Source organism: Pseudomonas sp. MWU13-2517 (assembly GCF_023242545.1).
GTDB lineage: Bacteria > Pseudomonadota > Gammaproteobacteria > Pseudomonadales > Pseudomonadaceae > Aquipseudomonas.
This window is the reverse complement of record NZ_JALMFA010000015.1, coordinates 1-112,932: the sequence shown is the minus strand read 5'-3', so window position 1 is coordinate 112,932 and position 112,932 is coordinate 1. Positions and strand designations below refer to the sequence as shown.

Annotated in this window: 104 protein-coding genes (1 of these 104 only partly in view); 57 read left to right on the top strand and 47 right to left on the bottom strand. The window is 60.9% G+C overall.

The genetic code is table 11. The features are described 5' to 3' along the window. The 4 genes from eutC to M5B97_RS21460 all read right to left on the bottom strand — a co-directional run. Positions 1-597 carry the 5' portion of an ethanolamine ammonia-lyase subunit EutC gene (gene eutC / locus M5B97_RS21475; protein WP_248732607.1) on the bottom strand. The gene continues 243 nt to the left of window position 1, outside the view, so 597 of the gene's 840 nt are visible here — the first part of the coding sequence; its start codon is at positions 595-597; the stop codon falls past the left edge of the window. Continuing rightward, complete coding sequence (locus M5B97_RS21470) at positions 594-1,988, bottom strand: ethanolamine ammonia-lyase subunit EutB (RefSeq protein ID WP_123717398.1); 1,395 nt, start codon at positions 1,986-1,988, stop codon at positions 594-596. The genes eutC and M5B97_RS21470 overlap by 4 nt, the downstream gene beginning before the upstream one ends. A 53-nt stretch (positions 1,989-2,041) precedes the next feature. Continuing rightward, positions 2,042-3,475 carry an ethanolamine permease gene (eat, locus tag M5B97_RS21465; protein WP_248732606.1) on the bottom strand — a complete coding sequence of 478 codons (1,434 nt, stop codon included), beginning with the start codon at positions 3,473-3,475 and terminating at the stop codon, positions 2,042-2,044. 208 nt (positions 3,476-3,683) lie between these two features. After that, positions 3,684-5,204 carry an aldehyde dehydrogenase family protein gene (locus M5B97_RS21460; protein ID WP_123717400.1) on the bottom strand — a complete coding sequence of 507 codons (1,521 nt, stop codon included), beginning with the start codon at positions 5,202-5,204 and terminating at the stop codon, positions 3,684-3,686. Positions 5,205-5,475: 271 nt separating this feature from the next. Here M5B97_RS21460 and M5B97_RS21455 point away from each other — a divergent pair, with 271 nt between their 5' ends. The 5 genes from M5B97_RS21455 (at position 5,476) to M5B97_RS21435 (ending at position 11,075) form a co-directional block, all read left to right on the top strand. Then, a complete protein-coding gene (locus M5B97_RS21455; protein WP_248732605.1) occupies positions 5,476-7,407 on the top strand; it encodes a sigma-54-dependent Fis family transcriptional regulator in 1,932 nt (643 codons plus the stop codon). Between the two features lie 98 nt (positions 7,408-7,505). Next, a complete protein-coding gene (locus M5B97_RS21450; RefSeq protein ID WP_248732604.1) occupies positions 7,506-8,429 on the top strand; it encodes a hypothetical protein in 924 nt (307 codons plus the stop codon). 393 nt (positions 8,430-8,822) lie between these two features. After that, positions 8,823-10,172, top strand: coding sequence for a UDP-N-acetylmuramate:L-alanyl-gamma-D-glutamyl-meso-diaminopimelate ligase (gene mpl, locus M5B97_RS21445; protein ID WP_248732603.1), 1,350 nt, complete (start codon positions 8,823-8,825; stop codon positions 10,170-10,172). Next, a complete protein-coding gene (gene ubiX / locus M5B97_RS21440; RefSeq protein WP_060754740.1) occupies positions 10,169-10,798 on the top strand; it encodes a flavin prenyltransferase UbiX in 630 nt (209 codons plus the stop codon). Before mpl ends, ubiX begins: the two co-directional genes overlap by 4 nt. Next, a complete protein-coding gene (locus tag M5B97_RS21435) occupies positions 10,791-11,075 on the top strand; it encodes a YceK/YidQ family lipoprotein (protein ID WP_123717403.1) in 285 nt (94 codons plus the stop codon). Before ubiX ends, M5B97_RS21435 begins: the two co-directional genes overlap by 8 nt. A gap of 85 nt (positions 11,076-11,160) precedes the next feature. On the opposite strand, the gene M5B97_RS21430 is transcribed toward M5B97_RS21435, so the two are convergent. From M5B97_RS21430 to M5B97_RS21420, 3 genes are all read right to left on the bottom strand, one after another. After that, on the bottom strand, positions 11,161-11,802 hold the full coding sequence (locus M5B97_RS21430; RefSeq protein ID WP_123717404.1) for an oxidoreductase: 642 nt from the start codon (positions 11,800-11,802) through the stop codon (positions 11,161-11,163). A 29-nt stretch (positions 11,803-11,831) separates the two neighbouring features. Next, on the bottom strand, positions 11,832-13,550 hold the full coding sequence (locus M5B97_RS21425) for a C13 family peptidase (RefSeq protein WP_248732602.1): 1,719 nt from the start codon (positions 13,548-13,550) through the stop codon (positions 11,832-11,834). Positions 13,551-13,655: 105 nt separating this feature from the next. Next, positions 13,656-14,111 carry a MaoC family dehydratase gene (locus M5B97_RS21420; RefSeq protein WP_123717406.1) on the bottom strand — a complete coding sequence of 152 codons (456 nt, stop codon included), beginning with the start codon at positions 14,109-14,111 and terminating at the stop codon, positions 13,656-13,658. Between the two features lie 159 nt (positions 14,112-14,270). Here M5B97_RS21420 and M5B97_RS21415 point away from each other — a divergent pair, with 159 nt between their 5' ends. From M5B97_RS21415 to M5B97_RS21405, 3 genes are read left to right on the top strand one after another with little or no spacing between them, the layout of a single operon-like run. Continuing rightward, the gene (locus tag M5B97_RS21415; protein ID WP_090365632.1) at positions 14,271-14,624 is read left to right on the top strand and encodes a CidA/LrgA family protein; all 354 of its coding nucleotides are present in this window, start codon (positions 14,271-14,273) and stop codon (positions 14,622-14,624) included. Then, positions 14,621-15,337, top strand: coding sequence for an LrgB family protein (locus tag M5B97_RS21410; protein ID WP_248732601.1), 717 nt, complete (start codon positions 14,621-14,623; stop codon positions 15,335-15,337). Before M5B97_RS21415 ends, M5B97_RS21410 begins: the two co-directional genes overlap by 4 nt. A 21-nt stretch (positions 15,338-15,358) precedes the next feature. Continuing rightward, positions 15,359-15,952 carry an LON peptidase substrate-binding domain-containing protein gene (locus M5B97_RS21405; RefSeq protein ID WP_123717408.1) on the top strand — a complete coding sequence of 198 codons (594 nt, stop codon included), beginning with the start codon at positions 15,359-15,361 and terminating at the stop codon, positions 15,950-15,952. On the opposite strand, the gene M5B97_RS21400 is transcribed toward M5B97_RS21405, so the two are convergent. Both M5B97_RS21400 and M5B97_RS21395 read right to left on the bottom strand, forming a co-directional pair. Beyond that, positions 15,946-17,262 (bottom strand): bifunctional DedA family/phosphatase PAP2 family protein, encoded by a 1,317-nt coding sequence (locus M5B97_RS21400; protein ID WP_248732600.1) that lies wholly within the window; start codon positions 17,260-17,262, stop codon positions 15,946-15,948. The two genes, M5B97_RS21405 and M5B97_RS21400, sit on opposite strands and share 7 nt — an antisense overlap. Positions 17,263-17,347: 85 nt before the next feature. Then, a complete protein-coding gene (locus M5B97_RS21395) occupies positions 17,348-18,031 on the bottom strand; it encodes a DNA-3-methyladenine glycosylase (protein WP_134660534.1) in 684 nt (227 codons plus the stop codon). A 175-nt stretch (positions 18,032-18,206) separates the two neighbouring features. On the opposite strand from M5B97_RS21395, the gene M5B97_RS21390 reads away from it, so the two are divergent. The 13 genes from M5B97_RS21390 (at position 18,207) to M5B97_RS21330 (ending at position 30,693) form a co-directional block, all read left to right on the top strand. Next, on the top strand, positions 18,207-19,472 hold the full coding sequence (locus M5B97_RS21390; protein ID WP_248732599.1) for a glutamate-5-semialdehyde dehydrogenase: 1,266 nt from the start codon (positions 18,207-18,209) through the stop codon (positions 19,470-19,472). Continuing rightward, positions 19,472-20,116, top strand: a complete 645-nt coding sequence (gene nadD, locus M5B97_RS21385; protein WP_123717412.1) for a nicotinate-nucleotide adenylyltransferase — start codon at positions 19,472-19,474, stop codon at positions 20,114-20,116. The genes M5B97_RS21390 and nadD overlap by 1 nt, the downstream gene beginning before the upstream one ends. Positions 20,117-20,185: 69 nt before the next feature. Continuing rightward, positions 20,186-20,680 (top strand): ribosome silencing factor, encoded by a 495-nt coding sequence (gene rsfS / locus M5B97_RS21380; RefSeq protein ID WP_248732598.1) that lies wholly within the window; start codon positions 20,186-20,188, stop codon positions 20,678-20,680. Between the two features lie 9 nt (positions 20,681-20,689). Next, the gene (gene rlmH, locus M5B97_RS21375; protein WP_003176297.1) at positions 20,690-21,157 is read left to right on the top strand and encodes a 23S rRNA (pseudouridine(1915)-N(3))-methyltransferase RlmH; all 468 of its coding nucleotides are present in this window, start codon (positions 20,690-20,692) and stop codon (positions 21,155-21,157) included. A gap of 15 nt (positions 21,158-21,172) precedes the next feature. After that, a complete protein-coding gene (mrdA, locus tag M5B97_RS21370) occupies positions 21,173-23,071 on the top strand; it encodes a penicillin-binding protein 2 (RefSeq protein ID WP_134660535.1) in 1,899 nt (632 codons plus the stop codon). A gap of 31 nt (positions 23,072-23,102) precedes the next feature. Next, complete coding sequence (gene rodA, locus M5B97_RS21365; RefSeq protein WP_167659698.1) at positions 23,103-24,206, top strand: rod shape-determining protein RodA; 1,104 nt, start codon at positions 23,103-23,105, stop codon at positions 24,204-24,206. Positions 24,207-24,223: 17 nt separating this feature from the next. Then, complete coding sequence (gene mltB / locus M5B97_RS21360; protein WP_123717416.1) at positions 24,224-25,234, top strand: lytic murein transglycosylase B; 1,011 nt, start codon at positions 24,224-24,226, stop codon at positions 25,232-25,234. Next, positions 25,234-26,235 carry a septal ring lytic transglycosylase RlpA family protein gene (locus M5B97_RS21355; protein ID WP_123717417.1) on the top strand — a complete coding sequence of 334 codons (1,002 nt, stop codon included), beginning with the start codon at positions 25,234-25,236 and terminating at the stop codon, positions 26,233-26,235. Before mltB ends, M5B97_RS21355 begins: the two co-directional genes overlap by 1 nt. A gap of 183 nt (positions 26,236-26,418) precedes the next feature. Beyond that, positions 26,419-27,576, top strand: coding sequence for a D-alanyl-D-alanine carboxypeptidase family protein (locus tag M5B97_RS21350; protein ID WP_134660537.1), 1,158 nt, complete (start codon positions 26,419-26,421; stop codon positions 27,574-27,576). An 84-nt stretch (positions 27,577-27,660) separates the two neighbouring features. Then, positions 27,661-27,936 carry a DUF493 domain-containing protein gene (locus tag M5B97_RS21345; RefSeq protein WP_090365645.1) on the top strand — a complete coding sequence of 92 codons (276 nt, stop codon included), beginning with the start codon at positions 27,661-27,663 and terminating at the stop codon, positions 27,934-27,936. Next, on the top strand, positions 27,936-28,583 hold the full coding sequence (gene lipB / locus M5B97_RS21340) for a lipoyl(octanoyl) transferase LipB (protein ID WP_248732597.1): 648 nt from the start codon (positions 27,936-27,938) through the stop codon (positions 28,581-28,583). Before M5B97_RS21345 ends, lipB begins: the two co-directional genes overlap by 1 nt. A 26-nt stretch (positions 28,584-28,609) precedes the next feature. Continuing rightward, the gene (gene lipA, locus M5B97_RS21335) at positions 28,610-29,611 is read left to right on the top strand and encodes a lipoyl synthase (RefSeq protein ID WP_161548486.1); all 1,002 of its coding nucleotides are present in this window, start codon (positions 28,610-28,612) and stop codon (positions 29,609-29,611) included. Between the two features lie 149 nt (positions 29,612-29,760). Beyond that, positions 29,761-30,693, top strand: a complete 933-nt coding sequence (locus M5B97_RS21330; RefSeq protein ID WP_248732596.1) for an LD-carboxypeptidase — start codon at positions 29,761-29,763, stop codon at positions 30,691-30,693. 93 nt (positions 30,694-30,786) lie between these two features. On the opposite strand, the gene M5B97_RS21325 is transcribed toward M5B97_RS21330, so the two are convergent. The 5 genes from M5B97_RS21325 to leuS all read right to left on the bottom strand — a co-directional run bounded on the left by M5B97_RS21325 (position 30,787) and on the right by leuS (position 37,041). Further along, on the bottom strand, positions 30,787-32,112 hold the full coding sequence (locus M5B97_RS21325) for a lytic murein transglycosylase (RefSeq protein ID WP_248732595.1): 1,326 nt from the start codon (positions 32,110-32,112) through the stop codon (positions 30,787-30,789). A gap of 61 nt (positions 32,113-32,173) precedes the next feature. After that, positions 32,174-32,338, bottom strand: a complete 165-nt coding sequence (gene arfA / locus M5B97_RS21320; protein WP_003176285.1) for an alternative ribosome rescue factor ArfA — start codon at positions 32,336-32,338, stop codon at positions 32,174-32,176. A 325-nt stretch (positions 32,339-32,663) separates the two neighbouring features. Continuing rightward, positions 32,664-33,701, bottom strand: coding sequence for a DNA polymerase III subunit delta (holA, locus tag M5B97_RS21315; RefSeq protein ID WP_248732594.1), 1,038 nt, complete (start codon positions 33,699-33,701; stop codon positions 32,664-32,666). 39 nt (positions 33,702-33,740) lie between these two features. Beyond that, positions 33,741-34,346, bottom strand: coding sequence for an LPS assembly lipoprotein LptE (gene lptE, locus M5B97_RS21310; RefSeq protein ID WP_123717423.1), 606 nt, complete (start codon positions 34,344-34,346; stop codon positions 33,741-33,743). Positions 34,347-34,434: 88 nt separating this feature from the next. Continuing rightward, positions 34,435-37,041 carry a leucine--tRNA ligase gene (leuS, locus tag M5B97_RS21305; RefSeq protein ID WP_123717424.1) on the bottom strand — a complete coding sequence of 869 codons (2,607 nt, stop codon included), beginning with the start codon at positions 37,039-37,041 and terminating at the stop codon, positions 34,435-34,437. Between the two features lie 261 nt (positions 37,042-37,302). On the opposite strand from leuS, the gene M5B97_RS21300 reads away from it, so the two are divergent. After that, positions 37,303-37,620, top strand: a complete 318-nt coding sequence (locus tag M5B97_RS21300; RefSeq protein WP_123717425.1) for a hypothetical protein — start codon at positions 37,303-37,305, stop codon at positions 37,618-37,620. A gap of 101 nt (positions 37,621-37,721) precedes the next feature. Next, a complete protein-coding gene (locus M5B97_RS21295; RefSeq protein WP_248732593.1) occupies positions 37,722-38,483 on the top strand; it encodes a YdcF family protein in 762 nt (253 codons plus the stop codon). Between the two features lie 71 nt (positions 38,484-38,554). Here the strand turns inward: M5B97_RS21295 and lnt are convergent, their stop codons facing one another. The 5 genes from lnt to miaB form a co-directional block, all read right to left on the bottom strand. Next, positions 38,555-40,078, bottom strand: coding sequence for an apolipoprotein N-acyltransferase (lnt, locus tag M5B97_RS21290; RefSeq protein ID WP_248732592.1), 1,524 nt, complete (start codon positions 40,076-40,078; stop codon positions 38,555-38,557). Positions 40,079-40,086: 8 nt separating this feature from the next. Continuing rightward, positions 40,087-40,926, bottom strand: a complete 840-nt coding sequence (locus M5B97_RS21285) for an HlyC/CorC family transporter (RefSeq protein WP_017735641.1) — start codon at positions 40,924-40,926, stop codon at positions 40,087-40,089. A gap of 42 nt (positions 40,927-40,968) precedes the next feature. After that, complete coding sequence (ybeY, locus tag M5B97_RS21280) at positions 40,969-41,427, bottom strand: rRNA maturation RNase YbeY (protein ID WP_248732591.1); 459 nt, start codon at positions 41,425-41,427, stop codon at positions 40,969-40,971. Further along, positions 41,420-42,424: a PhoH family protein gene (locus M5B97_RS21275; RefSeq protein ID WP_123717429.1), complete on the bottom strand. Its 1,005-nt coding sequence runs from the start codon at positions 42,422-42,424 to the stop codon at positions 41,420-41,422. Before M5B97_RS21275 ends, ybeY begins: the two co-directional genes overlap by 8 nt. Before the next feature lie 226 nt (positions 42,425-42,650). After that, positions 42,651-43,979 carry a tRNA (N6-isopentenyl adenosine(37)-C2)-methylthiotransferase MiaB gene (gene miaB / locus M5B97_RS21270; RefSeq protein WP_123717430.1) on the bottom strand — a complete coding sequence of 443 codons (1,329 nt, stop codon included), beginning with the start codon at positions 43,977-43,979 and terminating at the stop codon, positions 42,651-42,653. A 131-nt stretch (positions 43,980-44,110) separates the two neighbouring features. On the opposite strand from miaB, the gene M5B97_RS21265 reads away from it, so the two are divergent. Continuing rightward, positions 44,111-44,437 carry a DUF1820 family protein gene (locus M5B97_RS21265; protein WP_003236992.1) on the top strand — a complete coding sequence of 109 codons (327 nt, stop codon included), beginning with the start codon at positions 44,111-44,113 and terminating at the stop codon, positions 44,435-44,437. Between the two features lie 59 nt (positions 44,438-44,496). Here the strand turns inward: M5B97_RS21265 and M5B97_RS21260 are convergent, their stop codons facing one another. The 4 genes from M5B97_RS21260 to M5B97_RS21245 form a co-directional block, all read right to left on the bottom strand. Beyond that, positions 44,497-45,051: a tetratricopeptide repeat protein gene (locus tag M5B97_RS21260; RefSeq protein ID WP_123717431.1), complete on the bottom strand. Its 555-nt coding sequence runs from the start codon at positions 45,049-45,051 to the stop codon at positions 44,497-44,499. Positions 45,052-45,277: 226 nt separating this feature from the next. After that, entirely contained in the window at positions 45,278-46,561 is a 1,284-nt protein-coding gene (gene hemL, locus M5B97_RS21255) for a glutamate-1-semialdehyde 2,1-aminomutase (RefSeq protein WP_123717432.1), read from the bottom strand. Between the two features lie 17 nt (positions 46,562-46,578). After that, complete coding sequence (thiE, locus tag M5B97_RS21250) at positions 46,579-47,211, bottom strand: thiamine phosphate synthase (RefSeq protein ID WP_134660545.1); 633 nt, start codon at positions 47,209-47,211, stop codon at positions 46,579-46,581. 32 nt (positions 47,212-47,243) lie between these two features. Next, positions 47,244-48,041, bottom strand: a complete 798-nt coding sequence (locus M5B97_RS21245; RefSeq protein WP_134660546.1) for a hydroxymethylpyrimidine/phosphomethylpyrimidine kinase — start codon at positions 48,039-48,041, stop codon at positions 47,244-47,246. Between the two features lie 288 nt (positions 48,042-48,329). On the opposite strand from M5B97_RS21245, the gene M5B97_RS21240 reads away from it, so the two are divergent. The 4 genes from M5B97_RS21240 (at position 48,330) to M5B97_RS21225 (ending at position 54,857) form a co-directional block, all read left to right on the top strand. After that, positions 48,330-50,699 (top strand): hybrid sensor histidine kinase/response regulator, encoded by a 2,370-nt coding sequence (locus M5B97_RS21240; RefSeq protein WP_248732590.1) that lies wholly within the window; start codon positions 48,330-48,332, stop codon positions 50,697-50,699. 210 nt (positions 50,700-50,909) lie between these two features. Beyond that, positions 50,910-52,565 (top strand): acyl-CoA dehydrogenase family protein, encoded by a 1,656-nt coding sequence (locus tag M5B97_RS21235; RefSeq protein WP_248732589.1) that lies wholly within the window; start codon positions 50,910-50,912, stop codon positions 52,563-52,565. A gap of 112 nt (positions 52,566-52,677) precedes the next feature. After that, a complete protein-coding gene (amn, locus tag M5B97_RS21230) occupies positions 52,678-54,150 on the top strand; it encodes an AMP nucleosidase (protein WP_167659697.1) in 1,473 nt (490 codons plus the stop codon). A 71-nt stretch (positions 54,151-54,221) separates the two neighbouring features. Beyond that, positions 54,222-54,857, top strand: coding sequence for a pseudouridine synthase (locus tag M5B97_RS21225; protein WP_134660550.1), 636 nt, complete (start codon positions 54,222-54,224; stop codon positions 54,855-54,857). On the opposite strand, the gene M5B97_RS21220 is transcribed toward M5B97_RS21225, so the two are convergent. Together M5B97_RS21220 and M5B97_RS21215 are read right to left on the bottom strand one after the other, a co-directional pair. Then, complete coding sequence (locus M5B97_RS21220; RefSeq protein ID WP_025999909.1) at positions 54,852-55,061, bottom strand: DUF2788 domain-containing protein; 210 nt, start codon at positions 55,059-55,061, stop codon at positions 54,852-54,854. The genes M5B97_RS21225 and M5B97_RS21220 overlap by 6 nt on opposite strands. A gap of 145 nt (positions 55,062-55,206) precedes the next feature. Then, the gene (locus M5B97_RS21215) at positions 55,207-55,686 is read right to left on the bottom strand and encodes an Lrp/AsnC family transcriptional regulator (protein ID WP_003194418.1); all 480 of its coding nucleotides are present in this window, start codon (positions 55,684-55,686) and stop codon (positions 55,207-55,209) included. Positions 55,687-56,118: 432 nt separating this feature from the next. Between M5B97_RS21215 and M5B97_RS21210 the strand changes: the two genes are divergently transcribed. Beyond that, on the top strand, positions 56,119-57,204 hold the full coding sequence (locus tag M5B97_RS21210) for a DUF6515 family protein (protein ID WP_123717438.1): 1,086 nt from the start codon (positions 56,119-56,121) through the stop codon (positions 57,202-57,204). Here M5B97_RS21210 and M5B97_RS21205 read toward each other — a convergent pair. Both M5B97_RS21205 and M5B97_RS21200 read right to left on the bottom strand, forming a co-directional pair. Continuing rightward, positions 57,201-58,094, bottom strand: a complete 894-nt coding sequence (locus tag M5B97_RS21205; RefSeq protein ID WP_248732588.1) for a cation diffusion facilitator family transporter — start codon at positions 58,092-58,094, stop codon at positions 57,201-57,203. The genes M5B97_RS21210 and M5B97_RS21205 overlap by 4 nt on opposite strands. 9 nt (positions 58,095-58,103) lie before the next feature. Continuing rightward, on the bottom strand, positions 58,104-58,523 hold the full coding sequence (locus M5B97_RS21200) for a polyribonucleotide nucleotidyltransferase (RefSeq protein WP_123717440.1): 420 nt from the start codon (positions 58,521-58,523) through the stop codon (positions 58,104-58,106). 114 nt (positions 58,524-58,637) lie between these two features. Here M5B97_RS21200 and hrpB point away from each other — a divergent pair, with 114 nt between their 5' ends. After that, positions 58,638-61,145, top strand: coding sequence for an ATP-dependent helicase HrpB (gene hrpB, locus M5B97_RS21195; RefSeq protein ID WP_248732587.1), 2,508 nt, complete (start codon positions 58,638-58,640; stop codon positions 61,143-61,145). A 30-nt stretch (positions 61,146-61,175) separates the two neighbouring features. Here the strand turns inward: hrpB and M5B97_RS21190 are convergent, their stop codons facing one another. Together M5B97_RS21190 and M5B97_RS21185 are read right to left on the bottom strand one after the other, a co-directional pair. After that, positions 61,176-62,264 carry an endonuclease/exonuclease/phosphatase family protein gene (locus tag M5B97_RS21190; RefSeq protein WP_248732586.1) on the bottom strand — a complete coding sequence of 363 codons (1,089 nt, stop codon included), beginning with the start codon at positions 62,262-62,264 and terminating at the stop codon, positions 61,176-61,178. A 40-nt stretch (positions 62,265-62,304) separates the two neighbouring features. Beyond that, positions 62,305-62,964: a YciC family protein gene (locus M5B97_RS21185; protein WP_248732585.1), complete on the bottom strand. Its 660-nt coding sequence runs from the start codon at positions 62,962-62,964 to the stop codon at positions 62,305-62,307. Positions 62,965-63,145: 181 nt separating this feature from the next. On the opposite strand from M5B97_RS21185, the gene M5B97_RS21180 reads away from it, so the two are divergent. The 3 genes from M5B97_RS21180 to M5B97_RS21170 all read left to right on the top strand — a co-directional run bounded on the left by M5B97_RS21180 (position 63,146) and on the right by M5B97_RS21170 (position 65,169). Further along, positions 63,146-63,910 (top strand): DUF2076 domain-containing protein, encoded by a 765-nt coding sequence (locus M5B97_RS21180; RefSeq protein ID WP_123717443.1) that lies wholly within the window; start codon positions 63,146-63,148, stop codon positions 63,908-63,910. Positions 63,911-64,038: 128 nt separating this feature from the next. Beyond that, positions 64,039-64,515 (top strand): NYN domain-containing protein, encoded by a 477-nt coding sequence (locus M5B97_RS21175; protein ID WP_123717444.1) that lies wholly within the window; start codon positions 64,039-64,041, stop codon positions 64,513-64,515. 42 nt (positions 64,516-64,557) lie between these two features. Then, positions 64,558-65,169 carry a 3'-5' exonuclease gene (locus tag M5B97_RS21170; RefSeq protein WP_248732584.1) on the top strand — a complete coding sequence of 204 codons (612 nt, stop codon included), beginning with the start codon at positions 64,558-64,560 and terminating at the stop codon, positions 65,167-65,169. Positions 65,170-65,533: 364 nt separating this feature from the next. Here the strand turns inward: M5B97_RS21170 and M5B97_RS21165 are convergent, their stop codons facing one another. Next, complete coding sequence (locus tag M5B97_RS21165; protein ID WP_248732583.1) at positions 65,534-65,989, bottom strand: Lrp/AsnC family transcriptional regulator; 456 nt, start codon at positions 65,987-65,989, stop codon at positions 65,534-65,536. A gap of 161 nt (positions 65,990-66,150) precedes the next feature. Here M5B97_RS21165 and yedA point away from each other — a divergent pair, with 161 nt between their 5' ends. Both yedA and M5B97_RS21155 read left to right on the top strand, forming a co-directional pair. After that, a complete protein-coding gene (gene yedA, locus M5B97_RS21160) occupies positions 66,151-67,047 on the top strand; it encodes a drug/metabolite exporter YedA (RefSeq protein WP_248732582.1) in 897 nt (298 codons plus the stop codon). 48 nt (positions 67,048-67,095) lie between these two features. After that, positions 67,096-68,433, top strand: coding sequence for a DEAD/DEAH box helicase (locus M5B97_RS21155; protein WP_248732581.1), 1,338 nt, complete (start codon positions 67,096-67,098; stop codon positions 68,431-68,433). A 110-nt stretch (positions 68,434-68,543) separates the two neighbouring features. Here M5B97_RS21155 and M5B97_RS21150 read toward each other — a convergent pair whose 3' ends face one another. Further along, positions 68,544-69,770: a TIGR03862 family flavoprotein gene (locus M5B97_RS21150; protein ID WP_248732580.1), complete on the bottom strand. Its 1,227-nt coding sequence runs from the start codon at positions 69,768-69,770 to the stop codon at positions 68,544-68,546. A 171-nt stretch (positions 69,771-69,941) separates the two neighbouring features. Beyond that, positions 69,942-70,862 (bottom strand): histone deacetylase, encoded by a 921-nt coding sequence (locus tag M5B97_RS21145; protein WP_123717450.1) that lies wholly within the window; start codon positions 70,860-70,862, stop codon positions 69,942-69,944. Between the two features lie 75 nt (positions 70,863-70,937). Between M5B97_RS21145 and M5B97_RS21140 the strand changes: the two genes are divergently transcribed. Genes M5B97_RS21140 through M5B97_RS21130 form a run of 3 tightly spaced genes read left to right on the top strand, consistent with a single transcriptional unit; the run spans position 70,938 to position 73,013 of the window. Continuing rightward, positions 70,938-71,507 carry a GNAT family N-acetyltransferase gene (locus M5B97_RS21140; protein ID WP_123717451.1) on the top strand — a complete coding sequence of 190 codons (570 nt, stop codon included), beginning with the start codon at positions 70,938-70,940 and terminating at the stop codon, positions 71,505-71,507. Positions 71,508-71,547: 40 nt separating this feature from the next. Beyond that, complete coding sequence (gene tesB, locus M5B97_RS21135) at positions 71,548-72,417, top strand: acyl-CoA thioesterase II (RefSeq protein WP_123717452.1); 870 nt, start codon at positions 71,548-71,550, stop codon at positions 72,415-72,417. Further along, positions 72,414-73,013 (top strand): HAD family hydrolase, encoded by a 600-nt coding sequence (locus M5B97_RS21130; RefSeq protein ID WP_248732579.1) that lies wholly within the window; start codon positions 72,414-72,416, stop codon positions 73,011-73,013. Before tesB ends, M5B97_RS21130 begins: the two co-directional genes overlap by 4 nt. Before the next feature lie 52 nt (positions 73,014-73,065). On the opposite strand, the gene M5B97_RS21125 is transcribed toward M5B97_RS21130, so the two are convergent. Genes M5B97_RS21125 through M5B97_RS21115 form a run of 3 tightly spaced genes read right to left on the bottom strand, consistent with a single transcriptional unit; the run spans position 73,066 to position 75,410 of the window. After that, positions 73,066-74,052, bottom strand: coding sequence for an alpha/beta hydrolase (locus M5B97_RS21125; RefSeq protein WP_248732578.1), 987 nt, complete (start codon positions 74,050-74,052; stop codon positions 73,066-73,068). Next, complete coding sequence (locus M5B97_RS21120; protein ID WP_060752333.1) at positions 74,052-74,939, bottom strand: neutral zinc metallopeptidase; 888 nt, start codon at positions 74,937-74,939, stop codon at positions 74,052-74,054. The genes M5B97_RS21125 and M5B97_RS21120 overlap by 1 nt, the downstream gene beginning before the upstream one ends. Positions 74,940-74,993: 54 nt before the next feature. Continuing rightward, complete coding sequence (locus M5B97_RS21115) at positions 74,994-75,410, bottom strand: lipoprotein (protein ID WP_248732577.1); 417 nt, start codon at positions 75,408-75,410, stop codon at positions 74,994-74,996. A gap of 199 nt (positions 75,411-75,609) precedes the next feature. On the opposite strand from M5B97_RS21115, the gene M5B97_RS21110 reads away from it, so the two are divergent. Then, positions 75,610-76,488 (top strand): DMT family transporter, encoded by an 879-nt coding sequence (locus tag M5B97_RS21110; protein ID WP_123717456.1) that lies wholly within the window; start codon positions 75,610-75,612, stop codon positions 76,486-76,488. 1 nt (position 76,489) lies between these two features. Here the strand turns inward: M5B97_RS21110 and M5B97_RS21105 are convergent, their stop codons facing one another. After that, complete coding sequence (locus tag M5B97_RS21105; RefSeq protein ID WP_248732576.1) at positions 76,490-77,824, bottom strand: MFS transporter; 1,335 nt, start codon at positions 77,822-77,824, stop codon at positions 76,490-76,492. A gap of 209 nt (positions 77,825-78,033) precedes the next feature. Here M5B97_RS21105 and quiC point away from each other — a divergent pair, with 209 nt between their 5' ends. Both quiC and M5B97_RS21095 read left to right on the top strand, forming a co-directional pair. After that, positions 78,034-79,935: a 3-dehydroshikimate dehydratase QuiC gene (gene quiC / locus M5B97_RS21100; RefSeq protein WP_248732575.1), complete on the top strand. Its 1,902-nt coding sequence runs from the start codon at positions 78,034-78,036 to the stop codon at positions 79,933-79,935. Between the two features lie 77 nt (positions 79,936-80,012). After that, complete coding sequence (locus M5B97_RS21095; RefSeq protein WP_123717482.1) at positions 80,013-80,654, top strand: TetR/AcrR family transcriptional regulator; 642 nt, start codon at positions 80,013-80,015, stop codon at positions 80,652-80,654. 43 nt (positions 80,655-80,697) lie between these two features. Here M5B97_RS21095 and M5B97_RS21090 read toward each other — a convergent pair whose 3' ends face one another. The 4 genes from M5B97_RS21090 to M5B97_RS21075 all read right to left on the bottom strand — a co-directional run bounded on the left by M5B97_RS21090 (position 80,698) and on the right by M5B97_RS21075 (position 84,532). Beyond that, entirely contained in the window at positions 80,698-81,546 is an 849-nt protein-coding gene (locus M5B97_RS21090) for a shikimate dehydrogenase (protein ID WP_248732574.1), read from the bottom strand. Then, the gene (gene aroQ, locus M5B97_RS21085) at positions 81,543-81,992 is read right to left on the bottom strand and encodes a type II 3-dehydroquinate dehydratase (RefSeq protein ID WP_123717459.1); all 450 of its coding nucleotides are present in this window, start codon (positions 81,990-81,992) and stop codon (positions 81,543-81,545) included. Before aroQ ends, M5B97_RS21090 begins: the two co-directional genes overlap by 4 nt. 168 nt (positions 81,993-82,160) lie before the next feature. Beyond that, on the bottom strand, positions 82,161-83,240 hold the full coding sequence (trmA, locus tag M5B97_RS21080; protein ID WP_248732573.1) for a tRNA (uridine(54)-C5)-methyltransferase TrmA: 1,080 nt from the start codon (positions 83,238-83,240) through the stop codon (positions 82,161-82,163). Beyond that, on the bottom strand, positions 83,237-84,532 hold the full coding sequence (locus M5B97_RS21075; protein WP_248732572.1) for an NCS2 family permease: 1,296 nt from the start codon (positions 84,530-84,532) through the stop codon (positions 83,237-83,239). The genes trmA and M5B97_RS21075 overlap by 4 nt, the downstream gene beginning before the upstream one ends. 222 nt (positions 84,533-84,754) lie before the next feature. On the opposite strand from M5B97_RS21075, the gene M5B97_RS21070 reads away from it, so the two are divergent. The 4 genes from M5B97_RS21070 (at position 84,755) to M5B97_RS21055 (ending at position 88,973) form a co-directional block, all read left to right on the top strand. Next, positions 84,755-85,201 (top strand): DUF4879 domain-containing protein, encoded by a 447-nt coding sequence (locus tag M5B97_RS21070; protein ID WP_123717461.1) that lies wholly within the window; start codon positions 84,755-84,757, stop codon positions 85,199-85,201. A gap of 96 nt (positions 85,202-85,297) precedes the next feature. Next, the gene (locus tag M5B97_RS21065; RefSeq protein ID WP_123717462.1) at positions 85,298-85,807 is read left to right on the top strand and encodes a (2Fe-2S)-binding protein; all 510 of its coding nucleotides are present in this window, start codon (positions 85,298-85,300) and stop codon (positions 85,805-85,807) included. After that, entirely contained in the window at positions 85,804-86,793 is a 990-nt protein-coding gene (locus M5B97_RS21060; RefSeq protein ID WP_123717463.1) for a xanthine dehydrogenase family protein subunit M, read from the top strand. The genes M5B97_RS21065 and M5B97_RS21060 overlap by 4 nt, the downstream gene beginning before the upstream one ends. Further along, complete coding sequence (locus M5B97_RS21055; RefSeq protein WP_248732571.1) at positions 86,790-88,973, top strand: xanthine dehydrogenase family protein molybdopterin-binding subunit; 2,184 nt, start codon at positions 86,790-86,792, stop codon at positions 88,971-88,973. The genes M5B97_RS21060 and M5B97_RS21055 overlap by 4 nt, the downstream gene beginning before the upstream one ends. Here M5B97_RS21055 and M5B97_RS21050 read toward each other — a convergent pair. Beyond that, positions 88,970-90,208 carry an MFS transporter gene (locus M5B97_RS21050; protein ID WP_123717465.1) on the bottom strand — a complete coding sequence of 413 codons (1,239 nt, stop codon included), beginning with the start codon at positions 90,206-90,208 and terminating at the stop codon, positions 88,970-88,972. The genes M5B97_RS21055 and M5B97_RS21050 overlap by 4 nt on opposite strands. A gap of 316 nt (positions 90,209-90,524) precedes the next feature. Here M5B97_RS21050 and M5B97_RS21045 point away from each other — a divergent pair, with 316 nt between their 5' ends. From M5B97_RS21045 to M5B97_RS21035, 3 genes are read left to right on the top strand one after another with little or no spacing between them, the layout of a single operon-like run. Then, entirely contained in the window at positions 90,525-91,964 is a 1,440-nt protein-coding gene (locus tag M5B97_RS21045; protein WP_123717466.1) for a cytochrome ubiquinol oxidase subunit I, read from the top strand. Position 91,965: 1 nt separating this feature from the next. Next, a complete protein-coding gene (cydB, locus tag M5B97_RS21040) occupies positions 91,966-92,973 on the top strand; it encodes a cytochrome d ubiquinol oxidase subunit II (RefSeq protein WP_123717467.1) in 1,008 nt (335 codons plus the stop codon). 12 nt (positions 92,974-92,985) lie between these two features. Next, entirely contained in the window at positions 92,986-93,153 is a 168-nt protein-coding gene (locus M5B97_RS21035; protein ID WP_081086932.1) for a DUF2474 domain-containing protein, read from the top strand. 65 nt (positions 93,154-93,218) lie between these two features. Here the strand turns inward: M5B97_RS21035 and M5B97_RS21030 are convergent, their stop codons facing one another. Both M5B97_RS21030 and M5B97_RS21025 read right to left on the bottom strand, forming a co-directional pair. Next, positions 93,219-94,343: a methyltransferase gene (locus M5B97_RS21030; protein ID WP_248732570.1), complete on the bottom strand. Its 1,125-nt coding sequence runs from the start codon at positions 94,341-94,343 to the stop codon at positions 93,219-93,221. Positions 94,344-94,486: 143 nt separating this feature from the next. Beyond that, complete coding sequence (locus tag M5B97_RS21025) at positions 94,487-95,197, bottom strand: LuxR family transcriptional regulator (protein ID WP_248732569.1); 711 nt, start codon at positions 95,195-95,197, stop codon at positions 94,487-94,489. Between the two features lie 448 nt (positions 95,198-95,645). Here M5B97_RS21025 and M5B97_RS21020 point away from each other — a divergent pair, with 448 nt between their 5' ends. After that, positions 95,646-96,422, top strand: a complete 777-nt coding sequence (locus M5B97_RS21020) for a ferredoxin--NADP reductase (RefSeq protein ID WP_248732568.1) — start codon at positions 95,646-95,648, stop codon at positions 96,420-96,422. Between the two features lie 40 nt (positions 96,423-96,462). Here the strand turns inward: M5B97_RS21020 and mscL are convergent, their stop codons facing one another. Continuing rightward, a complete protein-coding gene (gene mscL / locus M5B97_RS21015) occupies positions 96,463-96,879 on the bottom strand; it encodes a large-conductance mechanosensitive channel protein MscL (protein ID WP_248732567.1) in 417 nt (138 codons plus the stop codon). Positions 96,880-97,166: 287 nt separating this feature from the next. Between mscL and M5B97_RS21010 the strand changes: the two genes are divergently transcribed. Genes M5B97_RS21010 through M5B97_RS20995 form a run of 4 tightly spaced genes read left to right on the top strand, consistent with a single transcriptional unit; the run spans position 97,167 to position 101,460 of the window. After that, positions 97,167-98,708 carry a catalase gene (locus tag M5B97_RS21010; protein WP_248732566.1) on the top strand — a complete coding sequence of 514 codons (1,542 nt, stop codon included), beginning with the start codon at positions 97,167-97,169 and terminating at the stop codon, positions 98,706-98,708. A gap of 55 nt (positions 98,709-98,763) precedes the next feature. Continuing rightward, positions 98,764-99,303: an ankyrin repeat domain-containing protein gene (locus tag M5B97_RS21005; protein ID WP_248732565.1), complete on the top strand. Its 540-nt coding sequence runs from the start codon at positions 98,764-98,766 to the stop codon at positions 99,301-99,303. A 35-nt stretch (positions 99,304-99,338) separates the two neighbouring features. Then, on the top strand, positions 99,339-100,706 hold the full coding sequence (gene radA, locus M5B97_RS21000) for a DNA repair protein RadA (protein WP_134660577.1): 1,368 nt from the start codon (positions 99,339-99,341) through the stop codon (positions 100,704-100,706). Between the two features lie 16 nt (positions 100,707-100,722). Further along, positions 100,723-101,460: a hypothetical protein gene (locus M5B97_RS20995; RefSeq protein ID WP_134660578.1), complete on the top strand. Its 738-nt coding sequence runs from the start codon at positions 100,723-100,725 to the stop codon at positions 101,458-101,460. Positions 101,461-101,464: 4 nt separating this feature from the next. Here M5B97_RS20995 and M5B97_RS20990 read toward each other — a convergent pair whose 3' ends face one another. Further along, positions 101,465-101,833, bottom strand: a complete 369-nt coding sequence (locus M5B97_RS20990; protein WP_123717475.1) for a PilZ domain-containing protein — start codon at positions 101,831-101,833, stop codon at positions 101,465-101,467. A gap of 173 nt (positions 101,834-102,006) precedes the next feature. Here M5B97_RS20990 and M5B97_RS20985 point away from each other — a divergent pair, with 173 nt between their 5' ends. The 3 genes from M5B97_RS20985 to yjiA all read left to right on the top strand — a co-directional run bounded on the left by M5B97_RS20985 (position 102,007) and on the right by yjiA (position 105,395). After that, positions 102,007-104,073 (top strand): carbon starvation CstA family protein, encoded by a 2,067-nt coding sequence (locus tag M5B97_RS20985; protein WP_123717476.1) that lies wholly within the window; start codon positions 102,007-102,009, stop codon positions 104,071-104,073. 15 nt (positions 104,074-104,088) lie between these two features. Beyond that, the gene (locus M5B97_RS20980) at positions 104,089-104,286 is read left to right on the top strand and encodes a YbdD/YjiX family protein (RefSeq protein WP_003194308.1); all 198 of its coding nucleotides are present in this window, start codon (positions 104,089-104,091) and stop codon (positions 104,284-104,286) included. A gap of 149 nt (positions 104,287-104,435) precedes the next feature. Further along, positions 104,436-105,395 (top strand): GTPase, encoded by a 960-nt coding sequence (gene yjiA / locus M5B97_RS20975; RefSeq protein WP_248732564.1) that lies wholly within the window; start codon positions 104,436-104,438, stop codon positions 105,393-105,395. Positions 105,396-105,467: 72 nt separating this feature from the next. Here the strand turns inward: yjiA and glyA are convergent, their stop codons facing one another. Together glyA and M5B97_RS20965 are read right to left on the bottom strand one after the other, a co-directional pair. After that, a complete protein-coding gene (gene glyA / locus M5B97_RS20970; protein WP_060752305.1) occupies positions 105,468-106,721 on the bottom strand; it encodes a serine hydroxymethyltransferase in 1,254 nt (417 codons plus the stop codon). A gap of 347 nt (positions 106,722-107,068) precedes the next feature. Next, the gene (locus tag M5B97_RS20965; RefSeq protein WP_283101077.1) at positions 107,069-110,920 is read right to left on the bottom strand and encodes an EAL domain-containing protein; all 3,852 of its coding nucleotides are present in this window, start codon (positions 110,918-110,920) and stop codon (positions 107,069-107,071) included. Between the two features lie 284 nt (positions 110,921-111,204). Here M5B97_RS20965 and ettA point away from each other — a divergent pair, with 284 nt between their 5' ends. Next, positions 111,205-112,869, top strand: a complete 1,665-nt coding sequence (gene ettA, locus M5B97_RS20960; protein ID WP_123715805.1) for an energy-dependent translational throttle protein EttA — start codon at positions 111,205-111,207, stop codon at positions 112,867-112,869. Positions 112,870-112,932: the final 63 nt, after the last annotated feature.

Sequence of the window (112,932 nt, the reverse complement as noted above, 5' to 3'; positions counted from 1 at the left end):
GTACAGCCCCAGGCTGTCCGGCGAACTCAGCCCTGGTCGTTCGCCGATCAGGATCACCACCATCCTGGCGCCGAGCAATTGGCCGATTTCGTCGGCCACCGCCACGCGGCCCTGTTCTACCAGAATCACGGGCGACAAGGACCAGCCTTCGGCGTGGGTCTGTTCCTCCATGCGGGCAAGAAACGGCAGCGTGTGTTTATGCACCGCCAGGGCCGACAAGCCATCCGCGACGACCACGGCCAGGTCGACGCCGCCGGGGCGGGCACTTGCGTAATCGCGTAACTGCTGAGCGGATTCATCACTCAGGCGTCGCCCCAGGTCCGGGCGTTGCAGGTACATATGACGGTCGACGGCGGCACTGTGCAGCAACAGGCTGTCACGGCCACGTTCGGCCAACTGGCTGCTCAGGCCCGCATGGTCGAAGGGCAAGTGCACCGCGTCGCGCGCCTGGGCGTGGGCGAATTGAAAATCCAGCTGCGCACTGGTGGGAATGCTGGTGCCGGTGCGGCCCAGCGCAATACGCGCCGGCGTGAGGCGGCGCAGTTCGAGCCACGGGTTGTCGGGCAATTCTACGGGTTGCATCGGTGGCTCCTTCATCCCAATTGCGCCAAGGCGTGGCGAAAGGCTGGCGGCAAGCTGTTGCCAAAGTGCACCTTGCCGTCGGCTTGCGTGAAGATGCCCATCTTCGCCAGCCACTGTTCAAATTCCGGTGCCGGTTTCAAACCCAGGGTTTGACGGGCGTACAAGGCATCGTGAAACGAGGTGGTCTGGTAGTTGAGCATGATGTCGTCGGAGCCCGGGATGCCCATGATGAAGTTGATCCCGGCTACACCCAGCAGGGTCAGCAGGGTGTCCATGTCGTCCTGGTCGGCTTCGGCGTGGTTGGTGTAGCAGATGTCGCAACCCATCGGCACGCCCAGCAATTTGCCGCAGAAGTGGTCTTCAAGGCCGGCGCGGATGATTTGTTTGCCGTTGTACAGGTACTCCGGGCCGATAAATCCTACGACCGTATTTACCAGAAACGGCTTGAAGTGCCGCGCCACCGCGTAGGCTCGGGTTTCGCAGGTTTGCTGGTCTACACCAAAGTGCGCGTTGGCCGACAAGGCGCTGCCCTGGCCGGTTTCGAAATACATCAGGTTCTGGCCCAGCGTGCCGCGGTTCAGGCTCAGGCCGGCTTCGTAACCTTCCTGCAGCACGCTCAGGCTGATGCCGAAACTGGCGTTGGCCGCCTCGGTACCGGCAATCGACTGAAACACCAGGTCCAGCGGCACGCCACGGTTGATCGCCTCGATAGAGGTAGTGACGTGGGTGAGCACGCAGGCTTGGGTGGGGATTTCGTAGCGTTGGATGATCGCGTCGAGCATTTCCAGCATGGCGCAGATCGAGGCGATGCTGTCGGTAGCCGGGTTGATGCCGATCATGGCGTCGCCATTGCCATAGAGCAGGCCATCGAGGATGCTCGCGGCAATGCCCGCCGGTTCATCCGTGGGATGGTTGGGTTGCAGGCGGGTGGATAAACGCCCGCGCAGGCCCATGGTGCCGCGAAACTGAGTGACCACACGGATTTTCTGCGCGACCAGTACCAAGTCCTGCACACGCATGATCTTCGATACGGCGGCAGCCATTTCCGGTGTCAGCCCTGGCGCCAGCGCGCGCAGAGATTGTTCATCGGCGGCGTCGCTGAGCAGCCAATCGCGCAGGCCGCCGACAGTCAGGTGGCTGACCGCGGCAAACGCCGATTTATCATGGGTGTCGATGATCAGCCGGGTGACCTCATCGCTTTCATACGGGATCAGCGCTTCTTCCAGAAAGTGCTTCAGCGGGATATTTGCCAACGCCATCTGCGCGGCCACCCGTTCACCGTCGTTCTGCGCGGCCACGCCGGCGAGAAAGTCCCCGGAGCGTGCAGGGCTGGCCTTGGCCATCACGTCTTTGAGGCTGTCGAAGCGGTAGGTTTGTGCACCCACCGCGTGGGAAAAACTTGCCATACAGTGTCTCCTTGGCGGCGCGGGCAAGGCGCTCGCGCCGAGGTTTACGGCATTCAGTGCAGGGCGGCTTCTGCGGCCTGGATCGCCGCGAATTCTTCTTCCGGCGTGCCCGCTACCAAGTGATGCCGGCTGTAGAAAGCAAAGTAAGCAATTAATACTCCATAGATGATCGCGGCGCCAATCACCACGCGGGGATCGACCAGAAAGCCCGCCACCACGGCCACGCAGGCCAGCACCAGGGCGATACCCGAGGTGAAAATCCCACCCGGTGTGCGGTATGGGCGGTCCATTTTGGGGCGGCGGATGCGCAAGGTGATGTGCGCGGCCATCATCAGCACGTAGGAAATGGTCGCGCCAAACACCGCCACCAGAATCAACAGGTCACCCTGACCGGTCAGCGACAGGCCGAAACCGATGATGCCGGGGATCACCAAGGCCAGCACCGGCGCTTTGCTTTTGTTGGTCTGGGACAGTTTGCGTGGCAGGTAGCCCGCACGGGACAGGGCGAAAATTTGCCGCGAATAGGCATAGATAATCGAGAAAAAGCTGGCGATCAGCCCGGCCAGGCCAACCAGATTGACGAAGCCGCCCATCCAGGTCGAACCGCTGTAGGACAACGCCAGCGCCTCAACCAGCGGATTCCCCGATTTGATCAGCGCGTAGGTGCCGGCGCCGCCTGGCGCAATAACCAGAATCAACAAGGCAAAGCTGGTGAGCACCACGATAGCGCCGATCAGGCCCCGCGGCAGGTCGCGTTTGGGGTTCTTGGTTTCTTCGGCGGCCAGGGGCACGCCTTCTACGGCAAGGAAAAACCAGATCGCATAAGGAATCGCCGCCCACACACCGACGTAGCCGAACGGCAGGAAAGTGCTCGCACCCTTGGCCTGTGTCACCGGGATATCGAGCAGGTTGGCCACGTTGAAGTGCGGCACCATCGATACCAGGAAGACTCCCAGGGCAATGGCCGCGATGGCGGTGATCACAAACATCAGCTTCAGGGCTTCGCCCACGCCGAAGATGTGGATGCCGATAAAGATGATGTAGAACGCCAGGTAAATCGTCCAGCCGCCAATACCAAACAGCGACTCGCAATAAGCGCCGATAAAAACCGCGATAGCGGCGGGGGCGATGGCATATTCAATGAGGATGGCAGTACCCGTGAGAAAGCCGCCCCAGGGGCCGAAGGCGCTGCGGGCAAAACCATAGCCGCCGCCGGCGGTGGGGATCATCGATGACAGTTCGGCCAGGGAAAAACACATGCACAGGTACATGGTGGCCATCAGCAATGTCGCGAGGAACATGCCGCCCCAGCCACCTTGGGCCAGGCCGAAGTTCCACCCGGCGTAGTCGCCGGAGATGACATAAGCAACGCCGAGGCCGACCAGCAGCACCCAACCGGCGGCGCCTTTTTTCAGTTCGCGTTGTTGGAAGTATTGGGAGTCGACTTTTTCGAAGTCGACAGAAGAGCTTGTGGGTTCGCTAGGCATAGGGAAGTACCTTTCGTTGTTATTGTTTTAATTCGGCCTCTTTGGGCCGGATGCAATTGGCAAGTACTTATGAAGATCAACATATGAGGGCGGAGTTGTCCGCGAAAGCGATGGGGCAGTCAATAAATAAGCGACTGTCAGGCCGCTTTCGCGAGCAAGCCCGCTCCCACATTTTCAAGTGCATTTCAAATGGGGAGCGGGTTGTCAGTTAGAAGAAGCCGAGCGGATTGATGTCGTAACTAACCAGCAGGTTTTTAGTTTGCTGATAGTGATCCAACATCATCTTGTGGGTCTCACGGCCCACGCCGGATTTCTTGTAGCCACCAAATGCGGCATGCGCCGGGTACAGGTGGTAGCAGTTGGTCCATACGCGACCTGCCTTGATCGCTCGGCCCATGCGGTAGGCGCGGTTGATATCGCGGGTCCACACACCGGCGCCCAGGCCGAATTCGGTGTCGTTGGCAATCGCCAGGGCTTCGGCTTCGTCCTTGAAGGTGGTGATGCTCACCACCGGGCCGAAGATTTCTTCCTGGAACACGCGCATTTGGTTGGTGCCTTTAAGCAGGGTCGGCTGGATGTAATAGCCGCCGGCCATGTCACCGCTGAGTTGCTCGACTTTACCGCCGGTCAGCAGTTGCGCACCTTCGCCCTTGGCGATATCCAGGTAGGACAGGATCTTGTCGAACTGTTGCTCCGAGGCCTGGGCGCCCACCATGGTGTCGGTGTCCAGGGGGTCGCCACGTTTGATCTGCTCGACTTTCTTCATGACTACCTTCATGAAGTCGTCGTAGATCGACTCTTCGACCAAGGCGCGGGACGGGCAGGTGCACACTTCGCCCTGGTTGAAGAACGCCAGCACCAAGCCCTCGGCGGCTTTTTCGATAAATGAAGGCTCGGCTTTCATGATGTCGGCAAAGAAGATGTTCGGCGACTTGCCGCCCAGTTCAACGGTCGACGGAATGATGTTCTCGGCCGCTGCATGCATGATGTGCGAGCCCACCGGCGTGGAGCCGGTGAAAGCGATCTTGGCGATGCGCTTGCTGGTGGCCAGGGCTTCGCCGGCTTCTTTGCCGAAGCCGTGTACCACGTTGAGCACGCCCGGTGGCAGCAGGTCGCCGATCAGTTCCATCAGCACGTTGATGCCCAGCGGGGTTTGCTCGGCGGGCTTGAGGACCACGCAGTTACCGGCCGCCAGAGCCGGTGCGAGTTTCCACGCGGCCATCAGCAGTGGGAAGTTCCACGGGATGATCTGGCCGACCACGCCCAGCGGTTCGTGGAAGTGATAGGCGGCGGTGAGTTCGTTGATTTCGGCGCTGGTGCCTTCCTGGGCGCGGATGCAGCCGGCGAAGTAGCGGAAGTGGTCGGCGGCGAGCGGGATGTCGGCGTTGAGCGTTTCACGCACGGCCTTGCCGTTGTCCCAGGTTTCGGTAATGGCCAGCAGTTCGAGATTCTGCTCGATGCGGTCGGCGATTTTCAGCAATACCAGCGAGCGGTCCTGGGCCGAGGTCTTGCCCCAGGCGTCAGCGGCGGCATGGGCGGCGTCCAGCGCCTTGTCGATGTCTTTGGCAGTGGAGCGGGGGAATTCGGCGATAGGCTTGCCGTTGACCGGCGAGGTGTTGGTGAAATAGTTGCCGTCGACTGGCGCAACGAATTCGCCACCAATGTAGTTGCCGTACTTGGCCTTGAACGAAACGATCGCGCCTTCAGTACCGGGGTGTGCGTAACGCATGGTGGGTATCTCCTGGCTTTTATGTTTATTGGAGTGCAGCGCAAAGCGCTTGATAAAGCGTAGAGCAAAGGTCGGGCCACTGCTGCGCTTGCCAGGTAAATCAAGGGCTTGGGATTTGTTGCAGGGCGTTACTGTGGCGCTTGTGGCACAGCCCGGGTGACAACGTGTGCCATAAACGATACAGCCTGTGACCGGTGAGTCTGCCCGGGATTGCAATGGTCGTATGGCTGGGGGATGCTGGCTGTTCTCACGCAGGGAGAATAATAAGAACATGCACAACGATCATTTCAGTCGCCATGCCCAGCAAGTCTTGACCGTCACCCGCGGGCGAGACCTTTCCCAGGGCCCGGGCAGCGACCCGTCCATCGCCCGCTCCTGGTTGCGTTGCCTGGAGGATTATCACCTCGACCCCGCTCAGACCATCGCCCCCACCGTGCTTGAACACGGCCGCCTGCTGGAAAGCCGCGAACGCCTGCAGCAAGTGCTGCACATTGCGGGCAGCGAGATGAACAGCCTGCACCAGCAACTGTCGGGCGCCGGCCATGCCGTGCTGCTCACCGACGCGCGCGGGGTGATCCTCAACTGTGTGACCGCGCCGTCCGAGCGCAAGATTTTCGAGCGTGCCGGGCTGTGGCTTGGCGCCGATTGGAGTGAAGCCTGTGAAGGCACCAATGGCATCGGTACCTGCCTGGTGGAGCGCCAGTCCCTGACCATTCACCGCGACGAACATTTTCGCGGCCGTCACACCGGGCTGACCTGCTCTGCGAGCCCGGTATTCGACCCGCATGGCGAATTGCTTGCGGTGCTGGATGTGTCATCTGCACGGCAGGCGGTGTCGCGCCAGAGCCAGTTCCACACCATGGCGCTGGTGAACCTGTCGGCGAAGATGATCGAAAGTTGCTATTTCCTGCGGCATTTTGAACATCACTGGCTGTTGCGCTTTCACCTGCAAGCCGAGTCGGTGGGGCTGTTCAGCGAAGGGCTGCTGGCGTTCGATGGGGAAGGGCGTATTTGTGCAGTCAACCAGAGTGCCCTGAACCTGCTGGGGCAGGGGCGCGGCGGCTTGCTGGGGCAACCGGTAGAGGCTTATTTCGACTGCTCCCTTGATTTGCTGCTCGGTCGGGCCAGCGCCAACGCCACGGCCAGCTGGCCGTTGCGTACCCGTGATGGCCGGCATCTGTTCGCCGTGTTGCGCGGGCAGTCGCGCAGCGTACCTGCCGCTATACCCGCCCCTGCGGTCAAGGCCGAGCCACCTCGCCAGCCCGGTATCTGTCTGGGTGATCCGGGGCTGCAAAGCGATTTTCGCAAAGCGCTGCGGGTGTTCGAGCGCGACGTGCCGTTGCTGGTCGGCGGTGAGACCGGGTCCGGCAAGGAAGCGTTCGCCAAGAGCGTTCACCAGGCCAGTCAGCGTGCCGATAAGGCTTTTATTGCCCTCAACTGCGCCGCCATTCCGGAAAGTCTGATTGAGAGTGAGCTGTTTGGTTATCGCGCCGGCAGCTTTACGGGCGCCCGTAAGGAAGGCATGCAGGGTAAGTTGCAACAGGCTGACGGTGGCACGCTGTTCCTCGATGAAATCGGTGACATGCCGCTCGCGTTGCAATCGCGGCTCTTGAGGGTGCTGGAAGATCGCATGGTAGTGCCCCTCGGCGGCGAGCCTCAGGCGGTGAATGTCAGGATTATCAGCGCCACTCACCGCAACCTGATTGAGCGGGTGCAGGAAGGCAGCTTTCGGGAGGACTTGTACTATCGACTGAACGGCCTGGAAATTTCTTTGCCGCCTGTGCGTGAACGCAGCGATAAAGAGCAGTTGCTGGCGTTTTTGCTGGCACAGGAAGCAGGCGGACAACCGGTGTCACTGGACAACGCCGCGCGCCAGGCGCTGTTGGCTTACACCTGGCCGGGTAATGTGCGGCAGCTGCGTACGGTGTTGCGCACGTTGGTCGCGCTGTGTGACAACGAAATAATCGGCGTGGATGATTTGCCCGCAATGATTCGTGTGGCGTCACAGCGCCCAAGCGTTACTGATGTACCGTCCCGTTCGAGGCTGGAGGATGCCGAGCGCCTGGCGTTGGTCAGTGTCCTGGAACAGCAGCGCTGGCAGATGACCCGTGCTGCGGAGCAGTTGGGGATCAGTCGTAATACCCTGTATCGGAAGTTACGTAAGTATGGAGTCGAGTTGCGTATGAAGCGTGAGAAGGGGTAATTATCCAGTTGCTTCTGTGTGTTGATGTGTGGAACTGGAGAAATTTTCTATCCACTTATTGAGTGCCACTGAATGATTGGCCCAATGAGGTGATTGATATGAGAATTCCCGCTATTTTTAACCCGATTAAAATTGCAATCCATAAAATCAGCCCGCCAAAAGTTGAGATGCCTGTTTCTGGTATTGCAGGTAAGTACATACCTGCTCCCCGGGTGAACTTGCCCGGCGTTGCGCCTGATCCGAATCGAACGCTGGCCAATCAGAACTTCAAGAAAATCGTGTTGGATATGAAGAATCCTGGCATCGCTGGCGTAAAGCTTCCGTCACATTCACACCCCGCTCCAAAGACGATGGGCGATGTTGTACAAAACATGATCACGGCTGATCGCTTGGTCAAGGCCGGTGTATTCAAGACCGGGCCAGACTTGAAGACAGTAACGCGAGACGCTTTTGTCAATGCAGCGGTCAATGGCTTGGTGAGTACGCCCCTGAGCATTGGCACCTACGCAGGTTCGGTTTGGAGCGGTGAACAAATCAAGGGCGCGTTCTCTGCGAACACGCCCTTTTTGCCGCCTGCGCACCAGCCAGCGCTCAGTCAACAGTCGAAAGAGCTGGCCGGCCAGGTAAGCGGGGCGCCGAAGCCTGTGGTGGACGATCTTGAGTTGCGCCTGGAAAACGCCGAATTGAAACTGTTATTGACGGCTAACACGATCCAGTCATTTGCCGAAGGAAGTAAGGGGCTTGCACTGGATAAGTCGGAAAACTGGCCAACTGAGCCGGGTGCGCGTCTTGAACATATGGAGAAGTTATATGACGCTGCCGAAAAATCCTTGGTGGCGCTGGCTGAGAATAACGAATTCATCTTCAAACCTTATAAGCGTCAACTGCCTGCGTCTGAAACATCCATAACCTCGCGCCTTGATGTACTGGATAAAAGAAACGAGGCGATCCAGAAAATGATCGTTCGCATAATTAATGTATTGCAGGCAGAGGCACCTCATGCGCCTGCGCAGGTTGTGTAATAACTGGGGTTTGCTGGGTCGTTGTTCCGGCACGTATTAAAGGACGATAAATCGCAAGTTTGGAGTGCCGGCGGACTGTGCAGGCATTGGACTTAAAGAGGGAGGGGGCGGCGGCTCGCCGGGGCGAGCGCCGTATGCCGTTAAAAGAGTGCCATTTGCCTAATGTCAGTCAGTTAAGAAGGAAAAAGGCTAAAAAGTAACCTGTGGCGAGAGAGCTTGCTCCCGTTGGACTGCGCAGCAGTCCCATGCTTTGTAAACAAAGAGCGGGGCCGCTTCGCGGCCCAACGGGAGCAAGCTCCCTCGCCACACATACAGCGTTCACCCTTAACTGACTGGCATTAGCCATTTGCCCCTCCCTGCGCTAACCTGCCGCGATGTTTTACGAGGTCGACTATGCACATTCATATTCTTGGTATCTGCGGCACATTCATGGGTTCGATGGCGGTTCTGGCCAAAGAGCTGGGCCATCATGTCACCGGCTCCGATGCCAACGTCTACCCACCCATGAGCACGCAACTCGAGGCCCAGGGCATCGAGCTGACCCAAGGCTATGACCCGTCGCAATTCGACCCGGTGCCCGACCTGGTGGTGATCGGCAATGCCATGACCCGTGGCAACCCGGCGGTCGAGTATGTGCTCAATAAAGGCTTGCCTTATGTCTCCGGCCCGCAGTGGCTGGCGGACCATGTGTTGCAGGGCCGCTGGGTGCTGGCGGTTGCCGGCACTCACGGCAAGACCACCACCAGCAGCATGCTGGCCTGGGTGCTGGAGCATGCGGGCATGAGCCCGGGCTTCCTGATCGGTGGGGTACCGCAGAATTTTTCGGTATCGGCACGCCTTGGCGACACGCCATTCTTCGTCATTGAGGCGGATGAATACGACAGTGCGTTTTTCGATAAGCGTTCCAAGTTCGTCCATTACCGCCCGCGCACGGCCATATTGAACAACCTTGAGTTCGATCACGCGGATATCTTCCCCGACCTGGCGGCGATCGAGCGGCAATTCCATCACTTGGTGCGTACCATCCCGAGTGAAGGCCTGGTCATCCACCCCACGACGGAGCCCGCCTTGCAGCGTGTGATCGAGATGGGCTGCTGGACGCCGGTGCAGACCACCGGCGCCGGCGGGCAGTGGCAGGTCAAACTGCTGAGCGAAGATGGCTCCCGATTTGAAGTACTGTTTGAAGGTGAGTCCCAAGGCATCGTCGATTGGGGCATGACCGGCCAGCACAACGTTGCCAATGCCTTGGTCACGCTGGCGGCGGCACGGCACGTGGGTGTGGTGCCCTCCATGGGAATCGCCGCGTTGAGTGCTTTCAAGAGCGTCAAGCGCCGTATGGAAAAGGTCGCCGAGGTGAACGGGGTCACTATCTACGACGACTTCGCCCACCACCCGACGGCGATTGCCACCACTTTGGATGGCCTGCGCAAACGCGTTGGCGACGCGCCGATCATCGCCATTGTCGAGCCGCGCTCCAACTCCATGAAGCTCGGTGCACACCGTGATGGCTTGCCGGAAAGCGTCAACGACGCCGATCAAGTGGTCTGGTATGCGCCGGCCAACCTTGGGTGGGATCTGCCGGCTATCGCCGCGCTGTGCACCGTGCCGTCGAAGGTGTGCGACTCGATCGAGGGCATCATCGAACACGTCAAGCAGTTGGTCACGCCTGGCACCCATGTCGTGGTGATGAGCAACGGCGGTTTTGGCGGCCTGCACGGCAAATTGGCCGAGGCGCTGAAATGAGCGGCCCCGAGCGCGTTACTCTGGCGATGACCGGCGCTTCCGGCGCGCCCTATGGGCTGCGCCTGCTCGACTGCCTGGTACGTGAAGACCGTGAGGTGCATTTCCTGATCTCCAAGGCCGCGCAGTTGGTGATGGCGACCGAGACCGATGTCGCGCTGCCGGCCAAGGTGCAGACAATGCAGGCGTTCCTCACCGAATACACCGGTGCGGCCGCCGGGCAGATCAAGGTGTACGGTAAAGAGGACTGGATGTCTCCGGTAGCCTCTGGCTCCGGCGCGCCGGCAGCCATGGTGGTGGTGCCATGTTCCACCGGTACGCTGTCGGCGATTGCGACGGGGGCGTGTAACAACCTGATCGAGCGGGCGGCTGATGTGACGCTGAAGGAGCGTCGCCAGTTGATCCTGGTGCCGCGCGAAGCGCCGTATTCGAGCATTCACTTGGAGCACATGCTGAAGTTGTCGAACATGGGCGTGACCATCTTGCCAGCATCGCCGGGCTTCTATCATCAGCCGCAAACCATCGATGACCTGGTGGATTTCGTGGTGGCGCGCATTCTCAACCTGCTGAATATTCCCCAGGACATGCTGCCTCGTTGGGGTGAACACCATTTGAGCAGTGATGAATAAGGCGCTGCTGGTGCTGCTGGCGCTGCAGCTGACGGGCTGCGCTACCGCACGTACGCTGGATGCGGCGCAACCGGGGGCGCCGGTGGTGTATGCCGGCACGCGGTTGGACCTGTATGCAATGAACGGCGGCTGCTGCGCCAAGGACAGGTTTGGCGCCGAGGCGCCGACTTATCCTGGCGTGGATCTGCCGGCGAGCGCGGTCCTGGATACGTTGTTGTTACCGCTGTCGGTGTTGACGGTGCTGGGCGTCGGGTTCAACGCAACAGGTGGTCTCTAGGCTGGGGCTTCAGGGCAACACAGGGCAATGCGGGAGGGAGCACGTCCCTTCGTCATTTGAACCTTAGCCAGGGCTTTTGATTGAGTTACTTGCCGAGCTTGCGCAGCTCATCCGACTCCACCACCCGCACCCCATCCTGCTCTTCCAGCGCCAGGCGCCACATGGCGCGGGCCAGTTCACAGACTTCGATGCCGCGATATTTGCCTGGGATCAATCGCGACAACGGCCCGGCCAACTGTTCGGCCAGTCGCGGCTCCAGGCGCTCCCCCAGCAACAGCGAGGGCCGCACGATGGTCAATTGCGGCCAGTCTTGCGCCTTCAATGCCTGCTCCATTTCTCCTTTGACCCGGTTATAGAAAATCGAGGATTTCGGGTCGGCGCCAATGGCGCTGATCACGATCAAATGGCGCGCGCCCATTTCCCGTGCGCGTTTGGCAAAGGCCACCACCATATCCAGGTCAACGGCGCGAAAGGCAGCTTCCGAGCCCGCTTGCTTGATGGTGGTGCCCAGGCAGCAGAAGGCGATATCCACCTGGCCGCTCAGTTGCGGCAGGAACACGGCGGGGTCACCCACCGGGTTCTCCAGGCGCGGGTGTTCAGCCAGGGGTTTGCGGCTCGGCGCCAGTACGCGGGTCACCGTGGGTTCGTTGAGCAAGCGGTCGAGCAGGTGCTCGCCGGTCAGCCCGGAAGCCCCGGCCAACAGGATATGTTGAGGTGTCAGGTACATGGTGTTTCCCCCTTGTTACACGTTACAGCTTAGTTGCCTTTGGCTTCCTTGCTATTCATTGAGACGCTTTCGAGCGCCTTTCGTGCCTGCTGTTTACGTAAGAGTTGCCAATGGGCGACCACGCCTTTGGGGGCCCATATCTGTGGTTCCGAGGCTTCGAAGTTGTCGGCTTGTTCGCGCTCGGACACGTGCAGTTGTGCCAGCTTGAACGCTTGCTGTAAATCGTCTGTCTGGTTGAAAGCCTGTGCGAAAAGGGCATCGCCAAAGTAGGTGAAATCTGCTTCCTCGGAGCAGCCGAAGGACACGCGATCAGCGCGGGAAGCGGTCATGATCAAGGTGCGTTCATCCTTGAGTGCCGGGATGAAGCCACCGGAGTAGCAGGCGGAGATCACGACGATCTTGTCACGGTTTTTCAGCGGTTCGAGCACGGCGGCCAACTCGTCGGCGGGCAGGTCGGCCAGTTCCATGCGCGGCTGGTCCAGCACGAACTCGTGCTCGTGGGTGCCGTGGCTGGTCATGTAAATAAACACCAGGTCTTCCGGCCCGGTGCGCTCGGCCAGGGTTTGCACGGCGCGGCGCAGGCTCTCGCGAGTGGCCAGCGGGCGGTCGGTGATATGGTCGCGGTGGTTGACCAGGCGAATCTGGCCCCGTGCACCGAAGCGGCTGGCGAGCATGTTGCTGACGTAGTCGGCTTCACGCAGGAACACGCTTTGCTTGCCGTCGCCGGCTATGGCCAATGTATAGAGCTCGACGGCGGGCGTGGAGGGCGGCACCGCCGCGAGGGCCGCATCGAGCAAACGGCCCTGGGCCAGCACGCCGATTTCCAACGGGTCGGGCAGCAGCTTGCCGTCAGCATCGCGTACGCGCATGCCGTTGACCCAGGTGCCGGCCTGTACGGTGCCGTCGGTGAGCACGAGGGTACCTTTGCCTTGATAGTTGTCGCTATCGAAACCGCCGATATAGAAGCTGCCATCGGTAAGGTTCAGGCGACCCTCGCCGGTAAAGCGCCATTCGCTGAACTGGCCCACGTAGTGACTGCCGTCGACGCCGATCAGCTCGCCCTTGCCGCTGAGGGCGCCTTCCTTGAACTGGCCGATCCACACGTCGCCGTCGGCGTTTTCATAGCGGCCTTTGCCGTTGAGCTGGTTCTGCTTGAACTGGCCGATGTAGATATCGCCGTCGGCGCTGTTGAAGGTGCCATTACCCTCGAGCTGACCATCGACGAAGTGGCCGCTGAACTGGTTGCCGCTGTCGTCGTTGCGCTGGCCTTCGCCATTGGGTTTGCCGTGGGCGAACTGGCCCTGGTACTGGCTGCCGTCGGCGAGTTCCAGACGACCGAGGCCGGAGTACTGGTCGTTCAGGAACTCGCCGCGATAGGTCATCTGCCCTTCTTTGAGGGTGCCCTCGCCGTTGCGCCGACCGTTTTTGAAACCGCCGACGTAGCTGCTGCCCGGGGTGGTCAGGCTGCCCTGGCCGTCGAACAAGCCCTGCTTGAACTCGCCTTTATAGACCTCGCCGTTGCTGCCATGCCATTCGCCCTGGCCGTGCCACTGGCCCTTGTCGAAATGCCCGGCGTACCAACTGCCGTTGGGGTAGTCCACACGGCCCTGGCCTTGCAACAGGCCGTTGACCACATCGCCACGATAGCGGCCGCCATCAGGCAGGCGCGCATCGGGCGGCAACAGCGATTCGCCGTCTCCGCAAGCGGTGAGCAACAGGGCAAGGGCAAGGGGAGCGAGTGGGCGCATAGCGGGATCCGGATAATTGAGCGCCGAGTATGCCGCAGCTGCGAGATTCATACATAAATTTACATACACTGTGGCAAGGTTTATCGCCTCACCACAGGCTCGGCCTTACACGAAGCAGAGTGACAACGACTCGGCAATGTAAGCGGGCTTTTCCTGGCCTTCGATTTCCAGGGTGGCGGTGGCTTTAAATAGCCATTGGCCAGGTTTTTTCTCGTGGACGTCGGTGAGGGTAACGTTCAGACGCACGTTGGAGTTCACTTTCACCGGCTGGATGAAGCGCACGCTGTCCAGGCCATAGTTGACCGCCATCTTCAGGCCCTCGGGCATGATCAGGATGTCTTCCATCAGCTTGGGCATCAGCGACAACGACAGGAACCCGTGGGCGATGGTGCTGCCGAACGGCGTCTGGGCGGCCTTGACCGGATCAACGTGGATGAACTGATGATCGCCGGTGGCTTCGGCGAACAGGTTGATACGCGCCTGGTCGATGGTGAGCCATTCGGAACGTCCCAGTTCCTTGCCGACATAATCTTTGAGCTGCGCTACAGGTACATAGGGCATTGCGACTCTCCTTGGTTCATCGGTTTTATAGGTCTGCGAGATCCATGGTAGATCATCATGGGCAATCAGCCCGGTCAACCCACCATGCCTTTGGCGAATGCCGGAGCATAGGGCGGGCATGCTTATAATGCGCACGGGCTTTGAGGGGGGAGAGAGCGGATGCTGTTACGTGGCCTGACCTGGCTGGTGCTATTTCAATTGATCGGTACGGCGATCAACCATTTGCTATTGCCGGTGCTGCCGGGACCGATCATTGGCTTGTTGCTGATGCTGGGGTTCCTGATCTGGCGCGGTGAAGTCGGCGAGCCCCTGAGCCTGGCGGCCGGCAGCCTGCTGCGTTACTTGCCGCTGCTGCTGGTACCGCCGGCGGTGGGCGTGATGGTATACGCCAAGGACATTGCCGCCGACTTCTGGGCCATTGTCGGCGCGCTGGTGGTGTCGTTGGTGATTGCCATGGGCTTTGTCGGCGTGCTGATGCAGCAGTTGGTCAAGCGCAAGGAGAAGGACCAATGACCCTCGACTGGCTGGGCGCGTGGACGGCGGTGATTCATCATCCGCTGTTCGGTATCGGTATCACCCTGGGCGCCTATCAACTGGTGTTGGCGGGTTTCGAGAAAACCCGCTGGATCTTCCTGCAACCTGTGCTCGTCTCCATGCTGCTGGTGGTCGCTGTGCTGCTCACCTGCGGCCTGAGCTACACCGAGTACCGCAAGAGCACCGAGATCATGGGCATCCTGCTCGGCCCCGCGACCGTTGCTCTGGCCGTGCCGCTTTATCTGAACTTGCGACGGATTCGCCAATTGTTCTGGCCGATTTTTACTACGCTGGTGATAGGCGGGGTGTTGGCCACCGGCTTGTGTGTATGGCTGGGCTGGTGGTTTGGTGCCGAGCACATGATGCTGATGACCATGGCTCCCAAGTCGGTGACTTCGCCGATCGCCATGCTGGTGGCCGAGCAGATCGGCGGCGTGGCCGCATTGGCGGCGGTGTTTGTGCTGATCACCGGGGTGGTCGGCGCGATGATCGGCCCGGCGTATCTTTCGGCCCTGGGCGTACACAGCCCTGAAGCGCGCGGCATGGCGCTGGGCATGACCGCCCACGCGGTGGGCACTTCGGTGGCCTTGCAGGAAAGCGAAGAGTGCGGCGCCTTTGCAGCGCTGGCCATGAGTCTGATGGGCGTGGCCACGGCAGTGTTCCTGCCGTTGGCCGTGTCGGTAATTGTTTAAACCAGGGTTAAGGAAACCTTTATGAGTCTGGCGCTGTTCCCGCTCAATACCGTGCTGTTCCCTGGCTGTACCCTCGATCTGCAGCTGTTCGAGGCGCGCTACCTGGACATGATCAGCCGCTGCATGAAAAAGGGCGAAAGCTTCGGTGTGGTGTGCATCCTCGACGGTAAGGAGGTGGGCCTGGCTCCCGACGGTTACGCGTTGATCGGCTGTGAAGCGTTGATCCGTGACTTCAAGCAGCAGGACAACGGCCTGCTGGGCATTCGTGTCGAAGGCGGGCGGCGTTTTCGCGTGCGGGATGCCGGTGTGCAGAAGGACCAGTTGCTGGTGGCCGACGTGCAATGGTTGGAAGAACTGCCGGACCAGGCGCTGGAAGAAGAGGACGCAGACCTGCTGGCGCTGTTGTATGCCTTGGCCGAACACCCGATGGTCGCTTCGCTGGACATGGGCACCCACGCCGACGGCCAGCAGGCCCTGGGCAATCAACTGGCCTACCTGCTGCCGTTCACCGAGGCGGATAAGGTCGACCTGCTGCAACTCGACGATCCGCAACAACGCCTGGATGCCATCCAGATGTTGCTCGACGAGTTGCAGGGCGAACTTTTCGCTCAGTAGGCGTAACGCAGCAGGGCGTTAGAGGTACCGGTAAACGCGATGACACTCAGTACCGCCACGATGGCCGGCAACAGCAACCACCAGGTTTTTTGCGGCATGGGTGGCAGCGGGCTGCGGTATTGGCTGGCGGTCAGGCTGAAGGCACAAACACTCATCGCCAGCAGCGTGCCGGCCAGAATGTCCGTTGGCCAATGAGCGCCCAGGTAAACCCGTGACAGAGCAATGAAAGCGGCGGGAATGCAGCCCAGCAGCAGCCAGGTCATGCGCAGGCGTGTGGGTTGGCCGCGACCGGCCAGCACGGCGAGGGCCAGGAAGAACGCAAATGAACCTGAGGCGTGCCCGCTGGGCATGCTGAAACTGGTCAGCGGGTCGGTCAGGATTTCCGGGCGGCCACGGGCGAAAAACAACTTGGTGCCGGTGTTGATCACCGCTGCCCCCGCCAATGTAACGCCGACAAATATGGCATGGCGCCATTGCCGCGCCAGTAGCAGCAAGGCGGTGAACACCGCGCTGGCAAAGAACATCTTCTTGAACTCACCCAGTTGGGTGACCATCACCATGGCCTCGTCCAGCCACGGGCTGCGGTGCTCCTGCACCAGTGCACTCAAGCCCTGATCGAATGCGGCGAGGTGCGGGTAGCCGATAAACAGTGCGACCAACAGCGTCAGGCTGGCGCAGCCTATCCAGAGGGTGGCACGGCGATGGCCGCGCAGGCTGCAATTCAAGCTCACCCCCAGCAATACCGCGAGGCAGGCTGCGACAACCCCGGCCTGCGGCCAGAAACCTTCAGGCAGCGGCAGGCGGAACGCTGCGCCGGTCGCCCAGCCCGGCAACAGGTAAACCACCGACCAGCCCGCCGCCGCCACAATGCTCACGGCGGCGAACCGTGGGAAGGGCATGTCGCACATACCGGCCACCATGGGCAGCATGGGGCGCAATGGACCAATGAAACGTCCTACCAGCAGGCTGGCAATGCCGTACTTATGGAAGTAGGTTTCTGCACCGTTCATCCATTCCGGATGGTGACGCAGGCCGGGCAGGCGCCGAATATTCTGATGGAAGTGTCGCCCCAGATAGTAGGAAACCCCGTCACCCAATAAGCCGCCGAGGAAGCCCAGCAGGAGGGTTTCACTCAAGGACAGTGCGCCGCTGCCGGCCAGCGCGGCAATCGCAAACAGCAACACGGTGCCCGGTACGATCAGCCCGGCAATGGCCAGGCACTCCACGCAGGCGACGATAAATACCGCCACTGCCAGCCATTCGGGGTTCAGGGTCAGCCAGCCGGTAATGCTATCGAGCCATTGGCTCATAAATCCTCACCCTCTCTCATGCTAATGCGTAATCAGCACCACTAAAATTCAAACTGTGGGTTTCCCTGTGTTGCGGCGACCGTGCTCACAACAAAAAATAATCGCGGCCTTCGACCTGGCCTCGGCGCAAGGGGTTCCGCGTGCAATAAGGCGCGTAGTCGGCATCGACAAAGCGGTACATCAGGTGTTCATCGCGTCCGCTGGGGATACCCAGGCGGGTGGTCTGGATGATGCGCGTCGGCGTCTGGCCTACGTCTTCCACATAGAGCGACGCGTGGTCGAAACGTTTGGCATCCCACATCGGCACTTTCAGGCCCAAGGCTTTGCACAGCAGGGTCTGGCCGGCGCACAGCTTCTGCGATGGGCGCGGGTTGCCGTTGGCGTCCGGATTGTTCATGAGCATCTGCGCCAGACTCGCCGGGCCGGACACGTCGTCTACCCACGGATAGGCGGACTTGATCAGTACGGCATTGCCCGGGCCCTTGGCGCTGAAGTTGAGCGAGTCGCCACCACGGGCGTAGTACATATAGATATGGCCACCATCCAGAAACAAAGCCTTACGCTTTTCTGTGTAGCCGAGTGACGCGTGGCTGCCCTTTTCGGCCACGTAATAGGCTTCGGTTTCAATAATTCGCGCTGAAAGCCAGAGATCGCCGACGCGATGACGTATGACTTTTCCGAGTAAATCTCGTGCAAGCAGTTGCGCGTCGCGGTCGAAGAAGCCATCGGGCAGGGCACTTGAGGGGCGTTCAGGTAAAAAAATAGACATGGCAGTAAGAGGTTGATACGGCTAAATGTGACGGAATCATAACAACTCCTGCCTTAATTACCGCTGAACCCCAGATTTTTACAGTTCATTTCGACCATCCGCCCCTCACCGCTGTCAGTCGGGCGGCGTCACAGCTATAATCTGCCGCTTTCCTCCCTGCCAAGACTCCCTGACCATGACTGAGTCCGTTCTTGACTACATGACCCGCCTGGGTCGCGCTGCCCGTCAGGCCTCGCGATTGATCGCCCGTGCGAGCACCGCGCAGAAGAATCGCGCCCTGTTGGCCGCCGCCGATGCTCTGGATGCCTCGCGCTCCGAGCTTGCCGTCGCCAACGAGCTGGACCTGGCCAACGGCCGCGCCAATGGCCTGGAGCCGGCCCTGCTGGACCGCCTGGCGCTGACCCCGGCGCGTATCGACGACATGATCGAAGGCCTGCGTCAGGTGGCCAAGCTGCCTGACCCCATCGGTGAAATCCGCGATATGCGTTACCTGCCGTCCGGCATCCAGGTGGGCAAGATGCGTGTGCCATTGGGCGTGATCGGCATCATTTATGAGTCGCGCCCGAACGTGACCATCGACGCCGCGAGCCTGTGCCTCAAGTCCGGCAATGCCACCATCCTGCGTGGCGGTTCCGAGGCAATCAATTCCAACCGCGCCATCGCCGCTTGCATTCAGCAAGGCCTGGCAGTGGCCGAGTTGCCGGCCGAAGTGGTGCAAGTGGTGGAAACCACCGACCGCGCTGCCGTTGGTGCGCTGATCACCATGCCGGAATTCGTCGACGTGATCGTGCCGCGCGGTGGCAAGAGCCTGATCGAGCGTGTCAGCCGTGATGCCAAGGTGCCGGTGATCAAGCACCTGGACGGCGTGTGCCACGTTTATATCGACATCGCTGCCGATATCGACAAGGCCATCCGCATTGCCGACAACGCCAAGACTCATCGCTACGCGCCGTGCAACACCATGGAAACCCTGCTCGTACACGCAGGCATTGCCGAGCGTGTGTTGCCACCGCTGGCGGCCATCTACCGCGACAAGGGCGTGGAACTGCGCGGTTGCGAACGCACCCGTGCGCTGCTGGGCGCGGACGTGATCGAAGCCACCGAGCTGGACTGGTACACCGAATACACTGCGCCGATCCTGTCGATCAAGCTGGTCGACGACCTGGACGAGGCCATCGAACACATCAACACCTACGGCTCCAAGCACACCGACGCCATTGTTTCCGAGCATTTCAGCGATGCCCGGCGTTTCCTCAACGAAGTGGATTCCGCTTCAGTGATGATCAACGCCTCGACGCGTTTTGCCGACGGTTTCGAGTATGGCCTGGGGGCGGAGATCGGTATTTCCACCGACAAGCTCCATGCACGCGGCCCGGTCGGGCTGGAAGGCTTGACCAGTGAGAAGTACGTGGTGTTTGGTGACGGTCATGTGCGCACTTGATGGCTAAACGCATCGGGCTGCTCGGCGGCACCTTCGACCCCGTGCACATCGGCCATTTGCGCAGTGCCCTGGAAGTGGCGGATGCCCTCGCGCTGGATGAGCTGCGCATGATGCCCAACGCACGGCCGCCTCATCGCGATACGCCGCAGGTGTCACCGCAGCAGCGCCTGGAAATGGTGCGCCTGGCGGTGGATGGCATTGCGCCTCTGGTGATGGACGACCGCGAGCTCAAGCGCGATAAACCGTCCTACACTGTGGACACTCTGGAGTTGATGCGCGCCGAGTTGGCCGCAGATGACCAGTTGTTTCTGCTTTTGGGCTGGGACGCATTTTGCGGCCTGCCCTCTTGGCATCGCTGGGAGGAACTCCTCCAGCATTGCCACATCCTGGTTTTGCAACGCCCGGATGCCGACAGCGAACCGCCGGATGCCTTGCGCAACCTGCTGGCCGCGCGGTCGGTAAGTGACCCCTCGGCCCTGACCGGGCCGAACGGGAATATTGCATTCGTCTGGCAGACCCCGCTTGCGGTGTCCGCCACCCAGATCCGTCAACTGCTGGCCAGCGGGAAGTCGGTACGTTTCCTGGTGCCTGACGCGGTCCTGGCCTACATCGATGCGCACGGGCTTTACCGTGCGTCGAACTGAAAAGGCGCGCTTGAACGTACGAACAGTCGTGCAGCAAGCGCCCGAACATACGAGCAAAACGAGTTTTATATGACGAACAAAGACGTAAGCAAAGTTAAGCGCAAAGGCACCTTCAAGAGCGCCCCGCTGCCGGAAGAGGCCCAGGTAGGCCCGATTCCTGAAGGCGAAGCGCTGGTAGCGCTGGCCGTGGCCGCCCTGGAAGACGTGAAAGCCCAGGATATCCAGGTGCTGGACGTACGCGACAAGCAAAGCATCACCGACTTCATGATCATCGCCACCGGTACTTCCAACCGCCAGATCGGCGCGATGCTGGACAAGGTACGCGAAGCCGTCAAAGCCCAGGGCGTGAAGCCGCTGGGTGAAGAAGGCAAGGGCGACAGTGACTGGGTGCTGGCTGACCTGGACACCGTGATCGTGCACATGATGACCAGCAACGCCCGCCAGTTCTACGACCTGGAGCGTCTGTGGAAAGGTGCCGAGCAAAGCCGCGCCGTCGATGGCAAGCACCACAGCCCGGAAGTGGGCCACGCACACTTCGACAAGCTCAACAAAGACCAGGAATAAGGAACGGCTGTGCGCCTGCGTCTGATCGCTGTCGGTTCACGCATGCCCAAGTGGGTGGAAGAAGGCTGGCACGAGTATGCCAAGCGTCTGCCTGCTGAGCTGTCGCTGGAACTGGTGGAAATACCGCTCAACACCCGGGGCAAAAATGCCGACGTGGCTCGCTTTATCCGTCAGGAAGGCGAAGCCATGTTGGCCAAGGTCGGCCCCAACGAGCGCATCGTCACCCTCGAAGTGCACGGCAAACCCTGGAGCACCGAGCAGTTGGCGGTGGAGCTGGATCGCTGGCGCCTGGACTCGCGCACCGTCAACTTCATGGTCGGCGGTCCCGAAGGGCTGGCTCCGGAAGTCTGTGCGCGGGCCGATCAGCGCTGGTCGCTGTCGGCGTTGACGTTGCCGCACCCGTTGGTAAGGATTCTGATCGGTGAACAGCTGTATCGCGCCTGGACAGTTCTGTCCGGGCACCCTTACCACAAATAATCTGCGCCCCTCCCGATGACTCAGCCGATCCGCATCAAGGACCACGAGAAAGACGCACGTCTGGTACGCGCGCGAGTGGTGTTTGGTGCGATTCTGGTGGTGACCCTGCTGGGTGTGCTGATCGCGCGCCTGTATTTCCTGCAGGTGATCCAGTACGACTATCACTCCACGTTGTCGGAGAACAACCGGGTGCATGTGCAGCCGATCCCGCCGACCCGTGGCCTGATTTTCGACCGTAATGGCGTGGTGGTGGCAGATAACCGGCCCAGCTTCAGCCTGAGCATGACCCGCGAACGTTCCGGCGACTGGCAGCAAATCCTCGATGTGATCGTCGAGGTGCTGCAACTGACGCCGGAAGACCGGGTGATTTTCGAGAAGCGCATGAAACAGGGGCGCCGACCATTCGAACCGGTGCCGATCCTGTTTGAGCTGACCGAAGAGCAGATCGCACGGATCGCGGTGAACCAGTTCCGCCTGCCCGGTGTGGAAGTGGTGGCGCAGTTGGTGCGGCATTACCCGCAAGGGCCGCACTTTGCCCACTCCGTCGGCTATATGGGACGGATCAACGAGAAAGAGCTGAAAACCCTCGACCCGGTCAATTACAGCGGCACTCACCATATCGGCAAAACCGGCATCGAGCGTTTCTACGAGCCTGAGTTGCACGGCCAGGTGGGTTACGAGGAAGTCGAGACCAACGCCCGAGGCCGCGTGCTGCGTGTGCTCAAGCGTACCGATCCGGTGCCGGGCAAAGACATTGTGTTGAGCCTGGATATCAAGCTGCAGGAAGCGGCAGAGATGGCGCTGGGTGGCCGTCGTGGCGCCGTGGTCGCGCTGGACCCGAAGACTGGCGAAGTACTGGCGATGGTCAGTCAGCCAAGCTTTGACCCCAACCTGTTTGTTACCGGTATCAGCTTCAAAGCCTACGCCGAGTTGCGGGACTCCATCGACCGGCCGCTGTTCAACCGCGTGCTCCGCGGCCTGTATCCGCCGGGTTCGACGATCAAGCCGGCAGTGGCGATTGCCGGCCTGGACGCCGGTGTGGTGACGGCGTCTAGCCGTGTGTACGACCCCGGCTACTACATGCTGCCCAACTACGATCACAAATACCGTAACTGGAACCGCACCGGGGACGGCTATGTCGATTTGGACACTGCGATCATGCGTTCCAACGACACTTATTTTTACGACCTGGCCCACAAGCTGGGGATCGATCGCTTGTCCGCCTACATGAGCAAGTTCGGCCTTGGCCAGAAAGTCTCCCTGGACATGTTCGAAGAGTCTCCCGGCCTGATGCCGTCGCGGGAATGGAAGCGGGCGACCCGTCGCCAGGCCTGGTTCCCGGGCGAAACCCTGATCCTCGGCATCGGCCAGGGTTATATGCAGGCTACGCCATTGCAACTGGCCCAGGCTACGGCGCTGGTGGCCAACAAAGGCATCTGGAACCGCCCGCACCTGGCCAGGACCATCGAAGGCGAAAAGCCAGTGGATGAAAACCCGATCCCCGATATCGTGCTGCGCGACCCCTCCGACTGGACCAAGGTCAACCACGGCATGCAGCAGGTGATGCACGGCGCCCGCGGTACCGCGCGCAAGGCGGCAGTAGGCTCGCAATACCGCATCGCCGGCAAAAGCGGTACGGCCCAGGTGGTGGCAATCAAGCAGGGCGAGAAATACGACCGCACCAAGGTCCAGGAACGCCACCGTGACCACGCGTTGTTTGTCGGTTTCGCCCCGGCGGACGACCCGAAAATCGTGGTGGCCGTGATGGTCGAAAACGGTGAGTCCGGCTCCGGCGTTGCCGCGCCTGTGGTGCGCCAAGTGATGGACGCCTGGTTGTTGGCCGACGATGGCAGGCTCAAGCCCGAATATGGTGGCCCCCCTTCAAGTCCCGAGGTTACGGCCCGTGAAGAGTAATTTTGACCGCATCCTCTCCAGTGAAGATGTGATGCGTCGCCGTGCGACGTTGCTGCAGCGCATGCACATCGATGGGCCTTTGTTGATCCTGCTGCTGACCCTGGCGGCCGGCAGCCTGTTCGTGCTGTATTCGGCCAGCGGCAAGAACTGGGATTTGCTGATCAAACAAGCGTCCTCATTCGGCCTGGGCCTGTTGTCGATGGTGGTGATTGCCCAACTGGAGCCTCGCTTCATGGCGCGTTGGGTGCCGCTGGGCTACGTGGCCGGTGTGTTGCTGCTGGTGGTGGTGGATGTGATGGGGCACAACGCCATGGGGGCGACCCGCTGGATCAACGTTCCGGGGGTGATTCGCTTCCAGCCGTCGGAATTCATGAAGATCCTGATGCCGGCGACCATCGCCTGGTATCTGTCCAAGCGCACCTTGCCGCCGCAGCTCAAGCATGTGGGCATCAGTCTGATCCTGATCGGCGTACCGTTTATCCTGATCGTGCGCCAGCCTGACCTGGGCACCTCGCTGCTGATTCTCGCGGGCGGTGCGTTCGTGCTGTTCATGGGTGGGCTGCGCTGGCGCTGGATTCTCAGCGTACTGGCCGCCGCCATCCCAGTGGCCGTGGCCATGTGGTTCTTCTTTATGCACGACTACCAGAAGCAGCGGATCCTGACGTTCCTCGATCCGGAGAGCGACCCGTTGGGCACTGGCTGGAACATTATCCAGTCCAAGGCGGCCATTGGCTCAGGTGGAGTATTTGGCAAGGGTTGGTTACTGGGCACCCAGTCGCACCTGGACTTTTTGCCGGAAAGCCATACCGACTTCATTATTGCGGTGATGGGCGAAGAGTTCGGCCTGGTGGGCATTTGCGCGCTGTTGCTGATCTATTTGCTGTTGATCGGTCGCGGGCTGGTGATTACCGCCCAGGCGCAGACGCTGTTCGGCAAGTTGCTGGCCGGCAGCCTGACCATGACTTTTTTTGTTTACGTTTTTGTCAACATCGGTATGGTCAGTGGCCTGCTGCCGGTGGTTGGGGTGCCGTTGCCATTCATTAGCTACGGCGGAACTTCGCTGGTGACATTGCTGTCAGCGTTTGGGGTTTTGATGTCGATTCACACGCATCGCAAGTGGATCGCACAGGTTTGAATAAGGTGAAGATGTCAATGCAAGTAATGCGCGGCTGGGCGACTCGGCACGCGTCCTGGATGGGCCTGATTGGGCTGCTGGGCGCGACGCAGGAGGCGCTGGCCGGTGACTACGATGGTTCACCCCAGGTCGCCGAATTTGTCGGTGAAATGACCCGCGACTACGGTTTCGCCGGCGAACAGCTGATGGGCGTGTTTCGCGAGGCCCAGCGCAAGCAGGCGATCCTCGACGCGATCTCGCGCCCCGCCGAACGCGTGAAGCAGTGGAAGGAATATCGTCCCATGTTCCTCACCGATGCCCGCGTGGCTCGTGGTGTGGACTTCTGGCGTCAGCATGAGGCCGTGCTGGCCCGTGCCGAGCAGGAATACGGTGTGCCGGCTCAAGTCATCGTTGCGATCATCGGCATTGAAACCTTTTACGGGCGCAATACCGGCAGTTACCGGGTGATCGATGCCTTGTCGACCCTGGGCTTCGATTACCCGCCACGCGCCGAGTTCTTCCGTAAGGAATTGCGCGAATTCCTGTTGCTGGCTCGCGAAGAACAGGTCGACCCGTTGACCCTCAAGGGCTCCTACGCCGGTGCAATGGGGTTGCCGCAGTTCATGCCGAGCAGCTTCCGTGCGTATGCGGTGGATTTCGACGGCGACGGTCACATCAATATCTGGAGCAACCCCGACGACGCGATCGGCAGCGTGGCCAGCTACTTCAAGCGCCATGGCTGGGTGGCCGGCGAGCCGGTGGTGGTGCGCGCCGATGTGACCGGCGATCGCGCCGACGAAGGCCTGACCCAGGGCATCGAGCCCGCCAAGACGGTCGGGGAGTTGCGGGCGCTGGGCTGGTCGGGTCAGAATGCGCCACGCGATGATATGCCGGTGACGGCGTTCCGCCTGGAAGGCGAAAATGGCCCGGAATACTGGATGGGCCTGAAGAATTTCTACGCAATCACGCGTTATAACCGCAGTGTGATGTACGCCATGGCCGTGCATCAGCTGTCAGACATGCTGGTCCAAGCACGGGGCAACAAGTAATGCGGGTACCGCCGTTCAATAAACCGCTCAAGCTGGTGGCGTTCGCCGCGTTGTCATTGCTGGTTGTCAGTTGCTCATCCACGACCAGTCGCGCTCCGGCGCAGAAGGGTGGTGCTATCGTCCGCGCCCAGCCGGGCCTGGACATCAACCGCGCGCACAAAGACGGCGCGCCGTGGTGGGACGTCGACGTTTCGAAGATCCCGGACGCCACGCCAACCCTGCACACCGGCCCGTACAAGGCCAACCCCTATACCGTGCTGGGTAAAAACTACTTCCCGTTGCAGGACTCCAAGACCTACTCGCAAACCGGTACGGCGTCCTGGTACGGCACCAAGTTCCACGGTCAGAACACGGCCAATGGCGAAGTCTATGACCTGTACGGCATGAGCGCGGCCCATAAGACCTTGCCGCTGCCCAGCTATGTGCGGGTGACCAACCTGGACAACAACCGTACGGTGATCCTGCGGGTCAATGACCGTGGGCCATTCTATTCCGACCGGATCATCGACCTGTCCTACGCTGCCGCGAAAAAACTCGGTTACGCCGAAACCGGCACGGCGCGGGTGAAAGTCGAAGGTATCGACCCGGCGCAGTACTGGGCCCAGCGTGGCAAGCCGGCGCCGTTGATGCTCAACGAACCGCAGACGCCACAGCCGCAGGTGACTGCCTCGGCCGGCAAGATCGAACAGTGGACGCCGCCGCCGGCGCAGCACGCACCGGATACCGTGGTCGTACCGCATGCGGCGCCCGGCGCTTCGATGGCGGGCGGGCAGTACCTGCAAGTGGGCGCTTTCGCCAACCCGGATGCGGCGGAACTGCTAAGGTCGAAACTCAGCGGTATGGTCAGGGCGCCGGTTTTCATCAGCTCCATTGTGCGTAACCAGCAGACACTGCACCGTGTGCGCATGGGCCCGATCGGCTCGCCGAGCGAGGTTGCGCAAGTACAGAACAGCGTGCGTCTGGCCAACCTGGGGCAACCCAGCGTGGTCACCGCAGAATAAAAGTAAGGGATTGATGGCTTGGGTCCGCGCGCGGGTTTGAGCCCTGGTTGTTTGGCTCGTTGAACAATAAAACCCCGGGGGCAAAGGGGGAGCGGGCAACCGAACACGCGACAGCCTGGAAGCGGGCTGTCTGAATAGTTTTGCCCGCGAGGGCAAGTTTTTATAAGCAATTTCGAGAGACGGATGAACATCACCACCTTAGCCAAACGCACGTGCCTGCTTCTTTCGCTGATCATCACCCCGGCCGCCTGGGCGGTTGAGATGGTGCCGGCTTCCCCGCAACTGGCCGCCAAGGCCTGGGTCCTCATGGATGCCGCCAGCGGCAACGTGCTGGTCGAGAACAACGGTGACCAGCGCCTGCCACCGGCCAGCCTGACCAAGCTGATGACGGCTTACATCGCGACCCTGGAAATCCGTCGCGGCCAGATCGGCGAGAACGACCCGGTTACCGTCAGCGAAAACGCCTGGCGTACCGGCGGTTCGCGGATGTTCATCAAGGTTGGCTCGCAGGTGACCGTGAGTGACCTGTTGCACGGCATCATCATCCAGTCCGGCAACGACGCCAGCGTCGCCCTGTCCGAGCACATCGCCGGCAGCGAAGACGCATTCGCCGACCTGATGAACAAGACCGCCGGCGATCTGGGCATGACCAACAGCCACTTCATGAACCCGACCGGTCTGCCGAATCCGGAGCACTATTCGTCGGCTCATGACATGGCAGTGCTGGCTCGCGCCATCATCCGTGTCGACCCGGTTCACTACGCGATCTACTCCCAGAAAGAATTCTTCTGGAACAACATCAAGCAGCCTAACCGCAACCTGTTGCTGTGGCGTGACAAGACCGTTGATGGTCTGAAAACCGGCCACACCGAAGAAGCCGGCTACTGCATGGTGTCGTCCGCTGTGCGTGATGGCCAGCGCCTGATCGCCGTGGTCTTCGGCACCAACAGCGAGCAGGCCCGTGCGGCCGAGACGCAAAAACTGCTGACTTACGGCTTCCGTTTCTTCGAGACCCAGACCTTCTACAAGAAGGGTGCCGAGCTGGCGACTGCGCCGGTGTGGAAAGGCGCAACCTCGCAGGTCAAGGCCGGGCTGGCTGAAGACCTGACCCTGACCATGCCTAAAGGCCAGCTGAAAAAGCTCGCTGCCAGCATGACCATGAACCCGCATCTGGTTGCGCCAATCGCCAAGGGCGACGTGATCGGTAAGGTCGAAGTGAAGCTGGACGATAAAGTGGTGCACAGCGCCGACTTGATCGCGCTGGATGGCGTCGACGAAGGTGGTATCTTCCGCCGCGTGTGGGATAGCATCCGTCTATTCTTCTACAGCTTGTTCAACTGATAGTGTGCACCTGCAAGGCCCCGTGTTGATCCGACACGGGGCCTTGCCCGTCGCCACGGCTTACGCTTACGAGGCCGTTACGCCATGACCGATAAAGAAGTAAAGGCGCCAAAGATCGAATTCCCAGTGACTGATTATCCAGTCAAAGTGATCAGCGATACCGGTGTAGGCAATAAAGACAAAATTCTCGAGATCGTGCGCAAACACGCGACGATCAACGACAACCGGGTGGACGAGCGTTCGAGCACCAACGGTAAGTACACCACGATCCAATTGCACATCGTTGCGACGGATCAGGACCAGCTCTACAACATCAACAGCGAACTGCGGGCCACCGGCTTCGTACACATGGTGCTGTGATGCCGCAGGTCCTGGGCTTTCGCGAGCTCGGCCGGATGGACTACGAGCCCGTCTGGCATGCCATGCAGCGCTTCACCAACGAGCGCGGCACCTCGGCTCCCGACGAAGTCTGGCTGGTGGAACACCCGCCGGTGTTCACCCAGGGCCAGGCCGGCAAGGCCGAACATCTGCTGCTGCCGGGTGATATTCCGGTGGTGCAGGTCGACCGAGGTGGCCAAGTGACTTACCATGGGCCTGGTCAACTGGTGGCTTACCTGTTGCTGGATGTACGCAAGCTGGGTTTCGGCGTGCGCGATCTGGTCACCCGCATGGAGGCTTGCCTGATCGAGCTGCTCGCCAGCTACGGCGTGACTGCCGCGGCCAAGCCCGATGCGCCCGGAGTGTACGTGGCGGGCGCGAAAATCGCCTCCCTGGGGTTGCGTATCCGTCATGGGTGTTCCTTTCATGGCTTGGCCCTGAACGTGGACATGGACCTGGCGCCGTTTCGCCGGATCAACCCGTGCGGTTACGCCGGGCTGGCCATGACCCAATTGAGCGAGCATGCCACACCGATTAAATTTGCCGAGGTAAGTGCCCGGCTGCGTGCGCAGCTCGTCAAACACCTCGACTATGCTGAGCAGACGACCCTTACGGGCGGAATCGACTGATTATGACTACTGATGCAGTGCAAACCATGATCCCGACGGTGGACGTTACCGAACGTCCGGCCCCGGCCCCGCGTGCCAAGGTGGAAGCCGGCGTCAAGCTGCGCGGCGCCGAGAAGGTTGCACGCATCCCGGTGAAGATCATTCCGACCACCGAACTGCCGAAGAAGCCTGACTGGATTCGCGTACGCATCCCGGTTTCGCCGGAAGTCGACCGTATCAAGTCCCTGCTGCGCAAACACAAGCTGCACAGCGTGTGCGAAGAGGCCTCCTGCCCGAACCTGGGCGAGTGCTTCTCCGGCGGCACCGCCACCTTCATGATCATGGGTGACATCTGCACCCGTCGTTGCCCGTTCTGCGACGTCGGTCATGGCCGGCCGAAGCCATTGGACGTCAACGAGCCGGAAAGCCTGGCCATCGCCATCGCCGACCTGCGCCTCAAGTACGTGGTAATCACCTCGGTAGACCGTGACGACTTGCGCGACGGCGGTGCCCAGCACTTTGCCGACTGCATTCGTGAAATCCGCAAGCTGTCGCCGAATGTGATGCTTGAAACCCTGGTGCCCGACTACCGTGGGCGTATGGACGTAGCGCTGGAAATCACCGCTGCCGAGCCGCCGGATGTGTTCAACCACAACCTGGAAACCGTGCCACGCCTGTACAAGGCCGCACGTCCAGGTTCGGATTACCAGTGGTCGCTGACACTGCTGCAGAAATTCAAGCAGATGATGCCGCACATTCCGACCAAATCCGGCCTGATGCTGGGCTTGGGCGAGACTGACGAAGAAGTGATCGAAGTCATGAAGCGCATGCGCGAGCACGACATCGACATGCTGACCCTGGGCCAGTACCTGCAACCGTCGCGCAGCCATTTGCCGGTACAGCGTTTCGTGCACCCGGACACCTTCGCCTGGTTCGCCGAGGAAGGCTACAAGATGGGCTTCAAGAACGTGGCTTCCGGCCCGCTGGTACGTTCCTCGTACCATGCTGATGAGCAGGCCAAACTGGTCAAGGCGAGCCTGGTTTCGTAATACAGATCTGCGTTACATAGCGGATTCGATGTGGGAGGGGGCTTGCCCTCGGTTGCGGGTTGTCAGTCGATGCAGGTGCTGGCTGATCAACGCTATCGGGAACAGGCGTCCTCCCACATTTCGTTCAGCGTTCTATAGGGGATCAATGGATGGCCACTCAACACGCAGCCGCCGTACCTGCATTACGTGCCGAAGGCGTCATTGGCCTGATCGCTCCTGCCGGGCCTGCCGCGCTGGACGTGGCAAAAGCCGAGCAATGGGTGCGTGCCCGCGGCTATAGCCTGCGGATTTTTCCTGGTGTGTATGAGCGCGAGGGCTACCTGGCCGGCAGTGATGAGGTGCGCCTCAATGACCTGCACGCAGCCTTCGCCGACCCTGAAATCGATGCCATCCTCTGCCTGCGCGGTGGCTATGGCACGCCACGGCTGTTGGATCGCCTGGACTTCGACCTGCTGCGCGCCAATCCGAAGCCTTTCGTCGGCTACAGTGACATCACCGCTGTGCACTTGGCGATCAATCGCTACGCGGGTTTTGTGACGTTCCATGGTCCGCTGTTCAATGCCGACTTGCTGGGTGAGAAGCAGCAGCCTACCGAGTCGTCATTGTTCAAAATGCTGCGGGGCCAGCTGAGCGCCGGCAGCGTGCTGGCACACCCGGTGGCCTACCCGTTGACCACGATCTCGCCTGGCATTGCCTGTGGGCGCTTGTTGGGCGGTAACCTGTCGATGATTGCGGCCGTGATGGGCACTGCTTTCGAAATTGATGCGAAAGGCATCATCCTGCTGATCGAAGACGTCAACGAACCCATCTATCGAATCGACCGACTGCTGACCCATTTGCGCCTGGCGGGCAAGTTGGCGCAAATCGCCGGTGTGCTGGTGGGGGATGTCGCGGGGGTGGATCCAGCGGCGTTGGAGCGGCTGCTAAAGCAGACCTTCGAGCCGCTGTGCATTCCGGTGTTGTCCGGCTGGCGCAGTGGGCATTGCGATCCGAACCTGACCCTGCCGATGGGCGCATGGGTGCGGTTGGATGCGGGGGAGCAGCGGCTGGTGCTGGAGCAGGATGTGGTGTTTAAGCCCTGAGTTTGATGGCGTCTGCCGAACCACTGTCGGGAGCAGGCCCCCTCCCACGCTGGAAAGGGCTTGCTCTGCGCTACGATAGCCTTCAAAGCCGATTCACCGGCTCTGCAATGACTCCAGCAACTTAACTGTCGGATACCCATCCGCCGGCCAGCCCAATGATTGCTGCGCCGCCCGAATCGCCTTGCGCGTATTCGCGCCGATAATCCCATCGGCATTGCCCGCGTCATAACCCTTGGCGCTGAGCACGGTCTGCAGGTCAATACGCTGGGAGCGGCTCAGCGGCAGCTCATCCTTCGGCCAGTTTCCGCGGATCACACCCGCGCCGGTAAACCGCTGCGACAACAGGCCCACCGCCAACGCGTAGGACGAAGAGTTGTTGTACTTGAGGATCGCCCGGAAGTTATCCAGCACCAGGAATGCCGGGCCTCGGTAACCGGCCGGCAGTAGCAGGGCGGCGGAGAGTTGGTCGACATTGGGCGGCATGCTGCTGCCGGCCGGTAGCTGGATTCCCAGCCTCATCCATTCGGCGACGGTCTTGCGGATACCGCCATCGGCCAGGGCGTAGTCGAAGTTGGCTGGTAATTGCTGTACTTCAAAGCCCCACGGCTGGCCGCGCTGCCAGCCGGAGCTTTGCAGGTAATGCGCGGTGGAGGCGAGGGCGTCGGCCGGGCTGTTCCAGATGTCGCGGCGACCGTCGCCGTCGAAGTCGACCGCGTGGGTGTTGTAGGTGGTCGGGATGAACTGGGTCTGGCCCATGGCGCCGGCCCAGGAGCCTTTCATCTGGTCGGCGGCGATATCGCCATGCTGGATGATTTGCAGCGCCGCCAGCAGTTGGGCCTGGGCGAACGCCGGGCGGCGGCCTTCGTAGGCCAGGGTCGCCAGGGAGCGAATCACCGAATTGTTGCCTTGGAACTGGCCGAAGTTGCTTTCCATACCCCATACGGAGACCAGCGCTTGGCGATCAACGCCATAACGCTCCTCGATGCGTTGCAGGATGTCGGCGTATTTGATCAGCAAGGCCTGGCCGTTGCGCACACGCAGCGGCGACAGTGCGCCGTCGAGGTATTCCCACACTGGGCGGGAAAATTCCGGCTGGCTACGGTCAGCGCGGATTACCGCCATATCGGGAGTGACCCCGGCAAAGGCGTTATCGAACACAGCTGGCGTGATACCGGCCTTCAGTGCTTCAGCGCGAAACCCGGCCATCCACTCGGCAAAGGTTTGTGTCGGCTGGATATCGAGATTGTCCACCGCCAATGGGGCAACCACAGCGGGCGCTACGGCCGGCGCGGCTTGCAGTTTAGGCAGAGGCTGGGCATCTGCAGCGGTAGGTTTCTCCGCGCAGGCGACAAGCAGGATGAGGCTGGAGGCAGCGATCAATTGGCGAAGGTGCCAACGACGGGAAAGACTAGAGGGCATGCACAGGTCCAGGAATTACAGATCAGGTGCAGACCTTATCATGCCGGAGGGGCGCTTGCCTTCAGGCTGCCAGAAAGTAAGAAGCCTCCCAGCTATTAGACTGGAAGGCTTCGCGGCGGTAACTGCCTTTGCCCTTGCCGGCGCGTTCCTGACGGCTGCGGAACAGTGGCTGGGCGATGATGGATTTGGCCTTGTTGGGGCCATGCTTAGATGGCTTTTTGCTCATGATGATGGTTCTCGATAGGTGGGCTGGAGCGGGCCAAATCATCTGCCGAAGCCAGGCGGCTGTAAAGCCTGTAATTGTAAGCACGATCAAAATGTGGAGTTTGGGGTAATGCCAGTCAGTTAAGCGATAGAGCGGACAACGAGTAACCTGTGGCGAGGGAGCTTGCTCCCGTTGGGCTGCGTAGCAGGCCCAGTCTTTTCAAGCCCAAAGCTGGGGCCGCTTCGCGACCCAGCGGGAGCAAGCTCCCTCGCCACAGGTTACTTTTTGGCCTTTCTCCTTCTTAACTGACTGGCATCGGGAGTTTGGGGGGCTTTTGAAAGGCGGGTTATTCAGCCGGCAATGCCAGGCGCTGGCCAGCCATCAGCAATGACAATCGGCTCAGGCTCATCCAGGGCGAACCTGCCGCCTGGCCCTTGATCTGCGCATCGATGCGTTGCGCCTCCAGCAGAAGCTGCGCCCAGCGCTGCGCCGAGTGCCGCTGCAGGGCTTTGCTCATCAGGGGTTTGCGTTTGTCCCAGACCGGTGGCCGGGCCTGGCTGAAAGCTCTGTCCAAGGGCGTACCCTGGCTGTATTGCAGGGAAATATTGGCCAACACCCGCAACTCCCGGGCCAGGGCCCAGAGGATCACCGGTGGTTCTACCCCCTCGCCGCGCAGCCCTTCGAGCATGCGCAGGGCGTGGGCGGGTTCACCATTGAGGATCGCATCCACCAGCCCGAACACGTCGAAGCGAGCGCTGTCAGCGACCGCGCCTTGCACGGTTTCAACCGTGATCTGCCCATCTTCGGCCATCAGCTTGAGCTTTTCGATTTCCTGGGCGGCGGCAAGCAGGTTGCCTTCGACCCGGGCCGCGATCAGCTCGACGGCGTCTTGTGTGGCCGACAGCCCCGATTGGGTCAGTCGTTGACGAATCCATTGCGGTAACTGGCTGCTGTCTACTGGCCAGATCTGGATGAACTGGGTCTGTGCCCCTTCCACCAACGCCTTGCCCCACTTGGTCTTTTGCGCGCTGCCATCGAGCTTGGGCAGGCTGATCAGCAAGACCGTGTCCTCGGCGGGGCGTGAGCAGTATTCCATCAAGGCGGCCGCGCCCTTTTCGCCGGGTTTGCCCGAAGGCAGGCGCAGTTCCAGCAGGCGTTTTTCGGCGAACAGCGACATGCTCGCGCCGGCTTGCAGCAGCGTACCCCAGTCGAAACTGGCGTCGGCACTGAATACCTGGCGTTCATCGAAGCCCTGTTGGCGCGCAGCCGCGCGAATGGCATCGGCGGCTTCCTGGCACAGCAGCGGGTCATCCCCACTGACAATGTAGACAGGCGCGAGCCCACCCTGCAGATGTTTGGCGAGTTGTGCGGGAGCGAGTTTCATAGGCGGGGCGAACGGGGCGCCTGGGGCGCCCCGTATGGCTTACTCGGCTGGTACTTCAACAGGCGACTGTTTAGGCGTGTTGTTTTCATACTCTTGCGCGGCTTTCAGGGCGTCGGCATCAGCCTTGGCCTTGTTGTCAGCCGTCTGTTGCAGGGCTGCGAGTTTTTCCGGCGTCAGCTGTTGCAGGCGGACCATCAGGCGCTGGATCAGCTCGCGACGCATTTCCTTGCGCACCTGGATGATTTCCGAGTCCGAGCCCACCAGGTTGTTGCCATCGTGGCTGACGACCTTCTGCACTTCCACCTTATCGCCCATCAATGGCAACTGATCGCGGCCACGCAGTTCATACACGACTTTGGTGTTCAGCTCGATGTCCGACGCACGACCGGCACTGGCGTAGCTGAGGTTGCGCTGGGTTTCTTGCTCATCGATCAGGTTCAGCTTGTAGGTCGCACCGTTGTAGACGTGCACGCCGCTGTTTTCCAGGGTCTGGCGCAGTTGCTTGACGGTTTCGCCGTAGGCGTTGCGGGCGCTGAGGTCGAGTTCCTTGAGCGTCAGCTCGTTGGTGCCGGTACCGCGCAGCTGGAAGCCGCAAGCGCTCAGCAGCACGGCAAGGCCCATTACCAGCAGGTTGCGTTTGATCATTTTGTTGCTCCCCTTGAAACCATATGGGCCTTATCGAGGCCCTGAAGGCTTTGTTCGACGCGGAGCTCAAGCCCCGCGCCCGATCCGATTAGCTAGCGACGATATTGACCAGTTTGCCAGGCACCACGATCACTTTGCGGATCGTCAGCCCTTCGGTAAAGCGCAGCACGTTTTCGTTGCAGCGCGCTGCCGCTTCGACTTCCTCGCGAGAAGCGCTGGCCGGCATGTCGATCTGGCCACGCAGTTTACCGTTGACCTGAATCACCAGTTGCAGCGTGTCCTGTACCAGGGCGCTGTCGTCCTGGACTGGCCAGCGTGCATCGATGACCGCGTCGCTGTGGCCCAGGCGGCTCCACAGTTCGTGGCTGATGTGCGGCGTGATCGGCGCCAGCAACAGGGTGACGGTTTCCAGGCCTTCCTGGATCAGCGCACGGTCCTGTTCGGTGGCTTGCGGTGCTTTTTCCAGCACGTTCATCAGCGTCATCACCTGGGCGATGGCGGTGTTGAATTTGTGGTTCTGGCCCACGTCCTGGCTGGCTTGGCGGATGGCCAGGTGGGTGCTGCGGCGGATGGCTTTCTGCTCATCGCTCAAGGCGGCAACGTCCAGCTTGCCCGGCAGCCCTTGGCTGACATGGGCGTGCGCCAGGCGCCAGACGCGCTTGAGGAAGCGGTGCGAGCCTTCGACGCCGGAGTCGGACCATTCGGCGCTCATGTCGGGCGGCGAGGCGAACATCATGAACAGGCGGCAGGTGTCCGCACCGAACTGGTCGATCATCGACTGTGGGTCGACGCCGTTGTTTTTCGACTTGGCCATCTTCTCGGTGCCACCGATTTCCACCGGCAGGCCGTCGGCTTTCAACTTGGCGCTGATGACCTTGGCTTTGCTGTCGCGCTCAAGCTCGACATCCGCCGGGTTGAACCAGGTGTAGGCGCCATTGGCCTCGCGGCGATAGTAAGTCTCGGCGATCACCATGCCTTGGGTCAGCAGGTTCTTGAATGGCTCATCGGAACTCACCAGGCCTTCGTCGCGCATCAGCTTGTGGAAGAAACGCGCGTACAGCAGGTGAAGAATGGCGTGTTCGATGCCGCCGATGTACTGGTCCACCGGCAACCAATGGTCGGCCGCAGCTTTTTCCACCAGGCCGCCTTCATAATGCGGCGAGGCGTAGCGGGCGTAGTACCACGAGGACTCGACGAAGGTGTCCATGGTGTCGGTTTCACGCTTGGCAGGCTGGCCGCATTTCGGGCAGGCACATTCGTAGAACTCGGGCATGCGCGCCAGCGGCGAACCGGCGCCATCCGGCACCACGTCTTCCGGCAGTACCACCGGCAACTGGTCTTCCGGCACCGGCACGTCACCGCAGCTTTCGCAGTGGATGATCGGGATTGGGCAGCCCCAGTAGCGCTGGCGGCTGATGCCCCAGTCGCGCAGGCGGAACTGGGTACGCGAGGCACCGAGGTTTTTCTTGATCAGTGCAACTTCGATGGCGTCGAAAGCGCCTTGGAAATCCAGGCCATCGAACTCACCGGAGTTGATCAGCGTGCCGTGCTCGCCGTAGGCGTCTTGCCACGGGGCCGGGTTGGTGTCGCCCGAGCTGGTGCGCACCACGGATTTGATCGGCAAGTTGTACTTGTTGGCGAACTCGAAATCGCGCTCGTCGTGGGCCGGTACAGCCATTACTGCGCCATCACCGTAGTGCATCAACACGTAGTTGGCGACCCATACCGGCAGCTTCTCGCCGGTCAGCGGGTGTTCGACGAACAGGCCGGTTGGCAGGCCTTTTTTCTCCTGGGTGGCGACGTCGGCTTCGGCCACGCTGCCGCCTTTGCATTCGGCGATGAACGCTTGCAGCTCAGGGTTGTTCTGCGCGGCCTGGGTGGCCAGCGGGTGTTCGGCGGCCACGGCAACGTAGGTTGCGCCCATCAGGGTGTCCGGACGGGTGGTGAAGACTTTCAGTGCGCCCGCTTCGCCGATCGAATCGACGTTGTAGGGGAACTGCACTTCCATGCCCTTGGATTTGCCGATCCAGTTGCGCTGCATGGTCTTGACCTGCTCCGGCCAGCCCGGCAGGTCGTCGAGGCTCGACAACAGTTCATCCGCGTAGGCGGTGATCTTGAAGTAGTACATCGGGATTTCGCGCTTTTCGATCAGCGCGCCGGAACGCCAGCCGCGACCGTCGATGACCTGCTCGTTGGCCAATACGGTCTGGTCGATCGGGTCCCAGTTCACGGTGCCGTTCTTGCGGTAGATCACGCCTTTTTCGAACAGGCGCGTAAACAACCATTGTTCCCAGCGGTAGTAGTCCGGCTTGCAGGTGGTCACTTCGCGGGACCAGTCCACTGCCAGGCCCAGGCTGCGCAGCTGGGTCTTCATGTAGGCGATGTTTTCGTAGGTCCACTTGGCGGGCGCCACGTTGTTTTTCATCGCGGCGTTTTCCGCCGGCATGCCGAAGGCATCCCAACCCATGGGTTGCAGGACGTTCTTGCCGAGCATGCGCTGGTAGCGGGAAATGACGTCGCCGATGGTGTAGTTGCGCACGTGCCCCATGTGTAGCTTGCCGCTGGGGTAAGGGAACATCGATAGGCAGTAGTAAGTCTCCTTGCCTGGCTGTTCACTGACTTCAAAGGACTTCTGCTCGTCCCAGAAGGTTTGGGCGGCATTTTCTATTTCACGGGGCTGATATTGTTCGTGCATGGCTACTTTTGAACTGAATAGGGGTGGCCTAATCCTCTTCGGTACAACATTCAGGTTGATCGACACCAAACAGCGGCGCGTCCGTGCCCAAACCCTGCGGGAAGTGGAGTTACAGGAAGCGCCGTAGCATACATGACCCCACTCTATCGAGGGAAACCCTGATTGCGCGGTCGAGGCCGTCTGTCGCGGCACCGGGCAGGCGTAGCCATGGAGACTACGCTGTTTATTGGGGAGCAAGTCTTTCTTCAATGAGGTGAGGGGATGGTTGAATCGCAGCGAACCTTAACGAAACCGCAGTTGTATGAGGGGCTGATCGACCGATTGGGTCGGGCACTGGATGCTGCAAAAACCGCAGGCCGATTGCGTGATGAGCGGCCTCTGGAGCTGGAGTTGCGGGGCTTGAGCCAGGCGGAGCTTGAACTGATCAAGTGCTACCTGGAAATGAATCACCAGCGCGCTTCTTCTGAACAGGCTTCCCCGCCTTCTCAAGAGTCGCCGCGTTCAGCCAAGGTGATCTGGCTGAGGGACGTATCCGCCGGTCGCAGAGTCGACAAGCTTCGGGCCGTAAGGTGCAAGTGAAATAAACCCAGTGCTATCCGTTGGTCTTCTCGAAATGTGCTGGTAAAGATTGTCGCTGAACTGCGTTGCATCTAGGCTTCGGGCATCTTTGGAGATGCCCGATGCCTTTTCGTTATTTCATCAAACAACTATTGCTGCCGCCCGGTATTTTTTTGCTATTGCTGGCGTTCGCCTGGTGGATTCGTCGCAGTCGCCCGCGCCTGGCAGGGTTCTGCTTTGCTCTGGGGTTGGGGGGCATGTGGCTGATGAGCCTGCCAGTGGTGGTGCAATGGGGAGCGCACGCATTGGAGACCGAGCCGCCCTTGGCCCGGGAAGACTGGGCAACCCTGGCCCAGCGGGCCGATGCAATTGTGGTATTGGGCTCTGGACGTGAGCGTGGCGACCTTGCGTGGGGCACCGACCAGCCAACAGGCATAGGCCTTGAACGCCAGCGTTATGCCGCACGACTGGCCAAGGCGTCAGGCTTGCCGGTGCTGACCAGCGGTGGTTTGCACTATGGAACGCCGCCCAGTGAGGCCGAGCTGATGGCTGTGTCGATGCAGGATGATTTTGGCGTCACTGTGCGCTGGAAGGAAGAGCGTAGCCGTACCACGTGGGAAAACGCACAGATGAGTGCTGAGATCCTGTTGCCCGCGGGTATCAAGCGTGTGGTGGTGGTGACCCAGGCCTGGCATATGCCGCGTTCGGTCTGGAGCTTCGAGAAGGCCGGTTTCACGGTGGTGCCGGGGCCTGTGGGGTTTCTCGGGGTCGACAACGCGCGACCGCTCGGCGGCTGGATGCCCGAGTTCAAGTCGGTTTGGCAGAGCGGGCAGTTGATCAACGAAGCCGTGGGGCAGGTGGGCTATCGGTTGTTTTACCGCTGAGCCTTCTGATTAAAATGCAAACAGAATGTAGGAAGGGGCTTACCCCTTCCCACATGGTGTTGCGTTGGCTGTCAGACGGTCTTGGACATCCGGCCGGCCAGCAGCGCCCAGCCAAACAGCAGCACGCACACAATGATCAACGGCCACGAACGCCACTGCAGGTACGGCGTCAGGTTGTGCATCGGCACGACCTCTCCGTAGAGAATCCCGCGCTCGAATTGTGGGATCTGCGCGGTGATCTGCCCGAATGGATTGATCAGGCCGGTCACGCCGTTATTGGTGGCGCGGATCATCCAGCGACCGGCTTCCAAGGCCCGCATCTGCGCCATTTGCAGGTGCTGCAACGGGCCGATGGAGCGGCCAAACCAAGTGTCGTTGCTGATGGTCAGCAGCAGGTCGCTCTGGGCCGACAGGCTTGCGGCAAACTCCGGGTACACCACTTCATAGCAAATGAACGGCGCAAGGTGATAACCCTTGGCCTGGAGCATGGCCTGGTCAGAGGGGCCTCGGGCGAAGTCCGACATGGGCAGGTCGAAGAAGGCGATCAGCCCGCGCAATACGTCTTGCAGCGGCACGTACTCACCGAACGGCACCAGTTTTTGCTTGAGGTAGGTGCCGTCGCCTTCGCCCACGACAGTGATGCCGTTGAAGTAGCGCTTCTGGTGATGGACTTCCTGGCGAATCGGTACGCCGGTAATCAGCGCGGAATTCCGCTCGGCGGCGAACTTGCCCATCATGGCCAGGTAACCCTCGACGGACTCCTTGAGCACCGGCACCGCGGTTTCCGGCCAGATCAGCAGGTCAGTCCGCTTGGCGCTGAAGCTCATGTCGCGGTACAGCGCCAACTGCGCATTGAGCTGCTCAGGGTCCCACTTCATGCTTTGTTCGACGTTGCCCTGGATGGCGGCCACGCTCAGGGGGGCGCCGGAAGGGGAAGTCCACGCATGGTGTTTGAGTGCCAGGCCGATGGCCCACGGTGCAACCAACAGCACCAGGCCTGCGCCGATAAAGGCATTGCGCTTGCTTGCCAGCAGACGGGGCAGGTTGCACAGCAGGGCCGCCGTCAGCGCCAGGGCAAAGGAAATCAGCCACATGCCGCCCAGTGGGGCGAGGCCGGTGAGCGGGCCGTCGAGCTGGCTGTAGCCGGAGTACAGCCAGGGGAAGCCGGTGAGAAACCAGCCGCGGAAAGCTTCCTGACCGACCCACAACGCAGCAAAGGTCAGGGCATCCGCCAGGGGTGCCTCGTTGCGGCGCAACCAGCGTGCCCACAGCCAGGCGGGCAGGGCGAAGAACCAGGCGATGGCGGCGGTAAACAGCAGCATCAGGAAGCCGGCCAGCAGCACCGAAGCGCCGCCGAAATGGTGGATGCTGTAGTAGATCCAACTGGTGCCGGCACCAAACAGGCCGAAACCGAAACACCAGCCACGGCCCAGGGCCTGACGTGGTGTCAGTTCCCGTAGGCCGACATAGAACAACCCCGCGGCCACCAGTGCAAATGGCCACAGGTCGAACGGTGCCAGTGCCAGGGTAGTGAGGGCGCCGGCCACCACAGCCAGCAAATTACCGGGCCAGCCGGGGGCGAACAAGCGGCGCATATCAGTCCTTAGCGGGCAATAGGGGTCAGGCGGATCAAGTGGATGCGACGGCTGTCCGCATTCAGGATGCGGAAGCGATACGCACCGATTTCGGTGGTTTCGTTACGCTTTGGCAGGTGTCCGAACGCATTCATCACCAGGCCGCCCACCGTGTCGAACTCATCGTCGGAGAATTCGCTGTCGAAGAACTCGTTGAAGTTCTCGATCGGCGTCAGCGCCTTGATCAGGAAGTCACCGCTGGGCAGGGGTTTGATGTAGCTGTCTTCTTCGACGTCGTGTTCGTCTTCGATGTCGCCGACGATCTGTTCCAGCACGTCTTCGATCGTCACCAGGCCCGCTACTCCACCGTATTCGTCGATCACAATGGCCATGTGATTGTGATTGGCGCGGAACTCGCGCAGCAACACATTCAGGCGCTTGGATTCGGGCACGAAGGTGGCCGGACGCAGCAGGTCCTTGATGTTGAAGTTGTCGCCGTTCTCCTTGAGGATCAGCGGCAACAGGTCCTTGGCCAGCAGGACGCCCATGACGTCGTCATGGCTTTCACCGATCACCGGGTAGCGCGAGTGCGCCGAGTCGATCACGGCCGGGAGGAATTCCCGTGGAGTCTGGGTCGCCTTGATGCTGATCATCTGCGAGCGCGGAACCATGATGTCCCGTACTTGCAGGTCTGCGACCTGGATGGCGCCTTCGACGATGGCCAGTGCTTCGCTGTCCAGCAACTTGTTCTGATGGGCCTCGCGCAGCAGCTCAAGCAGCTCCTGGCGGTTTTTCGGCTCGTGGGCAAAAGCCTGGGTCAATTTACCCAGCCATGACTTCTGCCCGTTGCTCGATCGGTCTTCGCTCATAGCGATTACTCTGAATCCTTTGTCGTATTGGTTAAGTGTTGATCAGCTTTCGTCATCTGCATAAGGGTCAGGGTGACCCAATTCTGCAAGCAACGTTTGTTCCAGTGTTTCCATTTCCTCGGCTTCGTCATCGTCTATATGGTCGTAACCCAAGAGATGCAAGCAGCCGTGGATGACTAGATGGGCCCAGTGGGCTTCAAGTTCCTTTCCCTGCTCCCGTGCTTCGCGCTCCACCACCGGCACGCAGATGACCAGGTCACCCAGCAAGGGGATATCCAGTAGTTCATCCGGTACGTCGGCGGGGAAGGACAGCACGTTGGTGGCGTAGTCTTTTTGACGCCAGGTGTGATTCAGTTCACGGCCTTCGGGCTCGTCCACCAGGCGGATGGTCAGCTCCGAGTCGGCGGTGCGCTGGCGCAGGGCCAGGGCGCACCATTGGCGGAACAGTTCTTCACTGGGGGCAGGGGCTTCGGTGGCCAGCTGCAGGTCTAGCTCAAGCATCGTGGCGAGCGTCCTTGGCCGGTGCGTCGCCCTGGTGCTCGAAGCGCTCGTACGCTTCGACGATGCGCTGCACCAACGGGTGGCGCACTACGTCCTTGGGCATGAAGTGAGTGAAGCTGATCCCGGGCACATCCTTGAGTACCTCGATCACCTGGCCCAGCCCCGATTTTGTGCCCTTGGGCAGGTCGACCTGGGTGATGTCACCGGTGATCACGGCCGTGGAGCCGAAACCGATACGGGTCAGGAACATTTTCATCTGCTCGACGGTAGTGTTCTGACTCTCGTCGAGGATGATGAAGCTGTTGTTCAAGGTACGGCCACGCATGTAGGCCAGCGGGGCGATCTCGATCACCTGGCGCTCGATCAGCTTGGCCACGTATTCGAAGCCGAGCATCTCGTAAAGTGCGTCGTAGAGCGGGCGCAGGTACGGGTCGATCTTCTGGGCCAGGTCGCCGGGCAGGAAGCCGAGTTTCTCGCCAGCCTCGACCGCCGGTCGCACCAGCAGGATGCGGCGTACTTGCTCGCGCTCCAGGGCGTCCACCGCACAGGCCACGGCCAGGTAGGTCTTGCCGGTACCGGCGGGGCCGATGCCGAAGTTGATATCGTTGCCGAGGATTTCCTTGACGTACTTCTGCTGATTCAAGCCACGCGGGCGAATCATGCCCTTTTTGGTGCGCAGGGCCACGCTGGCTTCGGCCACCGGGTTGTTGGCCAGGTCTTGCACCGCCGATTCCTGCAGGTACAGGTGCACCGTTTCCGGCGACAGCTCACTGCCCTTGGTTTCGCGGTAGAGACGGCGCAGCAGGTTTTCTGCGGACGTGGTGTGTTGGGGTTCACCAATCAGTTCGAACTGATTGCCGCGATTGCGGATCTCGACGCTCAGGCGTTGTTCGATCAGGCGCAGGTGCTCGTCGAACTGTCCGCACAGGTTGGCGAAACGGCGAGCCTCAAAGGGCTCGAGGAGAAAACGATGGGGTTCTACTATGGGTGCGTTCAAGGTCGCTTTTAGCCGCCCTTTGGCTGTTGAGGTGAAAGAGAGGATAACGCCAGAGGCGCGGGTACGAAAGCACTTATATATCCCGAGTGTGGCGCGGTTCTTACAGGGGAACGGGCTTGCCCGCGAAGGCGGTGGGTCAGCCGATAGAGGTATCAACCGATCAACCACCTGCGCGGGCACGCCCGCTCCCACATTTTGATCTGCGCCAGTCAGTGATACCGAAGGGTTATTGAATCAACGACCCGCGCAACGAATGGGGCTGCGCCGCATCGATGTGCACGTCGGCGAATTGGCCGATCAGGGTGGGAGTGTCGCAGCGGAAGTTGACGATTCGGTTATTCTCGGTACGGCCTTGCAGCTCTCCCGGGTCTTTTTTCGAGTAGTCGGTAACCAGGATGCGCTGGATCGAACCGACCATTTGTCGGCTGATCTCGAAGCCTTGCTGGTTCAGGCGATGCTGCAGTGCATTCAGGCGCTCTTTCTTCAGCGCTTCCGGGGTGTCGTCCGCCAGATCGGCGGCCGGGGTGCCCGGGCGCGGGCTATAGACGAACGAATAGGAGAAGTCGAACCCGACGTCTTCGATCAGCTTCATGGTCTGTTCGAAGTCTTTTTCGGTCTCGCCTGGGAAGCCGACGATGAAGTCCGAGCTGATGCAGATGCCCGGCACCGCCGCACGCAGTTTGCGCAGCTTGGATTTGTATTCCAGGGCGGTGTGGTTGCGTTTCATGGCTGACAGAATGCGGTCCGAGCCCGACTGCACCGGCAAGTGCAGGTGCTTGACCAGCTCCGGCACTTCGGCGTGGGCCTGGATCAGGCTGTCGGAGAACTCCAGTGGATGCGAAGTGGTGTAGCGAATGCGCTCGATGCCGTCTACTGCAGCCACCACGCGGATCAGCTCCGCCAGGTCGGCCAGGCGCCCGTCGTGGGTCTGGCCGCGATAGCCGTTGACGTTCTGGCCCAGCAGTGTCACTTCGCGCACGCCGTTTTCGGCCAGGTGGATGATTTCCGACAGTACATCATCAAACGGCCGGCTGACTTCCTCACCGCGTGTGTAAGGTACTACGCAGAAGGTGCAGTACTTGCTGCAGCCTTCCATCACCGACACATAGGCGCTTGGCCCGTCGATGCGCGGCTCGGGCAAGTGGTCGAATTTTTCGATTTCCGGGAACGAGACGTCGACCTGCGGCAGCTTGGTCACGCGGGCGGCGTCGATCATTTCCGGCAGACGGTGCAGGGTCTGTGGGCCAAAGACCACGTCGACATAAGGTGCGCGGTCGCGGATCGCGGCACCTTCCTGGCTGGCCACGCAGCCGCCGACGGCAATCACCATGTCCGGGTTGGCCAGTTTCAATTCACGCCAGCGGCCCAGTTGGGAATACACACGGTCCTGGGCCCGTTCGCGAATCGAGCAGGTGTTGAGCAGGATCACGTCGGCATCTTCGGCGCGGGCGGTGACTTCCAGGGCCTGGTGTTCGCCCAGCAGATCGACCATGCGCGAGCTGTCGTACTCGTTCATTTGGCAACCGTGGGTTTCGATGTAAAGCTTCTTGGCCATGGGGATCGTCAACTGGTGGTAAAGAACCGCGCATTATAGGGGGCATGCCCATTGGTTCCTAGCGTTGTGCATCGGGTGGCATGCTATAGTTCGCGCCCCCTTTTATATCCCCGATGTGTTGTTTGCCCACCATGACCAAACGTGAAGCTCCAATCTACAAGGTGATTTTCCTTAACCAGGGCCAGGTGTTCGAAATGTACGCCAAGCAGATCTATCAAAGTGATCTGTGGGGCTTCCTGGAGGTAGAAGAGTTCGTCTTTGGCGAGCGCACCCAGTTGGTGGTCGATCCAGGCGAGGAAAAACTCAAGGCGCAGTTCGAAGGTGTGGTGCGCAGCTTTGTGCCCATGCATTCGATTGTGCGCATCGATGAGGTGGAGCGCCTGGGCACACCGAAGATCAGCGAGGCCCGGGGCGTGAGCAACGTCATGCCGTTTCCGATGCCGATGCCAGAGAAGTAAACGCCTGGATTCTGTCGTGTGCGGGGCAAGCCCGTCTCACGACGGAAAGCCGTTTCTGATCAAGGCAGGGGGGAGAAGGGCGAGCGCCCATCGGCACTCTGCAATTCCTGCAGGTAATTGCGGAAGATCTGGCCCAGCACCTGGGTGGCTACTTCCAGCTCATCGCGCTGCATGTGTTCGGCGACTTCGTCGGCGGTGTCCAGCGCGTCTTCGGCTCCGTTGACCGCGGCCATTTTCAGCACGATATACGCCTGCACGTTATTGGCCGGTACGCCTTCGCCTTTGAAGAACATATTGCCCAACTGGAATTGCGCCTGGGCATGCCCCTGCAGCGAGGCTTTCTCAAAATAGCTCAAGGCCAGGTTGAGGTCGCGAGCGGGGTTCTTGCTGTCGTGGTAGTACTCGCCCAGCTCGTATTGCGCCTGTGCATCACCGCCATCGGCCTGTTTCTGGCACGCGCTCAGCGCTTCGGCCTGGCTGTCGGGCTGTGTATTGAGGGTGCAACGACCCATCGCTGGGATTAACAACGAGTTGCCGCCTGCTTGTGCATGTGCCAGCAGCGGCTGAAGGAGCAACAGGCAGCCCAGTACCAGGGTGCGGCCGGTGCGTTTCATGGGAATCGACTTACCTCTGACGGGGCGCGCGGACCCTCGGGGAGTCCAATGAGCGCGCATTATGAAATAAGCAGGCCCTTGCTTACAAAGTCTTTACTCGATTTTCTGCTGCATGGGCAAGTTATCTGCCGGATTGCAGGTAGATTCTCGAAAAAACAAGGAAAAGTCTGTAGGCAAAGTAGTAAATCAGGCGTCGCCCAAGGCAACGCCTGACTTGTTGCGGCTGTTATTTCAATGCGGCAAAAGCACGCTCGGCAGCATCCAGGGTCAGTTTCAATTCGGTTTCGCCATGGGCGATCGAAGTGAAGCCGGCTTCAAAGGCACTCGGTGCCAGGTAAACACCGCCTTCCAGCATCAGGTGGAAGAAGCGCTTGAACAGGTCGGCATCGCTGCCCATTACGTCATCAAAGGTGACGATGTCGTCGGCACCGCTGAAGTACAGGCCGAACATGCCGCCCGCCTGGGTGGTGACGAACGGGATACCCGCCGCATCGGCGCGCAGTTGCAGACCATCCAGCAGCCGGGTGGTGTAGTCGGTCAGCTCGGCGTGGAAGCCCGGGCGGCTGATCAGGCGCAGGGTGGTCAGGCCGGCAGCCATTGCCAGCGGATTACCCGACAAGGTGCCGGCCTGGTAGACCGGGCCCAACGGTGCGATGTGTTGCATGATTTCGCGTTTGCCGCCGAAGCAGCCTACCGGCATGCCACCACCGATGATCTTGCCGAAGGTGCTCAAGTCCGGCGTGACGCCGTAGTGAGCCTGGGCGCCGCCAAGGGCCACGCGGAAACCGGTCATCACTTCATCAAAGATCAGCACCACACCGTGTTTGTCGCACTGCTCGCGCAGGCCTTCAAGGAAGCCTGGCGCCGGTGGTACGCAGTTCATGTTGCCGGCCACCGGTTCAACGATGATGCACGCCACCTCTTGGCCGACTTCATTGAGCATCTGCTCCACGGCGGCGATGTCGTTGAACGGCAACGTCAGCGTGTGTTTGGCGAATGCCGCCGGGACGCCGGCCGAGCTTGGCACACCCTGGGTCAGCAGGCCGGAGCCGGCTTTCACCAGCAGGCTGTCGGAGTGGCCGTGGTAGCAGCCTTCGAACTTGATGATGCTGTCGCGGCCGGTAAAACCGCGGGCCAGGCGGATCGCGCTCATGGTGGCTTCGGTGCCCGAGCTGACCATGCGCACCATTTCCATCGATGGCACGATGGCGCACACCAGGTCAGCCATCTCGGTTTCCATGGCGGTCGGCGCGCCGTAGGACAGGCCGTGTTCCAGTTGCTTGCGAACCGCGTCAAGCACGTCCGGATGGCTGTGGCCGAGGATCATCGGGCCCCAGGAGCCCACGTAATCCACATAGCGCTTGTCATCTTCGTCGGTAACGTAGGCGCCTTCGGCATGCTTGAAGAACAGCGGCGTGCCGCCCACGCTTTTGAACGCACGCACGGGGGAGTTCACACCACCGGGGATGTGTTTCTGGGCATTGGCAAACAGCGTTTCGGAACGGGACATGATTAGGCTCTCTGAATTCAGGCGTGTTTTCTATTTAGAAGGTCGTTGAACGCGCGGGCGCGGCGCGTGACCTCCTGGGTGCTGTCGGCCCCAAACAGGCCGTGCACCACTGCCAGCAGGTCGGCACCGTGGGCCACCAGCGGTTCGGCGTTTTCAAGGGTGATGCCACCGATCACGCAGATCGGCAACTGCAACTGTGTGCGGGCCTGGGCCAGCATTTCGACGGTGGCCGCGGGGGCACCAGGCTTGGTGTTGGAATTGAAGAAACGGCCGAAAGCGACATAGCTGGCGCCCTCCCTGGCGGCCTGTTCCGCCAGTTCTATCTGGCTGTGGCAGGTGGCACCGATGATTGCCTTGGAGCCCAACAGCGCACGGGCCGGAGTCAGTGGGCCATCGGTCTGGCCCAGGTGCACACCGACGCCCAGGCGCGCAGCCAATTCGGCGTCGTCATTGATAATCAGCTGGGTCTTGTAGCGCGAACATAGCTCTCGCAGCTTTTCGGCTTCACGCAGGCGCCGCGCGTCATCGCTGCTTTTATCGCGGTACTGCAACAGGGTCACGCCGCCGTCCAGCGCTGCTTCGACGTAGGCGAGGAATTTGCCGGCCAACAGTTGGCTGTCGGTTATGGCATACAGGCCACGTAGTTTCATCGGGCAGGCCTCTTGCTTTTAAGAACTGAAAGTTACGAGCAGAAATCCAGCGGCAGCCGGCGCGGCACGAACTGGCCCTGGCCGAGTTGTTCGGCGTCACGCAGGGTGCGCCAAGTGTAGTTGAGTGCCGACTGCACGGCACTGGCCAAGCCTTCGCCCTGGGCGATCCGACCGGCGAGCGCACTGGCCAGCGTGCAACCCGAGCCGTGGTAACTGCCGGGCAGGCGCTGGCAGGTAAAGGTCTGGCGCGTGCCGTCGCGGCTGTATAGGCGGTTGTGCACTTCGTGTTCGTCGCCATGGCCGCCGGTGATCAGCAGATGCTTGATATGGGGCAACAGTTTCTCGGCGCATTCGTCCGCCGTACCGTCAGGCAACTCGGCGAGGATGCGTGCTTCAGGCAGGTTCGGTGTGGCAATCAGCGACAGCGGCAATAACCGCTCACGCATCGCGTAGCCCACCTCGTCCTTGCCCAGGCTGCCACCGCCGCCGGCGCGCAGCACCGGGTCGCACACCACCGGCAGGTGCGGATGCGCCTGCAGCAGTTCGACCACTGTGTCGACCATCGCGGTAGAACCCAGCATGCCCAGTTTGACGGCCGCCACTTCGGAGTCGCCGAGCACGGCATTGGCCTGGGCCAGCACCCATTCGCGGTCGAGCACGCGGAAATCAGTGACGTTGACGGTGTTCTGCACGGTCAGGGCGGTGACGGCCGGGGCCGCATGGCAGCCTTGGGCGAGCAGGGCTTCGATATCTGCCTGCAGGCCGGCGCCACCACTGGGGTCGTGGCCGGAGAGACAGAGGACAACGGGACGGGAGCTGTAGATATTCATGGTGCGCGAGCTTACCACCAAACGCTTTTTGCGTGGCTGTCGGGCTTGGGGGGAATTTGATGCTTGGAAACAACCTGAGTACGGCCCACCAGTTAGCCGATTGAATGCTGTCAAAAGCGCTGAAAGCCTCGCGATAGAGCCTTTCAAAAAATTATTTCAATAGTGTCCAATGGCCTTTACTGGCTATGCTAGAGTGGATCGAAACAACTTACGGTATCGCCGGTGTACGTCTACTCAAAAGGAAATGGGGGGCTTTTGACATAACCGAACAGGCCACGCTGGGGCTCTATGCGCTATTTGCTGATCTTATTGTTGTGCGGGCTGCCGATGCTCGCCAACGCCGTCGACTTCGATCAGGCGACTCGAAGCCTCCCTCTGGGCCGGGTCATGCAAGTGCTCGAAGACCCAACGGATGCCCTCACCATCGCCCAAGTCAGTTCCCCTGCCTACGCCGCCCAGTTCAAGACCCATGACAAAGCCACCCTCAATGCCGGCTATTCGCGCTCGGTGTTCTGGCTCAAGGTCGATTTGCATTACGTCGCCCAAGACCCCCGTGCCCCGCGCAGCTGGTTTCTGGAACTGGCGTATCCACCACTGAACCACTTGGACCTGTACCAGAACGACGGCACCGGTACCTACCGCCTGACGAGCCGCACGGGCAGCGCGCTGCCGTTTTCCAGCCGTGAGGTAGGCCATAGCAACTACCTGTTCAAGCTCAACTTCGTGCCCGGCCAGCAGGAAACCGTGTATCTGCGCCTGCAAAGTGAAGGGTCGATCCAGGCCCCGTTGACGCTCTGGGCCGGCACCGCTTATCTGGAGCAGCAGCCGCTGCGCCTGTATGTGCTCGGGGCAATCTATGGCGTATTGCTGGGGATGCTGGTCTACAACCTGTTCATCTACTTGAGCGTACGCGACACCAGCTACCTCTATTACATCCTCTACATTGCCTCGTTCGGGTTGTATCAACTGTCGGTCAACGGCGTGGCGGTGCAGTATTTCTGGCCGAATAACCCGTGGTGGGCGAATGCGGCGGTGCCGTTCCTGATCGGCTCGGCAGCGTTATTCGGCAGCCTGTTTGCGCGCAGCTTCCTGCACACGGCGCAGCACAGTCGCTGGCTCAACCGTCTGTTGCTGGGGTTGGCGGCCTGTGGCGCGGTGGTGATGGTGCTGGCGCTGCTGACCAGCTACGCGCTGGCCTTGCGCCTGGCGACCGGCCTGGCGCTGGTGTTTACCGTGAGCATCTTTGTCGCGGCCATCAAGGCCTGGTTCTGTGGCCAGCGCATGGCGCGTTATTTCATCATTGCCTGGTCGGCGTTCCTGCTGGGCGGGGTGGTCAACACGATGATGGTGCTGGGCTACCTGCCCAATGTGTTCCTGACCATGTACGCCAGCCAACTCGGCTCGGCCATCGAAGTGGCCCTGCTGTCCCTGGCCCTGGCGGATCGCATCAACGGCATGCGTGAGCAACAAGCGCAAATCCTCTTCGACGCCAGCCAGAAGCTCGAAGTGCTCAACCAGCAATTGGCTCGCAGCAACCGCCTCAAGGATGAGTTCCTCGCCACCCTGACCCATGAATTGCGCACGCCGATGAATGGTGTGATCGGCTCCCTGGAGCTCATGCAGACCGTGCCGCTGGACGATGACTTGGCGCAATACCAGCAAACGGCTGCCGGCTCGGCGCGGGACATGATGCGCATGGTCAACGGCATTCTCACCTTGACCGAACTGCAAGCCGGGCGCCTCAGCGCCCAGCCTCGGCTATTCAGCCTGCGCGGGACCCTTGATACCTTGCGCCAGCAGTTCAGCGCTATTGCCCAGAGCAAGGGGCTGGAGTTCTCCATTGATGTCGCGGATGAACTGCCGGACCGTGTGATCGGTGACGCGGGCAAACTCACTCAGTGCCTCGATTGCCTGCTGGACAATGCATTCAAGTTCACCCACGAAGGCAGCGTGCGCCTGCGCGTGGTAGGCGTGCCTCACGCGGATGGCAGCTTGCGCTTGAGCTTTATCGTGACCGACACCGGTGTCGGCTTCGCCTTCCTTGACGAGGCCACGCTGTACCAGCGCTTCTTCCAACTCGATGGCTCGACGACCCGCCAATACGGCGGCCTGGGTATCGGCTTGGCGATTTGCCGGCAACTGATCGAACTGCTGGGCGGGCGCCTTACCCACCATTCCGAGCCGCGCAAAGGTAGCCGGTTCCAGTTGGAGGTAGAGGTCAGCGCAGTGCCGCCTGAACCGAAAGTGGCGCCCGACAGGCAGCGTGCACCTCAGGATTGCGCGGTGCTGTTGGTGGACGACAACAGCGTGGGCCAACTGGCGGTGCGCGGTATGTTGCTCAAGCTCGGTTACCGCGTAAAAACCGTGGACTCCGGCCCGTCAGCCCTGGCCATCCTGCAAGATGAAACCTTCGATGCCGTGTTGCTGGATGTGCCCGAAGGGGGCTTTTCATTGTGCTGTCAGATTCGTGCATTGCCCGGTTGCGGTGAGCTGCCGGTGATCGCCCTGAGCGCCTCGTTGCAGGCGCCGGAGCGTGAGCGCTGCCACGGCGTCGGTGTCAGCGACCGCCTCAGCAAACCCGTGCGTTTTGACGCGTTACAGGCGGTACTGGAGCGCCGTCTGCTGTGCTCGGTAGAGGGCGAAAGCGCCGGACATTAGGCGCGTATGCCACTTTTTTAAGGCACATGACGGTGCTTAACTGAAACTCCGGCCCTACCGATAGGCAACGTGTAGGAGCGAGTTTGTCCGTGAATGAACCGAGAGCGCCGCGTTAAACCAGACCCGCTGCGTTATCGCGACTTTTTCCCGAGCAAACCGGCTCCCGCCAACAGCCTTGATCGACGTGGCCTTTATTTCAGGAGGCCGGTCATGAACCTGCACTCGTTCGCCGAAACCCACGAAGTCACCAATCAGCCGCCCTCGTTGGACGGCACCAACCTCTATCGCATCGACTTGCCCCTGCAAGACTGGTCGCGCCGCTTCGGCGCCGGCTGGGCACAGGCACGTATCGATGCTTATGGTGCGCTGGCCGGTGGCCCGTTGATGGAAGCCGGGTTCCTGGCGAACCAGAACAAGCCGGTGTTCAGCAGCCATGACCGCTACGGCCACCGCATCGATCTGGTGGAATTTCACCCGGCTTATCACGAACTGATGCGCACCGCCGTGGAACATGGCCTGCCGTCGCTGCCCTTGGCCCATCCGCAGCCCGGCGCCCATGTGGCCCGCGCCGCGATGACCTACCTGCACAGCCAGGCCGAAGCCGGCACGGGCTGCCCGCTGACCATGACCTTCGCCTGTGTGCCCGCGCTGCGCCTGCAACCGGACCTGGCGCAGACCTGGCTGCCGAAAATCCTCGCGACCCAGTACGATCCGCGCAACGTCGGCCTCGCCCACAAGGCCGGCGCCACTATCGGCATGGCCATGACCGAGAAACAGGGTGGCACCGATGTGCGTGCCAACACCACCCGTGCTTATCCGGTAGGCGCGGGCGGGCCCGGGCAAGCCTATGAGCTGGTGGGGCACAAGTGGTTCTGTTCGGCACCGATGTGCGATGCGTTCCTGACCCTGGCCCAGACCGACAAGGGCCTTACCTGCTTCCTGCTGCCAAGGCATCGCCCGGATGACACGCGCAACGAGTTCTACATCCAGCGCCTGAAAAACAAACTCGGCAACTGCTCCAATGCGTCCAGCGAAGTGGAGTTTCGCGGGGCCCTGGCCTGGATGATCGGCGAAGAGGGCCGGGGTGTGCCGACCATCATTGAGATGGTTGCCATGACCCGCTTTGATTGCATGGTCGGCTCCAGCGCCTTGATGCGCCAGGCGCTGACCCAGGCCAGCCATCATTGCGCCCATCGTTCGGTCGGCGGCCGCGTGCTCAGTGAGCAACCGCTGATGCAAAACGTACTGGCCGACCTGGCCCTGGAGAGCGAAGCCTCCCTGGCGTTGAGCCTGCGCATGGGGCGGGCGTTGGACCACCTTGATGACGAGCGCGAAGCCAAGTTCGCCCGGTTGGTAACGGCGGTGGGCAAATATTGGATCTGCAAGCGTGCGCCGGCGATGATCAACGAAGCGGCGGAGTGCATGGGCGGCGCCGGGTATGTGGAGGACAGCATCCTGCCGCGCCTGTACCGTGAGGCACCGGTGAATTCGACGTGGGAAGGTTCCGGCAATGTGCAGTGCCTGGACGTGCTGCGGGCGCTGTCGAAAGAGCCTGGGGTGCTGGAGGCACTGTTTGTCGAACTGGGTAACGGTCACGGCGAACCCCAGCTGGCGCGGCATATCGAACAGCTGAAGTCGGCGTTTATGGACACCCAGGATATCCAGTACCGCGCGCGGCAGTTGACCGAGGATATTGCCGTGGCGCTGCAGGCCAAGTTGCTGCTGGAAGCGGGGAATGCGGCGGTGAGTGATGGGTTTATCGCCAGCCGGTTGGGGGCGTCGTCCGGCCGGGCGTATGGCACCTTGCCGCGAGGGGTGGATGTTGAAGCGATTGTCGCCAGATCCACACCCGGTCTTTCTGAGTAAACGCAGACCAAAGGTGGGTGAGGCTTGCTCGCACATTGACTGCATTCCAACTCCGCTGTTTCAGTGAGGCTGGGATACAGGCAAGATAAAGGCCTGCAAGTCAGAACACAGGATGCTTACCGTGACCGAAGCTTTTGTTGTCGTTCAAACCGCTGAAGAAGCCGTGGATCGGCTGGCGGCCCTTCATGAGCGTGCTACCGGCGCGCTCAATCAGGCCCTCAAGCAATACCTCAAGAACCGCGTCGAGCCTGACGCCGAACAACGCGCACTGTTTCGCTACCCGGAACTGCGCCTGACCTATCACTGCCACGGTGAAGTCCCACAGACCACCCGGGCATACGCCAAGGTCCAACTGCCGGGAACCTACAGCGTTACCGTCACCCATCCTGCCGCGTTCCGTAAGTATCTGCTGGAGCAACTGGTGCCGTTGATGCATGACTTCACCGTGACGGTGGAAGTGGGCGTCAGCCAGCAGAACATTCCCTACCCGTATGTGGTGGAGCAGGGCGACGAACTGGCCGGCTCCGGCGTCACCGCTGCGACCCTGGCCCGCGTGTTCCCCAGCACCGACCTGTCCGCCGCCACCGACGGCATCGCCGATGGCCTCTACGACTGGGAAAACACCGACCCGCTGCCTCTGGCGCTGTTCGATGCAGCCCGCGTGGACTTCTCCCTGCGTCGCCTGGTGCACTACACCGGCAGCGACTGGCGCCATGTGCAGCCATGGATTCTGCTGACCAACTACCACCGCTATGTTGACCAGTTCATCCTGCATGGCCTGGAGCAACTGCGCAGCGACCCACGGTTTATCCGCATGGTGCTGCCGGGCAACGTGGTGATCGACAAGAGCATGGACCACGGCGAAGCCTCGGCGATTGCCGCCGGTGTGGTCTGGCACCGCTACCAGATGCCGGCCTACCACCTGCAGGCCACCGACGGCCACGGTGTGACCCTGGTGAACATCGGCGTCGGCCCGTCCAACGCCAAGAACATCACCGACCACCTGGCCGTGCTGCGCCCCCATTGCTGGCTGATGATCGGCCACTGCGGCGGCCTGCGCCAATCCCAGACCATCGGTGACTACGTACTGGCCCACGCCTATATGCGCCGCGACGGGATTCTCGACCGCGTGGTGCCGCCTAACATTCCGATCCCGGCCCTGGCCGAAGTGCAGTTGGCGCTTCAGCAGGCGGCCGCGAATGTCACCGGCGAGAAGGGCGAAGAGCTGAAAAAACGCCTGCGTACCGGCACCGTACTCACCTACGACGACCGCAACTGGGAGCTGCGTTGGGCCCAGGAGCGGCCGCTTATCAACCTGTCCCGTGCCGTGGCGGTGGACATGGAAAGCGGTACCATCGCCGCCCAAGGCTATCGCTTGCGCGTGCCTTACGGCACCTTGCTGTGTGTGTCGGACAAACCGTTGCACAGTGAGATCAAGCTGCCAGGATCGGCCAACGCATTCTACGAGCGTGCGGTCAGCCAGCACTTGAAGATCGGCATCGAGGCGGTAGACCTGTTGCGCACCGAACTCAACTCGTTGCATTCACGCAAACTGCGCAGCTTCGACGAACCGCCGTTCCGCTAAGCGGTTGGGATGGTCATTTAGCGGTCAGGCCACTAGCATTGTCGGCCCTGACCGTTAGATGTTCCTTTGCCATGTCCCGTCCCGTTCGCCCCGATTCGCGCCGTCCTGGCGTGAAACCACCTTATTCCGCTGCGCGGCGTGTCGCCAAGGCGCCGCCGGCCGAGCCGAAGTTGGTCCTGTTCAATAAGCCGTTTGATGTGCTGACCCAATTCAGCGACGAAGGCGGGCGTGCGACCCTCAAGGATTTTATCGACATCCCCGGTATCTACCCGGCGGGCCGCCTGGACCGTGACAGCGAGGGTTTGCTGCTGCTGACCAACGACGGCCAGCTGCAGGCGCGGATTGCCGACCCCAAGCACAAACTGGCGAAGACCTACTGGGTGCAGGTCGAAGGCGAACCCACCGAAGAACAGCTGCAACGCCTGCGTGACGGTGTGGAACTCAACGACGGCATGACCCTGCCTGCCCAAGCGCGCCAACTGGATGAGCCCGCGTTGTGGCCACGCAACCCGCCCGTACGCTTTCGCAAAAGCGTGCCGACTCATTGGCTGGAACTGGTGATTCGTGAAGGGCGCAACCGCCAGGTACGGCGTATGACCGCGGCGGTGGGGCTGCCGACGCTGCGCCTGGTGCGCGTGCGCATTGGTGAGTGGTCTATCGACGGCCTGGATCAAGGCCAATGGAAGGAAGTACCGGCGCGCTTATAAAGCACCGGATTCGATCAGGCCGATCACCACGCTCTTGATGATGAACGCGGCCACGCCCAGGCCCAGCACGAAAAACAGGATAAACGAACCAAAGCGCCCGGCCTTGGACTTCTTCGCCAGGTCCCAGACGATAAAGCCCATGAAAATAATCAGAATGGTGACCAGGCCAGTCATCATCCATTCTTCAAACAGGGCAGGGTCGATGTTGTTCATGGGCTCTTCCGAGGGGCGGCAGGAGGCAAGTATAAGGCAGTGTCAACGGCGCAACGTTGACCTGCGTCGGTGCGTCGCATGCAAGATTCACCGCTGAAACACAGGCGCCTCCCACATTTGATCTTGATTCACAAGATCAGGTGCGCAGGTGGGTTAGCGGCAGTTCGGTGCTGTTCAATACCTGGTTCAGCACAAAGCTGGAGCGCACGCTGGTCACCCCTTCGATGCGGGTCAGATGGCCCAGCAGCAATTTTTGATAATGGTCCATATCCGGCACCACCACTTTCAACTGATAGTCCGCATCCATTCCGGTCACCAGGCTGCATTCCAGCACCTGGGGCAGGGTGCGGATGGCCGCCTCGAAATTCTCGAAGCGCTCGGGCGTGTGACGGTCCATACCGATCAACACATAGGCGGTGAGGCTCAGGCCCAGCATCTTGCGGTCGAGCAGGGCGACCTGGCGCGCGATGTAGCCGTCGTCTTCCAATTGCTTGACCCGGCGCGAGCAGGGCGACGGTGACAGGCCGATGCGCTCGGCCAACTCCTGGTTGGAGATCCTCGCGTCACGCTGCAATTCCGCCAAAATACTCAGGTCGTATCGGTCAAGCTTGCTCATTGGGTTGGCCTTTGTCGTAACTATTGCGGCGAATTATCTATGAAGGGTTAAAAATTGCGCAAGCACTGTTTATTGACGCAATCTTCGCAATCATCTGCCGGGCACTCACGGGTATCGTTATCAACAGAATCACCGCCTGGACAACAGTCCACAGCAGCTCGCCCAATCAGGCCCGCTGCGGCCGCCGCCCAAACAGGGTTGAGCCGGCCTCCAGGCTGCACACTGTCTACCAGACGGCGTGAGGTGAGCCAACGCCAAAAGCGTTGAGCCAGGACGAAATTCTCAAGGGGTGGCCGACGGGTCGCCCCTTTTTCTTTGCCTTGAGAAAATTGTTCTCGTGACTGATAACCTGTCCCAGAACCGGGTGAGGCTTTTCCAGTCTCATGTTATGAGGCCGGGTACTCCAGGCCCTAATCCGCAGTGAGGAAGAGCATGAAACGCATCTGGCGTTTGGCAGGTGTAGGTTTGCTGATGGTTACCGTCAGCGCGCAAGTGATGGCTGATGACCCCCGTTCCGAAGGCGGTGGCCAGCATGAAAGAGGGCCGGAGGGCGGGCGGCCAGGCAATGAACAGCCTCGACCGCAGAATAACCAGCCCCGCCCGCAAAACAATCAACCACGTCCGGAAAACAATCAGCCCCGCCCACCGAATCAACATGTCGAGAACAATGCGCCTCGCCCGCAAAACGAGCATTTCGAGCGAGGCGAGCAGCAGGGGCACGGGCAGTGGCAAGGCCGGCCGCAAGGCGCCGAGCAGCCTCGTCCAGCGCCGCAGCCGGCGAACAACCTGCCGATCCAGGGGCGTCCGGACACCGTTCGGCAAACCCAGGAGCCACGCCAAGGCTACTATCAGGACATCCCGCGCCGTAATGACGGCAACCCGCATTGGCAAGGAAATGGCCCCGGGCCACGTCCTGGCGGCGGTTTCAATAATGGCCGTCCCGATGATCACCGCTGGCCGGGCCGCCCCGACGGGCATGGCAACGGCTGGGGCCCCGGCCCGCAATATCGACCGGGCTATATCGTCGACCGTTTCCCCGAGCGTAATTACCGTGTGCCCTACCGTGGCCAGGACTACTTCTTCTCGGGTGGTTACTGGTATCGCCCGCAAGGCCCGCGTTATGTGGTGGTGAGGCCGCCGTACGGCATCCGTGTGCAATACCTGCCGGATTACGCGCGGGAAGTGTGGGTGGGCAGTGCGCTGTTCTTCCTCGCGGCCGGTGCTTACTACACCTATGAAAGCAGCACCCAGCAGTACGTGGTGGTGCAACCGCCGACAGAAGTGCCGCCACCGCCGCCCCCCCAGGGCAACGGTTATGATGTCGTTGCCTACCCGGCCAACGGCCAGTCACCGGCCCAAGTGCAGCAGGATGGCTATGACTGCTATCGCTGGGCGGTGCAGCAAAGCGGCTTTGATCCGCAGGCGGTCACTTACGCCCCGGCGCCTGCGGTGGTGCAAACCTACCGTCAGGCTCAGGGCAATTGCCTGACCAGTCGCGGTTATCAGGTGCAGTATTAGGTTTTATTGCCCGTGACCACTTCCCGCGGGTCGGCGTGCACCAGCACTTCGGCACGCGGGTAGGCTTGGTGAATGGCGTCGGCGGCTTGATCGCTGATGCCATGGGCGACGGACAGCGTCAATTCCCCAGGCAATTCCAGATGCAGTTGCACGAACCAGTGGCTGCCGGAGATTCGCGTGCGCAAATCATGTGCACCCAATACGCCGGGGACACCACGTGCCAGTTCCAGCATGTGTTGACTCACGTCCGGCGGCAGCTCCTCGTCCATCAATACCGCAAAGCTCTCCCGGGCGATCTGGATAGCGCTCCACAAGATGTAGGCGGCAATCCCCAGGCCGAACCAGGCGTCGACCTGATGGTAACCAAAGCCCGCCAACACCAGCGCCACCAGGATGCTGCCGTTGAGCATCAAGTCCGAGCGGTAGTGCAGAGAGTCGGCACGCACAGCGTTGGAGCCTGTTTCGCGGACCACACGATGTTGCAGCATCAGCAGCGCCACCGTCATCAACAGTGAAAAGACGATAACCCCGATGCTCAGCCACGGCGCGCCGACGGGTTCCGGATGCTGCAGGCGCTGGTAGGCCTGCAGCGCGATCAACACCGCACTGCCGGCGATAAACAGTGCCTGAGCCATGCCCGACAGCGACTCCGCCTTGCCGTGCCCATAACGGTGATCGTCATCGGCGGGGCGCAGCGCGTAATGCACAGCGAGCAAATTCAGCAGCGAGGTCACGCCGTCCAGCAGCGAGTCGGTCAACCCGGCGAGCATGCTCACCGAGCCGCTGAACCACCAGGCGATGGCCTTGGTAACAATCAACGCAGAGGCTACGCCCACCGAAGCACGGGTAGCCAGGCGCAGGAGCCTGGCGTGTTCAGGACTGCTGGTCATGGACGATCCTTAGGCAGCGGGTTGTAGGCCCAGGGAAGCCAGCTGTTGCACGCTGCCCTTGAACTGGATCATGCGCGGGTCATCCAGCGGCAGGCTGCGTCCGGTTTCTTTCTGGATAATGGTTTGCAGCTTGGCGTTGTCGACCTTGCCGTCGGCGCCGATGGCTTCGTGGAGTTTCACCGGATCAACCTGGGCAGTCTTGCCCGGCTCGAAATAGATGGCACCGGTGGCGAAGTCTACGCCGAACGCGATCAAGCCCGGGATCACATAGAACAACAGGCCCACGGCGTCGAGTACAGCAATCGCCGGGTCGATCTTGCCGTCGATCTGGCCACGGCGGTCGGGGTAGAAGATCGAACCGCAGGCCGTCAGTTGACTCAACAGGGTGACGGCGAGAACACCGCCGATGACACGGGAAGCGATACGCATGGAAGCTCTCCTGAACACGGTTGATACGGAATTCACTATATAACACCCGCCTTGAGACCATCATCGGCATCCGGCAGTTCGCCGTTATACTCGCCGCTCTGCTTTGGAGCCAGTATGAATTCGTTGCCGATTGATGAAGTTTTACCCGCCCTGCGTGACGCCTTGGCTATTCGCCATGAAGCCGTGCTGGAAGCACCGCCCGGCGCCGGTAAAACCACCCGCGTGCCCTTGGCGTTATTGAACGAGCCGTGGCTGGCCGGGCAAACCATCCTGATGCTCGAGCCCCGGCGCCTGGCGGCCCGTGCCGCTGCCGAACGCCTGGCCAGCGAGCTGGGTGAAAAGGTCGGTGAAACCGTCGGCTATCGCATCCGCCTGGACAGCAAGGTCGGCCCCAATACGCGTATCGAGGTGGTGACCGAAGGCATTCTCACCCGGCGCCTGCAGGACGACCCAGCATTGGATGGCGTGGGCTTGCTGATCTTCGACGAATTCCACGAGCGCAGCCTCGACGCCGACCTGGCGCTGGCCCTGAGCCTCAACGGCCGCGAGCTGTTTCGCGATGAGCAACCGCTGAAAATCCTGCTGATGTCCGCCACCCTTGAAGGCGAGCGCCTGGCTGGCCTGTTGGATGATGCGCCGATCCTGAGCAGCGAAGGGCGCATGTTCCCGGTGCAGGTGCGTTGGGGGCGGCCTTATCAGGCCGGTGAATTTATCGAGCCGCGTGTGCTGCAGACGGTCCTTGAAGCCTTGCACGACGAAGCCGGCAGTGTGCTGGTGTTCCTGCCGGGGCAGGCGGAAATTCGTCGGGTCCACCAGCAACTGGCGGATGCCTTGGGCGATCGCAGTGATGTGCTGCTCTGCCCACTGCATGGCGAACTTGACCTCAACGCCCAACGCGCCGCCATCGACCCGGCGCCTGTCGGTAAACGCAAAGTGGTGCTGGCCACCAACATCGCTGAGACCAGCCTGACGATCGACGGCGTGCGCGTGGTGATCGACGCCGGGTTGGCGCGGGTACCGCGGTTCGACCCGGGCAGCGGCATGACCCGCCTCGATACCCAGCGCATCTCCCGCGCCAGTGCCACTCAGCGCGCCGGTCGGGCAGGGCGCCTCGAGCCGGGGGTGTGTTATCGGCTGTGGTCCGAGGACCAGCATGAGGGCCTGGCGGCGTATGGCAGCGCGGAAATCCTTGCGGCGGACCTCTCAGGCCTGGCCTTGCAACTGGCGCGCTGGGGCGTCACTCCTGCACAACTGGTCTGGCTGGATGTGCCGCCGACCGCAGCGTATGCACAGGCCCAGGATTTGCTGGTGCGCCTGGGGGCGTTGGACGCGGACAAGCTGACCCCACATGGCCAGAAAATGGCCGAGTTGCCGGCACATCCACGTATCGCTCATTTATTGTTGCGGGGTCAGGACCTGGGCCTGGCGGCCACGGCCTGTGATGTAGCCGCTCTGTTGGGAGAGCGCGATATCTTGCGCGGTGGCGGTGCCGATTTGCACAGTCGCTTGGCCTTGCTGTCCGGTGAAGAGCGCGCACGCGGCACACAAGGCGGTGTGCAGCGAGCCAGGCAACTGGCCCGGCAGTATCGAGGTTATCTGAGAGGCAATGCCACTCAGGCGGTGGCTGATCCCGACCACCCGCGATGGCTCGGCGCCTTGCTGGCCCTGGCTTACCCGGATCGTGTCGCGCAGCAACGTCGCCCGGGTGGTGCCGAATATCGCCTGGCCAATGGTCGCGCCGCGCTGTTCGCCGAGGCTGACAGCCTGATGAAACAACCCTGGCTGGTGATCGCCGACCTCGGCAGCCGCCAGGGCCAGCGGGAAGAACGCATCTACCTCGCGGCGGATTTTGACCCGGCGCTATTCGATACGGTACTGGCCGAACAAGTGCGCAACGTCGACCAGTTGGATTGGGACGAGCGCGAAGGCGTGCTGCGCGCCGAACGCCAACGCAAAGTCGGCGAACTGGTGCTCAGCCGCGAACCACTGACGGGCCTGGATGAGTCCGCCCGCAGCCAGGCGCTGGTCAACCTCGTACGCCGCAAGGGGCTGGCGCTGTTGCCATGGACCCCGGAACTGCGCCAATGGCAGGCCCGCGTCATGCTGTTGCGCCAACTGGATGCCGGAAAAACCAGCGAGTGGCCCGACCTTAGCGACAGTGCCTTGCTCGCCACTCTGGAGCACTGGCTGATGCCGTACTTGGGCAAGGTCTCGCGCCTCAGTCATTTTTCCAACCTGGATATCTCCAGTTTCCTCCACAACCTGCTGCCCTGGCCGTTGCCCCAGCGCCTGGACGAACTGGCGCCGCAGCATGTGAAAGTGCCGTCGGGCTCATCGGTGCGACTGGACTACAGTGAGCAGCCGCCGATTCTGGCGGTGCGCCTGCAGGAATTGTTCGGGCTGGCGGATACCCCGCGCATTGCCGGTGGGCGGCAGGTGGTGAAGTTGCACCTGTTGTCGCCTGCGCGCAGGCCGGTGCAGGTGACGCAGGACCTGGCGAACTTCTGGCGCAGTACCTATGCCGAGGTGAAGAAGGATTTGAAGGGGCGGTATCCGAAGCATTATTGGCCGGATGACCCGTTGGTAGCCGAGGCGACGGCGCGGATCAAACCCCGTAAATAGCCACACTGAGTCTCAAAGGCGGGAGCAGGATTATTGCGCGGCGGGCAGCAGGAACCGTGCAATCACCGGCAAATGGTTGGAAATACGCAACGTATCCTCCTGCCGTACCTTGGCCGCCACCCGCTTGAGGCGTGGGCTGTAGAACAGATAGTCCAAGGTACGATCCGGGCCGTCGAGACTCGGGTCATTGGGGTAGTGCGTCAGCCATTTTTCGCGGTCGATGCCACTGGATTCGCTGTAGCTTGGGATCATCGGGTATTTGTCCCATAGCAAATGCAGCTCGCTGTCCGGGGAATACTGCCCGCGTTTGCCCGCTTCCAGGCGCAGGAACTGGCCCAGCGGCAGCAGGTTGAAGTCCCCGCCGATCAGCCAGGGTGTGCCCCGGCCTTCGAACTTATCCAGCAGTTTCACCGTTGCCTTTACTTGCTCATCCACCGCCGAGCGCCCAGGCATGTCGCCATCCAGACGGGTATTCAGTACCGCCAGTTGGCCGCCGTCGCTCAGTGGCAGGTAAGTCAGCAGCAACGCCGGCTTGGGTTGGAACTGGCGGCTGATGAAGTTGCCTGGGGAGACCGGCAGTTGCAGGCGCTCGGCGTGTTCGATCTGGTAGCGGCTCAGGGTCGCCAATTTGCGACCGACACTGCCGAAGATATGAAAGTCGGGGATGAAATCGGCTTTCCAATCGAAAGCCTGGGTGCTGCAGGGGTAAAGGTCGACCAGGCGTTCCTGCAACAGTGCAAGCTGGTCCTGATAGTGGGATGGTTTGGCGTTTTCGTCGAGTTCCTGCAACAGCAGGATGTCGGGTTGTTCGTCACGGATCACCCGTGCCACTTCATCAAGGCTGTAAGCCATGTCTTGCTCGGTAGGGCGGTCGTCCGGGCCGCTGCCGTCGGGGGTGTCGTACCAGAACACATAGTTCTTGCCGGCCAGGTATTGCACGTTCCAGGTCATGACCTTGAGCGCCTGCCCCGGCAGCAGGGTTGGCGCGCGCGGTGCACCACAGCTGACGGGCAGGGTTTGCTTGTCGGCAGGGCGCCAGGTCAGGCTGTAGATCAGGGCGGTGAGCAGACCCGCAATGATCAGCAGGCCCAGCAGGATGATGCGCAATAAACGGGTCATCGGTTCGGCTTATAGCGGTTCAGGAGTGGCATGGAGCATATCACCGCGCGTCGGCATCGCCACCGATCAGCATAAACAAACGGAACAGCACCACACTGGTAAACAACTGCAGGAAACTGTGGGCGCTGTCCATCAACAGCCCCAGCAGCGGCCCCGGGTGTGGATAGGCCGCGACGCTGGCACCCTTGAGCAACCACAGCGGTGTCATCACGCACAGCAGGCATACCAGGATGCGCCAGAAATGCCCACGGCTCAGGCGAAAGCTCTCCTTCATCGCCTCCAGTGCCGGCATGCCGCGCAGCACCAGCAGGTACTCGGCAAAAGCCAGCACCACCATCAGCCATAGGCCCGGCAGGAAGTACAACGACAGGCCCAGCAGGATCAACAGCGTGCTCATGGCCGTCAGCAGGGCGAAGCGTGGCCACAGGGTCAGGGCCATGGCCCAGACATCTTTAGTGCGCGGCGACTCGCCACGGGTGCGCGCATCCAGAAACAGGATCAAGGCACCGGTGTACAGCGGATATACCAGCAGTCCGACGACCACGCTGTAACCGGGGAATGCATCCGGCCCCACGGTATGGTCCAGTACCTGTTGCAGGAAGGCTTCGAAAATCACCAACGGCAAGCACAGCTGCACGATGGCGCCCAGGTTGCGTTGGGTGAAACGTAAGGAGTCGCGCAGTACGTCTAACGGATTCATCAGGTTCATCGCAGGCCAAAAAGCAAGGCCCACACTTTAACCGATCATGACTGGCCCTGAGCAAACGTAAACCTTACGTAAAGACTATTGAAACGTCTGGTAACAGCCCCATAACTACTTGCGTAGCTTGCCTGATTCCAGGCAGGCCCCTGATTTCTACCGGCAATCTAACGAGGTCGCCATGAACAGCGAAGAGCAAACCCTGATCGATGGACTGTTTTCACGGTTGCAGCAAGCCGAAACGGACTCAGCCCCCCGCGACGCCCAGGCCGAAGCGCGGATCAAGGAGCACATGACTCGCCAACCGGCCGCCGGGTACTACATGACCCAGTCGATTCTGGTGCAAGAACACGCGATCAAGAGCCTCGACGCGCAGAACAAGCAGCAGGCGCAGCAGATCCAGCAATTGCAGGATGAGCTGCAACAGGCCCGTTCCCAGGCGGCTCAACCTGCGCCGAGCAGCGGCGGTTTCCTGTCGAGCATCTTTGGTGGCGGTTCGCGCGATCCGCAACCGGCCCAGAGCGCCCCGGCGTCAACCGGTGGTGGCTGGCGTGAACCGGCGCGGCCATCTTTCGGTCAGCCTGCACCGCAACAAAACTACGGCGCGCCGCCGCAGAATTATCAACAGCCGCAACAAGCGCCAGCCGCGCCGATCGGCAGCGGTTTCCTCGGTGGCGCCCTGAAAACTGCCGCCGGCGTGGCCGGTGGTGTGATGCTGGCCGAAGGTATCAGCAGCCTGTTCAACCACAATTCGCAGCAGCCGCAGGTCGTGGAAGAAATCATCCGCGAAGAGCCTGCGCCGGCCAGTGACAACGGTAACTGGGGCAACGATGACCAGCGTTTCGCCGGGAATGACAGCTGGGGCGGCAACAACGCCGACAGCTTCGCAGACAGCGATTATTCCGACGATTCCTCCTCATTTGGCGACGACGACTCCTTCGTCTGAGCCGAACTCAACCGGGGCGCTTCGTCGCCCCGGGCTGATTTTTCTCGGAAACTTCCCCGTGGCTGGCATACTGGCGCCTTTGCGGACCTTCGTGTCCGGCGTTCAAGCGGTAACCCTGGGGAAGTGCGGTGAAAAAAATTGCAGTGTTCGCCGATGTACAAAACCTCTATTACACCGTGCGCCAAGCGTACGGTTGCCACTTCAATTATGCCGCTCTGTGGGCTGATATCAGCTCACGCGGGCAGATCGTAGAGGCGTATGCCTATGCCATCGACCGTGGTGACAGCAAGCAGCAGCAATTTCAGCAGATCCTGCGCAACCTGGGCTTCACGGTAAAACTCAAGCCCTACATCCAGCGCAGCGACGGTTCGGCCAAAGGCGACTGGGACGTGGGCATCACCCTCGACATCATGGATGCCGCCGACCATGTCGACGAAATCGTACTGGCCTCCGGTGACGGTGACTTCGACATGCTGCTCGACCGTGTTATCCACAAGCATGGCATCGAAGCCGTGGCCTACGGCGTGCCGGGGCTGACGGCCAACTCATTGATACGCGCCGCCAGCCGCTATGTGCCGATCGAAGGCGCGCTGCTGCTCAAATAAGGGCAGCGGCCCAATAAATTGTCAGACGGAGTTGGAACAGGTTTGGAACGTATAGCGGTCATCGACTTTGAAACCACCGGCATCACCCCGAGCAGTCTCTGCCGGGCCACGGAAATCGCGGTGGTGATCCTCGAACGGGGCCAGATCGTGGACCGCTACCAGAGCCTGATGAATGCAGGCGTGCGTGTGCCGGGGTTTATCGAGCAACTCACCGGCATCAGCAACGCCATGCTACGCAGCGCGCCGCCGGCCGAACGCGTGATGAACGAGGTCAACGAGTTCGTCGGCACCACGCCACTGCTGGCGCACAACGCCGCGTTCGACCAGAAGTTCTGGGATTACGAGCTGGGCCTGATCCGCCGCACCCGCCTGCAGAAATTCGCCTGCTCGCTGCTGCTGGCCCGCCGCCTGATGCCCGCCGCACCGAACCACAAACTCGGCACCCTCAACAGCTACGCCCAACTGCCCCACACCGGCAAGGCTCACCGGGCGATGGCGGATGCGGAGATGGCGGCCAATCTCACGGCGCATCTGGCCCAGGAACTGCGGGGTACTCACGGCTTGCGCGAACTCTCCCATGACCTGCTGTGCACCTTGCAGAAAGTGCCGGCGGCGAAGATCAACGAGCATCTGAAGAAGCATCGCGGGTTCTGAACCCAGTGCACTTATGTAGGCGCGAGCAAGCTCGCTCCTACAGACGGCACTTACGCTTAGTTGACGGGCATTAGCCGCTCGCGGCTGATTTTTTTTGCGACATGCAGCCATAAGCTTCAAGCTTCAAGTAAAAGCGGATCGGCCCTGACTTGCGGCTTGAAGCTTGCCGCTCACCGCTGATGCCGTCAGTTAGAGTTTTTTGTAAGAGCGGGCTTGCTCGCGAGAAACCTGAGAGCGTCGCGCGCATCCAGCATGCGCGCGTTGTTGATGATCTTCGCGAGCAAGCTGGCTCCTACGGGTTAGCGTGGGCCACCACGCAATACGTGGACTGACGGGGTGACTGAGGCTGGCGAGCTTGATGTGTTTATCCACCATTCTTGCCCTCCAACTGCCCCAACGGCACCCGCCGCTCTATAGCGCTCGACAAAATGATCGAAGTTTTACTGAATCCGAATTTCGCGATGCGGTTGATCAAATTCTCCAACTCCGGCATCGAGCCCACTGCGGCTTGCATGATCACGCACGGATCACCGGTTACGCGGTGGCATTCGGTGAGTTCGGGGATTTCGGATAAGGCGTCATATACCTTCTGGCTACCGTGATTGGTCAGGCGCAGTTCAATCACACACTGAATCGGCAACCCCACCTTGGACAGATCCACTTTGGCCTGATACCCGGTGATCACGCCGCTGGCTTCCAGCTTGGCCACGCGCTCGGCCACGGCGGGCGCGGAGAGGTTGACCGTGCGGGCGAGCTGCGCGTAGGAAGCGCGGCCGTCTTCAAGCAAGGCGTTGAGGAGCATGCGGTCGTATTTGTCCATGATAAGGCTCCTGGAACGCTTGGCTTTCGAAAGCAGGGTTTATAGCCCTCATAACCATGTTTTGAAAAGTGTACTGGCGGTTTAAACAGGTTTTGTAACTTATGTTTATCAATCTGTCTTTTTAGAATAAGCCTCCTGTCCTTCTGCCATAGAGCCGCCCAATGCCTGGCCCACGTCGCTTTCCCTTACCGTTGATCGCCGCCTTTTTTGCGTTGTATGTGATCTGGGGTTCTACCTACCTGGTGATTCGCGTAGGCGTGGAGTATTGGCCGCCGTTATTGCTGGCGGGGATTCGGTTTTGCACCGCGGGCGTGTTGATGTATGCCTTCCTGAGATGGCGCGGGGTGCCGGCACCGACGTGGCCGCAGTGGAAGGCGGCCGGGATGATCGGCATTTTGTTGCTCACCGTCGGCAACGGTGGCGTGAGCGTGGCGGAACATATGGGCGTGTCGTCCGGCGTTGCTGCGTTGGCTGTGGCGACCGTGCCGTTGTTCACCTTGTTGTGCGGATATTTCTGGGGTGCACGTAATACCCGTCTGGAATGGGCTGGGGTGATTCTGGGAATCATCGGCATTGCCATGCTCAACATGGGCAGTACCTTGCAGTCGAGCCCCATGGGCGCTGTTTTGCTGTTGATGGCGGCCGCATCGTGGGCGTTCGGTTCGGTGTGGAGCCGGCAACTGCCGCTGCCCCAGGGCGCCATGGCCAGTGCTGCGGAGATGCTGGTAGCCGGCGTGGCGTTGCTGATCGTCAGCGCGCTTTCCGGTGAACGCCTGCAAGCCGTGCCGCCACTGGAGGGCTGGCTGGCCCTGGCGTACCTGACGGTGTTCGGTTCGATCATTGCCTTCAACGCCTACATGTACCTGCTCAAGCACGTACGTCCGGCGGCGGCGACCAGCTATGCCTATGTGAACCCGGCGGTGGCCGTGTTGCTGGGAATCGTGTTCGTCGGCGAGACCATCGGCGTGGAGGAAGCCTTGGCGATGCTGGTGATCATCAGTGCCGTGCTATTGATCAGCCTGCCCCAGTGGCGCAAGCCCAAGCCGGAAATAAGGTAAACTGCCGCGCATTACGCCCTTGCGCTGAATTTTTCCTACGGTAACTACATGACTTTCGCCACCCTTGGCCTGATCGAACCCTTGCTGCGCGCCCTTGAGACGCTTGGCTACCAGACCCCGACGCCGGTGCAGGCGCAAGCCATTCCAGCGGTGCTGGCCGGTCGCGACCTGATGGCCGCCGCCCAGACAGGCACCGGCAAGACCGCCGGTTTCGCCGTGCCGTTGTTGCAACTGTTGACGATGGAAGGGCCGAAAGTCGCCGCCAACTCGGCACGCGCGCTGATCCTGTGCCCGACCCGCGAGTTGGCCGAGCAGGTGCACGCCAGCGTCGCCGAGTACGCACAAAACCTGCCGCTGACCACGTACGCGGTGTACGGCGGCGTGAGCATCAACCCGCAGATGATGAAGCTGCGCAAAGGTGTCGACATTCTGGTCGCCACGCCTGGCCGCCTGATCGACCTGTTTCGCCAGAACGCGCTGAAACTCAACCAGCTGCAAACCCTGGTGCTGGACGAAGCCGACCGTATGCTCGACCTGGGCTTCTCCGAAGAGCTGGCGAACATCTACCGCATGCTGCCGAAGAAGCGCCAGACCCTGTTGTTCTCCGCGACCTTCTCCGATGAGATCCGCACGCTGGCCGGGCAGATGCTCAACGACCCGCTGAGCATCGAAGTCAGCCCGCGCAACGTCGCCGCCAACACCGTGAAGCAGTGGGTGGTGCCGGTCGACAAGAAGCGCAAGCCGGAGCTGTTTGTGCACCTGATGCGCAAAGGCCGCTGGAAGCAGGTGCTGGTGTTCGCCAAGACCCGTAACGGCGTGGATGCGCTGGTGGATAAGTTGCAGGGACTGGGCGTCAATGCCGATGGTATCCACGGTGACAAGCCGCAGGCCACGCGCCAGCGTGCGCTGGACCGTTTCAAAGCCGCCGACGTGCAGATCCTGGTGGCCACCGACGTGGCGGCCCGTGGCCTGGATATCGAAGACTTGCCGTTGGTGGTCAACTTCGACCTGCCGATCGTGGCCGAAGATTACATCCACCGTATTGGCCGCACCGGGCGTGCGGGTAACACGGGGGAGGCGATTTCCCTGGTGTGTGCCGATGAAGTGAACATGCTGTCGGCCATCGAGATGCTGACGCGTCAGACCTTGACCCGCAAAGTCGAGCCGGATTTCGAGCCTGAGCACCGCGTGCCGGACACCGATGCCACTGGGCAAGTGGTGAAGAAACCGAAAAAACCGAAGAAGCCCAAGGCCACGGGTGGCGGTGGCGGCAAGCGTAACCTCGGCAAATGGGTGGACAGCGGCGACGTAGCGCCGGCGGAGCCCTCGATCAAGCCGGTGCGCAAGGTGCCGGTGTTTAACACCGGGCCGCGTAAGAAGAAGTAACTGCCTGCGCGGCTGAAGGCCGCATCGGGAGCAAGCCCCTTCACGTTGACCGTATTCTCATGTTGGAACCCGGTCGGCTGTGGGAAGGGGCTTACAGTCCATCACAAGCCTCAGCGCTTAAGCCACTCCAGAACGCCTTGCCCAGCCGCTCTGCCACTGGCAAAACACCCTGTCAGCAGATACCCGCCGGTCGGCGCTTCCCAGTCCAGCATTTCTCCGGCACAGAACACGCCTGGTAATTGCTTGAGCATCAAACGCTCATCCAGCGCCTCGAACGGCACGCCGCCTGCGGTGCTGATCGCTTCATCCAGCGGACGGGTTTTAACCAGGGTCAATGGCAGGGCCTTGATATCCACCGCCAACTGCGCCGGATCATTGAAGTGCTCAGCCGGTGTCAGCTCACGCAACAATGCAGACTTCACCCCATCCAGACCCAACTGGCTGTGCAAGTGTTTGCTCATCGAGCGCGAGCCCCGAGGCTTGGCCAGGGCGGCTTGCACCTTGCCCAGCGGCTTGCCCGGTAGCAGGTCGATATGCACGGTGGCCGACCCTTCGCGGTTGATCGCTTCGCGAATCGGCGCCGACAGCGCATAGATCAAGCTGCCCTCGATACCGGTGGCGGTGACCACACATTCCCCCAGTCGAGGCTTGTCATCGGCCAGGCCGACAGCGATGTTTTTCAGCGGTGCGCCGGCGAATTTGCTGATCATCAATTCGCTCCAGGCCGACACCTCGAAACCACAGTTGCTCGGTTGCAGTGGGGCGTAGCGCACGCCTTTGTCTTCGAGCAGTTTGAGCCAGGCACCGTCTGACCCCAGTCGCGACCAACTGCCGCCACCGAGCGCCAGTAACACGGCAGGGCTGTGGACAGTTTTTTCGCCCTCCGGGCTGTGGATAACTAGCCCACCGTCCGCGGCCCAACCCACCCAGCGATGCCGGGTGTGGATAACCACGCCTTGGTCGCGCAGGCGCTTGAGCCAGGCGCGCAGTAGCGGGGCGGCCTTCATGTCCGTAGGAAACACGCGCCCCGAGGTGCCGACGAAGGTCTCTATGCCCAGGCCATGAATCCATTCGCACAACGCCTGGGCGCCAAACATCCGCAACAACGGCGCCATCTGTGGCGCGCGTTCGGCATAACGCGACAGGAACGCCGGGTACGCTTCCGAATGGGTGATGTTCATACCGCCCACACCCGCCAGCAGGAATTTGCGCCCCACCGACGGCATACCGTCATACAGGTCGACCCGTACGCCTGCCTGGCTCAAGACTTCGGCGGCCATCAGCCCGGCAGGGCCACCGCCGATAATGATGACGTGTTGGGAAGGGGTATCGGACATGGGCAAGGCTACGGTCGCGTAAATGAGCCGAGCATTCTACCCGACGACAGCGCAAACGCCTGATCAAAAAACGTACACCTTTCTGCAAGCCTTGCGCTTGGCAGCTCTTAGCCGCTTACGCTCAAGTTATCCACAGGTGGTTCCACAGGCATTGTGGGTAACGCCCACGGTTCAATGACAACCTGATGACGACCACACCCGCTGGGCGCTGTGATGCAAGATGCCGTGGCGCCGCGCCAGTGCACGGCGGTCTTTGCTGTAACCGCCACCGATCACGCCCATCACCGGAATGTCACGGCCCAGGCAGTGACGCATCACGCTTTCGTCACGGGCGGCGACGCCTTCGTCGGTCAGCTTGAGGTAACCCAGGGCGTCGTCCTTGTGCACGTCTACGCCGGCGTCGTACAACACCAGGTCTGGTTGGTAGAGCGGCAACAGGTAGTTGAGTGCGTCGTCCACCACCTTGAGATACTCGGCATCCCCCATGCCCATGGGCAGCGGGATGTCCCAGTCACTTTGGGCCTTGCGTGCCGGGAAGTTCTTTTCGCAGTGCAGCGATACCGTGATCGCATCCGGCGTGTCGTGGAGGATGCGCGCGGTGCCGTCGCCCTGGTGCACGTCGCAGTCGAAGATCAGCACGCGGTTGACCCGGCCGCCGGCCAGCAGGTAATGGCTGATCACCGCGAGGTCGTTGAAGATGCAAAAGCCCGCCGGGTAATCGTAATGGGCGTGATGGGTACCGCCCGCCAGGTGGCAGGCCAGGCCGTGTTCCAGCGCCTGTTCCGCCGCCAGTATCGAGCCGCCGACCGCGCGCACGGTGCGCCGGGCCAGGGCTTCGCTCCATGGCAGGCCAAGGCGCCGCTGGTCTTCACGGGACAACTCGCCGCTCATATAGCGCTCGATATACCCACGGTCATGAGCCAAGGCCAGAATCTGTGGCGGGCACAGCTGCGGGCGCAGCAATTGGCTGTCTTCGGTCAGGCCGCTGTCGACCAGGTGGTCGCGTAACAGGCGGAATTTGTCCATGGGGAACCGGTGGTCCGCCGGGAACTCGGGGCTGTAGTCATCGTGATAGATCAATGGCAGTGGCATGGGATTTTCTGACGGGAACCTGCGACGCATCTTACCCGCGTTGTACACTCACGCACATGGCAAGGGAGGGGACCCATGGAGCCGATATTGGAATTGGAAAGCGCACGGTTGGTGCTGCGCCAATGGCGCGACAGCGACCTGCCGGAATTTGCGCGCATGTGCGCCGACCCGCAGGTGATGCGCTATTTCCCCGCTAAATTGAGCCACCTGGAAACGGCTGCGTTGATCGGGCGGATTCGTGGGCATTTTGCCGAGTATGGCTTTGGTTTTTGGGCCTTGCAGCGCAAGGACACTCGCGAGTTTATCGGCCTGACCGGGCTGCAGAATGTCAGTTTCGAGGCCGACTTCGTCCCGGCCGTGGAAATTGGCTGGCGCCTGTCCCGCGAGCATTGGGGCCTGGGTTATGCCAGTGAGGCGGCCTGGACCGCTTTGCGTTGCGGCTTCGATCGATTGCAGCTGGATGAGATCCTCGCCTTCACCACCGAGACCAATCTGCCATCACAAAAAGTCATGCAGGCCATCGGTATGCATTACGATCCCCAGGCAGATTTTGAACACCCCAAGGTCGCAGCCGAAGACCCGCTGCGCCATCATGTTTTGTATCGCATCACCCGCGCCCAATGGTTGGACACGCTGCACGGATAAGCAGACCGGAATGCCCCATAGATTGTGTAGGAGTTGCTCTATGAGCCAAGTGTTGGAAGATCTGGTGGACCTGCTGACCCTGGAGCCGATCGAGGAAAACCTCTTTCGCGGCCGCAGCCAGGACCTGGGCTTTCGCCAGCTGTTCGGCGGCCAGGTGCTCGGCCAGTCGCTGTCGGCGGCCAGCCAGACCGTAGAAGAAGCGCGGCATGTGCATTCCCTGCATGGCTATTTTCTGCGCCCGGGCGACGCGTCGTTGCCGGTGGTGTACTCGGTGGACCGCGTGCGTGACGGCGGCAGTTTCAGCACCCGCCGCGTCACCGCGATTCAGAAGGGCAATCCGATCTTCACCTGCAGCGCCTCGTTCCAATACGACGAAGAGGGTTTTGCGCACCAGAGCACCATGCCCGTGGTGGTCGGCCCGGAAAACCTGCCCTCCGAACTGGAACTGACCCAGCAACGCGCGCACCTGATCCCTGAGCACATGCGCGACAAGCTGCTGTGCCCCAAGCCGATCGAAGTGCGCCCGGTGACCGAGAAAGACCCGTTCAACCCGCAGCCGTCCGACCCGGTCAAGTACGTATGGTTTCGCGCCGACGGTGCCCTGGCCGACTTGCCAGCGCTGCATAAATACCTGCTGGCCTATGCCTCGGACTTCGGTTTGCTGACCACCTCGTTGCTGCCTCATGGCAAGACCGTGTGGCAGAAAGACATGCAGGTCGCCAGCCTCGACCATGCGCTGTGGTTCCACGCTGACCTGCGTGCCGATGACTGGCTGCTTTACGCCATGGACAGCCCATGGGCGGGTAACTCCCGTGGCTTTTCCCGTGGCAGCGTGTACAACCGCGCCGGCCAGTTGGTGGCCTCGGTGACCCAGGAAGGCTTGATTCGTCATCGCAAGGATTGGGCATGAGCCTGGCGCACATCAAACATTGGGTCTTTGACATGGACGGCACCCTTACGGTGGCCGTGCATGATTTTGCGGCCATTCGCGTGGCCTTGGAGATTCCCCCGGAGGACGACATCCTCACTCACCTGGCGGCGTTGCCGGTGGATATTGCGGCGGCCAAGCATGCCTGGTTGCTGGAGCATGAGCGCGAGTTGGCGGTGGGATCGGTTGCCGCAAAAGGCGCGGTGGAGTTGGTGCGGGAGTTGGCCGGGCGCGGTTATCGCCTGGGTATCCTGACCCGCAATGCGCGGGAGCTGGCGCATATCACCCTGGAGGCGATTGGCCTGGCCGACTGCTTCGCCGCCGAGGATGTACTCGGGCGTGACGATGCGCCGCCCAAACCCGATCCGGGTGGCCTGCTGAAACTGGCGACGGCCTGGGAGGTGGCGCCGAGCGAGATGGTCATGGTGGGCGATTACCGCTTTGACCTGGATTGCGGCCGGGCGGCGGGTGCCAGGACGGTGTTGGTGAACCTGCCGGAAAACCCGTGGCCGCAGTTGGCGGATTGGCATGCCGCAGACTGTGCGGACCTGCGCCGGATGATCCAGGCCAGTCACTGAACGGCGAAGTGTGGGAGCACGCCCCTCCCACATTTTGGACCGGTTTATTTGACTACTGGGTAAATAGCACCTTCTCGCCCTCAGGCGACGTGAACATCTTATCTCCGTCGTGGCCCACGCCCGGCACTTCCACCAGCTTATGGCTCAGTTGTGGATGGCGCGCCTTGAGGTAATCAAAATAGTTGTGCCCACGCACCAGTCGGTACGCGCCCTGTGTCTCGGCTTCGCAGCTCTTGTCCAGCGCCGGGTGGTTCGGGTCGGTGTCCTGCTGGCCGAGCAGGTAGGTGACGTTACGTGCCACGTAGCTGTGTTCAAGTTGCTCGGCGCCCTGGCCCTTTGCGTAGGCGGGCAGGTCCTGCATGCCGTACTTCCAGTCGTTGAAGCTTGGGCAACTGGACACATCGAACTTCACCGGGCGCTGCGGGCTGAAGTAGGCATAGGACGATGGGTTGGCCACCACGTAGCGCAGGCTGATGCCTTCGGTTTGCAGCAGCGGATGATCATGCCCGGTAAGGGCAAAACGCTGGACCACCTGCCCGCCGCCTGAATGGCCGGCCACTACGATTTCTTTCAGCGCCGGGAACAGTTTGCGGTCGCCAAGATGCTTGATGATCTGGTCCAGTGCGCCGTAAGAGCTGAGTTGGCCGGGTGCGGTTGAGGGTTCGCCGGCCATCCAGTCGTTGCCGTTCCAGCGCAGCACCTGCTTATCCAAGTGGTTGCGTTGCACGTCCAACTCATTCAGAAACTGCGGTGCGATGACCAAGGTGTCTGGGGCGACCCCTGCGTGTGCGGCGGCATCTTCGCCGCTTTTCAGGTAGGTCTGCGCATTGCGCAGCCGACCATGCACGATGATCAACGCACGGGTGACGTTGGGCAATGGCTGGCGCCAATCCTGGCTCAGGCCCAGGCTGAGGTCGCCGGCCTCCAGGTGAAAACGATCGGGGCTGACCACTTTGACGCCATGCGCTTTCTCGGCAGCCCAGGCGCCGGTGGAACAGGTAATCATCAAGCCCAGCAGTAGACCCAGTCGTTGATTCATTAGAGGCTCTTGGCGGCAAAGGTATCGCATTGAGTGATTTGACCCTCGGTGAAGCCGGTCTTGAACCAGCGAACACGCTGTGCCGAGGTGCCATGGGTAAACGAGTCCGGCACGACGCGCCCTTGACCCTGTTGCTGCAAACGGTCATCGCCAATGGCGTTGGCGGCGTTCAGTGCTGCTTCAATGTCGCCGGGCTCCAGCCAGTTCAGGCGTTTTTGCGCACGGTTGGCCCACACCCCGGCGAAGCAGTCGGCTTGCAGCTCCTGGCGTACCAGCAATCCGCCGTCGCCTTGCATCTGCCGGCCTTGCTGGCGTGCGGCCTGGATCTTGGACGAGATGCCCAGCAGTGTTTGCACGTGGTGCCCGACTTCGTGGGCGATCACATAGGCCTGGGCGAACTCGCCGGCGGCCTGGAAGCGTTGGGACATTTCCCGGAAGAAATCCAGGTCCAGATACACTTGCTGGTCGGCCGGGCAGTAGAACGGGCCGCTGGCCGAGGTGGCGCTGCCGCATGCGGAGTTGACCCGGCCACGGAACAGAATCAGCTTGGGGTTCTTGTAGACCAGGCCGTTTTCCTTGAACACCTGGCCCCAGGTGTCTTCCGTGTCCCCCAGGACGGCGCGCACGAAATCAGCCTGTTGGTCGTTGGCCGGCGGCGCCTGGCGGGTTTGCGTGCTCACCGAGGGTGCCTGTTCCATCTGGCCGGTCAGTTGGCCGAGGATCTGCAGCGGGTCCTGGCCGGTCAGCCAGCCAATGCCGACGATCAACACAATCGCCGTGAGGCTCAGGCCCTTGCCGCCACCAAAACGCATGCCTCCACCACCGCCGCCACTGTCATCGCGGGCATCCACCACGTTGTCGCTGCGTCGGCCTTTTTTCCATAGCATGGGGGCAATCCTCTCGGTAAACGGTCTTACATTAATTGGGAAATAGTATGGCCGTTAATCGCGGCAATAACCTTCGCCGGTATCGACAATCAGGCAGTCCTTTTTATCCGCCAACCATTTCAGGCCGGTGGCTTCACCGTCGCCCGCGCTCAATTGCTGTGGGCCGTCGGGGCGGGTAAAGGTAATGCCGTCTTCGTTGGCTTCACCTTTGAAGGTGCCGGTGTCGTCGTTATCGAGGCCGTATTTCATGGTCAGCAGGTAGTGGCCGCGGCCGATGCTGTCGTCCTTGGCGATGGTCAGGCTCAAGCCTTCGACGCCGATCCATTTGCCGACCCATTTATCGGTGGGCGGCGTCGCAGGCACCAGCGTGGCCTGCACCGATGCCGGCGCGGGCTTGGGGGCCGGTTTTTCCTCTTTATTGCACGCGGTGAGCAGGGCAAGGGCAGACAGGACAAAGAGTATTTTTTTCATAGCGGCATGGCCTTGATCAAAAAGTGCGCAGCACGTCGGCGAACGTGCAGCGTTGGACTCGAATACAGTGATTTAGTGCGCTGTTCGCACCGTGTTTGGTTATGCTCTTGGGGCAGACTCCGGCCCGACTGCTAGATTACCGGGTTGAGTGCTGCCGTGTTCAGTGCTCAGCGTTCAGTCCGCCATGCAAGAGAATTCAATGACCGTCAGCACCCCCCTTTCCGGCGTCAACCATCCCTTCAAAGGCATTTTGCTGATTGTGGTGGCGACGTTTCTGTTTTCCAGCCACGACGCTTTGTCCAAATACCTGGCCGGGTTCTATCCGATCGTGATGGTGGTGTGGGCGCGTTATTTGGTGCACACCCTGTTGATGGCCGGGATCTTCCTGCCGCAATCGGGCCTGCGGGTGCTGCGCAGCAAGCGGCCGGGGATGCAGGTGGTGCGCGCGTTGTGCCTGTTGGGCACGAGCCTGTTTTTTACCACGGCGTTGCACTACATCCCGTTGGCGGAAGCTACGGCGGTGAACTTCCTCGCGCCCATCTTGGTGACGGCACTGTCCGTGCCTCTGCTCGGCGAGCATGTCACACGTGGCCAATGGCTGGCGGTGATCTGCGGGTTTGTGGGCGTGCTGGTGATCATCCATCCGGGGGGCGAGTTGTTTACCCCGGCGGTGTTGCTGCCGCTGTGTTCGGCGCTGTTTTTCTGCTTCTACCAGCTGCTCACGCGCATCCTCAGCCAATACGACACGCCGACCACCAGCAACTTCTTCGCCGGCCTGTGCAATACCTTGGTGATGAGTGCAATGGTGCCGTTCTTCTGGCAGATCCCCACGCTGTGGCATGCCATTTTGATGCTGGCGCTGGGCACTTGCGGGATGACGGCGCACCTGCTGTTGACCCAGGCGTTCCGCTTCGCGGCGCCGGCCTTGCTGGCGCCGTTCGGCTATTGCCAGATCGTATTCGCAGGGTTGTTGGGTTGGTTAGTGTTCAACCACACCCCGGACCTGACCACGGTGGTAGGTATCGGGGTGATCTGCATGAGCGGGTTGGCCGCTGCCTGGCAGCAGCGGCGTAGGTAGATCAGACGTCTACGGTAGGAATCTTGCGCGGCGCCATGAAGTACATCCAGGTCAGGGCAATGAAGTACATCGCTGGGATCAGGGTGAACAACACCGTGTAGTTGTTATTCGTGACCGTGAGGATATGCCCGACGATCTGGGTCATGAACATGCCGCCGATCGCCGCGCACATCCCGCCGAAACCGAACACCGTGCTCATCATGTGCTTGGGCGTGTAGTCCATCACCAGGCTCCAGATATTGGCGGTCCAGGCTTGGTGGGCACCAATGGCCAGGGAAATGGCAAACACCGCGACCCACAGCTGGCTGGAACCGGCCGCCATGATCACACCGACGATGCAGCAGGCAAACAGCAACATCGACAACAGCCGCGCCTTGATCGAATTCATCCCTCGTCCGATCAGGAACGACGACAGAATGCCCCCGCCCACACTGCCGAAGTCGGCGGTCAGGTAAATGATGATCAGCGGAATGCCCATCTGGGTCACGTTGATGCCCAGGTTGTATTGCTGGTTCAGGAACGGCGGCAGCCAATACAGGTAGAACCAGAACACCGGCGCGGTCATCGCGTAGGCGAGGGCGAATGCCCAAGTGCCACGCATGCGCAGGATGCGGCTGAACGGGACGCCAGGTTGTTCGGGTTCGACTTCCTGTTGCACGTAATCCAATTCGGATTGTTTAACGGTGGGATGCTCTTCGGGGTTGTAGTACTTCAGACCCCAGCACACCAGCCAGATCCCGCCGAGTGCCGACATGCACAGAAATGCCGCCTGCCAGCCCCATACGTGCAGGATCAGCGGCAGCAGCATTGGCGTCATCATCGCACCGACGTTGGTGCCGGCGTTGAAGATGCCGGTGGCCACTGCACGTTCACCCGCCGGGAACCACAAGCGTGTGGTCTTGACGCAGGCCGGGTAGTTGGCGGCTTCGGTCAGCCCGAGGATAAAGCGGCAGACCATAAAGCCGACTGCCGAGGTGGCCAGGCCGTGGGCGCCGGTGGCCAGGCTCCACAGCAAGACCGCGCAGAAGAACACGCGCTTCACGCCGATGCGGTCGATCAGCCGGCCTTGCAGCACGAACCCGATGGCATAGCCCACCTGGAACCAGAAGTTGATGTTGGCGTAGTCCATCGCCGTCCAGCTCATTTCCTTGGCCAGGATCGGTTGCATCACGCCCAGGGCGGCGCGGTCGATGTAGTTCAGCGTGGTGGCGAAGAACACCAGGGCCAGCATGCCCCAGCGGGTTTTACCCACGGCCAGGGCGCCGCGGATCTTGTCGCCGATGCCGGCGTGCGGGGTGCCCGGGCGTGTGGCCAGGACGGAGTTTTGCGAAGGCATGAGTTAGTACCCGTTTTTGAAATTCTTATGGTGTGTGCTGGGTCTTCTTGCGTGAACGATGGTGCGCAGTGCCTAAAAAATCGTCAATTCGCCAAGGGGCTTAGTGTTCGATAATCGCACCAAAAACTAACCGGTTCGTACATTTTAATTGCTGCGTGTAGGCTGGGGGCGAATAATTTGCCACAAACAACAATTGCCGGGAGTCGCCCATGCAACGTTCCATTGCCACCGTTTCCTTGAGCGGCACCCTGCCGGAAAAACTCGAAGCCATTGCCGCCGCCGGGTTCGACGGGGTCGAAATCTTTGAGAATGACTTATTGTATTACGACGGCAGCCCGCGGGAAGTCAGGCAAATGTGCGCCGACCTGGGCATTGCCATCACCTTGTTCCAGCCCTTCCGCGACTTCGAAGGTTGCCGCCGCGACCGCTTGGCGCGCAACCTTGAACGGGCCGAGCGCAAGTTCGATTTGATGCAGGAACTGGGCACCGACCTGGTGCTGGTGTGCAGCAATGCTTCGGCCGATTGCGTGGGCGATGAGCGCATTTTACTCGACGACTTGAGCCTGCTGGCCGAACACGCCGGGCGTCGTGGCCTGCGCATTGGTTATGAAGCGCTGGCCTGGGGCAAGCATGTGAACACCTGGCAGCAGGTGTGGAACCTGGTGCGCCAGGTCGATCACCCCAGCCTCGGCGTGTTGCTCGACAGCTTCCACACCTTGTCGCTCAAGGGCGACCCGAGCGCGATCGCCCAGATCCCCGGCGACAAGATCTTCTTTGTGCAAATGGCCGACGCGCCGATCCTGGCTATGGATGTGCTGGAGTGGAGCCGGCATTTCCGTTGCTTCCCCGGGCAGGGCGAATTCGACCTGCCGGGGTTTCTGGCACCGATCATCCAGAGTGGTTACACCGGGCCTTTATCCCTCGAGATATTCAACGATGGCTTCCGCGCGGCGCCAACCCGGGCGAACGCGGCAGACGGCTTGCGCTCGCTGCTGTACCTGGAAGAGAAAACCCGCGAGCGTCTCCAGCAGCAAGCGCCTGCCCAGCCCGTCGACATCCTGTTCGATACCCCGGCCGCCAGCGAATACGGTGGCGTCGAGTTCCTCGAGTTTGCCGTGGATGAAAACCTCGGTGCCAGGCTCACCCAGTGGCTGGAGCGCCTGGGTTTTGTCAAGGCCGGGCAGCACCGCTCCAAGAGTGTGAGCCTGCTGCGTCAGGGGGATATCAACTTGATCCTCAACTGCGAACCTTATTCCTTCGCCCATAATTTTTTCGAAGCCCACGGGCCCTCGTTGTGTGCCACCGCGATTCGGGTCAAGGACAGTGCCAAGGCGCTGGCGCGGGCAGTGGCCTACAAGGGCCAGCCGTATCGCGGACTGGTGGGGCCGAACGAGCTGGAACTGGGGGCGGTACGTGCACCGGACGGCAGCCTGATTTACCTGGTAGACCCGAGCGAAGGCGATTTGTACGACACCGATTTCAACTTGCAGCCGGCAACCCTCTCCGGTGGCGGCCTGCTGCGCATCGACCATATGGCCATGGCCTTACCGGCCGACAGCCTCGACAGTTGGGTACTGTTCTACAAGAGCCTGCTGGATTTTGAAGCCGATGACGAAGTGGTATTGCCCGACCCTTACGGCCTGGTGAAAAGCCGTGCGCTGCGTAGCCGTTGCAGCTCGATCCGCCTGCCGCTGAATATTTCCGAGAACCGCAACACCGCCATTTCCCACGCACTATCGAGCTATCGAGGCTCGGGTGTGCACCACATTGCTTTCGACTGTGCGGATATCTTCGCCGAGGTGAGCCGGGCCAAGGCCGCCGGTGTGCCATTGTTGGATATTCCGCTCAACTACTATGACGACCTGGCGGCGCGGTTTGATTTCGACGACGAGTTCCTCAGCGAGTTGGCGTACTACAACGTGCTGTACGACCGCGACGCCCAGGGCGGTGAGTTGTTTCACGTGTACACCGAGGCGTTCGAGGGGCGGTTTTTCTTCGAGATTATCCAGCGCAAGAACGGTTACGCCGGTTATGGCGCGGCCAACGTGGCGGTACGTCTGGCGGCGATGGCTAAATCCCGTAGCGGCGCTGCGCGCCAGGCGCGTTTATAACGAGGTGTGGGGTGCTTCCTTCGGCGGGCGGCGCGGCCCATAATCACCGCCTGCATAACACTGGCCGTGAGCGCACCATGACCTCCGAAGCACCGCGCAAGAGTCGTAAGAACAATCCGGAAAAGACCCGCGAAAACATCCTTCAGGAAGCCATCGTCGAGTTTGTTCAACAGGGCCTGTCAGGCGCTCGCGTGGATGCGATCGCCGAGCGTATCCACACCTCCAAACGGATGATCTATTACTACTTCGGCAGTAAGGAACAGTTGTACGTCGAGGTGTTGGAGAAGCTCTACGGCGACATCCGTAACACCGAAACCCGCATGAACCTCACTGCGCTGGAGCCCCGTGAGGCGATCCGGCGGCTGGTGGAGTTCACGTTTGATCACCACGACCAGAACGTGGATTTCGTACGTATCGTCAGCATCGAGAATATCCACAACGCCGAATACGTGAAGCGTTCGGAGTCGATCAAGGCAATGAACAGCAATATCCTCGAAGCGCTGGGCGTCACCTTGCGACGTGGTGCCGAGATGGGGTTGTTCCGTGAGGGGCTGGACCCATTGGACGTGCACCTGCTGATCAACTCATTCAGCTTTTACCGGGTGTCCAACCGCCACACGTTCAGTGAGATTTTTCAGATCGAGCTGTCGGACGAGGCTATTAAGCAGCGACACCGCGAGATGATTTGTGATTCGGTGATGCGTTATCTGCAGGCGTGAGTGCCCAAGACGCTCACGCTGAAATGCAGTCCACATTTGGATTCTAGCTATTCATGCTCTGGAAGTGCGCCAACATGCGGTCTGCATCCGGCGCCTTGCCACTGAACAACTCAAACGCCTTCACCGCCTGAAACACCGCCATGTTGCCGCCATCCAGTGTGCGGCAACCCAAGGCGCGGGCGTCGTGCAGCAGTTCGGTTTCCAGTGGGAAGTACACAATTTCCGCGACCCATAATTCAGCCCGCAACAGAGCGGGCGGCACCGGCGTACCCGGCAGTTTTGCCATGCCCATCGGCGTGGTGTTCACCAGCCCATCGGCCTCGGCCATGGCGCTTTCCAGGTGGCTGCCGACCTGAGCACGACCGCCGCCGAAACGCTGCGCGAGGTTATCCACAAGGTCGCGGGCGCGGTTGATATCCACGTCAAAAATGCTCAAGTGCTGCACGCCTTCCGCCAACAGCGCGTGGGCCACGGCCGCACCCGCACCGCCAGCGCCCATCTGGACGACGCGTTGGCGGGCGACATCATTCAAATTGCGCCGAAACCCTTCGGCAAACCCCAGGCAATCAGTGTTGTGGCCGATGCGTTTGCCTTCCTTGAAGACCACGGTATTGACCGCACCAATGCCTCGGGCCTCGTCGGATAATTCATCAAGCAGAGGCAAGATCGCCTGCTTGCACGGGTAGGTGATGTTCAGCCCGGTGAAGTGCATCAATTCGGCGGCGTGCAGCAGGTCGGGCAGGGCGTTGATGTCCAGGTGCAGCGGCGCCAGATCGATCAGGCGATAGAGGTAGCGCAGGCCTTGAGCGTCACCTTCCTGCTCATGCAGCGCGGGGGTGCGGGAGGCCTGGATGCCCGAGCCGATCAGGCCGGCGAGGATGCGCGGTTTCATCGGTTCGCTCCTTTGAGCAATTGGCTGAAATGGCTCAGGGCCAAGTGATAGCCGTGGCTGCCGAAGCCGGCCAGCACGGCTGTGGCGATGGGCGATACAAAGGAATGATGCCGAAACGCCTCACGCGCATGCACATTGGACAAGTGCACTTCGATCACCGGTACTTCACTGGCCACCAACGCATCGCGAATCGCTACCGAGGTGTGGGTCCAGGCCGCGGGGTTGATCACGATTCCGGCACAACGGGCGCGGGCGCCGTGGATCCAGTCGAGCAATTCGCCTTCGTGATTGGTTTGGCGAAACTCCAGTTTCAACCCCAGTTGTTCAGCGCTGCGGCCACACAGGGCGGCGACATCGGCCAGGGTTTCATGGCCGTAGGTGGCAGGCTCACGGGTGCCGAGCAGGTTGAGGTTGGGGCCGTTGAGCACCAGGACGAGGGGCTGCATGGGGGTATCTCCACAATTATTGTTCGTTGTGGAGGTAAAATGTACTGAATGGTTAATTTGGTCAATCGACGGTAGCGTGCCCTGATCGGCATGTGTTCGATTATCGAACCGTTAATCCAGGGCAATCGCTGTAGCAAACGCGCCGCCCGAAGGCGGGCGGCGGGTGAATCAGCGTCGGGTCAACAACACACCGGATTCCATATGGTGCGTCCACGGGAACTGGTCAAACATCGCACAGCGGGTAATGCGGTGCGTGTCATGCAGTTGCGCGATGTTCGCGGCCAAGGTCTCCGGGTTGCAGGAGATATACAGGATGTTGTCGAAGCGTCGGGTCAGTTCGCAGGTGTCCGGGTCCATACCGGCACGAGGCGGATCGACGAAAACGCTGCCGAATTCGTAGCTTTTCAGGTCGATGCCATGCAGGCGACGGAACGGACGCACTTCATTCAGCGCCTCGGTGAGTTCTTCGGCGGACAAGCGCACCAGGGTGACGTTGTCCACAGCGTTTTCATCGAGGTTGCTCAGGGCGGCATTCACGGACGTTTTGCTGATCTCGGTGGCCAGCACGTTACGCACGCGGGTCGCCAGGGGCAGGGTGAAGTTGCCGTTGCCGCAGTAGAGTTCCAGCAAATCATCCGGGCGATCACCCAGGGCTTCATAGGCCCAGTTGAGCATCTTCTGGTTCACCATACCGTTGGGCTGGGTGAACGCGCCTTCGGGTTGGCGATAGCTGAAGGTCCGGCCGCCGACTTCGAGCTTTTCCACCACGTAGTCATGGCCGATCACATCGCGCTTGCCCTTGGAACGACCGATGATGCTGACGTTCAAGTCGGCTGCGAGCTGGTTGGCGGCGGTGTGCCAATGCTCGTCCAGTGGGCGGTGATAGCACAGGGTGATCATCGCATCGCCGGCCAATGTGGTGAGGAACTCCACTTGGAACAGCTTGTGGCTCAGGGCGGCACTGGCTTGCCAGGCGGCTTTGAGCTGCGGCATCAACTGGTTGATGCGGGTGCTGGCGATGGGGAACGCTTCGATCAGGATCGGTGTGCGCTTGTCATCCTGCGAGAACATCGCGTAGTGGCGCTCACCGCCTTCGCGCCATAGGCGGAACTCCGCGCGCAGGCGGAAGTTCTGCAACGGCGAGTCGAAGACTTGCGGCTCGGGGGCGTCGAACGGTGCCAGCAGGTCACGCAAGCGCGTGACCTTGTCTTGCAGTTGAGCGGTGTAGCGTGTGGCGTCAAAAGTCATGCGTTGAACCAGCCCAGCTTGATCACGAACAGGATCGACAGGATCACCAGTGCCGGGTTCAGCTCACGGTAGCGGCCCGAAAGCAGCTTGATGGCGGTCCAGGCGATGAAACCGAAGGCGATGCCGTTGGCGATGGAGTAAGTGAAAGGCATCGCCAGGGCGGTGATCACCACCGGTGCTGCCACGGTAATGTCATCCCAATCGATTTCCGCCAGGCCCGACGTCATCAACACCGCCACGAACAGCAGCGCCGGTGCGGTAGCGAAGGCCGGTACGCTGGCGGCCAGTGGCGAGAAGAACAGCGCCAGCAGGAACAGAATCGCGACCACGATAGCGGTCAAACCAGTACGGCCACCGGCGCTCACACCCGCGGCGGACTCGATGAAGCTGGTAGTGGTCGAGGTGCCCAGCAGGGAGCCGGCCATGGCGGCGGTGCTGTCGGCGATCAGCGCACGGCCCATTTTCGGCATGTGGCCATCCTTGCCCATCAGGCCGGCGCGCTTGGCGACGCCGATCAGGGTGCCGGAGTTATCGAACAGGTCGACGAACAGGAACGCGAAGATCACGCTGACCAGGCCGATATCCAACGCACCTTTGATATCCAGCTGCAGGAAGGTCGGGGCCAGGGACGGTGGCATCGAGGTCACGCCGCCGAACGGGGTGAAGCCCATGACGATGGAGACGATGGTCACCGCAAGGATGCCGATCAGCACCGCGCCGCGCACGGCGAGGGCTTCCAGCGCCACGATCAGCGCGAAGCCGAGGGTGGCGAGGATCGGTGCCGGTTGTTTCAGGTCGCCCAGGCCGACCATGGTGGCCGGGTTGCTGACCACGATACCGGCGTTGTGCAGGGCGATCAGGGCCAGGAACAGGCCGATACCGGCGGCAATCGCCGAGCGCAGCGGCAGCGGGATGCTGTTGATGATCCACTCACGGATACGGAAGATCGACAGCAGGAAGAACAGCACCGCCGAAATGAATACCGCACCCAGGGCAACCTGCCAGGTGTGGCCCATGTGCAGGACCACGGTGTAGGTAAAGAAGGCATTGAGGCCCATGCCCGGTGCCAGGGCGATCGGGTAGTTGGCGATCAGGCCCATCACGGTCGAACCGATGGCGGCCGCCAGGCAGGTCGCGACAAACACCGCGCCCTTGTCCATGCCGGTTTCGCCGAGGATGCTCGGGTTCACGAACAGGATGTAGGCCATGGCCAGGAACGTTGTGATACCCGCGAGAATCTCGGTGCGCACGTTGGTGTTGTGTGCTTTGAGTTGAAACAGCTTTTCCAGCATGCCGGCTCCCTGTGACGCTATCTTGCGTCGTTATTTGTTGACCTCTAAGTCAAAGCACAAACTGCGCCAAGCGCCTGTGGTTTCAGAGAGGATCGGAAAAAGCGGCGCATCATACCAGCAGCCGAGGCCGTGTGGCGCACGGGGTTGGCTTTGCGATGCATGGCTGTGGATCATGGCCTTGAGGCATACTGCGCCGACGTTCAAGGCAGGGTCGTTAACAGCATGAAAAAAGCCAACGCGTGGAGTCTAGCTCTGATCGCCAGTATCGGCCTGTGGTGGGGTGCGGCACCAGCGTGGGGCGCAGCTGCACCGCCCTTGAGCGAGGTGCGGGTGTTCAAGGTCGAGTCGGCGCGTTGCAGCGAGAAAATCCCGGAAGGCGCACAGAGTACTCAGCTTTGCGAGCACCGTGGCCCTACCAGGGTCTCGGTGATGGAAGTCGGCCTGGGTAACAGCCCCATGGGCCGTTTCAATGGCGCCGAATTGGACGGGCAGCGCACGCCGGTGTGCCAGGTCGGCAATATCAGCGAGGCTTGCAACGGCGTGGGCACGCTGATGGGCTACATCTATGTGTTTGACTTGAATGTCGAAGCCCAGGGTTGGTTCGAGTTCAGCAATACGTCGATCAACGGCCCGCAAAATACCTTGAAGACGATGCTCAATATCCGCTGATCAATCCCCTTGAACGCTCATAACCACCGGTAGTCGTACCCCAGAGACGGCGACTTTCCCGAACGCCGCGGCTGGACTTCAACCCGTGAGGTGTTTATGAGCGCAACCCCCAATGATACGGCGGTTCAACCGTTCGTCAGTCACCCGATACGCCTGACCCTGAACGGCCGGCAGCGCGAATTGAACGTGTTGCCCTGGACCACCTTGCTTGACCTGCTGCGTGAGCAGCTCGATCTGGTCGGCAGCAAAAAGGGCTGCGACCACGGCCAGTGTGGCGCCTGCACCGTACTGCGCGACGGCAAACGCGTGAATGCCTGCCTGACCCTGGCGGTGATGTGTGACGGTGCCGAGTTGACCACCATCGAGGGCTTGGCTGACGGTGATGTGCTCCATCCGATGCAGCAGGCATTCATCAAGCATGACGCGTTTCAATGTGGCTATTGCACGCCCGGGCAGATTTGCTCTGCCGTGGGCCTGGCCAACGAAGGGCGCGCCCGCGACACCGCGCAAATCCAGGAATTGATGAGCGGCAACCTGTGCCGCTGTGGTGCCTACAGCAACATCCGCGACGCGATTGAAGCGGTCGTGCTGGGAGACCCTCAATGAACCCTTTCCAGTACAGCAAGCCGAGCGATGTACATGAAGCGGTTCATCTGAGCAGCGCCGCCTCGCGCTTTATTGCCGGGGGCACCAATTTGTTGGACCTGATGAAAGAGAACATCAGCCGCCCTGAACACTTGATTGATATCACCGGTCTGCCGCTGCATGGCGTTGAACCCACGGCCAGTGGTGGCGTGATGATCGGCGCTTTGGTCAGCAACGCTGACCTGGCCTGGCACCCGTTGATCGAAGCCCGCTACCCTTTGCTGTCCCAGGCGATCCTCGCCGGGGCGTCACCGCAGTTGCGCAACATGGCCAGTACCGGCGGTAATCTGTTGCAGCGTACCCGTTGCTACTACTTCTATGACACCGGCGTGCCCTGCAACAAACGCGAACCCGGCAGCGGCTGCCCGGCGCGAACCGGCTTGAACCGCATCCATGCCATTCTCGGTGCCAGTGATCAGTGTGTGGCGACCCACCCCTCTGACATGTGTGTCGCCTTGGCGGCACTCGAGGCCCGGGTACATGTGGAGGGCCGTGGCGGCTCCCGCGTGATTGAGTTTGCCGATTTCCATCGCTTGCCGGGCGATACGCCGCAGCGCGACAACCTGTTGGCCGATGATGAGCTGATCACGGCCATTGAGTTACCGGCCGACCGCCTGGCCAGCCACAGCCACTATTTGAAGATCCGTGACCGTGCGTCGTACGCCTTTGCCCTGGTGTCGGTTGCCGCCGCATTGGAGTTGGAGGGCGACACGCTAGTCGACGCCCGCCTGGCACTCGGCGGCGTGGCGCACAAACCCTGGCGTGATCGCGCGGTGGAAGCCGCGTTGATCGGCCGCAAGGTCAGCCGCGAAACCTTCAGCGCCGCCGCTGATGCGCTGTTGCAAGATGCCGAGCCGCTGGAACACAACGGCTTCAAGATCAAGCTGGCGCGTCGCGCGATTATCCGCGCCTTGAGCGATGCCGCTGTCGCAGGAGAACGCCCATGACCGCTATCGGAAAACCCCTCGACCGTGTCGATGGTCTGCTCAAGGTCACGGGCCAGGCGCGCTATGCCGGTGAGTTTGCGGACCCGGACCTGCTCCACGGCAGCGTGGTGTCCAGCACCATCGCCAGGGGGCGAGTGGTCAAGATCGACGCCTCCAAAGCGCTGGCATTGCCCGGCGTGGTGATGGTGCTCGATCACCTCAACCGGCCGAAACTCGCCAGTTACGACGATGCGTTTGCCGATGCCGATGCGGCGGACGGTTCGCCGTTCCGCCCGTTGTACAACGACCGCGTGCTCTACAGCGGCCAACCACTGGCCCTGGTGATCGCCGATAACCTGGAGCTGGCACGGCATGCCGGTTCGCTGGTGCACATCGAGTACGAAAGCGAAGCCTTCGAAACCGACTTGCTGGTGAGGCAGGAGCATGCTCACGCCTCGCCGCAAACGCCGCCCAAGCCACGTGGCGACTTTCAGGCGCAGTGGAGCGCCGCCGCCGTCAGCCTCGACGTGCATTACAGCACGCCCATCGAGCATCACAACCCTATGGAACCGCATGCCAGCACCGTGCTGTACCAGCCGGACGGCACCCTGCATATCCATGACAAAACCCAAGGGCCGCAGAATTGCCAGGCCTATGTGCAAAAGGTGTTTGGCCTGGATAAAAACCAGGTGCGTATCTTTGCGGCTTTCGTCGGCGGGGCTTTTGGTTCCGGCTTGCGCCCGCAATATCAATTGCCGCTGGCGGTGATGGCGTCGCTGGCGCTCAAGCGTTCGGTGCGGGTCACCCTGACGCGTCAGCAGATGTTCACTTTCGGCTACCGCCCGCGCACCTTGCAGCGCCTGCAAATGGGCGCCGCCGCCGACGGGCGGCTGCTCGCACTTGGGCATACCGCCATTGGCCAGACCTCGCGCTTCGAAGACTTCAGTGAGCATGTGGTGGAATGGAGCGGCATGCTCTACCACTGCGACAACGTGCAGTTGACCTACAAGCTGGTGCCGCTTGATGTGTTCACTCCGCTGGACATGCGGGCACCCGGCGCCGCCCTGGGAGTGATCGGCCTGGAGTGTGCCATGGACGAACTGGCGTGTGCGTTGGGCATGGACCCGGTGCAATTGCGACTGATCAATTACGCGGAGCGCAACCAGAACGAAGACAAACCCTGGTCGAGTAAAGCCCTGCGTGAGTGCTACCGCGAAGGCGCCGAACGTTTCGGCTGGCACCTGCGCAACCCGGAGCCGCGCAGCATGCGTGAGGGGCAGCAGTTGATCGGCTGGGGCATGGCGGGCGGCGTGTGGGAAGCCATGCAGATGAAGGCCAGCGCCAAGGCGCGGATCGACGCGCAGGGCAAGCTGACGGTGAGCAGCGCCACCACGGATATCGGCACAGGTACTTATACCGTGATGACCCAGATCGCGGCACAGGCGAGTGGCGTGGCGGTCAAGGACGTGACATTTCTGCTGGGCGATTCATCGTTGCCCACGGCGCCGCTGCAGGGGGGCTCGTTTACCGTGTCCTCCGTGGGCACCGCCGTTCAGCAAGCGTGCGAGGCGTTGAATGCCAAGCTGTTGAAAATCGCCCGGCAGACTTACCCGGTCTTTGAAGGGGCCGACACGGTACGTTTCGAGGACGGCCAACTGCACACGGGTGATGTCAGTGTTTCGCTGGCCCAATTGGTCAAAGACAGCGGCGAAGAGGCATTAGCCGTGCAGGTCGACAGCGAGCCCGATAAAAAGCGCGAAGGTTATGCCACCGCCACCCATTCAGCGGTGTTCGTTGAAGTCCGGGTGGATGAAGACCTTGGCACTATCCATGTCAGCCGGGTGGTCAGCGCCGTTGCGGCCGGGCGAGTGGTCAACCCAAAGATGGCCCGCAGCCAGATTCTCGGCGGGGTGGTGTGGGGCATCGGCATGGCGCTGCATGAAGAAACCCAGGTCGACCATCAACTGGGCCGCTATATGAATCACAGCCTGGCCGAGTACCACATTCCGGTTAATGCCGATATCGGGGATATTGATGTGCTGTTCGTCGAAGAACACGACGAGATCGTCAACGCGCTCGGTTCCAAGGGCGTCGGGGAAATCGGCATCGTCGGGGTGGCGGCAGCCGTAGCGAATGCGGTCTACCACGCCACCGGCAAGCGGGTCCGGGACTTTCCGATCACCCTGGATAAGGTGCTTTAAACCTTGGCCTCTTCGACCGGAACATGCATCCGGTCGCGGTTGGCCAGGCTCGGGAACAGCTTGATCCACACGCCTGTCACCAGCAAGGTACCGACCCCGCCCATGACCACGGCGGGTACGGTGCCGAACCAGTGGGCAGTGATCCCGGATTCGAACTCTCCCAGTTGATTGGATGCGCCAATGAACAGGCCGTTGACCGCACTGACGCGGCCGCGCATTTCATCCGGGGTCTCCAACTGCACGAAGGAGGCGCGGATCACCATGCTGATCATGTCCGCCGCACCCAGCACCACCAGCACCGCCAGCGAAAACCAGAACGAGGTCGACAGACCGAAGGCGATAGTTGCCACGCCGAACACCCCCACGGCGGTGAACATCACACGGCCCACCTGCCGGTCCACGGCAAACCGAGCCAGCCACAACGACATCAGCAACGCGCCCACCGCCGGTGCCGAGCGCAGCAGCCCCAGGCCCCAGGCACCGGTCAGCAGGATGTCCTTGGCGAACACCGGCAGCAACGCGGTGGCGCCGCCCAGCAGTACAGCGAACAGGTCCAGGGAAATCGCGCCGAGGATGTCCGGGCGGCTGCGAATGAAACGGATGCCGGCCAGCAGCGAGTCCAGGGTGGCCTTGCCTTTGTTGAGCGGCGTCTGGCGGGCGGGCAGGTTCAGGGTCAGTACACAGGCAATCAGGTACAACGCCACAGTGGGGCCATACACCCACACACTGCCGAACGCATACAGCAAACCGCCAAGTGCCGGTGCGACGATGGTCGCCAGTTGCTGGGCCGACTGCGAAGACGCTACCGCCCGTGGGAACAGTGCCGTGGGCACGATACTCGGCAGCAGCGCTTGAGTCGTGGGCATTTCAAAGGAGCGCGCGGCGCCCAGCAGGAAGGCGAGGATGAAGATCATCTCGCGGGTCACGTTGCCGGTCAGCCCACCGATGGCCAGGCTCAAGGCAATCAGCGCTTGTACGGTCTGGCAGATGGCGGCCACCTTGCGCCGCTCATAGCGGTCGGCCACGTGCCCGGTGTGCAGCATGAACAGTACGCGTGGCACGAATTCCACCAGGCCGACCAAGCCCAGGTCCAGCACATTGCCGGTCAGTTGGTAGAGGTTCCAGCCGATGGCCACGGTGAGCATCTGGAAGCCGCTGGCGGTAAAGATCCGCGCCAGCCAGAACGCGATGAAGGGGCGGTGGTGGCGCAACAGCAACGCGGGTTCACTTGGCATCGGGGGTTCAAGTCAGGGCCGGAGAGAGGCCGAGATTATCATTAAGTTGTAACAGATGGTTGCAACAACTGAGCTGAGGCAGTCTGTCACGCGGCAAAAGACCACACAGTTCGATGCCGAAAATGGGACTACTCTTTCAGCAGTGCTTGATCCAGATCAAAACCGGTTCCGGAATTGTTCTGGTGGCCTCAGGGCCAGATTCCCTGCGTGGTGGATAAAAAAAGAAACGAACTGGAATTCGCCAGACTCAATATCCGTGGGGGCAGTGGGTGCAGGCGTCCGCCGGCAGCCGGTATTACCTGACAGAGGAAGACTTATGTTCGGTTTGGAGGCGCTAGATCTCGCCCGAATTCAATTCGCGTTCACCATCTCGTTTCACATCCTGTTCCCGGCGATCACCATCGGCCTGGCCAGTTACCTTGCGGTGCTGGAAGGCTTGTGGCTCAAGACCCACAACGACACCTACCGTGACCTCTACCACTTCTGGTCGAAGATCTTCGCCGTCAACTTCGGTATGGGCGTGGTCTCAGGGTTGGTCATGGCTTATCAGTTCGGCACCAACTGGAGCCGTTTCTCGGACTTTGCCGGCGCCGTTACCGGGCCGCTGCTGACATACGAGGTGCTCACGGCGTTTTTCCTCGAGGCCGGTTTCCTCGGGGTGATGCTGTTCGGTTGGAATAAAGTGGGGCGCAAGCTGCACTTCTTCGCCACCGTGATGGTCGCCGTCGGCACGCTGATCTCCACGTTCTGGATCCTGTCGTCCAATAGCTGGATGCAGACGCCCCAGGGCTTTGAGATCGTCGATGGCCGGGTGATCCCGACCGATTGGTTCGCTGTGGTCTTCAACCCGTCGTTCCCTTATCGCCTGGCGCACATGGCCACGGCAGCCTTCGTGGCCACTGCGTTCTTCGTCGGCTCCTCGGCGGCCTGGCACTTGTTGCGCGGCAAGGACAACCCGGCGATCCGGACCATGTTGTCGATGGCCATGTGGATGGCCTTGATCGTCGCGCCTATCCAGGCGGTCATCGGCGACTTCCATGGCCTCAACACCCTCAAGCACCAACCGGCAAAAATTGCCGCGATCGAAGGCCACTGGGAAAACATCGGCAACGAACCGACCCCATTGATACTGTTCGGCTTGCCGGACATGAAGGCCGAAAAAACCAAGTATGCGGTGGAGATTCCGTACCTGGGCAGCCTGATCCTGACTCACTCGCTGGACAAACAGGTGCCGGCGCTCAAGGAGTTCCCGCCTGAAGACCGTCCCAACTCGACCATAGTGTTCTGGTCGTTCCGCGTCATGGTTGGCCTGGGCTTTCTGATGATCTTCACCGGCCTGTTCAGTCTCTGGCTGCGCCGTGGCGACAAGATGTATACGTCCAAACCGTTCCTGTACCTGGCGTTGTGGATGGGGCCATCCGGCCTGATCGCGATTCTAGCCGGTTGGTTCACCACCGAAATCGGCCGCCAGCCATGGGTGGTCTACGGCCTGATGCGCACGGCGGACGCGTCCTCCGGGCACAGCCTGGTGCAGATGACGATCACCCTGGTGTTGTTCGTGGTGGTGTACTTCGCCCTGTTTGGCGCAGGTCTGGGTTACATGATGCGCCTGGTTCGCAAAGGTCCGGTCACCCATGAAAGTACCGAACCGACCCACGGTGGCCCTGGCCAGAAACGTACACCCGCGCGTCCGTTGTCGGCGGCCGATGACGGCAGTGATGACGACCACGACCACATCCAGCACAAGGGGAATTGAGATGGGTATTGATCTTCCGCTGATCTGGGCCGTGATCATCATCTTCGGCATCATGATGTACGTGGTGATGGACGGCTTCGACCTGGGTATCGGCATCCTCTTCCCGTTTATCCCGGGCAAAGTTGACCGCGACGTCATGATGAACACCGTCGCTCCGGTATGGGACGGCAACGAAACCTGGCTGGTACTGGGCGGTGCGGCATTGTTCGGCGCCTTTCCGCTGGCCTATTCGGTCGTGCTGTCGGCGTTGTACCTGCCGCTGATCCTGATGCTGATCGGGTTGATTTTCCGCGGCGTGGCCTTCGAGTTCCGCTTCAAGGCCAAGGACCACAAGCGTCACCTGTGGGACAAGGCGTTTATCGGCGGCTCGATCGCCGCCACCTTCTTCCAGGGCGTGGCGCTGGGGGCGTTCATTGACGGTATCCCGGTGGTCGACCGTCAGTTCGCCGGCGGCTCGCTGGATTGGCTGACGCCGTTCACGATGTTCTGCGGCGTGGCCCTGGTGATCGCGTATGCCCTGCTGGGTTGCACCTGGCTGATCATGAAGACCGAAGGCAAGTTACAGGAGCAGATGCATAACCTGGCGCGGCCGTTGGCCTTCGTGGTGTTGGCGGTGATCGGTATCGTCAGCCTGTGGACGCCGCTGTCGCATCCGGAAATCGCCTCGCGCTGGTTCACCCTGCCAAACCTGTTCTGGTTCCTGCCGGTGCCGATCCTGGTGTTGGTAACCATGTACGGGCTGATTCGCGCGGTGGCGCGTCATGCCCACTACACACCGTTCCTGCTGACGCTGGTGCTGATATTCCTCGGCTACAGCGGTTTGGGTATCAGCCTGTGGCCGAACATCATTCCGCCGTCAGTGTCGATCTGGGACGCCGCAGCGCCGCCGCAGAGCCAGGGCTTTATGCTGGTGGGCACGCTGTTCATCATCCCGTTCATCCTGGGCTACACCTTCTGGAGCTACTACGTGTTCCGCGGCAAGGTCACCCATGAAGACGGCTACCACTAGGAGGCGCGTACCATGTCCGGCAAACCTACGCTGCACGAGATTGAACAGGCCGAGAAGCAGCCATTGTGGCGGCGCCTGGGTTGGTTGGCGATGATCTGGACCGGCAGTGTGCTGGCCCTGTTCATCGTGGCCAGCCTGATGCGCTTGTTCATGAATGCGGCCGGCTTGACCACGCACTGACATCCCAATCCGGGCCTCGCGGCCCGGTTTTCAGCCCTGCCATTTGCAAGAGTGGCAGGGTTTTTTTATTTGCGCGCTTTGATAATCACGAATTTTGGAGTGGTGGCGATTTGCTCGACCCCCCGGAACAAGCGGGCGAGCTTGGTGTGATAGCCCAAGTGACGGTTGCCGACGATATAAAGGGCACCACCCACGACCAACGTTTCCCGTGCCTGCTGGAACATGCGCCAGGCGAGGAAGTCGCCGACCACCTGTTGCTGGTGAAAAGGCGGGTTGCAGAGCACCACGTCCAGCGACTGCGCTTCCTGGCCGGCCAGGCCGTCGCCGGCGCGTATCGACACGTTGCGCTCACCCAGCGCCGCTTGCCAGTTCTCGGCGGCCGATTGCACCGCCATATAGGACTCATCCACCAGGGTGTACTGCGCGTCGGGGTTTTGCAGGGCACTGGCGATCGCCAATACGCCGTTGCCGCAGCCCAAGTCCGCCACGCGGGCGCTGCCCAGGTTTTTCGGTAGGTGGGGCAGGAAGGCGCGGGTGCCGATATCCAGGCCCTCGCGGCAGAACACGTTGGCGTGATTGAGCAGTTCGATAGCCGGTGCGTCGAGGGCGTAACGGGTGGGGTAGGGCGAGACCGCTGTCGGGCGCTGCTCGACGGTAGCAATCAACAAACGCGCCTTTTTGACCGCCAGTGAGGCGTGCATCGGCCCGATGTAGCGTTCCAGCAACTCTCCCGCGGCCCGTGGCAGGTGCTTGATCATCGCCCCGGCGATCACTTCGGCGCCCGGTGCCAATTGGCCCTGCAGGCGGATCAACTGTTCTTCCAGTAGCGCCAAAGTTTTCGGCACGCGGATCAGCACCCGATCGAACGGCCCCGTGGGCACCTGGCTGGCCGGGATGAACGTCACTGCGTCAAACGCCTTACCGTTGCGCACCAGGTTTTTTTCCAACCCAAGGGCGGCGAGAAACGAATCACCGCTGGAGGTGACTTGCACCTGCCCCTCAATGCTGGCGGCCAGGGCACCAAAGCTGTCATTGAGCACCAGCACACGGGTGGTTGCAGCCGGCTGCTGTTGCGCCAGGTAGTCGAGCAGGTACTCGTCGGCGGCATCGAAGGCTTGCAGCGGATCGTTATGTTGCTCGGGTTGGCGGATCAGATTGAGCTGGGCGAAAGGGCTGTGGAGCAGGGGCATGGCGAGGGGGGCTCTGGGTAATCATCGGCGGAACCGCCTGAGCGAACTACGAGATGGCACCTGAAGGCGCTGCTCATCACTCAGAAGGGCGCGTAAATGTTACTTTTTTTTGAGTCTGATGACATGCGGTGTTTCCGTGTCGGCTAAAGCAACCCCGCTTTGGAGGCTCTGAGCACGGCGGCGATCTTATTGTTGACCCCCAGTTTGTTGAACGTGCTTTTGATGTGAAAGCCTACGGTGCGCTCGGACAGGCAGAGAATCGTCGCGATGTCTCCGGCGGTCTTGCCCATGGCCGACCATTTGAGTATTTCCGTTTCACGGGGGGTCAGTTTGCAGCACTGCGACGCATTGGGCCCCTCGGTGTACTTTTGCGCGACCACCGCGTGCATTGCATGGCAGAGCCATAACACTTGGCCGGCTTTCTCATACAGCTCCTGTGGGCTCACTTCACCACTGCTGCGCGCGAGGGTCAGCATGCTGTAGACCCCCTTGAAATCATGCACGGGTTGCGTCCACGCACAGTTCACCCCAAGCGATTGGGCCAGCGACCATAAGTTGGGGGCTGCATCGAATGCTTTTTTTTCCCAGACGATGGGCAGTACGCAGCGTTTGCAGTGGTCAATAATCGGGTCTACGTGGGAGAGGTGTGCCTGTTGATACAGTTCATTCCATTCCTTTGGGTAATTATTGAATTGAATCGGTTTAGTTTGGTTGTCAGCTAGTTGGGTGCTCATTGTAAAGGAGCAGTATTGGAAGCCGAGTTCATAAGTATGGTTAAGGACCATTTCAAACACACTGGTGATCTCGTTTTCACCCTCCAGTTTGGGGAGCCGGGTATTGCGCCATTTCACCATTTGTAACTCTCCATGGATTTTACGTGGCGTGGGGGCTCTTTTCGTCCCAGTGCACCACGGAAATGAGTGTAGGACATGGCTTACGTGTGAACATGAAAAATAGGACAGGTAATTGGAGCTTTAGCACTAATAATTTGTACGTCGGGCATCTTCTTGTATAAAAAACATGGGCGGAGTTAAATTTTTTATTGAATTGAAGGGTTGTAGGTAGTGTCGGAATGATGGCTTTTTGCGCGTCTGTTCATATCTCAATGAATGGTTGACGGGTTAATAGCGAAATAGTTTGTTCAACTAATTTTCCATTTGTGGATCGTGGTTTGAGCTTTTCGAGATCTGTACTGGTACGGGTTACCGACGCTTTTGCCCACGGCAATGCCAGTACAAATCAGCGGTGTTTGCGCAGGCTGCTTTGAGGGACACTAGAGCCCTGTGCAAAGCGGAGTTCCCCATGACGGCCAGTGCTGAGAAATTTACCCGCCAGACCTTGCTCGACGTGCAATCGTTGACCCCCAGCCTGTTTACCTTGCGCACCACCCGTGACCCAGGCTTTCGGTTCACCGCCGGCCAGTTCGTGCGCCTGGGGGTGACCAAGGCGGATGGCAGTACGGTATGGCGCGCCTATTCCATCGTGTCCTCTCCCTTTGACGAGCACTTGGATTTCTTTTCCATTGTCGTGCCGGGGGGCGAATTCACCAGTGAGCTGAGCCGCTTGCAGGTGGGCGATACCCTGATGGTGGAGCGCCAGGCCACGGGCTTCCTGACCCTGAGCCGCTTTGTGGATGGGCGTGACCTGTGGCTGCTGGGGACCGGCACCGGTGTGGCCCCCTTCCTGTCGATCCTGCAGGACTTCGAGGTCTGGGAGAAATTCGAACGTATCGTGCTGGTGTACAGCGCCCGGGAAGCCAAAGAGCTGGCCTACCAATCGTTGATCCGCGAGCTGGGTGAGCGTGAATACCTGGCCGAACACGCCCACAAGCTCACCTATATCCCCATCGTGACCCGTGAGCAGCACCCGGGTGCGCTGAATGGGCGCATCACCACCTTGATCGAAAACGGAGAGCTGGAGCGTGCGGCCGGCGTCGAGCTGACCGCGGAACACGCTCGCGTACTGATTTGCGGTAACCCGCAAATGGTCGATGACACGCGCCAATTGCTCAAGCAGCGGGATATGCAACTGAGCCTGAGCCGTCGTCCGGGCCAGGTGGCAGTGGAAAACTACTGGTAGAAAAAAGGCGCCTCGAAAGGCGCCTTCTGGTTTTCATGGGTTAAAGCGGTTTGTTGTTCTGAGCCTTGAGCAGGTCGCGGATCTCGGTGAGCAACTCCTCTTCTTTGGTCGGCGTCGGCGGCAGGGTTGGAGCCACTGCTTCTTCGCGCTTCAGGCGATTGATTGCCTTCACGCCCATGAAGATCGCGAACGCGATGATCACGAAGTCGATGACGCTTTGGATGAACTTGCCATAGGCCAGCACCACTGCCGGAGCATTGCCTTGCGCTGCTTTGAGTTGCACGGCCAGGTCTGCGAAGTCCACGCCACCGATCAGCAGGCCGATGGGAGGCATCACCACGTCCCCTACAAACGAGGAAACAATTTTACCGAAGGCGGCACCGATGATGATACCGACGGCCATATCGACCACATTGCCTTTGACGGCGAAGGCCTTGAACTCACTGATCACGCCCATAAGTTATTCCTTGTTACAGATGAGAAGGGTGGAGGTCAGTGTAAGTCAGTCGTAGCAGCCTTGCTTGAAACAACCGTTAACACTGTCGGTTCTTATCGACACATTAAAACGCAAATAGTTTGCAAAGTGCCATCAATCGCGCGCGTTTTACCGCTGATTTCAGGCACTTACAATATTATTTTCTTAATCGGCCCTGTGGCGTTTTTCTATTTATCTTCTGACTCCCAGGTCACTAGCCTCTGGCAAGCACAACTGAATGTGCATTAAAAAAACCAGAGGAAACCTTGATGAACACTCCCATGAACCGCAGGCCAGTATCGGCGCGTCACGCGCTGGCGCTGGTGACCGCCAGCCTGCTTTCCCTCTCCGTACAAGCCGCGAACCTGACCCGGGACAACGGTGCAGCCGTCGGTGACAACCAGAATTCACAAACCGCCGGTGCCAATGGCCCGGTACTGCTGCAAGATGTGCAGTTGATTCAGAAGCTGCAGCGTTTTGACCGCGAGCGCATTCCGGAGCGTGTTGTGCACGCCCGTGGCACCGGCGCCCATGGCACCTTCACGGTCACCGATAACCTCAGTGATCTGACCAAGGCCAAAGTGTTCGCAGCCGGCGAAAGCACGCCCGTGTTTGTGCGTTTCTCTGCGGTCGTTCACGGCAACCATTCGCCGGAAACCCTGCGTGACCCACGGGGGTTCGCCACCAAGTTCTATACCGCCGAGGGTAACTGGGACCTGGTGGGCAATAACTTCCCGACGTTCTTTATCCGCGACGCCATCAAGTTTCCTGACATGGTCCACGCCTTCAAACCGGACCCACGCACTAACCTGGACGACGACTCGCGCCGCTTTGACTTCTTCTCCCATGTTCCAGAGTCCACCCGTACGCTGACCGAGCTGTACTCCGACTCCGGTACCCCGGCCAGTTACCGGGAAATGGACGGCAATGGTGTACATGCCTACAAGTTGATCAACGCCAAGGGCGAAGTGCACTACGTCAAGTTCCACTGGAAGAGCCTGCAAGGCATCAAGAACCTTGATCCCAAGCAAGTCACCGAAGTCCAGGGGCGTGATTACAGCCATATGACCAACGACTTGGTCACCCATATCAATAAGGGCGATTTCCCCAAGTGGGATTTGTATGTGCAAGTACTCAAGCCCGAGGACTTGGCCAAGTTTGATTTCGACCCGCTGGACGCCACCAAGATCTGGCCGAACGTGCCGGAGCGCAAAGTCGGGCAAATGATGCTGAACCGCAACCCGGCCAACGTCTTCCAGGAAACCGAGCAAGTCGCCATGGCCCCGGCCAACCTGGTACCGGGCATCGAACCGTCGGAAGACCGTTTGCTGCAGGGCCGGGTGTTCTCCTATGCCGACACTCAGATGTATCGCCTGGGGGCTAACGCCCTGCAACTGCCGATCAATGCCCCACGAGTGACCGTCAATAACGGTAACCAGGACGGCGCGATGAATTTCGGCGAGACCACCACCGGCGTGAATTACCAGCCGAGCCGACTGATGCCACGGGAAGAGCCGCAAACCGCGCGCTACAGCCAGTCGGCGCTGTCGGGCAGCACTCAGCAGGCGAAGATCCAGCGTGAGCAGAACTTCAAGCAGGCCGGTGATCTGTACCGGTCCTACAGCAAGAAAGAACGCCAGGACTTGATCGACAACTTTGGCGGCTCCCTGGCCACCACCGATGACGAGAGCAAGCACATCATCCTGTCGTTCCTCTACAAAGCCGATCCGGAGTACGGCACCGGCGTGGCCAAGGTCGCCAAGGGTGATTTGGCACGTGTGAAAGCGCTGGCGGAAAAACTCACCGACTGATCCGGTGGTTCCGATCGACGCCCGAGGGGGCGTCGATCTCTGACAGGAGAACCCTATGCGAATTTCCATCGGTTTGCTGATGGCCATGCTGGCGTTTGTCGCCCATGCCGAGACCCCCGAACCAGCTGCACTCAAGGCGCAGCTTCAGGATTATTACTTTGACGCCGCCCGCCGTGGCGACCTCGACATGCTCAATACCTTTATCGAATCCGGCTACAGCCTCAACACCCAGGACGACAAGGGTTACACCGCACTGATCCTCGCCGCCTACCACGGCCAGGGACCTTTCGTGGACCGTTTGCTCAACGCCGGCGCCGACGCCTGTGTGCAGGACAAGCGCGGCAACACGGCGCTGATGGGCGCGATCTTCAAGGGCGAGCTGAAAATCGCCCAACGCCTGCTGGCCACCGATTGCAACCCCGACCAGCGCAACGGCGCCGGGCAGACAGCGGCCATGTACGCAGGCTTGTTCAAGCGCATCGAGTTGCTTGATGAGTTGCAAGCCAAAGGTGCCGATCTCAACGCCGAGGACCGGCTCGGCAACAGTGCTTCACGATTGGCCAGCGGTGAAATCCGGACCCCGGCGCCGCGCTGAGCTATCATCGCGGTTTTTCGGTTGGAGGTTCTCAAATGGCAAAGGCCAAGCGCATGTACGGCTGCACGGAGTGCGGCGCGACCTTTCCCAAGTGGGCCGGCCAGTGCGGCGAGTGCGGCGCGTGGAATACCCTGACTGAAACCATGATCGAAAGCGGCGGTGCGGCGGCGCCTGCCGGCCGCGCCGGCTGGACCGGGCAACAGGCCCAGATCAAGACCCTGGCCGAAGTCAGTGTTGAAGAAATCCCGCGTTTCTCCACGGCGTCCGGTGAGCTGGACCGTGTCCTCGGCGGTGGCTTGGTGGATGGCTCGGTGGTGTTGATCGGCGGCGACCCGGGCATCGGCAAGTCCACCATCCTGCTGCAAACCTTGTGCAGCATCGCCAGCCGTATGCCAGCGCTCTACGTCACTGGCGAAGAGTCCCAGCAGCAAGTGGCCATGCGCGCCCGGCGTCTCGGCTTGCCCCAGGACCAACTGCGGGTGATGACCGAAACCTGCATCGAGAGCATTATCGCCACGGCCCGTATCGAAAAGCCCAAGGTCATGGTGATCGACTCGATCCAGACCATTTTCACCGAGCAATTGCAGTCGGCGCCGGGCGGTGTGTCCCAGGTGCGTGAAAGCGCGGCGCTGCTGGTGCGGTATGCCAAGCAGAGCGGCACGGCGATCTTCCTGGTCGGCCACGTGACCAAAGAAGGTGCGCTGGCCGGGCCACGCGTGCTTGAACATATGGTCGACACTGTGCTGTATTTCGAGGGCGAGTCCGATGGGCGCTTGCGCCTGCTGCGCGCGGTGAAGAACCGTTTCGGCGCGGTGAACGAGTTGGGCGTGTTTGCCATGACGGACCGTGGGCTGAAAGAAGTCTCCAACCCGTCGGCAATTTTTCTGACGCGTGCTCAGGAAGAGGTCCCGGGCAGTGTGGTGATGGCAACGTGGGAAGGTACCCGCCCGATGCTGGTGGAAGTGCAGGCGCTGGTGGATGACAGCCACTTGGCCAACCCGCGTCGCGTAACGCTTGGTCTGGACCAGAACCGCCTCGCGATGCTGCTGGCGGTATTGCACCGCCATGGTGGTATCCCGACTCACGACCAGGACGTGTTCCTCAACGTGGTCGGCGGGGTCAAGGTGCTGGAAACCGCGTCCGACCTGGCGTTGATGGCGGCAGTGATGTCCAGCCTGCGCAATCGGCCATTGCCCCATGACCTGCTGGTGTTTGGTGAAGTCGGCCTGTCTGGCGAAGTGCGCCCGGTGCCCAGTGGCCAGGAGCGCTTGAAGGAGGCCGCCAAGCATGGCTTCAAGCGCGCCATCGTGCCCAAGGGCAACGCGCCGAAAGAGTCGCCGGCAGGTTTGCAAATTATTGCTGTCACGCGCCTGGAGCAGGCGTTGGACGCACTGTTCGAATAAATCGGGAAGGGACGCTATGCAACGATTGAGTTACCCGGGCCTCGCGGCCCTGTTTGTCCTGCTGGTCGGCGCACCCGCCATGGCCTGGGCTGCGCAGCTACCGGCCGGTTACCGCCTGGCGCAGACGCTGACGATCGAAGAGGGCCGTCAGTTGCAAGTGCTGGAAGACCAGCGCATCAGCGCGCAGCTGCATAAGGACAGTTGGGGCAACGGGCAGCTTGAAGACTCGTTTGACGAACCCGGCGACCTGGTCGACAACCCGCTGCTTGAAGCCCGCGTGCGGTTGGTGTCGGCTGCCGGTGAGGAGATTGCGCAAGAGGACCTGGGCTACCCGTTGGCCAAGGTCAAGAAAGCTGCGCTCAACGGGCTGCCCGAACCTGTGTATTTTTTGATCGTTGATCAAACCGCGTCGATGGGCACCTACAGCGGCCCGGCCACCCAACTGTTGCAACCGGCCACACAGCAACTCAAGCCGATGAGCTACAAGAATGCCGAGGGCAAAGTCCAGCCGTTGACCCTGGCCCACACGGGCAAGGCGGCCTGGAAAGTGGCTCATCCGGCCAGCGGCGGGCCGGATGAGTTGTTGCAGGTTTCATCCTTCATGGAGGGCGAAGGTGAAGGCGAAGAGGATGATTTCACCACCCGTTATCAGACTTATCGCTTTGTCGACGGGCAATGGCAGAGCACTTCAAGCCAGAGAAAGGGTTACTGGGACATGGAAAGCGACTTCCCGGCACGAACCGCATTTCCCTGAGTGATCACACTTCCAGTAAAGCGCCGAGTTCCCGCTCGAGTTCTTCCGGGTCACCCAGGTTCAGCTCGATCAGCCGGCGCAGATGGCTGATCGAGTCCAGGTCGATTTCTTTGCACACGAAACCCAATTGGCCGTCCTCCTCGTGGGTCAGCTTCACCTGCATCTTTATATGTGCCTTCGGATCGAGGCGGATATCCACGTCGAACGGCAGCGCCTTATTGCCCTTCCAGGGCTCGGGCCGTTTTATCGCTAAACCCTTTAGCGACAAATCTACCAATTTCACTGGCCATTCATGGCCGTTTTGCCGAAGTTCGGTCACAGCGTCAATCGCGATCCGGCGGAAACAGCGACGGTCTGGCGAGTGGTCGGTCATGGTGAATCCCTCTGTGGATAGAAGCAGTGTAGCCCTGCGCTATCATCGGGCGTCTTTTTCTGCTTTTTTTGCCGTTGCAAGGCTCTAGACCAACGTAGGGGGGTGGCCTTTGAGGCCAACAGCGCTAAACTCGGGTTGGCTGTCCTTCTGTCCACCCTGGCTGGAATATAAAAATGAAAAATAATAATAGCCTGCTACGCCACCTACCCTGGCTGGTGCTGGCAATCTTAGGAGCGTGCGCCCTGGGCGTAGTGGCCTTGCGCCGAGGCGAGGCGATCAACGCCTTGTGGATTGTGGTCGCGGCGGTGGCCATTTATCTGGTTGCTTATCGCTACTACAGCTTGTTCATCGCTAACAACGTGATGCAACTCGACCCACGGCGGGCCACCCCCGCAGTGGTCAATAACGACGGTCTGGACTATGTGCCGACCAACAAACACATTCTGTTTGGTCACCACTTTGCGGCGATTGCCGGTGCAGGCCCGCTGGTCGGCCCGGTGTTGGCGGCGCAAATGGGCTACCTGCCCGGCACGCTTTGGCTGATCGCCGGTGTGGTGCTGGCCGGTGCAGTACAGGACTTCATGGTGCTGTTCCTGTCCACCCGGCGCAATGGCCGTTCGCTGGGCGACATGGTCCGCGAAGAGATGGGCCGTATCCCGGGGACTATCGCGCTGTTCGGCTGCTTCCTGATCATGATCATCATCCTCGCGGTGCTGGCGCTGATCGTCGTAAAAGCGCTGGCTGAGAGCCCATGGGGCATCTTCACGGTGATGGCGACCATCCCGATCGCGATGTTCATGGGCGTGTACATGCGCTACATCCGCCCGGGTCGTATCGGTGAGATTTCGATTATCGGCGTGTTCCTGCTGCTGGGCTCGATCTGGCTGGGCGGGCAGATCGCCGCCGACCCGGTCTGGGCCAAAGCCTTCACCTTCACCGGTATTCAGATTACCTGGATGCTGATCGGCTACGGCTTCGTCGCTGCAGTACTGCCGGTGTGGTTGATCCTCGCGCCACGTGACTACCTGTCTACCTTCCTGAAAATCGGCACCATCATTGCCCTGGCCATCGGCATCCTGGTCACCATGCCAGTGCTGAAGATGCCGGCCCTGACCCAATTTATCGACGGCACCGGCCCGGTCTGGAAGGGCGGCCTGTTCCCGTTTCTGTTCATCACCATCGCCTGTGGCGCGGTGTCGGGGTTCCACGCACTGATTTCCTCGGGCACCACGCCCAAGCTGCTGGATAACGAAGCCAATGCCCGCTACATCGGCTACGGCGGCATGTTGATGGAGTCGTTCGTCGCCATCATGGCAATGGTTGCCGCTTCGGTGATCGAGCCAGGCGTGTACTTCGCCATGAACAGCCCGGCTGCGGTGGTGGGTGGGGATGTGATGGCTGTGGCGCAAACCGTCAGCAGCTGGGGCTTTGCGATTACGCCTGAGGCGCTGCAAGCGGTGGCTCACGACATCGGTGAAACCACCATCCTGGCCCGGGCCGGTGGTGCGCCGACCCTGGCGGTCGGTATCGCGCAGATCCTGCACAGCGTTCTGCCGGGTGAAAACACCATGGCGTTCTGGTACCACTTCGCGATCCTGTTCGAAGCGCTGTTCATCCTCACCGCCGTCGACGCGGGCACCCGTGCCGGTCGCTTCATGCTGCAGGACCTGTTGGGCTCCTTCGTGCCGGCGCTCAAGCGCACCGAATCCTGGACCGCCAACCTGATCGCTACCGCAGGTTGCGTAGCGATGTGGGGTTACTTGCTGTATCAAGGCGTGATCGACCCACTGGGCGGCATCAATACCTTGTGGCCGCTGTTCGGTATCTCCAACCAGATGCTCGCGGGTATCGCGTTGATGCTGGGTACCGTGGTGCTGATCAAAATGAAACGCCAGCGCTACATCTGGGTCACCTTGCTGCCGGCGGTATGGCTGCTGATCTGCACCACCACCGCGGGCTTCATCAAGCTGTTCGATGCGAACCCGGCGATCGGCTTCCTGTCGCTGGCCAAGAAATACAGCGATGCCCTGGCCAACGGCCAGATCCTGGCCCCGGCCAAGAGCATCGACCAGATGCAGCACGTGATCTACAACGCCTATACCAACGCAACGCTGACGGCGCTGTTCCTGTTTGTGGTGTTCAGTATCCTGTTCTATGCGCTCAAGGTTGGCGTCGCCGCCTGGGGCAACAAAGAACGTACGGATAAAGAAGCCCCATTCCAGGCTGTTCCGGACGCGTAATCGAGGATTGCAACCATGTTCAATGACATCAGTCGCCTCGGTAAATACCTCGGTCAGGCCGCGCGCCTGATGGTCGGCATGCCCGACTACGACACTTACGTCGAGCATATGCAAACCAAGCACCCGGACAAACCGGTGATGGACTACAAGGCGTTCTTCCGGGAGCGCCAGGAAGCCCGTTACGGTGGCAAGGGTGGACCCAAGTGCTGCTGACCCGTTAGTGCGGGTTGGCGGTGATCGACTGTGGGAGGGGGCTTGCTCCCGATAGCCGTGTGTCAGGCACTGAATAGGTCACTGACACTGCGCTATCGGGAGCAAGCCCTCTCCCATATTTGTTTCTGTGTTGCGCAAGGAGACTATTTTTGTCCTCTCCCATACCCGTCACCGTCCTCAGCGGTTTCCTCGGTGCCGGCAAGACCACCTTGCTGCGCCACCTGCTGAAAGCCGAGCACGGCCTGAAAATCGCCGTGATCGAAAACGAATTCAGCGACGCCGGTATCGACACTCAACTGTTGGGTGATGAACCGGTACAAGTCATGACCCTGTCGAACGGCTGCGTGTGCTGCACCATTCACACCGACCTGACCAAAGCCCTGTACCTGCTGCTGGAGCGCCTGGACAGCGGTGAGATCACCTTCGACCGCCTGGTGATCGAATGCACCGGCCTGGCCGACCCCGCACCTGTGGCCCAGACGTTTTTCATCGACGAAGAACTGCGCGAGCGCTACATCCTCGACGGCATCATCACCCTGGTGGATGCAGCCCACGCCGAACATCACCTGACCCAGACCATCGCCCAGGCCCAGATCGGTTTCGCCGACCGCCTGCTGGTGAGCAAGCGTGACCTGGTGGATGACGCGACGTTTGACGCCCTCAGCCAGCGCCTGACCCGCATCAATCGCCGTGCGCCGATTCGGGTGGTCGACCACGGCAATATCGACCTGGCTGAATTGCTCGATGTGCGCGGTTTCAACCTCAACGCCGGCATGACGCTGCGCCCGGTGAGTGCTGCGCCTTCCATCGATCGCATTTCAAGCCTGGTGCTGCGCACCGAAGAGCCGCTGGATATTGATCGCCTCAGCGAGTTCATGAATGCGTTGCTGGAGGATCACGGCAAGCAGCTATTGCGCTACAAAGGTGTGCTGAACATTGCCGGTGAGGATCGACGCATGGTGTTCCAGGGCGTGCTCAAGCTGTACGGGTTCGATTGGGACACCGAATGGGCGGAGGGAGAGGCGCGGGAGAGTGTGATCGTGTTTATTGCCGATGAGTTGCCGCAGGACAAGATCCGCGAAGGCTTTGCCAAGGTCTACCAACCCTGACTTGAAAGGTGGGACTTGCTCCCACAAAAAAGCCCGGCTCTTGAGCCGGGCTTTTTATTCAAACCACTGCTATCAAGCGCCGTATACCGGCAGCTTTTTGCAGATGGCCTTGACCTTCTCACGGACCGCGTCGATCACGGCTTCGTTGTTCAGATCAGCCAGGATGTCGCAGATCCAGCCCGCCAGTTCCTTGCACTCTGCTTCCTTGAAGCCACGAGTGGTCACAGCCGGAGTGCCGAAGCGCAGGCCGGAAGTAACGAACGGCGAACGTGGGTCGTTCGGCACGGAGTTCTTGTTCACGGTGATGAAGGCTTTGCCCAGGGCGGCGTCAGCATCTTTACCGGAGATGTCCTGCTTGATCAGCGACAGCAGGAACAGGTGGTTTTCAGTACCGCCCGATACCACGTCGAAGCCGCGGTCGATAAACACCTTGGCCATGGCCTGGGCGTTTTTCACCACTTGCTGCTGGTAAGCCTTGAACTCAGGCTGCAGGGCTTCCTTGAAGCAGATCGCTTTAGCCGCGATCACGTGCTCCAGCGGGCCACCCTGGGCGCCAGGGAATACGGCGGAGTTGAGTTTCTTCTCGATATCGGCGTTGGCGCGAGCCAGGATCAGGCCGCCACGTGGACCGCGCAGGGTCTTGTGGGTGGTGGTGGTCACCACGTCAGCGTAAGGCACCGGGTTCGGATATACGCCTGCGGCGACCAGACCCGCCACGTGGGCCATGTCGACGAACAGGTAAGCACCGACTTTGTCGGCAATGGCGCGGAAGCGTGGGAAATCCAGGATCTGCGAGTAGGCAGAGAAACCGGCCACGATCATTTTCGGCTTGTGTTCAACCGCCAGGCGCTCGACTTCGTCGTAGTCGATCAGGCCGTTGGCATCGATACCGTATTGAACGGCGTTGTACAGCTTGCCGGAGGAGGAGACGCTGGCGCCGTGGGTCAGGTGACCGCCGTGGGCCAGGCTCATGCCCAGGATGGTGTCGCCGCCTTGCAGCAGGGCCAGGTACACGGCGCTGTTGGCTTGGGAGCCCGCGTGCGGCTGGACGTTGGCGTAATCGGCGCCGAACAGTTCCTTGGCGCGATCAATAGCCAGTTGCTCAACCACGTCGACGTACTCGCAACCACCGTAGTAGCGCTTGCCCGGGTAGCCTTCGGCGTACTTGTTGGTCAGAACCGAACCTTGAGCCTCCATCACCGCAGGGCTGGTGTAGTTTTCCGAAGCGATCAGCTCAATGTGCTCTTCCTGGCGCTGAGCTTCTTGCTCCATGGCGGCGAAGAGATCGGCGTCGTACTTGGCAATAGTCAAATCACGGCTGAACATGGCGGTCCTCAAGGATCGGGGGGCAGAAAAGGAGGGCATTCTAACCCAGGCGCTTTTAGAAGGGGTATGAAAGGTAGTCATGGCGATGAATTGCCGGCTTCAAGTTGCAAGCTGCAAGCTACAAGCCGCAAGTAAAAGCTGATCGGTTCCAGCTTGCCGCTTGTAGCTTCAAGCTTGTCGCTGCGCCATTCATGTTCGAGGGATTGATTGGAGCGGGTGGCCTCAATCAGTCGAACCAAGCTACAAACCGCAAGTAAAAGCCGATCGGCTCCAGCTTGCCGCTTGTAGCTTCAAGCTTGCCGCTGCGCTGTTCATGTTCGAGGGATGATTGGAGCTAATGGCCTCAATCAGTCGAACATGAACAGCGCATCATTGCTGAACTGCGCCTCGAACCGGTTGGCTGGCATCGGCCGGCCAAACAGATAGCCCTGCACCTCATCGCAGCCATGCTCGCGCAGGAAGTCCAGTTGCTCATGGGTTTCCACGCCTTCGGCGATCACGGCCAGGTTCAGGCTGTGGGCCATGGCGATAATGGCGCGGGCGATCTGGGCATCCTGCTCACCCGACGGCAGGCCATCGACAAAAGTGCGGTCGATCTTCAGCACGTCGATGGGGAACTGCTTGAGGTAGTTGAGCGATGAATAACCGGTGCCGAAGTCATCCACCGCAATGCTCAGGCCCAGGTTTTTCAGGCTGGCGAGGATCTGCATGGCTTCGTTGACCTCGCGCATCAGGATACTTTCGGTCAACTCCAGCTCCAAGCACGCCGGGGGCAGGTCCGTGTCCTTGAGGATAGTGGCGATGCGCTCACCCAACTGACCATCCGAGAACTGTCGTGCCGAGATATTCACCGAGACTTTGGGCACCCTCACCTTGTTGTGGTGCCAGGTCTTGAGTTGGCGGCAGGCTTCACTGAGCACCCAGTCGCCCACGTCCACCACCAGGCCCAACTCTTCCAGTACGGGTATGAAATCCCCCGGCGGCACCAGGCCGCGACGTGGATGGCGCCAGCGCAGCAGGGCTTCGGCGCCCGTCAGGCGTTTGCCGTCGCCGCTGAATTGCGGTTGGTAATAAAGCACGAATTCGTTCTGGTCCAGGGCGTGGCGCAGGTCGCTTTCCAGCTCCAGGCGTTCCAAGGCGCTGGCGTTCATGTCGGCCTGGTAGAACTGGAAGTTATTCTTGCCGCGCTCCTTGGCGTGATACATCGCAGTGTCGGCGTTTTTCATCAGCTGGCTCAGCTCGTTGCCGTCCTGCGGGCTCAAGGCGATGCCGATACTGGCGGTCACGAAGAATTCGCGGCCTTCCAGTACAAACGGTCGTACCAGGCTCGCGAGAATCTGCTCGGCCACCGTGATAGCCCGGTTCAGTGCCATGTCGCGGCTGACGCGCGGTTGCAGGAGCAAGGTGAACTCGTCGCCCCCCATGCGTGCCACGGTGTCGTCTTCGGCCACGCACCCCAACAGGCGCGTCGCCATTTCCTTGAGCATGCGGTCGCCGGCGGCGTGGCCCAGGGAGTCGTTGATCGGCTTGAAACGGTCGAGGTCGAGGAACATCAGCACCACCCACGACTTCTGCCGCTCGGCCGACTGCAACGCCGTGTGCAGACGGTCCTGGAACAGCGTGCGGTTGGGCAGGTGGGTGAGGGCGTCGTAATACGCCAGGCGATGGATGCGTTGTTCGCTGGCCTTGCGCTCGCTGATATCACTGAAGAAACACACGTAGCTGGCCAGGTCGCCTTCGTCGTCGAACACGGCAGTAATACCGACCCAGGCCGGGTAGTGTTCGCCGTTGCGGCGCTTGAGCCACACTTCGCCTTCCCAAGTGCTGTGCTGGTGCAACTGCTTGAGCACGTAACGCAGGTGGGCTTCCTGTTGTTCGTCGACGGTGAGCATGTTGGGCAACTGGTCGAGCACATCCGCTACGGCATACCCGCTGACCCGGCTGAACGCCTCGTTGGCCTGCACGATATAACCGGCCGGGTCGGTGATCAGGATCGCCGACGTTGAGTGTTCGAACACCGTGGCGGCCATGCGCAGGTCCTTCTCTGCGCGGCGTTGCTGGCTGATATCGCGGCCTACACCGAGGATGCCCTCGAACGCGCCGTGCTCATCCCACACCAGCACCAGGCGCAACTCGATCGGCACCTTGCGGCCGTCGGCGCGCAGGCAGTCGAACAGGAACAACTGGGTCTGGACTTCATCGCGCAGAATGTTCAGCGCGTTTACATCACCCAGTGCGCGGCTGACCTGCTCCACAAGGGTATAAATGCCGGTCAGTTGCTGCGGGTTGGCGATAATCGACTGCCAGCCGTTCTTGAGCACCCAGTCCACGTCATACCCGAGCACGGTATTGACCGACGGGCTGACGTAGTTGAGGGCCAATTGGCTGTCGGTGGAGCAGATCACGTCACTGATGCTCTCGGCCAGCATGCGGTAGCGCTGCTCGCTGTCGCGCAGGGATTCGCTGGCTTCGATCTGGTCGGTAATGTCCTTGGCCACGCCGATGATCCGCGTGACCACTGCGCTCTTGTCGCGGGCCAGGGCTTGCTCGCGGATATCGAAGCGCCGCCACTGGTTATTGCGATGGCGAAAGCGCAACTGGCATTGCAGTTGGGTCGAATAGCCCGCCTGGCGTTGTTGCTGGCGCAGGTCGTGGTAGTACTCGGCGTCTTCGGGGTGCAGCAGGATTTCCCAGAAGTATTCACCCATTTGCTGCAGTTCGGCCTTGTTGTAGCCCAGGGTGTGGCCCAAATGGTGGTTGCTGAAAATCATGCGCTGGCTGATGACGTCCTGCACATACAGGTGGTCGGGCACGGTGCGCACCACGTCCGACCAGAAGCTCTCGCGCTCGACCAGCGACAGCTCGATCAGCTTGCGGCTGGTGATATCGCTGATGCTCAGGATCACCGCATTAAAGTCGTCCTGCCGCTCCGGCAGGCGCATGACCAGCCACAGGTATTGCTCGTTGCCGACCATGTCCTTGCACTGGATTTCCAGCTCCAGCTGGTTCTGGTGAGTGCGCAATGCTTCGATTATCTGGTGGCCGATGGACGTGGCGCTGTTCGGGCAGTCATTGATCAAGCGTTCCCAGGCTTCCTCGCAAGACGCCACGTTCAGCAGGCGCACCGCCACCTGGTTGACCTCGGTGATGCGCAATTCCTTGAGCAACTGCTTGTGCCCGTCGGGATTGTCCTGCAACCAAAGACGCAGTTGCTCACGGGTCTGAATGTACGGCCTGTCAAAAAAGCTGTTCAGGCCCGACAGGTCCAGCACGCACAGGGCCACGCCGGTGCCTTCGAAAATGTCTTGATAGCGACGCCGGCCTTCATGCACCTGGCGCTGACGGCGGCGCATGTTCAGCAGCACGATCACCGGGATCAGCGAGAAGGCCAGGCCCAGCAGGCATTTGCCGATAAACGCAGGCAGCAATTGCTCCAGCACGGCACTGCGGTCGAACAACCCGCGCAATTGCCAGTCGCTTTTGCTCAAGGGCGTGACCAGTACGCTTTTATCCAATTCGTCCGGGGTCAGCGCAGAGGGCGATTGGATCGGCATACCGCCGTCGCGGTTGACCACGCGCTGGTTCAGGCGGTTCTCGATCACCCACATAGGGCGTTGGCCCTGGCCGTCCTGGCGCGTGAGGGTGGTCAGGTAGTTGGGGCCCAGGCGTAAGGCCCAGTACATCCTTGAACCGCCGCTGGGCTGATGCAGCAACAGATAGATGACGGTGCCATCATTGTTGTTGCTCAGGTAATAGGACTGGGCGTGGCTGCGCTTGACCAGTTCTTCCAGCCAGGCACTGTCCTGGCTGTCACTGGCGGTATCGCTGATCAGCGCGCCGCTGGGCGCGAGCAGGGCGAAGCTGCGCAGCTCCGGCAATGAGCGCTGCAACGTGCGCATCAGGGTCTGTTGCTGCTCGGGAGTGCCTGGCGGTTCGACGATGGGCAGCAGGTTGAGGGCGATCTGCGCGCTCAGGCCCATGTTCAGGCTGATCTGTTCGGCCAGGTCGGCACTGTAATCGATGGTGTATTGCTGCTGGTTTTTCTGGTTTTGCTGCAGTTGGTCCAGCAGTTGCCAGAACAATAAGGCGAGCAGCATGAGGACGAGCGTCGCCAACGCGCCTTTGAGGGTGCCGTGCAGGGGCGCTCCCGGCGCTATATGAGCGGCGCGCAAGGGAGTTGGCGGCGTGACTTTGGACAAGCTGTGATCCTGCGGTTTGGCTGGACTGGCGCGCGACGTGCACTATAAGCCGGACGCCCGGAGGGCGGCTAGCATGCCTTGACTTGTGGCAAAGTGCCAGTGCCGCCTGGCTGGACTGCCCAAGCGCATTGAGGTAGCTTTGCCGGTTACGCGAGGGCGTTCCAGCCCCAGACATTCAGGCTTTTTCCGCACGCAGGCATTGATTACGGTCAACGGCCCGCGTGGCGCATGGCCTGCACGGGCTTCGCCCGCTTAATTCATCAGTCACTGACGCTAGGTTTACCATGGCTCAATACGTCTTCACCATGCATCGGCTGGGAAAAGTTGTTCCGCCGAAGCGGGAAATCCTGAAAAACATTTCGCTGTCCTTCTTCCCTGGCGCCAAGATCGGCGTGCTCGGCCTCAACGGTTCGGGTAAATCCACGCTGCTGAAAATCATGGCCGGCGTCGACACCGAGTTCGAAGGCGAAGCCCGCCCGATGCCGGAACTGAACATTGGCTACCTGCCGCAGGAACCCCAACTGGACCCAGCCAAGACCGTGCGTGAAGTGGTCGAAGAGGCCGTCAGCGTGATCAAGGACGCCCAGGCGCGCCTGGATGAGGTCTACGCCGCCTATGCCGAGCCGGATGCCGACTTCGACAAGCTTGCCGCCGAACAGGCCAAGCTCGAAGCCATCCTGCAGGCGGGCGACGGTCACAACCTGGAGCGCCAGCTGGAGGTCGCCGCCGATGCGCTGCGTCTGCCGGCATGGGACGCCAAGGTCGAACACCTGTCCGGTGGTGAGAAGCGTCGCGTAGCCCTGTGCCGCCTGCTGCTGTCGGCTCCCGACATGTTGCTGCTCGACGAACCGACCAACCACTTGGACGCCGATTCCGTCGCCTGGCTGGAACACTTCCTTCACGATTTCCCGGGCACCGTGGTTGCGATCACGCACGACCGTTACTTCCTGGACAACGTGGCCGGCTGGATTCTCGAGCTCGACCGCGGCGCCGGTATTCCTTACGAGGGCAACTACTCCGGTTGGCTGGAAGCCAAGTCCGACCGTCTGGCCGCCGAATCCAAGCAGCAATCGGCCCATGAAAAAGCCATGAAGGAAGAACTGGAATGGGTGCGCAAAGGCGCCAAGGCCCGCCAGTCCAAATCCAAGGCTCGTCTGCAACGCTTTGAAGAAATGCAATCGCAGGAATTCCAGAAGCGCAGCGAAACCAACGAGATCTACATCCCGGCCGGCCCGCGCCTGGGTGACAAGGTCATCGAGTTCAAGAACGTTACCAAAGGCTATGGCGACCGCGTATTGATCGACAACCTGTCGTTCTCTATGCCAAAAGGCGCGATCGTCGGCGTTATCGGTGGTAACGGTGCGGGTAAATCCACGCTGTTCCGCATGCTGATGGGCAAGGAAACGCCGGATTCCGGCAGCATCGAGATCGGCGAAACCGTGCAGCTTGCGTGCGTGGATCAAAGCCGCGACGACCTCGACGGCAGCAAAACCGTGTTCCAGCAGATTTCCGACGGTTCCGACCAGATCCGCATCGGCAACTATGAAATCCCGTCGCGTACCTACGTCGGCCGTTTCAACTTCAAGGGTGGTGACCAGCAGAAGTTCGTCAAGGACCTGTCCGGTGGTGAGCGCGGTCGCTTGCACCTGGCCTTGACCCTGAAAGAGGGCGGCAACGTGCTGCTGCTCGACGAACCGTCCAACGACCTCGACGTTGAAACCCTGCGTTCCCTGGAAGAAGCCCTGCTGGACTTCCCGGGCGCCGCCATTGTGATTTCTCACGACCGGTGGTTCCTTGACCGCGTCGCGACTCACATCCTGGCGTACGAAGATGACTCCCAAGCGGTGTTCTTCGAAGGTAACTACACCGAGTACGAAGCGGACCGTAAGAAGCGCCTGGGCGAAGCTGCTGCCCAACCGCACCGTGTACGGCACAAGAAACTGGCCTGATTCGGTTGCTGGTCTGAAAAAGCGGAGCCCCTCGGGGCTAATGCCAGTCAGTTAAGGGTGAAT

Bases quoted from the DNA above. Each gene is read 5' to 3' on its own strand.
- M5B97_RS21185 (WP_248732585.1), bottom strand. From the start codon at position 62,964: ATGAATCCGTTAGACGTACTGCGCGACTCCTTACGTTTCACCCAACGC.
- M5B97_RS21055 (WP_248732571.1), top strand. From the start codon at position 86,790: ATGACCGCTATCGGAAAACCCCTCGACCGTGTCGATGGTCTGCTCAAG.
- M5B97_RS21210 (WP_123717438.1), top strand. From the start codon at position 56,119: ATGAAACGCATCTGGCGTTTGGCAGGTGTAGGTTTGCTGATGGTTACC.
- M5B97_RS21155 (WP_248732581.1), top strand. From the start codon at position 67,096: ATGACTTTCGCCACCCTTGGCCTGATCGAACCCTTGCTGCGCGCCCTT.
- M5B97_RS21025 (WP_248732569.1), bottom strand. From the start codon at position 95,197: ATGGTGAAATGGCGCAATACCCGGCTCCCCAAACTGGAGGGTGAAAAC.
- hemL (WP_123717432.1), bottom strand. From the start codon at position 46,561: ATGTCCCGTTCCGAAACGCTGTTTGCCAATGCCCAGAAACACATCCCC.
- M5B97_RS21395 (WP_134660534.1), bottom strand. From the start codon at position 18,031: ATGTCTATTTTTTTACCTGAACGCCCCTCAAGTGCCCTGCCCGATGGC.
- M5B97_RS21180 (WP_123717443.1), top strand. From the start codon at position 63,146: ATGAACAGCGAAGAGCAAACCCTGATCGATGGACTGTTTTCACGGTTG.
- M5B97_RS21245 (WP_134660546.1), bottom strand. From the start codon at position 48,041: ATGAATATCTACAGCTCCCGTCCCGTTGTCCTCTGTCTCTCCGGCCAC.
- lipA (WP_161548486.1), top strand. From the start codon at position 28,610: ATGATCCCGACGGTGGACGTTACCGAACGTCCGGCCCCGGCCCCGCGT.
- mltB (WP_123717416.1), top strand. From the start codon at position 24,224: ATGCAAGTAATGCGCGGCTGGGCGACTCGGCACGCGTCCTGGATGGGC.
- M5B97_RS21060 (WP_123717463.1), top strand. From the start codon at position 85,804: ATGAACCCTTTCCAGTACAGCAAGCCGAGCGATGTACATGAAGCGGTT.
- hrpB (WP_248732587.1), top strand. From the start codon at position 58,638: ATGAATTCGTTGCCGATTGATGAAGTTTTACCCGCCCTGCGTGACGCC.
- M5B97_RS21045 (WP_123717466.1), top strand. From the start codon at position 90,525: ATGTTCGGTTTGGAGGCGCTAGATCTCGCCCGAATTCAATTCGCGTTC.
- M5B97_RS21405 (WP_123717408.1), top strand. From the start codon at position 15,359: ATGAGTCTGGCGCTGTTCCCGCTCAATACCGTGCTGTTCCCTGGCTGT.
- mrdA (WP_134660535.1), top strand. From the start codon at position 21,173: ATGACTCAGCCGATCCGCATCAAGGACCACGAGAAAGACGCACGTCTG.
- M5B97_RS21075 (WP_248732572.1), bottom strand. From the start codon at position 84,532: ATGCTGGAAAAGCTGTTTCAACTCAAAGCACACAACACCAACGTGCGC.
- M5B97_RS21300 (WP_123717425.1), top strand. From the start codon at position 37,303: ATGGTTGAATCGCAGCGAACCTTAACGAAACCGCAGTTGTATGAGGGG.
- M5B97_RS21145 (WP_123717450.1), bottom strand. From the start codon at position 70,862: ATGCCACTGCCATTGATCTATCACGATGACTACAGCCCCGAGTTCCCG.
- M5B97_RS21350 (WP_134660537.1), top strand. From the start codon at position 26,419: ATGAACATCACCACCTTAGCCAAACGCACGTGCCTGCTTCTTTCGCTG.
- M5B97_RS21455 (WP_248732605.1), top strand. From the start codon at position 5,476: ATGCACAACGATCATTTCAGTCGCCATGCCCAGCAAGTCTTGACCGTC.
- M5B97_RS20995 (WP_134660578.1), top strand. From the start codon at position 100,723: ATGCAACGATTGAGTTACCCGGGCCTCGCGGCCCTGTTTGTCCTGCTG.
- M5B97_RS21140 (WP_123717451.1), top strand. From the start codon at position 70,938: ATGGAGCCGATATTGGAATTGGAAAGCGCACGGTTGGTGCTGCGCCAA.
- M5B97_RS21150 (WP_248732580.1), bottom strand. From the start codon at position 69,770: ATGTCCGATACCCCTTCCCAACACGTCATCATTATCGGCGGTGGCCCT.
- M5B97_RS21205 (WP_248732588.1), bottom strand. From the start codon at position 58,094: ATGACCAGCAGTCCTGAACACGCCAGGCTCCTGCGCCTGGCTACCCGT.
- M5B97_RS21285 (WP_017735641.1), bottom strand. From the start codon at position 40,926: ATGAGCGAAGACCGATCGAGCAACGGGCAGAAGTCATGGCTGGGTAAA.
- M5B97_RS21240 (WP_248732590.1), top strand. From the start codon at position 48,330: ATGCGCTATTTGCTGATCTTATTGTTGTGCGGGCTGCCGATGCTCGCC.
- nadD (WP_123717412.1), top strand. From the start codon at position 19,472: ATGGCTAAACGCATCGGGCTGCTCGGCGGCACCTTCGACCCCGTGCAC.
- M5B97_RS21090 (WP_248732574.1), bottom strand. From the start codon at position 81,546: ATGAAACCGCGCATCCTCGCCGGCCTGATCGGCTCGGGCATCCAGGCC.
- radA (WP_134660577.1), top strand. From the start codon at position 99,339: ATGGCAAAGGCCAAGCGCATGTACGGCTGCACGGAGTGCGGCGCGACC.
- amn (WP_167659697.1), top strand. From the start codon at position 52,678: ATGCTTACCGTGACCGAAGCTTTTGTTGTCGTTCAAACCGCTGAAGAA.
- M5B97_RS21330 (WP_248732596.1), top strand. From the start codon at position 29,761: ATGGCCACTCAACACGCAGCCGCCGTACCTGCATTACGTGCCGAAGGC.
- ettA (WP_123715805.1), top strand. From the start codon at position 111,205: ATGGCTCAATACGTCTTCACCATGCATCGGCTGGGAAAAGTTGTTCCG.
- M5B97_RS21420 (WP_123717406.1), bottom strand. From the start codon at position 14,111: ATGCCCTATGTACCTGTAGCGCAGCTCAAAGATTATGTCGGCAAGGAA.
- ubiX (WP_060754740.1), top strand. From the start codon at position 10,169: ATGAGCGGCCCCGAGCGCGTTACTCTGGCGATGACCGGCGCTTCCGGC.
- M5B97_RS20985 (WP_123717476.1), top strand. From the start codon at position 102,007: ATGAAAAATAATAATAGCCTGCTACGCCACCTACCCTGGCTGGTGCTG.
- M5B97_RS21125 (WP_248732578.1), bottom strand. From the start codon at position 74,052: ATGAATCAACGACTGGGTCTACTGCTGGGCTTGATGATTACCTGTTCC.
- M5B97_RS21265 (WP_003236992.1), top strand. From the start codon at position 44,111: ATGACCAAACGTGAAGCTCCAATCTACAAGGTGATTTTCCTTAACCAG.
- M5B97_RS21120 (WP_060752333.1), bottom strand. From the start codon at position 74,939: ATGCTATGGAAAAAAGGCCGACGCAGCGACAACGTGGTGGATGCCCGC.
- M5B97_RS21345 (WP_090365645.1), top strand. From the start codon at position 27,661: ATGACCGATAAAGAAGTAAAGGCGCCAAAGATCGAATTCCCAGTGACT.
- cydB (WP_123717467.1), top strand. From the start codon at position 91,966: ATGGGTATTGATCTTCCGCTGATCTGGGCCGTGATCATCATCTTCGGC.
- M5B97_RS20980 (WP_003194308.1), top strand. From the start codon at position 104,089: ATGTTCAATGACATCAGTCGCCTCGGTAAATACCTCGGTCAGGCCGCG.
- M5B97_RS21410 (WP_248732601.1), top strand. From the start codon at position 14,621: ATGACCCTCGACTGGCTGGGCGCGTGGACGGCGGTGATTCATCATCCG.
- mscL (WP_248732567.1), bottom strand. From the start codon at position 96,879: ATGGGCGTGATCAGTGAGTTCAAGGCCTTCGCCGTCAAAGGCAATGTG.
- M5B97_RS21460 (WP_123717400.1), bottom strand. From the start codon at position 5,204: ATGCGTTACGCACACCCCGGTACTGAAGGCGCGATCGTTTCGTTCAAG.
- M5B97_RS21450 (WP_248732604.1), top strand. From the start codon at position 7,506: ATGAGAATTCCCGCTATTTTTAACCCGATTAAAATTGCAATCCATAAA.
- M5B97_RS21390 (WP_248732599.1), top strand. From the start codon at position 18,207: ATGACTGAGTCCGTTCTTGACTACATGACCCGCCTGGGTCGCGCTGCC.
- holA (WP_248732594.1), bottom strand. From the start codon at position 33,701: ATGAAACTCGCTCCCGCACAACTCGCCAAACATCTGCAGGGTGGGCTC.
- M5B97_RS21065 (WP_123717462.1), top strand. From the start codon at position 85,298: ATGAGCGCAACCCCCAATGATACGGCGGTTCAACCGTTCGTCAGTCAC.
- aroQ (WP_123717459.1), bottom strand. From the start codon at position 81,992: ATGCAGCCCCTCGTCCTGGTGCTCAACGGCCCCAACCTCAACCTGCTC.
- M5B97_RS21010 (WP_248732566.1), top strand. From the start codon at position 97,167: ATGAACACTCCCATGAACCGCAGGCCAGTATCGGCGCGTCACGCGCTG.
- M5B97_RS21215 (WP_003194418.1), bottom strand. From the start codon at position 55,686: ATGAGCAAGCTTGACCGATACGACCTGAGTATTTTGGCGGAATTGCAG.
- thiE (WP_134660545.1), bottom strand. From the start codon at position 47,211: ATGAAACTACGTGGCCTGTATGCCATAACCGACAGCCAACTGTTGGCC.
- M5B97_RS21235 (WP_248732589.1), top strand. From the start codon at position 50,910: ATGAACCTGCACTCGTTCGCCGAAACCCACGAAGTCACCAATCAGCCG.
- mpl (WP_248732603.1), top strand. From the start codon at position 8,823: ATGCACATTCATATTCTTGGTATCTGCGGCACATTCATGGGTTCGATG.
- yedA (WP_248732582.1), top strand. From the start codon at position 66,151: ATGCCTGGCCCACGTCGCTTTCCCTTACCGTTGATCGCCGCCTTTTTT.
- M5B97_RS21225 (WP_134660550.1), top strand. From the start codon at position 54,222: ATGTCCCGTCCCGTTCGCCCCGATTCGCGCCGTCCTGGCGTGAAACCA.
- quiC (WP_248732575.1), top strand. From the start codon at position 78,034: ATGCAACGTTCCATTGCCACCGTTTCCTTGAGCGGCACCCTGCCGGAA.
- M5B97_RS21030 (WP_248732570.1), bottom strand. From the start codon at position 94,343: ATGCCCCTGCTCCACAGCCCTTTCGCCCAGCTCAATCTGATCCGCCAA.
- M5B97_RS21200 (WP_123717440.1), bottom strand. From the start codon at position 58,523: ATGCGTATCGCTTCCCGTGTCATCGGCGGTGTTCTCGCCGTCACCCTG.
- eat (WP_248732606.1), bottom strand. From the start codon at position 3,475: ATGCCTAGCGAACCCACAAGCTCTTCTGTCGACTTCGAAAAAGTCGAC.
- M5B97_RS21435 (WP_123717403.1), top strand. From the start codon at position 10,791: ATGAATAAGGCGCTGCTGGTGCTGCTGGCGCTGCAGCTGACGGGCTGC.
- M5B97_RS21115 (WP_248732577.1), bottom strand. From the start codon at position 75,410: ATGAAAAAAATACTCTTTGTCCTGTCTGCCCTTGCCCTGCTCACCGCG.
- M5B97_RS21110 (WP_123717456.1), top strand. From the start codon at position 75,610: ATGACCGTCAGCACCCCCCTTTCCGGCGTCAACCATCCCTTCAAAGGC.
- M5B97_RS21260 (WP_123717431.1), bottom strand. From the start codon at position 45,051: ATGAAACGCACCGGCCGCACCCTGGTACTGGGCTGCCTGTTGCTCCTT.
- rodA (WP_167659698.1), top strand. From the start codon at position 23,103: ATGCGTCGCCGTGCGACGTTGCTGCAGCGCATGCACATCGATGGGCCT.
- M5B97_RS21035 (WP_081086932.1), top strand. From the start codon at position 92,986: ATGTCCGGCAAACCTACGCTGCACGAGATTGAACAGGCCGAGAAGCAG.
- M5B97_RS21355 (WP_123717417.1), top strand. From the start codon at position 25,234: ATGCGGGTACCGCCGTTCAATAAACCGCTCAAGCTGGTGGCGTTCGCC.
- lipB (WP_248732597.1), top strand. From the start codon at position 27,936: ATGCCGCAGGTCCTGGGCTTTCGCGAGCTCGGCCGGATGGACTACGAG.
- M5B97_RS21005 (WP_248732565.1), top strand. From the start codon at position 98,764: ATGCGAATTTCCATCGGTTTGCTGATGGCCATGCTGGCGTTTGTCGCC.
- ybeY (WP_248732591.1), bottom strand. From the start codon at position 41,427: ATGCTTGAGCTAGACCTGCAGCTGGCCACCGAAGCCCCTGCCCCCAGT.
- M5B97_RS21130 (WP_248732579.1), top strand. From the start codon at position 72,414: ATGAGCCTGGCGCACATCAAACATTGGGTCTTTGACATGGACGGCACC.
- lnt (WP_248732592.1), bottom strand. From the start codon at position 40,078: ATGCGCCGCTTGTTCGCCCCCGGCTGGCCCGGTAATTTGCTGGCTGTG.
- trmA (WP_248732573.1), bottom strand. From the start codon at position 83,240: ATGACTTTTGACGCCACACGCTACACCGCTCAACTGCAAGACAAGGTC.
- M5B97_RS21190 (WP_248732586.1), bottom strand. From the start codon at position 62,264: ATGACCCGTTTATTGCGCATCATCCTGCTGGGCCTGCTGATCATTGCG.
- M5B97_RS21325 (WP_248732595.1), bottom strand. From the start codon at position 32,112: ATGCCCTCTAGTCTTTCCCGTCGTTGGCACCTTCGCCAATTGATCGCT.
- leuS (WP_123717424.1), bottom strand. From the start codon at position 37,041: ATGCACGAACAATATCAGCCCCGTGAAATAGAAAATGCCGCCCAAACC.
- M5B97_RS21095 (WP_123717482.1), top strand. From the start codon at position 80,013: ATGACCTCCGAAGCACCGCGCAAGAGTCGTAAGAACAATCCGGAAAAG.
- M5B97_RS21165 (WP_248732583.1), bottom strand. From the start codon at position 65,989: ATGGACAAATACGACCGCATGCTCCTCAACGCCTTGCTTGAAGACGGC.
- M5B97_RS21400 (WP_248732600.1), bottom strand. From the start codon at position 17,262: ATGAGCCAATGGCTCGATAGCATTACCGGCTGGCTGACCCTGAACCCC.
- M5B97_RS21295 (WP_248732593.1), top strand. From the start codon at position 37,722: ATGCCTTTTCGTTATTTCATCAAACAACTATTGCTGCCGCCCGGTATT.
- M5B97_RS21425 (WP_248732602.1), bottom strand. From the start codon at position 13,550: ATGCGCCCACTCGCTCCCCTTGCCCTTGCCCTGTTGCTCACCGCTTGC.
- M5B97_RS21105 (WP_248732576.1), bottom strand. From the start codon at position 77,824: ATGCCTTCGCAAAACTCCGTCCTGGCCACACGCCCGGGCACCCCGCAC.
- arfA (WP_003176285.1), bottom strand. From the start codon at position 32,338: ATGAGCAAAAAGCCATCTAAGCATGGCCCCAACAAGGCCAAATCCATC.
- M5B97_RS20990 (WP_123717475.1), bottom strand. From the start codon at position 101,833: ATGACCGACCACTCGCCAGACCGTCGCTGTTTCCGCCGGATCGCGATT.
- M5B97_RS21020 (WP_248732568.1), top strand. From the start codon at position 95,646: ATGACGGCCAGTGCTGAGAAATTTACCCGCCAGACCTTGCTCGACGTG.
- M5B97_RS21070 (WP_123717461.1), top strand. From the start codon at position 84,755: ATGAAAAAAGCCAACGCGTGGAGTCTAGCTCTGATCGCCAGTATCGGC.
- lptE (WP_123717423.1), bottom strand. From the start codon at position 34,346: ATGATCAAACGCAACCTGCTGGTAATGGGCCTTGCCGTGCTGCTGAGC.
- tesB (WP_123717452.1), top strand. From the start codon at position 71,548: ATGAGCCAAGTGTTGGAAGATCTGGTGGACCTGCTGACCCTGGAGCCG.
- miaB (WP_123717430.1), bottom strand. From the start codon at position 43,979: ATGGCCAAGAAGCTTTACATCGAAACCCACGGTTGCCAAATGAACGAG.
- M5B97_RS21470 (WP_123717398.1), bottom strand. From the start codon at position 1,988: ATGGCAAGTTTTTCCCACGCGGTGGGTGCACAAACCTACCGCTTCGAC.
- M5B97_RS21050 (WP_123717465.1), bottom strand. From the start codon at position 90,208: ATGCCAAGTGAACCCGCGTTGCTGTTGCGCCACCACCGCCCCTTCATC.
- M5B97_RS21430 (WP_123717404.1), bottom strand. From the start codon at position 11,802: ATGTACCTGACACCTCAACATATCCTGTTGGCCGGGGCTTCCGGGCTG.
- glyA (WP_060752305.1), bottom strand. From the start codon at position 106,721: ATGTTCAGCCGTGATTTGACTATTGCCAAGTACGACGCCGATCTCTTC.
- M5B97_RS21415 (WP_090365632.1), top strand. From the start codon at position 14,271: ATGCTGTTACGTGGCCTGACCTGGCTGGTGCTATTTCAATTGATCGGT.
- rsfS (WP_248732598.1), top strand. From the start codon at position 20,186: ATGACGAACAAAGACGTAAGCAAAGTTAAGCGCAAAGGCACCTTCAAG.